Origin of the sequence: Mucilaginibacter sediminis, assembly GCF_051903035.1 — a bacterium.
Lineage (GTDB): Bacteria > Bacteroidota > Bacteroidia > Sphingobacteriales > Sphingobacteriaceae > Mucilaginibacter.
Window position 1 is genome coordinate 3,745,725 of sequence record NZ_CP170602.1, and the last position, 115,343, is coordinate 3,861,067.

90 protein-coding genes, 1 tRNA gene and 1 riboswitch (1 of these 92 only partly in view) are annotated in these 115,343 nt (G+C 42.6%); of the genes, 33 read left to right on the top strand and 58 right to left on the bottom strand.

Annotated features, from left to right (window positions below; genetic code table 11):
* Window positions 1–397: 397 nt before the first annotated feature.
* Complete coding sequence (locus ACFGVS_RS15280; protein WP_439694610.1) at window positions 398–1,183, top strand: hypothetical protein; 786 nt, start codon at window positions 398–400, stop codon at window positions 1,181–1,183.
* A 10-nt stretch (window positions 1,184–1,193) separates the two neighbouring features.
* On the opposite strand, the gene ACFGVS_RS15285 is transcribed toward ACFGVS_RS15280, so the two are convergent.
* Complete coding sequence (locus ACFGVS_RS15285; RefSeq protein WP_439694611.1) at window positions 1,194–2,177, bottom strand: glycosyltransferase; 984 nt, start codon at window positions 2,175–2,177, stop codon at window positions 1,194–1,196.
* A 230-nt stretch (window positions 2,178–2,407) separates the two neighbouring features.
* Here ACFGVS_RS15285 and ACFGVS_RS15290 point away from each other — a divergent pair, with 230 nt between their 5' ends.
* Both ACFGVS_RS15290 and ACFGVS_RS15295 read left to right on the top strand, forming a co-directional pair.
* A complete protein-coding gene (locus tag ACFGVS_RS15290) occupies window positions 2,408–3,700 on the top strand; it encodes a sugar MFS transporter (protein WP_274211621.1) in 1,293 nt (430 codons plus the stop codon).
* A gap of 77 nt (window positions 3,701–3,777) precedes the next feature.
* Entirely contained in the window at window positions 3,778–4,365 is a 588-nt protein-coding gene (locus ACFGVS_RS15295) for a hypothetical protein (RefSeq protein ID WP_439694612.1), read from the top strand.
* Window positions 4,366–5,006: 641 nt separating this feature from the next.
* On the opposite strand, the gene lpdA is transcribed toward ACFGVS_RS15295, so the two are convergent.
* A complete protein-coding gene (gene lpdA / locus ACFGVS_RS15300) occupies window positions 5,007–6,410 on the bottom strand; it encodes a dihydrolipoyl dehydrogenase (protein ID WP_439694613.1) in 1,404 nt (467 codons plus the stop codon).
* Window positions 6,411–6,887: 477 nt separating this feature from the next.
* Between lpdA and ACFGVS_RS15305 the strand changes: the two genes are divergently transcribed.
* Window positions 6,888–9,533 carry an MBG domain-containing protein gene (locus tag ACFGVS_RS15305; protein WP_439694614.1) on the top strand — a complete coding sequence of 882 codons (2,646 nt, stop codon included), beginning with the start codon at window positions 6,888–6,890 and terminating at the stop codon, window positions 9,531–9,533.
* Between the two features lie 218 nt (window positions 9,534–9,751).
* Here the strand turns inward: ACFGVS_RS15305 and ACFGVS_RS15310 are convergent, their stop codons facing one another.
* Window positions 9,752–10,774: a phosphotransferase enzyme family protein gene (locus tag ACFGVS_RS15310; RefSeq protein ID WP_439694615.1), complete on the bottom strand. Its 1,023-nt coding sequence runs from the start codon at window positions 10,772–10,774 to the stop codon at window positions 9,752–9,754.
* Window positions 10,775–11,452: 678 nt separating this feature from the next.
* On the opposite strand from ACFGVS_RS15310, the gene ACFGVS_RS15315 reads away from it, so the two are divergent.
* The 4 genes from ACFGVS_RS15315 (at window position 11,453) to ACFGVS_RS15330 (ending at window position 16,776) form a co-directional block, all read left to right on the top strand.
* Entirely contained in the window at window positions 11,453–12,298 is an 846-nt protein-coding gene (locus ACFGVS_RS15315) for a hypothetical protein (protein WP_439694616.1), read from the top strand.
* Between the two features lie 13 nt (window positions 12,299–12,311).
* On the top strand, window positions 12,312–13,982 hold the full coding sequence (locus tag ACFGVS_RS15320; protein ID WP_439694617.1) for a M1 family metallopeptidase: 1,671 nt from the start codon (window positions 12,312–12,314) through the stop codon (window positions 13,980–13,982).
* Window positions 13,983–14,166: 184 nt separating this feature from the next.
* A complete protein-coding gene (locus ACFGVS_RS15325) occupies window positions 14,167–15,828 on the top strand; it encodes a M1 family metallopeptidase (RefSeq protein WP_439694618.1) in 1,662 nt (553 codons plus the stop codon).
* Window positions 15,829–16,038: 210 nt separating this feature from the next.
* Window positions 16,039–16,776, top strand: coding sequence for a head GIN domain-containing protein (locus ACFGVS_RS15330; RefSeq protein ID WP_439694619.1), 738 nt, complete (start codon window positions 16,039–16,041; stop codon window positions 16,774–16,776).
* Window positions 16,777–16,922: 146 nt separating this feature from the next.
* Here the strand turns inward: ACFGVS_RS15330 and ACFGVS_RS15335 are convergent, their stop codons facing one another.
* Entirely contained in the window at window positions 16,923–17,648 is a 726-nt protein-coding gene (locus ACFGVS_RS15335) for a DUF2490 domain-containing protein (protein ID WP_439694620.1), read from the bottom strand.
* 93 nt (window positions 17,649–17,741) lie between these two features.
* Window positions 17,742–18,773, bottom strand: coding sequence for a hypothetical protein (locus ACFGVS_RS15340; RefSeq protein WP_439694621.1), 1,032 nt, complete (start codon window positions 18,771–18,773; stop codon window positions 17,742–17,744).
* 171 nt (window positions 18,774–18,944) lie between these two features.
* Here ACFGVS_RS15340 and ACFGVS_RS15345 point away from each other — a divergent pair, with 171 nt between their 5' ends.
* Entirely contained in the window at window positions 18,945–19,409 is a 465-nt protein-coding gene (locus tag ACFGVS_RS15345) for a DinB family protein (protein ID WP_439694622.1), read from the top strand.
* Window positions 19,410–19,540: 131 nt separating this feature from the next.
* Here ACFGVS_RS15345 and ACFGVS_RS15350 read toward each other — a convergent pair whose 3' ends face one another.
* The 6 genes from ACFGVS_RS15350 to ACFGVS_RS15375 are packed head-to-tail and all read right to left on the bottom strand — an operon-like array spanning window position 19,541 to window position 25,763.
* On the bottom strand, window positions 19,541–20,641 hold the full coding sequence (locus tag ACFGVS_RS15350) for a hypothetical protein (protein WP_439694623.1): 1,101 nt from the start codon (window positions 20,639–20,641) through the stop codon (window positions 19,541–19,543).
* A complete protein-coding gene (locus ACFGVS_RS15355) occupies window positions 20,622–22,307 on the bottom strand; it encodes an FAD-dependent oxidoreductase (RefSeq protein ID WP_439694624.1) in 1,686 nt (561 codons plus the stop codon). The genes ACFGVS_RS15350 and ACFGVS_RS15355 overlap by 20 nt, the downstream gene beginning before the upstream one ends.
* Window positions 22,285–23,793, bottom strand: a complete 1,509-nt coding sequence (locus ACFGVS_RS15360; protein ID WP_439694625.1) for a polyamine aminopropyltransferase — start codon at window positions 23,791–23,793, stop codon at window positions 22,285–22,287. The genes ACFGVS_RS15355 and ACFGVS_RS15360 overlap by 23 nt, the downstream gene beginning before the upstream one ends.
* 5 nt (window positions 23,794–23,798) lie before the next feature.
* Entirely contained in the window at window positions 23,799–23,984 is a 186-nt protein-coding gene (locus ACFGVS_RS15365) for a hypothetical protein (RefSeq protein WP_439694626.1), read from the bottom strand.
* Window positions 23,984–25,408, bottom strand: coding sequence for a DUF4178 domain-containing protein (locus ACFGVS_RS15370; protein WP_439694627.1), 1,425 nt, complete (start codon window positions 25,406–25,408; stop codon window positions 23,984–23,986). Before ACFGVS_RS15370 ends, ACFGVS_RS15365 begins: the two co-directional genes overlap by 1 nt.
* A 1-nt stretch (window position 25,409) precedes the next feature.
* Window positions 25,410–25,763 carry an S-adenosylmethionine decarboxylase family protein gene (locus tag ACFGVS_RS15375; protein WP_439694628.1) on the bottom strand — a complete coding sequence of 118 codons (354 nt, stop codon included), beginning with the start codon at window positions 25,761–25,763 and terminating at the stop codon, window positions 25,410–25,412.
* 219 nt (window positions 25,764–25,982) lie between these two features.
* Window positions 25,983–26,096: riboswitch (SAM riboswitch) on the top strand.
* A 119-nt stretch (window positions 26,097–26,215) separates the two neighbouring features.
* Between ACFGVS_RS15375 and ACFGVS_RS15380 the strand changes: the two genes are divergently transcribed.
* The 5 genes from ACFGVS_RS15380 to ACFGVS_RS15400 all read left to right on the top strand — a co-directional run bounded on the left by ACFGVS_RS15380 (window position 26,216) and on the right by ACFGVS_RS15400 (window position 33,012).
* Entirely contained in the window at window positions 26,216–26,788 is a 573-nt protein-coding gene (locus tag ACFGVS_RS15380) for a peroxiredoxin family protein (protein WP_274211604.1), read from the top strand.
* A 428-nt stretch (window positions 26,789–27,216) separates the two neighbouring features.
* Entirely contained in the window at window positions 27,217–30,399 is a 3,183-nt protein-coding gene (locus ACFGVS_RS15385; protein WP_439694629.1) for a SusC/RagA family TonB-linked outer membrane protein, read from the top strand.
* A gap of 5 nt (window positions 30,400–30,404) precedes the next feature.
* A complete protein-coding gene (locus tag ACFGVS_RS15390) occupies window positions 30,405–31,844 on the top strand; it encodes a SusD/RagB family nutrient-binding outer membrane lipoprotein (protein WP_439694630.1) in 1,440 nt (479 codons plus the stop codon).
* Window positions 31,845–31,969: 125 nt separating this feature from the next.
* Window positions 31,970–32,042, top strand: a tRNA-Cys gene (locus tag ACFGVS_RS15395).
* Between the two features lie 25 nt (window positions 32,043–32,067).
* The gene (locus ACFGVS_RS15400) at window positions 32,068–33,012 is read left to right on the top strand and encodes a PIG-L family deacetylase (protein ID WP_439694631.1); all 945 of its coding nucleotides are present in this window, start codon (window positions 32,068–32,070) and stop codon (window positions 33,010–33,012) included.
* Between the two features lie 21 nt (window positions 33,013–33,033).
* Here ACFGVS_RS15400 and ACFGVS_RS15405 read toward each other — a convergent pair whose 3' ends face one another.
* Both ACFGVS_RS15405 and ACFGVS_RS15410 read right to left on the bottom strand, forming a co-directional pair.
* A complete protein-coding gene (locus ACFGVS_RS15405; RefSeq protein WP_439694632.1) occupies window positions 33,034–36,858 on the bottom strand; it encodes a PAS domain S-box protein in 3,825 nt (1,274 codons plus the stop codon).
* A gap of 263 nt (window positions 36,859–37,121) precedes the next feature.
* A complete protein-coding gene (locus tag ACFGVS_RS15410) occupies window positions 37,122–38,849 on the bottom strand; it encodes a glycosyltransferase family 39 protein (protein ID WP_439694633.1) in 1,728 nt (575 codons plus the stop codon).
* A 210-nt stretch (window positions 38,850–39,059) separates the two neighbouring features.
* On the opposite strand from ACFGVS_RS15410, the gene ACFGVS_RS15415 reads away from it, so the two are divergent.
* Complete coding sequence (locus ACFGVS_RS15415; RefSeq protein ID WP_439694634.1) at window positions 39,060–39,332, top strand: DUF4242 domain-containing protein; 273 nt, start codon at window positions 39,060–39,062, stop codon at window positions 39,330–39,332.
* Window positions 39,333–39,643: 311 nt separating this feature from the next.
* Here the strand turns inward: ACFGVS_RS15415 and ACFGVS_RS15420 are convergent, their stop codons facing one another.
* From ACFGVS_RS15420 to ACFGVS_RS15470, 11 genes are all read right to left on the bottom strand, one after another.
* On the bottom strand, window positions 39,644–40,705 hold the full coding sequence (locus ACFGVS_RS15420) for a DUF1735 domain-containing protein (RefSeq protein WP_090642536.1): 1,062 nt from the start codon (window positions 40,703–40,705) through the stop codon (window positions 39,644–39,646).
* Window positions 40,706–40,732: 27 nt separating this feature from the next.
* The gene (locus tag ACFGVS_RS15425) at window positions 40,733–42,169 is read right to left on the bottom strand and encodes a SusD/RagB family nutrient-binding outer membrane lipoprotein (protein WP_439694635.1); all 1,437 of its coding nucleotides are present in this window, start codon (window positions 42,167–42,169) and stop codon (window positions 40,733–40,735) included.
* A gap of 26 nt (window positions 42,170–42,195) precedes the next feature.
* Entirely contained in the window at window positions 42,196–45,429 is a 3,234-nt protein-coding gene (locus ACFGVS_RS15430; RefSeq protein ID WP_439694636.1) for a SusC/RagA family TonB-linked outer membrane protein, read from the bottom strand.
* A gap of 620 nt (window positions 45,430–46,049) precedes the next feature.
* Entirely contained in the window at window positions 46,050–46,931 is an 882-nt protein-coding gene (gene atpG / locus ACFGVS_RS15435) for an ATP synthase F1 subunit gamma (RefSeq protein WP_090642527.1), read from the bottom strand.
* A 125-nt stretch (window positions 46,932–47,056) separates the two neighbouring features.
* Window positions 47,057–48,631 (bottom strand): F0F1 ATP synthase subunit alpha, encoded by a 1,575-nt coding sequence (gene atpA / locus ACFGVS_RS15440; protein WP_090642524.1) that lies wholly within the window; start codon window positions 48,629–48,631, stop codon window positions 47,057–47,059.
* A 33-nt stretch (window positions 48,632–48,664) separates the two neighbouring features.
* Window positions 48,665–49,213 (bottom strand): ATP synthase F1 subunit delta, encoded by a 549-nt coding sequence (atpH, locus tag ACFGVS_RS15445; RefSeq protein WP_090642521.1) that lies wholly within the window; start codon window positions 49,211–49,213, stop codon window positions 48,665–48,667.
* A 152-nt stretch (window positions 49,214–49,365) separates the two neighbouring features.
* Window positions 49,366–49,857, bottom strand: a complete 492-nt coding sequence (gene atpF / locus ACFGVS_RS15450) for a F0F1 ATP synthase subunit B (protein ID WP_274211595.1) — start codon at window positions 49,855–49,857, stop codon at window positions 49,366–49,368.
* A gap of 104 nt (window positions 49,858–49,961) precedes the next feature.
* The gene (gene atpE / locus ACFGVS_RS15455) at window positions 49,962–50,204 is read right to left on the bottom strand and encodes an ATP synthase F0 subunit C (protein WP_274213861.1); all 243 of its coding nucleotides are present in this window, start codon (window positions 50,202–50,204) and stop codon (window positions 49,962–49,964) included.
* Between the two features lie 54 nt (window positions 50,205–50,258).
* On the bottom strand, window positions 50,259–51,329 hold the full coding sequence (atpB, locus tag ACFGVS_RS15460) for a F0F1 ATP synthase subunit A (protein ID WP_439694637.1): 1,071 nt from the start codon (window positions 51,327–51,329) through the stop codon (window positions 50,259–50,261).
* A gap of 32 nt (window positions 51,330–51,361) precedes the next feature.
* Window positions 51,362–51,748 carry a hypothetical protein gene (locus ACFGVS_RS15465; RefSeq protein WP_090642510.1) on the bottom strand — a complete coding sequence of 129 codons (387 nt, stop codon included), beginning with the start codon at window positions 51,746–51,748 and terminating at the stop codon, window positions 51,362–51,364.
* Window positions 51,745–51,978: an AtpZ/AtpI family protein gene (locus tag ACFGVS_RS15470; protein WP_274211594.1), complete on the bottom strand. Its 234-nt coding sequence runs from the start codon at window positions 51,976–51,978 to the stop codon at window positions 51,745–51,747. Before ACFGVS_RS15470 ends, ACFGVS_RS15465 begins: the two co-directional genes overlap by 4 nt.
* A 78-nt stretch (window positions 51,979–52,056) precedes the next feature.
* Here ACFGVS_RS15470 and ACFGVS_RS15475 point away from each other — a divergent pair, with 78 nt between their 5' ends.
* The 3 genes from ACFGVS_RS15475 to uvrC all read left to right on the top strand — a co-directional run bounded on the left by ACFGVS_RS15475 (window position 52,057) and on the right by uvrC (window position 59,386).
* Window positions 52,057–55,098, top strand: a complete 3,042-nt coding sequence (locus ACFGVS_RS15475) for a tetratricopeptide repeat protein (RefSeq protein WP_439694638.1) — start codon at window positions 52,057–52,059, stop codon at window positions 55,096–55,098.
* 5 nt (window positions 55,099–55,103) lie between these two features.
* Entirely contained in the window at window positions 55,104–57,356 is a 2,253-nt protein-coding gene (locus ACFGVS_RS15480; protein ID WP_439694639.1) for a transglycosylase domain-containing protein, read from the top strand.
* Between the two features lie 218 nt (window positions 57,357–57,574).
* Window positions 57,575–59,386, top strand: a complete 1,812-nt coding sequence (uvrC, locus tag ACFGVS_RS15485; protein ID WP_439694640.1) for an excinuclease ABC subunit UvrC — start codon at window positions 57,575–57,577, stop codon at window positions 59,384–59,386.
* Between the two features lie 191 nt (window positions 59,387–59,577).
* On the opposite strand, the gene gldN is transcribed toward uvrC, so the two are convergent.
* The 8 genes from gldN to ACFGVS_RS15525 form a co-directional block, all read right to left on the bottom strand.
* Window positions 59,578–60,558, bottom strand: a complete 981-nt coding sequence (gene gldN, locus ACFGVS_RS15490; RefSeq protein WP_274211590.1) for a gliding motility protein GldN — start codon at window positions 60,556–60,558, stop codon at window positions 59,578–59,580.
* Window positions 60,559–60,564: 6 nt separating this feature from the next.
* Complete coding sequence (gldM, locus tag ACFGVS_RS15495; RefSeq protein ID WP_439694641.1) at window positions 60,565–62,079, bottom strand: gliding motility protein GldM; 1,515 nt, start codon at window positions 62,077–62,079, stop codon at window positions 60,565–60,567.
* Between the two features lie 37 nt (window positions 62,080–62,116).
* Window positions 62,117–62,926: a gliding motility protein GldL gene (gene gldL / locus ACFGVS_RS15500; RefSeq protein ID WP_090642493.1), complete on the bottom strand. Its 810-nt coding sequence runs from the start codon at window positions 62,924–62,926 to the stop codon at window positions 62,117–62,119.
* A gap of 48 nt (window positions 62,927–62,974) precedes the next feature.
* Complete coding sequence (locus ACFGVS_RS15505) at window positions 62,975–64,288, bottom strand: SUMF1/EgtB/PvdO family nonheme iron enzyme (RefSeq protein WP_274211588.1); 1,314 nt, start codon at window positions 64,286–64,288, stop codon at window positions 62,975–62,977.
* Between the two features lie 252 nt (window positions 64,289–64,540).
* Window positions 64,541–65,305, bottom strand: coding sequence for a uroporphyrinogen-III synthase (locus ACFGVS_RS15510; protein ID WP_090642486.1), 765 nt, complete (start codon window positions 65,303–65,305; stop codon window positions 64,541–64,543).
* A 12-nt stretch (window positions 65,306–65,317) separates the two neighbouring features.
* Window positions 65,318–66,295, bottom strand: coding sequence for a DUF4271 domain-containing protein (locus ACFGVS_RS15515; RefSeq protein ID WP_274211587.1), 978 nt, complete (start codon window positions 66,293–66,295; stop codon window positions 65,318–65,320).
* Window positions 66,296–66,504: 209 nt separating this feature from the next.
* A complete protein-coding gene (locus ACFGVS_RS15520) occupies window positions 66,505–66,696 on the bottom strand; it encodes a hypothetical protein (protein WP_143065374.1) in 192 nt (63 codons plus the stop codon).
* 98 nt (window positions 66,697–66,794) lie between these two features.
* A complete protein-coding gene (locus tag ACFGVS_RS15525) occupies window positions 66,795–67,262 on the bottom strand; it encodes a zeta toxin family protein (RefSeq protein ID WP_439694642.1) in 468 nt (155 codons plus the stop codon).
* Between the two features lie 144 nt (window positions 67,263–67,406).
* Between ACFGVS_RS15525 and ACFGVS_RS15530 the strand changes: the two genes are divergently transcribed.
* The gene (locus ACFGVS_RS15530; protein ID WP_439694643.1) at window positions 67,407–69,911 is read left to right on the top strand and encodes a mechanosensitive ion channel family protein; all 2,505 of its coding nucleotides are present in this window, start codon (window positions 67,407–67,409) and stop codon (window positions 69,909–69,911) included.
* 87 nt (window positions 69,912–69,998) lie between these two features.
* On the opposite strand, the gene ACFGVS_RS15535 is transcribed toward ACFGVS_RS15530, so the two are convergent.
* Both ACFGVS_RS15535 and ACFGVS_RS15540 read right to left on the bottom strand, forming a co-directional pair.
* Complete coding sequence (locus tag ACFGVS_RS15535; protein WP_439694644.1) at window positions 69,999–70,262, bottom strand: hypothetical protein; 264 nt, start codon at window positions 70,260–70,262, stop codon at window positions 69,999–70,001.
* A 12-nt stretch (window positions 70,263–70,274) separates the two neighbouring features.
* Window positions 70,275–74,861, bottom strand: a complete 4,587-nt coding sequence (locus ACFGVS_RS15540) for a T9SS type A sorting domain-containing protein (RefSeq protein WP_439694645.1) — start codon at window positions 74,859–74,861, stop codon at window positions 70,275–70,277.
* Between the two features lie 756 nt (window positions 74,862–75,617).
* Here ACFGVS_RS15540 and hemW point away from each other — a divergent pair.
* From hemW to ACFGVS_RS15560, 4 genes are all read left to right on the top strand, one after another.
* Window positions 75,618–76,739 carry a radical SAM family heme chaperone HemW gene (hemW, locus tag ACFGVS_RS15545; RefSeq protein WP_439694646.1) on the top strand — a complete coding sequence of 374 codons (1,122 nt, stop codon included), beginning with the start codon at window positions 75,618–75,620 and terminating at the stop codon, window positions 76,737–76,739.
* A 180-nt stretch (window positions 76,740–76,919) separates the two neighbouring features.
* Window positions 76,920–77,468 carry a fasciclin domain-containing protein gene (locus ACFGVS_RS15550; RefSeq protein ID WP_439694647.1) on the top strand — a complete coding sequence of 183 codons (549 nt, stop codon included), beginning with the start codon at window positions 76,920–76,922 and terminating at the stop codon, window positions 77,466–77,468.
* Between the two features lie 233 nt (window positions 77,469–77,701).
* A complete protein-coding gene (locus tag ACFGVS_RS15555) occupies window positions 77,702–78,583 on the top strand; it encodes a cupin-like domain-containing protein (RefSeq protein ID WP_439694648.1) in 882 nt (293 codons plus the stop codon).
* A 194-nt stretch (window positions 78,584–78,777) separates the two neighbouring features.
* Window positions 78,778–79,332, top strand: a complete 555-nt coding sequence (locus tag ACFGVS_RS15560; protein ID WP_439694649.1) for a hypothetical protein — start codon at window positions 78,778–78,780, stop codon at window positions 79,330–79,332.
* 64 nt (window positions 79,333–79,396) lie between these two features.
* Here ACFGVS_RS15560 and ACFGVS_RS15565 read toward each other — a convergent pair whose 3' ends face one another.
* A complete protein-coding gene (locus tag ACFGVS_RS15565) occupies window positions 79,397–80,374 on the bottom strand; it encodes a phytanoyl-CoA dioxygenase family protein (RefSeq protein ID WP_439694650.1) in 978 nt (325 codons plus the stop codon).
* A gap of 124 nt (window positions 80,375–80,498) precedes the next feature.
* Here ACFGVS_RS15565 and ACFGVS_RS15570 point away from each other — a divergent pair, with 124 nt between their 5' ends.
* Window positions 80,499–81,359 (top strand): helix-turn-helix domain-containing protein, encoded by an 861-nt coding sequence (locus ACFGVS_RS15570; protein WP_439694651.1) that lies wholly within the window; start codon window positions 80,499–80,501, stop codon window positions 81,357–81,359.
* 280 nt (window positions 81,360–81,639) lie between these two features.
* Here ACFGVS_RS15570 and ACFGVS_RS15575 read toward each other — a convergent pair whose 3' ends face one another.
* The 3 genes from ACFGVS_RS15575 to ACFGVS_RS15585 all read right to left on the bottom strand — a co-directional run bounded on the left by ACFGVS_RS15575 (window position 81,640) and on the right by ACFGVS_RS15585 (window position 86,097).
* The gene (locus ACFGVS_RS15575) at window positions 81,640–84,366 is read right to left on the bottom strand and encodes a PAS domain S-box protein (protein WP_439694652.1); all 2,727 of its coding nucleotides are present in this window, start codon (window positions 84,364–84,366) and stop codon (window positions 81,640–81,642) included.
* A gap of 260 nt (window positions 84,367–84,626) precedes the next feature.
* Complete coding sequence (locus tag ACFGVS_RS15580) at window positions 84,627–85,619, bottom strand: AAA family ATPase (RefSeq protein WP_274211574.1); 993 nt, start codon at window positions 85,617–85,619, stop codon at window positions 84,627–84,629.
* A gap of 58 nt (window positions 85,620–85,677) precedes the next feature.
* Window positions 85,678–86,097, bottom strand: a complete 420-nt coding sequence (locus ACFGVS_RS15585; protein ID WP_090642445.1) for a YybH family protein — start codon at window positions 86,095–86,097, stop codon at window positions 85,678–85,680.
* A gap of 156 nt (window positions 86,098–86,253) precedes the next feature.
* Here ACFGVS_RS15585 and ACFGVS_RS15590 point away from each other — a divergent pair, with 156 nt between their 5' ends.
* The 6 genes from ACFGVS_RS15590 (at window position 86,254) to ACFGVS_RS15615 (ending at window position 92,957) form a co-directional block, all read left to right on the top strand.
* Window positions 86,254–87,132, top strand: coding sequence for a carbohydrate kinase family protein (locus tag ACFGVS_RS15590; RefSeq protein WP_090642442.1), 879 nt, complete (start codon window positions 86,254–86,256; stop codon window positions 87,130–87,132).
* A gap of 207 nt (window positions 87,133–87,339) precedes the next feature.
* Complete coding sequence (locus ACFGVS_RS15595) at window positions 87,340–88,437, top strand: vWA domain-containing protein (RefSeq protein WP_090642439.1); 1,098 nt, start codon at window positions 87,340–87,342, stop codon at window positions 88,435–88,437.
* 154 nt (window positions 88,438–88,591) lie between these two features.
* Window positions 88,592–90,097, top strand: a complete 1,506-nt coding sequence (locus ACFGVS_RS15600; RefSeq protein WP_439694653.1) for a sigma 54-interacting transcriptional regulator — start codon at window positions 88,592–88,594, stop codon at window positions 90,095–90,097.
* A gap of 18 nt (window positions 90,098–90,115) precedes the next feature.
* Window positions 90,116–91,396, top strand: coding sequence for a metallophosphoesterase (locus ACFGVS_RS15605; RefSeq protein ID WP_439694654.1), 1,281 nt, complete (start codon window positions 90,116–90,118; stop codon window positions 91,394–91,396).
* A 27-nt stretch (window positions 91,397–91,423) separates the two neighbouring features.
* Window positions 91,424–92,311 (top strand): hypothetical protein, encoded by an 888-nt coding sequence (locus ACFGVS_RS15610; RefSeq protein WP_439694655.1) that lies wholly within the window; start codon window positions 91,424–91,426, stop codon window positions 92,309–92,311.
* Between the two features lies 1 nt (window position 92,312).
* On the top strand, window positions 92,313–92,957 hold the full coding sequence (locus tag ACFGVS_RS15615; RefSeq protein WP_439694656.1) for a class I SAM-dependent methyltransferase: 645 nt from the start codon (window positions 92,313–92,315) through the stop codon (window positions 92,955–92,957).
* Between the two features lie 46 nt (window positions 92,958–93,003).
* Here the strand turns inward: ACFGVS_RS15615 and ACFGVS_RS15620 are convergent, their stop codons facing one another.
* From ACFGVS_RS15620 to ACFGVS_RS15630, 3 genes are read right to left on the bottom strand one after another with little or no spacing between them, the layout of a single operon-like run.
* The gene (locus ACFGVS_RS15620; RefSeq protein WP_090642429.1) at window positions 93,004–93,696 is read right to left on the bottom strand and encodes a response regulator transcription factor; all 693 of its coding nucleotides are present in this window, start codon (window positions 93,694–93,696) and stop codon (window positions 93,004–93,006) included.
* A 3-nt stretch (window positions 93,697–93,699) separates the two neighbouring features.
* The gene (locus tag ACFGVS_RS15625; RefSeq protein WP_274211567.1) at window positions 93,700–95,343 is read right to left on the bottom strand and encodes a sensor histidine kinase; all 1,644 of its coding nucleotides are present in this window, start codon (window positions 95,341–95,343) and stop codon (window positions 93,700–93,702) included.
* 5 nt (window positions 95,344–95,348) lie between these two features.
* The gene (locus tag ACFGVS_RS15630; protein ID WP_439694657.1) at window positions 95,349–97,238 is read right to left on the bottom strand and encodes an alpha/beta hydrolase family protein; all 1,890 of its coding nucleotides are present in this window, start codon (window positions 97,236–97,238) and stop codon (window positions 95,349–95,351) included.
* Between the two features lie 153 nt (window positions 97,239–97,391).
* Between ACFGVS_RS15630 and ACFGVS_RS15635 the strand changes: the two genes are divergently transcribed.
* The 3 genes from ACFGVS_RS15635 to ACFGVS_RS15645 all read left to right on the top strand — a co-directional run bounded on the left by ACFGVS_RS15635 (window position 97,392) and on the right by ACFGVS_RS15645 (window position 99,838).
* On the top strand, window positions 97,392–99,197 hold the full coding sequence (locus tag ACFGVS_RS15635) for a tetratricopeptide repeat protein (RefSeq protein WP_439694658.1): 1,806 nt from the start codon (window positions 97,392–97,394) through the stop codon (window positions 99,195–99,197).
* Between the two features lie 139 nt (window positions 99,198–99,336).
* Complete coding sequence (locus ACFGVS_RS15640; RefSeq protein WP_274211564.1) at window positions 99,337–99,639, top strand: DUF4286 family protein; 303 nt, start codon at window positions 99,337–99,339, stop codon at window positions 99,637–99,639.
* A 34-nt stretch (window positions 99,640–99,673) separates the two neighbouring features.
* Window positions 99,674–99,838, top strand: coding sequence for a hypothetical protein (locus ACFGVS_RS15645; RefSeq protein WP_439694659.1), 165 nt, complete (start codon window positions 99,674–99,676; stop codon window positions 99,836–99,838).
* 214 nt (window positions 99,839–100,052) lie between these two features.
* On the opposite strand, the gene ACFGVS_RS15650 is transcribed toward ACFGVS_RS15645, so the two are convergent.
* From ACFGVS_RS15650 to nrfD, 17 genes are all read right to left on the bottom strand, one after another.
* On the bottom strand, window positions 100,053–100,859 hold the full coding sequence (locus ACFGVS_RS15650; protein WP_274211563.1) for an OmpA/MotB family protein: 807 nt from the start codon (window positions 100,857–100,859) through the stop codon (window positions 100,053–100,055).
* Window positions 100,860–100,882: 23 nt separating this feature from the next.
* Window positions 100,883–101,545: a DUF2461 domain-containing protein gene (locus ACFGVS_RS15655; protein WP_439694660.1), complete on the bottom strand. Its 663-nt coding sequence runs from the start codon at window positions 101,543–101,545 to the stop codon at window positions 100,883–100,885.
* The gene (locus tag ACFGVS_RS15660) at window positions 101,523–101,927 is read right to left on the bottom strand and encodes a DUF983 domain-containing protein (RefSeq protein WP_090642405.1); all 405 of its coding nucleotides are present in this window, start codon (window positions 101,925–101,927) and stop codon (window positions 101,523–101,525) included. Before ACFGVS_RS15660 ends, ACFGVS_RS15655 begins: the two co-directional genes overlap by 23 nt.
* Before the next feature lie 163 nt (window positions 101,928–102,090).
* Window positions 102,091–102,372 (bottom strand): hypothetical protein, encoded by a 282-nt coding sequence (locus tag ACFGVS_RS15665; RefSeq protein WP_090642402.1) that lies wholly within the window; start codon window positions 102,370–102,372, stop codon window positions 102,091–102,093.
* A gap of 868 nt (window positions 102,373–103,240) precedes the next feature.
* Entirely contained in the window at window positions 103,241–103,816 is a 576-nt protein-coding gene (locus ACFGVS_RS15670) for a DUF420 domain-containing protein (protein WP_090642399.1), read from the bottom strand.
* A 5-nt stretch (window positions 103,817–103,821) separates the two neighbouring features.
* A complete protein-coding gene (locus tag ACFGVS_RS15675; protein WP_274211561.1) occupies window positions 103,822–104,520 on the bottom strand; it encodes an SCO family protein in 699 nt (232 codons plus the stop codon).
* Window positions 104,520–104,864: a cytochrome C oxidase subunit IV family protein gene (locus ACFGVS_RS15680; RefSeq protein ID WP_439694661.1), complete on the bottom strand. Its 345-nt coding sequence runs from the start codon at window positions 104,862–104,864 to the stop codon at window positions 104,520–104,522. The genes ACFGVS_RS15675 and ACFGVS_RS15680 overlap by 1 nt, the downstream gene beginning before the upstream one ends.
* A gap of 13 nt (window positions 104,865–104,877) precedes the next feature.
* A complete protein-coding gene (locus ACFGVS_RS15685) occupies window positions 104,878–105,600 on the bottom strand; it encodes a cytochrome c oxidase subunit 3 (protein ID WP_439694662.1) in 723 nt (240 codons plus the stop codon).
* Between the two features lie 21 nt (window positions 105,601–105,621).
* A complete protein-coding gene (locus ACFGVS_RS15690; RefSeq protein WP_255369781.1) occupies window positions 105,622–106,206 on the bottom strand; it encodes a cytochrome c oxidase subunit 3 in 585 nt (194 codons plus the stop codon).
* Window positions 106,207–106,210: 4 nt separating this feature from the next.
* A complete protein-coding gene (cyoE, locus tag ACFGVS_RS15695; protein WP_439694663.1) occupies window positions 106,211–107,092 on the bottom strand; it encodes a heme o synthase in 882 nt (293 codons plus the stop codon).
* Window positions 107,089–108,150 (bottom strand): COX15/CtaA family protein, encoded by a 1,062-nt coding sequence (locus ACFGVS_RS15700; RefSeq protein ID WP_439694664.1) that lies wholly within the window; start codon window positions 108,148–108,150, stop codon window positions 107,089–107,091. Before ACFGVS_RS15700 ends, cyoE begins: the two co-directional genes overlap by 4 nt.
* A 300-nt stretch (window positions 108,151–108,450) precedes the next feature.
* Window positions 108,451–110,250, bottom strand: a complete 1,800-nt coding sequence (locus ACFGVS_RS15705; RefSeq protein WP_439699250.1) for a cytochrome c oxidase subunit I — start codon at window positions 110,248–110,250, stop codon at window positions 108,451–108,453.
* A gap of 122 nt (window positions 110,251–110,372) precedes the next feature.
* Entirely contained in the window at window positions 110,373–111,566 is a 1,194-nt protein-coding gene (locus tag ACFGVS_RS15710; protein WP_439694665.1) for a cytochrome c oxidase subunit II, read from the bottom strand.
* A 47-nt stretch (window positions 111,567–111,613) separates the two neighbouring features.
* Entirely contained in the window at window positions 111,614–112,876 is a 1,263-nt protein-coding gene (locus ACFGVS_RS15715; protein WP_439694666.1) for a quinol:cytochrome C oxidoreductase, read from the bottom strand.
* A 13-nt stretch (window positions 112,877–112,889) separates the two neighbouring features.
* Window positions 112,890–113,465 carry a c-type cytochrome gene (locus tag ACFGVS_RS15720; RefSeq protein WP_337993752.1) on the bottom strand — a complete coding sequence of 192 codons (576 nt, stop codon included), beginning with the start codon at window positions 113,463–113,465 and terminating at the stop codon, window positions 112,890–112,892.
* Window positions 113,458–113,994 carry a DUF3341 domain-containing protein gene (locus ACFGVS_RS15725; protein ID WP_090642371.1) on the bottom strand — a complete coding sequence of 179 codons (537 nt, stop codon included), beginning with the start codon at window positions 113,992–113,994 and terminating at the stop codon, window positions 113,458–113,460. Before ACFGVS_RS15725 ends, ACFGVS_RS15720 begins: the two co-directional genes overlap by 8 nt.
* Window positions 113,995–113,996: 2 nt before the next feature.
* On the bottom strand, window positions 113,997–115,343 hold the 3' portion of the coding sequence (nrfD, locus tag ACFGVS_RS15730) for an NrfD/PsrC family molybdoenzyme membrane anchor subunit (protein ID WP_090642368.1). Its footprint extends 126 nt past the window's final position; the window shows 1,347 of its 1,473 coding nt (coding positions 127–1,473); its start codon lies beyond the right edge, outside the window; the stop codon is at window positions 113,997–113,999.

The window sequence follows — 115,343 nt, forward strand, 5'->3', positions numbered from 1 at the left end:
CTGCTTAACTGTGCAAAACTAACGTAGAATCCTTTTTTTGGGTGCCCGAACAATACAAATTTACCCGTTTACTTTTACATTTAAAAATCGCCCTAATTAATTCATAACCACTTAAAAATAAACAAATTAAATTAAATTTTTCACAAAAAATCCACTATTTATTTCATAAAAAACACAAAAAATTTCAAAAAAATACAAGGAGATTTTTTTGGTCAAAATCAAGAAAAAGCAGCCTGAAAAACCGGCAATCTTAGGTTTTAAACTGTCAGGCTCGCCACCGGCACCTGCCTTTACTTAAGTCGGAAATTAAACATGATCAGTAAAACAATTGAAAATGGGTAATCCTACAATTCGTCACAAAACCATTATATTTATCAAAAACTAATTACCTGAACCCATGAAAAAATCATTAATACCATTTGCTTTATATTTCGCCCTTCTTTTTTCTGCGTGCAATTCCGGGTCGCAAAAAACGGATGCGCAAAACTATGCTGATACTGCTGCAAACCCCGCTAAATCAATTATAGCCGTATTAAATTCAGAAGACCCGGTTTTAATAGATAGCTCAGAAAATGTAATGTACCCTCTGGTAAATAAGCCAGCTGCCAACAATGATAGTGGCGGATCATTTGAAAGCAGGGGAGGCTCAAAAACTTATTGGAATATCATATTTTACAATACAGCCTCCAAAAAATATCATTTGTTAGATGCCGTGCATAAAATGATCATCAATAGTTATAACACCTCATATGCTAACCGGGAGTATGACTATTCTGACTCCTATTCATCTAATGTTGATACCCCGTCTTCATTAAATGTAACAAAAAGAGGCAACTATATTTTTTATTCGATAGTTATTGATGATTTTGACAGGAACGGTATAATCGACAGCGACGACCCCGACTACCTTTTTATATCCGATAAAGAAGGGAACAATTTCAGGCAAATCTCGCCGGATAATCGTAATGTGAATAGCTGGGAACTAATTGAAAAATCGGGCAAGGTTTTGATGCAAACCGTCAGTGATACCAACCACGATAATAAATTTAGCGATGAGGAGGTTATTGTACCTTACATTTACGATTTAAAAAAAGGAGGAAAAACGGAACCTGTGTTTGATACGCAATTCAGCAAAAGGGTGAATGATTTACATCAAAAATTGTGGCCGGTTAAAAACAAATAGCCACCATTGCCTAATCATTCCAGGGCAAATACTTCACCGTGTTGGCAACCTGTAATGTTGGTAATCCCAAATTCAATTGTTCGCCATTTAATACACTCTCATACAACTTAAGATATTTTTGTACCATAGTATGTACCATAAAGTTATCCATGGCATATTCGTAACAGTGCTGGTTGCTAAATTGATTTATCGCCTTAAGTGCGTTCACCAGGTCCGATTTACTGCTACTTAACAGCCCAACTTCGGCCGGCACCAGTTCGGGCAGCGATCCGTAGGGCGTGCCCAATACCGGGCAGCCAAAATACAGGCTTTCAATAATAGCCAGCCCAAAAGGTTCGTGCCATAATACCGGAAACAACAATGCTTTGGAAGTATTTAGCACCGCCGCCTTTGCATCGTTATTAACCATGCCCTTAAACCTTACATTTAAGTTTGGTGTAAACCGCAACCCCATTTTTAAATTGAGGCGCGTGCCGCCCAATACAATCAGCTTATTGCCGCTTTGGGTGGCTACATCAATAGCGCCCTTTACGTTTTTAACCTTCCAGGCGGCTTTGGCCAGGAAATGGGCATGTGTTCGTTTTTTTGATAGATCGGGCTTGTGGTAATCGTCCGGGTCGAGGCCGTGGTGTACAAAAGCTTCGCCGCCGTAGCGCGATGCCTGGTTGGCAGATACAAATACGGAGTTTCGATTTAGCTGCTGCCCAAAGCCGGGATTATCATGTACGTTAATTAGATAAGGCTTCTTGCTAAACCCATTTACCTGGAAGTGAAAATGCACCACATCTACATCGTCGGGTACCTGCAGGTTAATGTCAACAGCAGGGTCATAAACCAATACTTTGGCAAAGGGGCAGGTTGAGCCGGGCGCAACAAGGTATGTAACCACATGGCCTAATCGTTTTAGCTCTTTACCCAGCCACCAGATAACACGTTCGGTACCGCCATATTTAGGCGCCGGGATGCGGGTGTTATTTACTATTAATATCCTCATTTGAAAATGCAAGCGCCCGAATTTCGGAATTTAAATCGGATTGTTGTATTTTAGTGATATCCGGCTTTTTTCGTATCCATTGTCTCACCGATTGGTCTATTTTAGTAAAAACACTAATAAAACCATGATAAAATATTAATTTGTTAAATTTTTAACATCAACATTGCAAATGCTAAACTTTTTTAATTATTTTAGAAACTTAATTAACTTCTTAACGATTTAAATAAAAAATGACATCCATTACCAAACCCGAAATATCGGCACAAAAGAAAACAATTGTAAGTCCGGTAATAATCATCGGCGTTCTATTCTTCATTTTCGGGTTTGTAACCTGGTTAAACTCGGTATTGATACCTTATTTAAAAATAGCCTGCCAGCTAAATAACCGCGAATCGTACCTGGTAGCAAGTGCGTTTTACATCGCTTACCTTTTAATGGCAAAACCATCGGCATGGTTACTTAAAATATTTGGTTTTAAAAATGGTATGGCCGTAGGGCTTATCATTATAGCCGTGGGCGCACTTATTTTTATCCCTGCTGCTTTAACCCGTACCTACGCCATCTTTTTAATTGGCTTGTTTGTACAAGGCAGCGGCCTTGCGGTTTTGCAATCGGCATCAAACCCCTACATCACTATAATCGGGCCAGCTGAAAGTGCCGCAAAGCGTATCAGCGTTATGGGTATATTTAATAAGTTTGCCGGCGTATTGGCACCAATAGCGCTTGGCGCAGTGGTTTTAAATAACATTGATGCTTTTAACGCCAACCTTGCCAAATTAGATATTGCCCAAAAAACTGCCGAACTGAATGAGTTGGCGTCGAGGGTAATATTGCCCTACGTATTAATGGTGATTGTATTAGCCATATTGGCGGTGCTTATTTATTTTTCGGGCCTGCCCGAAATTGATACCGATCACGAGGACGAAACTGTAGCTGCCGCAAATTCGGGCAAAACAAGTATTACGCAATTCCCTCATTTAATATTGGGAGTGATAGCCCTGTTTTTTTACGTGGGTGCCGAAGTTATAGCCGGCGACTCGATAATTGGTTACGGCATAGCACACAATATCCCGCTATCTACGGCTAAATATTTTGCATCGGGTACCCTAATTTGTATGGTTCTGGGATATATCGCCGGCATCGTATTTATTCCCCGTTATATTTCGCAGCAAAAAGCGCTGGTATATTCGGCAGTATTGGGAGTTATTTTAACTTGTTTAGCTTTATTTACACCCAAATACGCGTCTATTAGCTGCATCGCTTTATTAGGTTTGGCAAACTCATTAATGTGGCCTGCTATTTGGCCGCTGGCACTTTCAGGGTTAGGCCGCTTTACCAAAATTGGTTCTTCATTACTTGTAATGGGCATTGCAGGAGCTGCGGTATTCCCTCCTATTTATGGTTTACTGGTTGATAAAATATCGGCGCAAACAGCTTATGTGATCCTGATCCCTATTTATCTATTCATCTTTTATTTTGCAACAGTTGGGTATAAAAAGGGTAAACATGTAATAGCGGTATAGATAAAAATCTTATTTCCATCAACTGATAAGGCAGCGATATTGATTATATTGCTGCCTTATTAGTTTAACCTTATCCGATGAAATTACGTTTGAACTACTGGCAGCTCATCGCCCTTTTCTCACCTTTCATATTAGTTATCGGCTGTACATTTATGCCTAACCACATCCGGGCAAAATATTATATTAATACCGAACTGATATGCCTGTTATTGTGTATCGTTTTTCTATTAGCCATCAGTTATCAAACCTACCTGGTAATTTCTTTCAACAAAAAGATAAAGGGTACCATATGGATAATTATTAATAATGTCCCGCCGGTTTTATTGACGTTTTTTTGCACATATGGTTGCGCACTTTTATTGACAGAGGATTTTAATGGTAAGAAATCGCCTGACGGCCCCGCCTCAGGGTCAGATTTCTGGCTGGTCAAAATGATTGTGGGTATTCTTTTTATTCATGAGCTCATTACTTTCTTTGTGGTAAACAACCTGTATGTATCAGCTAAAATTGAAAAGGTGAAAGATAGCCTCCTGCGCCAAAAGTTATCCGATGATTTTTGGGAGCCCATGAAAAAGCTATTGATCATATCTATACTTAGCACAGCGGGCAGCTTTGTTGTGGCAATAGTTGCCGTGATTATTAAAAGCAGATTTTTGAAGGATTAGTGGCTCTATTCCAAATCAGCATTAAGTACAATCCCAATTAATAATTGGATTAACTAATATTTTCTGAACCGGAATTTTTCACCCATTGCTTGTTTTTAAGGGCGTTCAGGAAGGCTGCGCCGTTAACGAATTAAAGAATTTTTAGAAGCTGTTTAAAAACCATTTTGGACGTTAAAGCATGGCGAAAGGCAGCGGCGTATAGCATGGCGGAGACGACTCACCCGGTCGAGACTACGCCCGACCACCCTCTCTCCGGCTAAAGCCGCAAAGAGGGTTGGGGAAATCTTCATTCTATAAATTATTGGTTATCAATAGAATAATATACAAAACCCTCTATGCGGCGAAGCCGGAGAGATGGTGGCCCAGCGCAGCGTCGGCCGGGTGAGTCGTGGCAGGCGTTCAACCGGATGTTTATATATATCCTAATACGTGATGGCGTGTATAAAGCAATAACATTTTTATCAAATCACCTTTAACAGCTTCTTAGAATTCCCCCCCGGCAGCTAAATTCTGTCCATTCAAAAAAATCGTCTAATTCAGGTTCAGAAACAATTCCTCCATCAAAACAAAAAAGCAGAAACAACCTAAATTGCCCCTGCTTTTAAAATTCTAACTGCAAACTCAAAACTGCCAACCGGCAACTAAATATGAATTGCTCGGTTCTCGGTAGCGGCCAAACAAGCCTCGCGCATCGCCTCTGTATAGGTTGGGTGAGCATGGCTGATGCGGGCGATATCTTCGGCACTGGCACGGAACTCCATCGCAACCACAGCCTCGGCAATCATATCTGCCGCACGGGGGCCAATCATGTGTACCCCTAAAATTTCGTCGGTAGTGGCATCGGCCAGTACTTTAACAAAACCATCCAAATCGCCGCTGGCACGCGCACGGCCACTGGCTTTAAAGGGAAACGATCCTGTTTTATATTTCACACCGGCAGCTTTCAATTGCTCCTCCGTTTGACCAACGGCGGCAACTTCGGGCCAGGTATATACCACACCGGGAATCAGGTTATAATCAATATGTGGTTTCTGGCCGGCAATAATTTCGGCAACCAGGGTACCTTCATCTTCGGCTTTGTGGGCAAGCATAGCGCCTTTAATTACGTCGCCAATGGCGTAAACACCTTTAACACTGGTTTCCAGGTGATCGTTTACGGTAATTTTGCGGCCACGTTCTTCAACGGTGATGCCAATTTTATCTAAACCTAAACCATCGGTATAAGCTACGCGGCCAACGGCTACCAGGCAGTAATCGCCTTTTAATTCTTGTTTTTCGCCTTTTGGTGTGTCGAAAGTAACGGTCACCTCTTTACCTTTTACGGTAGCACCGGTTACTTTATGGCCCAGGTAAAACTCCATCCCCAGTTTGGTCAAAACTTTTTGCAGTTCGCGGCCAAGGGCTTTGTCCATGGTTGGGATAATACCATCCATAAATTCAATTACAGATACTTTTGCACCTAAACGGGCATATACAGAACCCAGCTCCAGGCCAATAACACCACCGCCAATCAGCACCAGGTGTTTAGGCACTTCGGTAAGCGACAAAGCCTCGGTAGAGGTAATGATGCGTTTTTTATCGATTTTTAAAAATGGCAATGCCGACGGTTTTGAACCTGTGGCAATAATTACATTTTTGCCGGTTATCTCGGTTTCGGTACCATCGGCCTTTTTAACGGTGATAGTGTTTTTATCTTTAAATGATCCTACACCGTAGTGGGTGTCAATCTTGTTTTTCTTCATCAGGTAGCTAATGCCGCTGGTATTGGCATTTACTACTTCCTGCTTGCGTTTTACCATCTGGCCAAAATCGATACCTAAATTTTCCAGCTTAATACCGTGAGTGGTAAAAGTGTGGGCAGCGTTATGGTAATGTTCGGATGAATCAAGCAGGGCCTTTGACGGGATACAGCCCACATTAAGGCATGTACCACCAAGGGTACTATATTTTTCGACGATAGCGGTTTTTAAACCCAACTGGGCGCAACGTATAGCGGCAACATACCCACCTGGGCCCGAACCGATAACGATAACATCATATTGCATAGTATTTTGTTTTATAGGACGGCAAAGTTAGGAGTAATTATTGAATTAGTGAGTTAGTGAATTGGTGATTTGGTAAAAAGTAAAACGGCTTAATTTCTTGTTTACTACCGGCGACGGCATTATGGAGATAGGATTGAAAGCCAGGCGCTATATGGCACGGCGCAGACGACTCACTCCCGTTACGCTATACGCTGGCCACCATCTTTCCCCAATAAAATCATTTTGCTTTGTCACCTGCATGGTTAACGGCGTAGGCTTTTAATTTGCGCAGCAGGTTGAATTTATTGTGAATTTTCTTTGTTGATATAAAAGATGGAGAGGAAACGCCGGCGTATTTGCCCTGTTTGAATTCTTAAAAATAATTTTATAGTTCCACCATTTATCTAACGGATTGAATATATTTGAACTCATAGTGTCAAGCTATAATTACTTAGCCTTAATCAGCCCCTTTCAATATTTAGCATATATTATGCGCGAATGAATAAATTTATACTTTACCTAAATCTTTCAATATCACTTCTCTTTTTATTTGCTAAAGCAAAGGGCCAAAATCAAACAGTTACCAATGGATCTGCTACTACCGCTATTAATTTTGGTGGAACCGGGTGTGTATACAATTGGGTAAACAATACACCGGGAATAGGCTTGCCTGCAACGGGGACAGGAGATATACCTTCCTTTACGGCGATCAACACGGGTGATACTCCCGTTAAAGCATCTATTACAGTTACGCCGGGACTGGCAGGATTTGCGTATATAGCCCACATACAAAATAATACGGTATTTGTGATTAATATAGCAACCAATGTAGTTGTAGCTGTAATACCGGTAGGAATCAGACCAGAATATGTTTCAGTTAGTCCTGATGGCAGCAGAGTATATGTAACAAACGGGGTGGATGATACAGTTTCGGTGATTGACACTAAAAACAATACCGTTATTGCTACAATTCCTGTAATGTTTTATCCTATAGGAGTTACTGTTAGCCCCGATGGAACCAAGGTGTATGTTGTAAATCATAATGCCGGCAACATATCCGTTATCAGTACGGCATCAAATACCGTTGTGGATAATATTTCCGTAACATCAGATATATGGGCCGCGAGAATAAGTCCCGATGGTAGCAAAATGTACGTTACGGATTACTCATCAAACACGGTAACTGTTGTAGATTTAAAAACAAATACAACAATAACAACAATCTCAGCGGGTCCATTTCCTCTTGAACTATCATTGAATCCTGACGGTAGTAGATTATATGTAACAAATCTCAAGTCAAACACTGTTTCGGTTATTAATACATCAACCAACAGCGTGTTGTCCGATATTACTGTGGGGCTTAATCCTAAGGGTATAGTCGTAACACCTGATGGCCATAGTGTTTATGTTTCAAATTTTTCCCCAGGAACGGTATCGGTAATAAGTACAACAACAAATACTGTAATTAAAACAATTGACGTGGGCGGAAATCCTTATGGGATATCTGTAAGCCCCGATGGAAGCAGGGTATTTGTGGCAAATGAAGCTTCAAACAGCGTTTCGGTGATCAACACAGCAACCAATAAGGTAATAAATACAATTGACGTAAGAACTTCTGTTGAATCACCGGGTAATTTTATTTCGGCGGGTCCTGGCTGCAATAGTTCTCCTGTTACTTTCACCATTACGGTTAATCCCTCTCCAAACATAACATCTTCAGGCAATTTGGCTGCGTTAAACACCACCTATGGTACGCCTTCGTCATCAATCAGTTTTTTGGTATCAGGCAAAAATTTAACTAAGGGTATTTTGGTTACACCGCCATCGGGCTTTGAAGTGAGTACTGACAATGTCAACTTTGCCAATACAGTAACCATCGGTGCAGCGGGTAGCGTATCCTCTGCACCTGTATATCTCAGGTTGACCGGGGTTGCCAATTCCGGCAGTTATTCAGGCAATATTACTTTGAGCAGCAATGGGGCCACCAACATAAACATGCCTGTTCCGAATAGCATAATTAGTCAGGCAGCTTTAACTATCCGGGCTAACGATGTTGATAAAACTTATGGCTCAACCTTAAACGGAGTTTCCGGATCAATGGCCTTCACATCAACCGGATTACAAAACCAGGAAACCATTGGCAGTGTAACTCTTAACTATGGCGCCGGATCGGCAGCAACTGATCCGGTTGGGTTATACCAAGAATCAGTAATACCATCATCTGCCATGGGCGGCACATTTAATACAAGTAATTACAATATTACTTATACAAGTGGAAATATCACCGTTCAACCACCGGTTGCCATTACAGCAACAGGGACTTTGACATCATTAAAGACCATCTATGGCATCGCGTCATCGTCTATAAGTTTCATAGTATCTGGCGATGGTTTACCGGCAGGGATTTTAGTAACACCACCAACTGGTTTTGAAGTAAGTACAAACAATATTCAGTTTTATCCAACGGTAGTTATTGGCAGCGGCGGGACCATTGCTCCAAGTGAAATCTACATCCGGTTATCTGCTTTAAGTGTAGTGGGTAATTATACAGGCAATATATTACTTAGCAGCGCCGGTATCACTACCACTAACATGATTATGCCGTTAAGTTATGTAAATGCTGCCCCATTAAGTATAGTAGCTAATAATAAGACCAAGGTTTTTGGGACCGGCAATCCTGCCTTAACCGTAAGTTACACAGGCTTTGTAAATGGCGAAACGGCCACAAATTTAATAACCCAACCCATAGTTATTACTACTGCCGCAACAACATCACCCGTAGGGCAATACATCATAACAGCCAGCGGAGCCGCATCGCCTAATTATGATATAAGTTATGTACCTGGCATTCTTACTATTACACCTCTTCCGCTATCTATCTCAATTCCAAATACGTTTACACCAAATGGGGATGGTGTAAACGATTCATGGGAAATTTCGGCCCTGGCTTTTTATAGCAACAAGATTGTAAGCGTGTATAACCGTTTTGGGGCATTGGTTTTTCATTCTGTTGGTTACGGCATCCCCTGGGATGGAACCTTGAACGGAAGGCGATTGCCGGTAGGTACTTACTATTATATTATATCTGTTGATGTGAGCAAAAAGACAGAAACTATTTCAGGTTCAATCACGCTTATCAGGTAGATTAACTTAATTTCACGGTTTCCAAACTTAGTTCCCTGGCTTCTTCCTCGCATAGCTATCATGCAGTACATGGCTCGGAAACATCTGCGATAAATATCGGGACGCTCCGCTTCGCGCATGGTGTGGGCAAAATAAAAAATGAAGCTTACCCTCTATGCGGCTTCAGCCGGAGAGAGGTCGGCCAGCGCAACGTAGCCGGGGTGAGTCGTGGCCAGCGTTCAAACAATCACGCCTTCTATAAATCCCCCCTCACAATACTTATCCACCCACACTTTTATCAACCCCACCCTATCCTTAATAAACTTCACCCCAAAAAACAAATTCGACCAATCATCAAAATGTTCGTGCTGAAGCCCGAGGTAAAAAATCCAGAAGCCAACGCCAAGGTAAGGGATGGCTTTGAGTTCATCGTCGCTCAGCGCTCTTGTTTCACTGTATGCGGCCACAAAAACAGCAAACATGCGGCCGGCTTCATCGTCCGTTAACCTGCCTGTATATACATGCATAAAAAAATGGACGAAGAACGACATCAGGTCGTTAACAAGCAGCCCTTTACCTGCAAAGTCGAAATCAAAAAATGTTAAGTTACCGGCATCATCAAAATGAAAGTTCTTGGGCAAAAAATCGTACTGGCAGTAGCCATAGCTAAAGTTAGCGGTATCCAGCGAGCATAGCTTTTGAGCAACCTTGCCTGCCATATCTTTTAAATAAGCATACTCATCGGGTAGGTTATTAAAAGCCGGTTCAAAACTTTTTATGGGATTGATAAGCGTAGTTTCAATACTATATTCCCGGCGGGGATAACTAAGCCGGACCACCGACGTAATGTTATGCACCTTCGCCATCTGCCGGCCAATGGTTTTTAATTGATCGTCGTTTAAATCCATAACCGGGGCGCCTTCGGCGTACGAGAACAGGATGCCGTAGCGGGTACCTTCGAGCGCGTTGAATTTTTGCAGATGGCTGCCATTGATAGCGGTTATGGGGTAAACTACATTTGCGCCGCCATCTTTCAACAAGTTAAGCAGTTCCACCTCTGCCTGGATTTCATCGTGCGAGCGGTGCTGTTCGCGGTAAATCTTTAGTACGTATTTGGCATCAATCGCCTCGATGATATAGGTGTCGCTTACCCCGCGCAATAAAAATTTACAGCTAATGAGTTGCAAACCATAGGCAGCTTCGATATAATTTTTTAATGCAATGGCCGATAGGGTAGAATATTGTGCCGGAAAATGTGCCATAGTTTTAAAAATTGAAAAGGGCTGCAATGATACGAAAATGAATAAAATCGGGACGGGTTTTATCCTATTTTACAGGAAAATCGCGTTTAAACTTTTTTACGTCATGTAATAGGATTTTTAATGCCGAGACAGGTAACCCCTACGGGGCACAAAAAGAATTTAGATAAATATTGCTACAAACGGGTAGCCTCTACGAGGCAGCATAAACAACCTGCAAATACATAACAGGATTATCTAAAAAAACCGTAAACTTTTTTTTAGGACGATACATGACTAATAAAGGCGCTTGCCTCGTAGAGGCTACCCGTTTGTAGAAAAATGTCAAATTTATTTTTATGCCCCGTAGGGGCTACCTACCTTTCTATATCAAATTTAAAACGCCATTTCCCTGTCGTATTTTAGCTAACATTGGCTATTTATTAGCTGCTTCATGTAACAGTGTTGTATTAAATTATTTGTTAGCAATTATGTTGCTAAATTAGGCTGTTATTTTGACTGACTGCACCATCATTATTAAATTTTATTCATTGTAAGATGAAGTTATTTGCTTTCTCATTTTTCTTGACAACAACGAGGATTCAAATAAAACAGATATTTTTTGCCGGGTTATTATTGCTGTTATCTACAACATGCTTTGCGCAGGTTGACACCACAAAATATCCCTTTGACAAAAATATATTGGAGAGGTTTTCATACAGTCTTACTCAAAATGATTCTATAATTCCCGTTTACAGCGGCGGGAAATATTGTTACATAAACTCGGTTAGCAGAAGTAAAATAACAGAACAATTATTTGACCAGGCATATCCCTTTGAAGGCAAATGTGCCCTGATAAAACAAAACGGGAAATTTGGTATAATTGACAAGCAAATAAACTATATAATCCCTCCCACATTCAAGGCCCCGGCTGATCTAACCGAGAAAAAAAACATAATTACCAGTACTGGCGATGCATTGGTTAAATGGTTTAACTATTATCAGGCTCGTTTTGATACTGCTGCGTTTATTTTTGATGAACCGGTTGGACCACAGATTTATTTTTTTAAAGAAGGGCATAAATTTTATTACGAACTAAATGACGGCAAAAAAACGAGATCGGCTGCCATTTACGATGCCGGCTTTACATTTAATAATTACATGGCTATTGCCAATTTACGGGGTAAATTAGGAGCGCTTTACAGCAATGGTAATATTGCTGTTCCGTTTATATACAAGCAATTTGCAGGAACAGAGGCAGGTAATCAATTTAATACCTTTTTTTATGCGATGAAGAAAGGGCGTTACTGGCATTACTTTAACGGAGGCAAACAACTATTTATAAGCAAACAAAAGCCTTTATCAATGACCGAAAATGTGTTTGTTTTTAAAGAAGGCGAATTATGTAATTATTACAATAAACAAGGGATTAAAGTTTTACCGCATAATTACAAGTGGATTTCTGCTAATGGCTGCCTTGCCATCAACCAAAAACATGAATTTGTGTTACTAATCCGCAAAACAGAAGAGTTTACTTATTTTAACTGATACAGTATCATACATGAATATAAAACAACTATACCACACCGCGCTGCTCCTGTTAAGCACCACGGCATTTTCTTTAACGGCCCACGCGCAACTTCTACAGGAAAAAGAAGCCTTTACCCATGCCGATAGCCTGCGCGGTAACTTAACCGCACCGCGAACATGCTACGATATAAATTACTATCACCTGGATGTTAAATTTGATATCGACCATAAAGCTATCAGCGGCAGCAACCTGTTTAAGTTTACCGCCACACAGGATTTTACATTGCTGCAGTTTGATTTGTTTGCTAATCTGAATGTAGATAAAGTAGTTTACAAAGGCAAAACACTGCCTTTTAAACGCGATGCCAATGCAGTGTTTGTAACTTTTCCAAAAACCGTTACCAAAGGCAGTAAAGATCAGTTCACGGTTTATTACTCGGGCAAACCAACCATTGCCATAAACGCGCCCTGGGATGGCGGCGTTGTTTACAAACAGGATTCGCTTAAAAAACCATGGGTGGTTACCGCCTGCGAGGGTGTGGGTGCCAGCATCTGGTGGCCCAATAAAGATCACCTGAGCGATGAGGTTGACAGCATGCTCATCAGCATCAGCGTACCCAAAGGTTTAAAAGATGTATCCAACGGTCGCCTGCGTAAGGTTACGCCCTTAAAAGATGGTTACACTAAATTCGATTGGTTTGTGGCCAACCCGATAAACAATTATGACGTGGTTGCCAACATTGGCGATTACGTACATTTTGGCGATACCTACATGGGCGAAAAAGGCAAACTTACCATGGATTACTGGGTGCTGCCCACCAGTTTGGAGAAAGCAAAAAAACATTTCGGCGCCAATGCCAAACCTATGCTTAAAGCTTTTGAGCACTGGTTTGGCCCCTACCCTTTTTATGAGGATGGCTATAAACTGGTAGAGACCCCGCACCTGGGTATGGAGCACCAAAGCGCCACGGCCTATGGCAACCATTTTTTAAACGGTTATCTGGGCTACGATATGTCGGGCACCGGCTGGGGACTTAAATGGGATTACATCATTATTCACGAAAGCGGCCACGAGTGGTTTGGCAACAACATTACCGGGAAAGACCTGGGCGATATGTGGATCCATGAAAGCTTTACCTGTTATTCGGAATCATTATTCATCGAAGATAACTGGGGCAAAAAAGCCGGGCAGGATTACAACTTTGGTTTAAGGGAAGGCATTAACAACGACAGCCCGGTGGTAGGCCCGTATAACGTAAACAAAGAGGGCTCGGGCGACATGTACCCCAAGGGTGCCGTAGTGCTCAACATGGTGCGTACCATTATTAACGACGATGAAAAATGGCGCACCATCCTGCGTGGCCTCAACAAAACCTTTTACCACCAAACCGTTACTTACGACCAGGTTGTAAATTACATTACAGAACAATCGGGCAAAAACCTGTTACCGGTATTTGACCAATACCTGCGCTATAAAGATCTGCCGATACTGGAATTTGCTACCGTAAGAGGTAAATTCTGCGCCAGGTGGATAGCCAACGCCAAAGATTTCGCTATGCCCGTTTTAGTCCGCGCAAAAGGCGGCGAGTATAAATTCATTACCCCAACTACACGGTTTACACCGGTTGATATTGACGGGGTAAATAAGGATAATATTGAGGTAGATAAGTTGAATTTTTATATAGGGGTGTTGGTGGATTGAGAAGCCCCACCCAAACCCTCCCCTGAAGTGGAGGGCTTAAAAAAGAGTTTTAAAAGTCTATCAGCAGAGATTTAGAGATACTACCAAAACCCTCCCGGATGGGGAGGCTAAAAAAAACAAAAATTAAAAAAAAGTCTCCCCCTTCAGGGGGAGATTTAGAGGGCTAAATATGCAAAATAAGAACATGATTAAATACACACTCGGCCTTTTGATGGCTGGTGCAAGCTTTTTGCCGGCAAAGGCACAATTAGGCACAGTAAAAGAAAAGTTTACCCGGGCCGATACTTTACGCGGATCGTTAACCACACCGCTGCGGACTTGTTACGATATCAATTACTATCACCTGGATGTGAAGTTTGATGTCGATAAAAAATTCATCAGCGGCAACGTGCTGTTTAAGTTTACCGCGGTTAGTGATTTTGATAAGCTGCAATTTGACCTTTGGAATAACCTAAAGATTGAAAAAGTGGTTTACAAAGGGCAGGAATTAAAATATACCCGCGAGTTTAACGCCGTGTTTTTAACCTTCCCAAAAAACATCAGCAAGGGCAGTAAGGACGAGTTTACGGTCTACTACTCGGGCAACCCAACCATTGCCAAGCGTGCGCCATGGGATGGCGGTGTGGAGTATAACACCGACTCGTTAGGCCATGCCTGGGTATCAACAGCCTGCCAGGGCATGGGCGCCAGCGTATGGTGGCCAACTAAAGATCAGCAGGAGGATGAGGTAGATAGCGCCCTCATCAGCATCAGCGTACCAAAAGGTTTAAAAGATGTATCAAACGGACGTTTACGTAAAGTTACCGACCTAAAAGATGGCTACACCCGTTTCGATTGGTTTGTAGCCAACCCTATCAACAACTACGATATTGAAGCCAACATTGGCGATTATACCCATTACGAGGGCATATACAACGGCGAAAAAGGTAAACTCACTATGGATTTTTGGCCGCTAAGCTACAACCTGGATAAAGCTAAAGCACAATGGGGGCTTGATGCGCCACGCATGCTCAAAGCGTTTGAACATTGGTTTGGCCCTTACCCTTTTTACGAGGATGGCTATAAACTGGTAGAAAGCCATCACCTGGGGATGGAACATCAAAGCGGTACAGCTTACGGCAATCACTATAAAAACGGCTACCTGGGCCGCGACTTATCTGGCACGGGCTGGGGCTTAAAATGGGATTTCATCGTAATACATGAAAGCGGGCACGAGTGGTTTGGCAACAACATCACCTCAAAAGACCTTGCCGATATGTGGATCCACGAAAGTTTCACCAACTACTCCGAATCGTTATTTGTAGAAACCTTTTACGGCAAGCAGGCCGGCCAGGAATATGTACACGGCACCCGCATGGCCATCGCAAATGACAGGCCTATTGTTGGCGCTTATGGCGTAAACAAAGAAGGCTCGGGCGATATGTATTACAAAGGCGGTAATATGCTTAACATGGTGCGCACTATTATTAATGATGATGAAAAATGGCGCGGTATACTGCGTGGCCTCAATAAAACTTTTTACCACCAAACCGTTACCTACAACCAGGTGGTTGATTACATCACCAAAGAGGCGGGCATAAACCTGGCCCCGGTATTTGACCAGTACCTGCACTACAAAACCCTCCCCATCCTCGAGATTATGTTCAGGGAAGGTAAAGCCTATGCCCGCTGGACCAGCACCGACGCTAAAGACTTTGCCATGCCGGTTAAAGTGCGCGTAAAAGGCGGCGATTACAAATTCGTCACCCCAACCAAACAATTCAAACCTTTTGAGTTAGACGGCGCCACAAAGGATAACATTGAAGTTGACACATTTAATTATTATATTGGGGTGTTGGTGGAGTAGATGTTGGTAAGTGGTTGATTGAGTTGGATTGGGTTGGATTGAGTTGGATTGGGTTGATAAGTTAGAATAAGGATATTCTTTTCAGATCAATCCGTGTCCCTACTTAACTCAATCAACTACTTAACTTAATCAACCGAATCAACTTTTTTACAACTCCATGCAACCTCGCCAAATAACTTGCGTCATATAGCTACATAAGAGATAATTAAGATGAAAACATTAAGCAAAATATTACTGATTGCTGCTTTGATAACAGGTACTGCAGGCTATACAATTGCAAAAACAAGTACCCCGGCCGACGAGGTTACCCAAAATACAGAAGACCGCCATTTATCCGGCTTTACCTCTGTAAACGTTGCCGGTTCATTTGATGTGGTTATCACCCAGGGATCAACAGAATCTGTTAAGGTACAGGCGCCATCTGATGTTATCAGCCGCATTATTACCGAGGTGGAAGGCAGCACCCTTAAAATTTACACCAAAAGCGATAACGACTGGCACTGGTTTGATGGCGGTCACAAAAAGATCATGATCTACGTTTCTATTAAAGAAGTAAACGGCGTATCACTTTCAGGTTCGGGCGATGTATCATTCAGGGAAGGTTTGCGTGCCGGCTCTTTTAAACTAAAACTAACCGGATCGGGCGATGTAAGCGGCAAACTTTGGGTTAAAAGCCTTGATGTGAACCTGGCAGGATCGGGCGATATCAAACTAAGCGGTACCGCCGATAATTCAAACATCAGCGTAGCCGGTTCTGGCGATTATACCGCAAGGGATTTAACAACCAATACTGCCTCGGTACGTGTTGCAGGCTCAGGCGATGCCAGGGTGAACGTAAGCCAAAAACTGGAGGCATCGGTAGTAGGATCTGGTGATGTATATTATACAGGTAGTGTAAAAAGTGTGAGCAGCTCTAAGATAGGAAGCGGCGATGTGAGCAGGATGTAAGAGCCTCACCCAACCCTCTCCAAAGGAGAGGGCTTTTTGATTTGCATGGAGCATTAATAGAAAAAGCGATGAATTGAACTCATCGCTTTTTCTTTTTTGAACATTTTTCTTCCTCCCCCTCCTTTAGCGAGGGCCGGGGTAAGGCTTTAAAACCTTGTATAAAAAGCCAGCTGTGCTACGTGGTTAATCGTGTAGGCTTCGGCTTGTTTTATGTATTGGTTAAGGTAGCCGGTTTCCACATCAATCATTTTGTTAATGCGGTAACCAATAGCTACATAGGCGCGGTTTTGGTCGAAAAAGTGTTTGTTTACCTTGTTTTTGTTTTGGATGTTTACAAACACCTCATTTTGTAAGGCTACAAAAGGGCCTTGCGCAAACACAGCCGAATCCCTTTTCAAAGGCACAATGGCCCGTGCAAAATATCTGAAGCGCTGTGCAAAGTAGTTATCGTTTTTGGTAGCGGCAGTGTTACCCAAAAAGCGCTGCTCCAAACGCAAACGGTGCGCAAGGTTTACATTTTTGCTCAGTTTATGGGTGTAAGTATATTGCTGCCAAAGGCGGTGTTCGGGGCGAAAGGTTTGATCGCCGGCAGTGGTGCGGCCATACGTGGCTATGTAGGCATAACCCAAAGCCCCAACCTTATTTTTGGCAAAGTAGTAATTGGCCGATGGGCGCAGCAAAATATGTTTCAGGTAACTCAGCTCGTCATGTGAACGTAGCTGTCCGTCGAACGAATAGCCCCAATGTTCAGATAGTTTTTGCGAGTGGAACACTGCCGCCCAACCCGAAAACTGGTTATCCTGCGCAAATGAACGGGCAGGTACAATGAACAATAAAGCGGCAAAAATCAGTAACTTTTCTTTTAATTGCATAGATGTATTATTTATAAAGTGATGATAAGATTGTTTTTAATCTCCATTTGCAGGGGAGATCTTTATACTAATATCTACCTATCAGGATGTAATTTAATTCTTCATCCTGATTAATGTCTTGCGGCCCAAATCAACAGTGATCCTGAAAGCCTCTTGGTTACTCATCCTGAAACCCGGCGTTTGGTGGAAGCTTAAAATAAACTGACCTTTTACCCGGTTATATAAAAATGGTGTCCAGATGATATCCATCCGGTTATAAGTTTTCTTTTCAAACCACGAATCGCCATAGGTAATTTCATGTCCCTGGCCTTTGTAAAATTCATCAAATAAGGCAAACTTATGGTAGCTCAAATAAACATTGGCCACAAAGCCTGCCGGTTTATGAAACCCGTCTACACCACGCACCCGCTCTAATGACATCATGCCGCCGGCTTCAACTGATAACGAATCCAGGAAGGTTTTATGACTAAAGTCTAACCCTAATCTGATTTGCCCGGCACCGTTATCCCTGATATTATCATTAGGAACAGCAATTTCGGCACCGGCATCGTGCATCAGCATAAAGTAATGGGATACATAAAAAGGCCCTTTAACCGATGGCTTGTATTTGCCCGAAAATCCAAATAAAAACTGTTCCCTGTCGGTTTGGGTTTGGCGGCTTACCCAGTCAATCCAGCCGGTTTCGGTAAAGTGTTCGTTGTGCACACGGGCCAGCAAGCCCTCAATATTGGGCCGATAGTAGCGCAGGGTATCATTTAAAATAGCACGCGGATAATCGTCAAGTAAACCTTCGCGGGGGAAAGCACCGGCGTAAAACAGCCAGCTTTTACCTGTAAAATTGTAATAGGCTACCGGGTTCACTTTTAAAAAGTAGGGTTTGGCGCCAAACTCGTGAATGCCGTTGGCCCCAAAAACAAAATGGTTTAAGCTATCAATGTTCCAGCCTAAATCAAGCTCGGTACGCATGCCGCTATAGGTGCGCGAGCGGGGAATAAAAGCCTTGTACTCGCGGTTATCCAAAAAGCCAAGGGCATTAAAATGAATATCGATGGTTTGTTCCTGGGCCAGGGCAGCTGTTGTAGTAATTATAGTGAAGATGGCGAATAAGTAAATCTTTTTAATCATATCTTTTGATGTTGTAAATCAAGCGGTATTTAGCTAACGTAACAGAAGCCGCAAAGGTATAATAAAAGCCTAAACACCTAAAACGACACTATCACCATTAAGTAATTTGATAAAATAATACACCAAATCTTCATACTTTAGCCGCGCCATAAATCAACTAAAATATCTCACATGCGTAAATCGATAGAAATTATACTTAAACCGCGCCTCATGGTACTTAACGCCATAAAAGACCTAAGTCCCGAGCAATTGAACCTGGTACCACAGGGATTCAACAACAACATTATCTGGAACTTAGCACACATGATATCGGCCCAGCAAGGCATTTGCTACACCCGCGCCGGGTTGCCAATTGTCACCGATGATAAATTTTATACCCCATACCGCCCAGATACCAAACCCACTGATTTTATAGGCGAAGAAGATATCGCAACCATCAAAGAGTTATTCGTATCTACTATAGAACAACTGGAAACCGACCTGGATAACGGCATTTTTGCCAATTATGGTACCTTCACCACCCGATATGGTGTCGAGCTTGATTCTATAGATACGGCGGTGGCATTTTTGCCTTTTCATGAGGGTTTGCATGCCGGGTACATCATGTCGCTGAAGAAGTTTATCCCTAAAGGTTAAGTTTGGGTGTTCGGTTTGGAGTGGGGATCCGTTCGCGTTTTTAGCCGAACGTTTAAGATGTTGATATAAAACTACTTAGGCGTTCGGATTGTTAATCAACCAAACGCTCTGATTCTAAAATCAGGGTAATTTTAAAGTACTGCCCTCTCGCCGGCATCCTGTCTCTTCATCTTCCAGATAAAGCCATCCAGTACATAGTGGGTAGATTGTGGTAGCGCCAGCAGAGGTACAATAAGCGCCAGCAGCAAATCGCTGTTGATGGCGGGCAGGGTGGCAAAGGGTTTAAAAACTGAAGCGTGTTCTTTCCACACCAGGCCATCCCACAGGCCTTCTTCAAAATAGGCAAACAGGATGAGCAGGCCCACAAAGGATAGCACACCATACTTGCTGAAGGTAATTTTAAGGAAGGTTGTTTTGGGCTTAGCCTCGCCGGTAAATTTCTTTTGCTCGTAAATCCATACTAAAGCCATGTAAGGAATGCCGTGCGAAACCACATTCAAGGTGGTAAAAGCCATATCGCCATTGTAGTAAATGATGCCGAAATACCACGACAAAAAAGTGCCAAAAACCAATACATTTTTGGGTAAATTAAACTGTTTTGTGGTAATAAAAACCCAAATTTCTTTCACAAAATATAACAAAATGGTAAGCAGGTAAACCGCCTTGCAAACCACCAGGAGATGGTCAAAATGGAAAAGCACAAAATCGCCATCGACAAACCAGTTGAAGTTTTTTTTGTAGCCGGTAAAATGCCAGTATAATAAGGGGTAAATGGTAGCGATGTAAATGGCCGCGTTATCAATATACCTAAAAATCCAACCTTGTTTTTCCTGGCGCGAGTAAATACGCATAAAACCATATTGCTGCCTGATGAAATGGAACACTGCCAGGTAGGCCAGCGCGCGCCAAAAATAAATGCCGCCTCCAACATACAACATCACCCCGCCCATGTAGCAAAACAAGGGGATGGCCAATAGTAAATGCCGCTGCTGCTTAAAAGATACCGGGTTAAAATAAGTACGGTAAAGCGTGCTGTACACATGGGCTACATCTATCATCACAATAAGTACCACCCAATATTGAACCGGCATCAGGCCCGAGTTTTTAAACTGCGCCGGGAACAGCGCCACAATAAGTAAGGCAATAAACGGGGGCGACAGGATAAAAATGCCATCCACAAGACGGCTTTTTATCCAGGGCTGTTCCTGGTTACTATATTGCTGCGTGTTCATCTGCTAAAACCTGTTGTGCTGACCTTATGCCCTGGTGAAATGCTTCCTCGAAAATAGATACCCCGCTCAGATCGGTATGCGCAAAAAATACCTGGTTGTTGATGGGCAACCGCGCCTGTTGCCTGTTATCGCCCCAAATATAATTAACCGATGGACTGATCATCCCATGGCCCCACAGCCAAAACTCCACCTGCTCAATACACTCAGTTATACCGGGGTGCATTTGTTCCATTTCGGGTACCACAATATCCATCCATTGCTCATAGGTGCGGGTGTAGGCGGCCAGCCGCGCAATACGGGGCTCTTTATCGCAAAGGGGCAAATAGTAGGTAAGCACCTTTTGTTGTTCTACCAGTTTAATATCCTGTTGGTTGGCATTTACATACCCTACCGACGCCGTATTGTAGGCCACATTATCCCAGCACAGCACCATGCCTTTGGCTGCCGAGGGTAATTTATTAACTGTAATATTGGCAATAAGCCATGGCGAATAATGCAGCTTACCCGCATCAAACCCCGGACGTATAGTATTTTTCAGCAACTTTTGGTTAACATACTGTGGCGATGCCATGATCACCTTATCCGCATAAATAACAGCGGATGTATTTTGTTTCAGGTCGAGCACCTTTACCGCGACCTTGCCACCTGCTGCTATTTGGACATCGTAAGCCAGGTGGCCCGTTTTAATATGGTCTTTTACTGTTTCGCGCAGGCGTTTCATAAGCCAGCCGTTACCTTCGGGCCAGGTAATTACAGCGTTTGGATCGGCGTTGGACGCGGTACCTTTGCGGGCCGAAAAATAGTGCAGCCCCGCCCAGGCGCTTACGTTTTGGGCCGGCGTTCCATAATCGTCCTTACAGCAATAGTTTAGGTACCAGAGCAGGTAAGGCGAATCGAAGCCGTTATCTTTCAAATATTCGTTAAATGATATCCTGTCCAGCTTCCGGTAGGCATCATCGGCCGAACTATTATCCAAAGGGATATCAAAGGCATACCTGCCATCGTTGCCCTTCGCGTTTTTTAGCTGGATAACCAGGGCAAAAAAACGGATGATCTGTTTCCTGTCGCTATCGGCCACACCAAAATCGGGTACTATGCCCTCCTGCCAGTGGCCGTTTATCAGTAGCCGCTCTTCAGGGTCAAAGCATAGGTAAAACTCGTTGTAAAAGGGCAGTCCTTTTTCGTCAAAATGGGTAATTACGTTATGTTCCTGCAAAAATTCAATTAGCAGCTTATCTTCGTTATTTACAATGGGGATATAATGCGCACCTAAAGGATAGGCCGATACTTCATTCGTTCCGAAGTAAGCATTACCGCCAACATGATCTTCCAGCTCCAGCAATTGAAAATTTGTTTCGCCCTGCTTTAACAGCCACCTGGCCGCCGATAGGCCCGAAATACCGCTGCCTATAATTAATATTTTAACCGTTTGCTGTGTGGTGGGCGCCGGCATGGGCAGTTTATCGCGCAAGGCATGGCCGGCTTTGGCATTGGGGCCGGCCAATTTGCCTTTTATATGGGCATACTCCGGTTTACCACCGCTTAACCTGCGGATGCAGCCATTAAGCAATATGGCCCCGGTAACCAAACCCGCCTGCAAAATAAACCCGCGGCGACTGGTCGGCTTCATCCCGCTGCTGCGGCTATAAAACGGTCGACCACTCATCCTCAAAATATTTTACCAGTATCTGGTTGTTCAGTTTGTTAACCTGCGCCGGTACCCTGGCCATATCCGCCGGAAAATATAACATCTGCTCCAAACAGGCTTTCGACATAAAACGCAGGCCCGGCAAATAATGATCGGGCACTTTGTATACCGGCTTGGTCATGGCCATAATATAGCCCCACTCGCCAAACGAGGGCACATAGTTATGGTAGGGTACGGTATGCAAACCAACTGATTGCAGGGTTTTCTCCACCGTCCAGTATGATTTTGGCGCCACATAGGGCGAGGTGGATTGTATCACCATAATGCCATCGGGGTTAAGCAAATGCTTTACAATGGCATAAAAAGTATTGGTATATAGTTTGCCAACCGAGTAATTGGAAGGATCGGGAAAATCAATAATAATGGCATCATAGGTTTTGTGCTGCGCCCGGGCCCATGAAAAGGCATCGGCATTCATCACGGTTACTTTAGGCGATAATAACGAGCGGCGGTTCAGCTTCAGCAGCATATCATTGGTGCGGAACAGTTTGGTCATTTCTTTATCCAAATCAACCAAAGTAACGGTTTCAATCTGCGGATACTTTAAAATTTCACGTACGGCCAGTCCGTCGCCGCCGCCCATCACCAAAATATTTTTGGCATCGGGCAGGGCCTGTAATACAGGGTGAATGAGCGCCTCGTGATAGCGGTATTCATCAACCGAACTAAATTGCAGGTTACCATTTAAAAACAAGCGCAGGTCGCGGCCTTTTTTGGTGATGATGATACGTTGGTAAGGCGTACTTTTCGAAAAAATGATGGTATCGCTATAGGTTAAACTTTCCGAAAAACTGGTAATGGTATTGGCATACACAAAACCAACCAGCAAGGCCAGCATACTGATGATGGACGCGCTTTGCAAATATTTAGCCCCTTTAATTTCGTGCCTGAAATTGATACACGTAATTAAAGCTACCAGTACATTCAGCATACCAAACAGGTAGGCTGTGCGCACCAAACCCAGGTATGGGATAAGCAACAGCGGGAATACCAGCGAGGCTATTAAAGCGCCTATATAATCAAAAGTGAACACCTTTGATACCAGGTCTTTAAACTCAAACCTATTTTGCAAAATACGCATCAGCAACGGAATTTCCAGCCCTACAAGGATGCCGGTAAGGGATATCAGTCCGTATAATATAATACGGAACGAACTTACACTTTCAAAAACAAGGAACAGGATAGATGAGCTTGTACCGCCCACCAGGCCAACCAGTATTTCGATACGGATAAACCAGGCCAGCAGGTTTTTATCAAAGTATTTGGATACCCATGAACCCAGCCCCATCGAAAAAAGGTAAACCCCGATAATGGTAGAAAACTGGGTAACCGAATCGCCCAGCAGGTAGCTGGCCAGTGTGCCCGCTATCAGCTCATAAATAAGCCCGCAGGTGGCGATAATAAAAACCGATACGAGTAAAAGAACGGGAAGTTTTTTGTTCATGACTATTATTTATGATAAAACCTAACCCCGTATCCCGAGTGCGCTACGGTGCCGTTGTAGCTGGCGTTGCGTTGCACATCGTTACTTTGCCAAAAGGCCAGGCCATCAAAAGCGGCATATGAATAATAGCCTACAATGGCGGCCACAATGGCTATGTATATTGCGTTTGATCCTATGGCTCCTGTTTTCATTATTCGTCATCTTTTTGATAGGGTGAAAAATCGCTGTTCATCCAGCGGTTTGTTTCAAATTTGCGCATCCGGTACCAGCAGTATAAGGGATAAAGGCAAAGCAGCAGCAGCGTAACCAATACATTGCGCCATAGGGTAACACTTTCGGTAACCTTAATAAACAGCGATGAAACATCCCTTGTGCCTGCATAAGGATAAATGTTGATGTGGTACTTACCGGCAGGAATTTCTGACAAAAGCACAGTTTGTGTATATGACCCTTCCGACCAGCTTTCGCCGTCCTCATAACCATGATAATACTCAATATCCTTTGATATGCTCCAGGTTTGGTTGTCCTTTTCGCTTACCAGCTCCACCGTTGCCGACAGCCAGTTGTTATCAACCTGCGAGTTCAACTCAAACTCTAAAGGTACAGGTCCATCAGGTATGATAAATGTGGGGGTTTTAAAGGACTTAAACTCATAATTGCCATTAGCATCAGGGGCAAAGGAGTTTAAGGAATCGGCCGGCGCAGGCGCTGTGCGGTTTCTTAAAGAATCAAGCGCGGTGCTTACATGTTTTGACGTATCCGGCACATGGGGAGGCATAGCTAATGCATAAGTATCAGATAGTAATACCTTTTCGGGCCTAAGCCAAATAACAGAAAGCTGCACCAGCAGGAACGCTAATGCGGCAATGCCGCTTATTTTATAAGCGGCCAGCCACCTGGCTTTGTATTTTGATGGCTGGTTTGCACCAATACCAATTTTTTCGGGAAGGCTTTCAACAGGTATATTAAAAGCCGCCGCTATTTCCGCCTCTTCCAGGTATTCGCCCAGGTACCAATCGGTAACATACTTTTTGATGTTTTCCTCGCTGGTGAGCATATAAGGCGGATCTATGAACTCTTTAGCTCTTAATTTTTCGGCGGATATATCCCAGTCGAACTCACCTATCATGGCCGTTATAACCGGGCTGTAAGCGTTATATTTAAGATAGGTATTGCCTTCATATTCGGCCTCGTTGCCATAAATACAATTTACACTTGCCAAATCGGGGTAAAAATTGGCGCCGGCTATCAGGCTCCAGTGGCCATCATACTCCGATAGAAAGGCATAGCCTTTGGCATAATTGTATAGCATGTATTCGCGCCACTCATACCGGGTTGCCCCCTCCTTCTTTTCCAGGTAGGCAATCAGCTTGTACTCCACACCTTTTAATGTACCTGTAGTGCCTAACGGCATAACAGGCTTAAATTTTAAAACGTGAATTTTCTGCTCAACATAAGGCCTGCCCGCATCATTAAAAAGCAGGTAAGACCGGCATTGCGGGCAAACTACAGCCTCACAGCCTATCTGATCATACAAAGTAATACTGTGCTGGCAACCGGGGCAGGTTATTTCGCTCGAAAAAGGGAACGCTTTGGGGTTTAGTGTAGCTGCCATATTACCTTTTTACTTCGTTTTTCTGTATTTCCACGCCTTCAAAAAAAGCGATAACACCCTGGTAAATAGCGCGTGCCTTATCGTCGTTCTGTTTTTGATAGTTGGATAAAAACACATCAAAAGTGGCCATACCATACTCTGGCCAGGTATGGATAGACATATGCGATTCGGTTAAGCAGACCACAGCCGTAAAGCCGCCGCCATCAAAATCGTGGTAAACTTCGCCAACTTTGGTTAGCTGATAGGTATCGATGAGCTGATTAAACAACTGCCTGCAGGCCGCACTTGATTGTAACAGGTTAGGTTTATCGGTACTGAATTCAGATAATAAATGTAATCCGGGTTTATAAGGCATCAAGGTTATTCATTTTCGGGAATAAATATATAAAAATTATTTGATGGGAATATGGGCGAGGCGAAAAACAAGTATGGCGGAGCCTCGCCGGGGTGAGTCGTGACTAGCGTTCAAAACCGGCGTTCCCCCCTTCCCATTTCATGACAATTAAATTATATAATGTCTATGTATTTAGTAGATATATATTATACATTTGCATCATCAAACAGTTCTTTAATTTAATTATCAAGAAAGACGGAGGGAAAGGCCCTATGATGTCTTAGCAACCTGTAAGCCCAATTGTTATAAAGGTGCTAATTCCTGTCCGCTATTAATTCGCGGAAAAGATAATGTATGTTACGTTACCGGCAGCTTTATAGCTGCACTCATCATATCGTTATCGTCCAAATTTCTTGTTTAATTAAGTTTCAGCGCTTTTAATCCTGCATTAAATGCAGTTAAAAATTTACGTTATGAAAATTAAACAGCTACTCATCACCTGCTCATTATTAATAAGCGGCTATTTGGCCGGGGCGCAAACCGTAACGCCGGCTCCCCTACCCGTATCAACTGATCGCGGTTATATCGTTAAAACCGGCGATCAGGCTCCCGACGATTTTAAACTGGTGCTTGCCGATGGCACCCAAACTTCATTAAAACAGCTTCGGGGTAAGGTAGTTATCCTACAATTTACCGCCAGCTGGTGTAGCGTATGCCGCCAGGAAATGCCCCACCTTGAAAAAGATGTATGGCAGGCCTATAAAAACAAAGGCCTGGTACTTATCGGGGTCGACAGGGATGAGCCGCTTGAAAAAGTGCAGCATTTTCAGCAGGAAATGAATATCAGCTACCCGCTGGCGCTTGATCCTGGTGCTGATATTTTTGGTCGATTTGCCAACAAAAAAAGTGGTGTAACCCGCAACGTGGTTATTGATAAAGACGGCAAAATTGTATACCTCACCCGCCTTTATGATACCCAGGAGTTTGCATCGATGCTAAAAGTAGTTGATGCATTGGTGAACAATAAAACTGCATCTGTAAACTAAAGCTTAAAGCAGAATGCTAAAAGCTAAATTGATTTAGGTTCATCAAATCTGTTTGTGATGTTAATTACCCGGCAATCGATGTTCAGGACACTCTTAATATTAAATTGCCCAAACTACTATCTATATATCAAATTGTTATGAAAACAACAAGAACACCTTTTCCAAGCGTATTCCCTGCCAGTAAATTCGTACCGTTCTTCTCCGCTTCTGTTTACCTGTATATGCAGGGTATGCGTTGTTGCTGTTAAATAACAGCAACGGTTATTAGCCCTGGGTCCCCTGCTGCAGCTGGCCGCCTCTGCTTATAACCAATACAATCAACAATCATTTACCGGTACTATAAATTCAACAGCGGGCATTGCTATGCCCAAAATATTGTTGGCTGGCTTTGCTGTACTGGCAATAAAAACTATTAATCATTAACTATCATGTTAAAAAACTACAAATTTTTACTGGCAATCCTGTTGCCTTTTTTTCTCATCCAAACAGTTGCAGCGCAATCTGTTAAAATAAGCGGTACGGTAACCGCTAAATCCGATGGCTTGCCCCTACCCGGTGTAAGTGTAGCTGTTAAAGGCACCACCAATGGTGCACAAACCGACACCAACGGCAAATTCAGCCTGAACGCCAATATTAACGATGTGCTTAAAGTGTCCTATCTCGGTTTTGCAACGCAGGAAATTACGGTTAAACAAGCCGAAACCAACCTGCAAATTGTGCTGCAGGATGCCCCCAACTCGCTTAACGAGGTGGTGATAACAGCGCTCAATATCTCAAAAGATAAAAAGACCTTGGGCTATTCGGTTCAGGGTTTAAAATCAAAAGATATCTCGGAGGCTAAGGAAACCAACCTGGTGAATGCGCTGGCAGGTAAAATTGCCGGTGTACAGGTTACCAACAGCCAGGGGGATATGGGTTCGTCGCGCATCATTATCCGTGGCGAAACCTCGATAGGAAACAACAATCAACCTTTATTTGTGGTTGATGGCGTCATTGTAGATAACAGCCAGTTTTTAGGCACCAATGGTTCAAGGGATTTTGCCAACGCCATAGCCGATCTTAACTCCGAGGATATCGAATCGGTAAGTGTGCTTAAGGGGCCAAACGCGGCGGCACTTTACGGCTACCGGGCCGCGGCGGGTGTTATCCTCATTAAAACCAAAACAGGTAAAGGCACAAAAGGGCTTGGCGTTACCATCAACTCCAACACCAGCTTCTCTACCGTAAACATTCTGCCCGATTACCAGAACGAATACGGACAGGGATCAAACGGCAAGTTTAGCTATGTAGACGGCAAAGGCGGCGGCGTTAACGATGGCGTTGACGAAAGCTGGGGCCCCGCTTTGGATGGATCGCTTATTCCGCAGTTTTACTCCAACGGCCAGGCTGTTCCGTTTGTAGCCCATCCGGATAATGTAAAAAACTTTTTTAATACGGGCGTTACCTTAAATAACGGCGTAGCACTGGCAGGCAGCAGCGATAAGGCCGACTACCGCCTGTCGTACAATAACCTGCACCAAACGGGTATTGTTCCTAACACCTCGCAGGGCCGTAACTCGTTTTTATTAAACTCCACCTTCAAGCTTAGCCCTAAATTAACGGTTACTACCATTGCCAATTATATTAAAGACGACGCCGATAACCTGCCCGGCGCCGGTGGCAGGCGTGCAACCAGCACCATGTTACAGTTTACATGGTTTGGCCGCCAGGTTGATATCAGCCAGCTTAAAAATTATAAAGATGCAAACGGGAACACCTTTAACTGGAACAACAGCTACTATAGTAACCCTTACTGGCTGGCTTATGAAAACACGGTAGGGCAACACAAAAACCGCATTATAGGAAGTGTGGAGCTGAATTATAAGATCATTGAAGGCTTATCGGCCAATTTCCGCACCGGGACTGATTATTATAACGACAGGCGCAAAATTAAAGTAGCTTACGGAACCAACGGCACCCCATTCGGGTCATACGAAGAAGACGCTTACACGGTAAACGAAACCAATACCGAAGCCAGGCTGCAATACACTAAAAAGCTGAATAACGATTTCTCGTTAGATGTTTTGGGCGGTGGCAACATCAGCACCATATTAAATGAGCAAAACGACCAGGTGGCACCTAAACTGGCGGTAGCGGGCTTGTACACATTAAGTAACTCGCGCGATCCGCTGGTATCATCCAATTACTATGGCAAGCTTAAAACTTACAGCTACTTTGCATCGGCACAAATAGGTTTTAAAAACTACGCCTTTATTAACCTTACCGGCCGTAACGATTGGTCGTCGACCCTGCCTGCGGCCAACCTATCCTACTTTTACCCTTCGGTTAACGGCAGTTTGATACTATCAGAGGCGCTTGATATTAAAAGCGACATTTTAACCTACGCCAAATTACGCGGGGGATGGTCGAAAGTGGGTAAGGCAACAACCCCTTACCAACTCATCAATTACTACAATTTCACCGCTCCTTTTGGTTCAAACCCGCAGCAAAGCCTGGGCACTGTTGATTTAAACAGCAAGCTGAAACCGGAAACCACCACATCGGCCGAGGCCGGTTTTGAGCTGGGCTTTTTCCAGGACAGGGTTCACCTGGACGTAAGCGCCTACAATACCAATAGTATAAACCAGATTGTTACCGTTGATGTAAGCCCATCAACCGGATACAGCCAAAAACTGATCAATGGCGGCAGCATCAACAATAAGGGCATCGAGGTACAATTGGGATTAACGCCCGTCAAATCAAAAGAATTTACGTGGAATATTACCACCAACTACTCACTTAACCGCAGTAAAGTAGTTAAGCTGGATGATGAAGGCCGCCTGCAAAGCATCATTTTAGGAAGCGACCGTACCGTACAGGTATTGGCAGCCCTTGGCCAGCCTTATGGCACCCTATATGGCAACGCCTACACCCGCGATGCATCCGGGCAAATTGTAATAGGCGCCAATGGTACCCCGGTTATCAATCCAACCAAACAATACCTGGGCAAATTTACACCTAACTGGCTGGGCAGCATCAATAACAGCTTTACCTACAAACGCATAAACCTTGGTTTCCTTGTTGATGCCAGGTTTGGCGGGTCTATCTATTCAAACACCAACCGCACAGGTACCTATACCGGCGTGTTGGCCTCAACCCTGCCGGGGCGCGGGGCGGCAAATGGCGGTATCAGCTATTATTATCCGGGCAATAATGCATCAGCAGGTGCGGTACAGGTAAGCGGCAGCGCGCCCGCAGGTGTAACCGTGTACAACGATGGTATGATATTTAAAGGCGTAAAAGCCGATGGTACTGCCAATACTACCATACTACCTGCCCAATCATATTACAAAGGGTTTACCAATGTTGATGAAGCTTTTGTTTACGATGCATCGTACATTAAACTGCGCGAGGTTAAACTGGGTTACACTTTCCCTTCAAACTGGGTAAAAAGCGTTGGCCTGCAATCGGCAACCTTATCTGTGGTTGGCCGCAACTTGTGGATAATCCACAAAAACGCGCCAAACATCGATCCTGAAACTGCCTTTAACAACGGCAATGGCCAGGGCCTGGAAGACCTTACCCTGCCAACCGTACGCAACATAGGCTTTAACATCAACCTTAAATTTTAATAACCATGAAACTTAAATATATAACCCTCATATTATCAGGCGCGCTGTTGTTATCGGCAGCATCGTGCAAAAAAGACTTGGTAAAAATCAACCAGAACCCTAACAACTCGCAAACGGCACAGCCCGATTACCTGCTCACGGCAGCAAGCAAGGTTACTGCCGATACCTATTGGGGCACAGCCAATAACATGGACGCCAGCCTGCTGTTTGTACAATACTGGGCCAAAATTCAATATACCGATCCCGACAGGTATATATACAGCAACAGCGCTTTCCAGGAGCTGTGGACGGTAGGTTATTCAAAAAGTATAGTTAACCTTAACCAGATCATTAAACTGGGCGACGCGCAGGGAAATACCAACTACAAAGGTGTAGCGCTGGTATTGCGTTCATGGGTATTTACTTTGCTTACCGAGGCATACGGCAATATCCCTTACAAGCAGGCAGCCAATATCGATCAGTACCTCACCCCGGCTTATGACACCCAAAAGGATGTTTATTTTGCCCTGCTTGATGATTTAAAAGCCGCCCAAGCCGCGCTTGACCCCTCAGGAAAAGCCATTGCCGGCGATGTTATCTATGGCAACAATATTGCCTTGTGGAAAAAGTTTGCCAACTCGTTGCGCCTGCGCATTGCGTTAAGGATTGCAGATAGGGAGCCCGCGAAAGCCAAACAGGTTTTGGCCGATATACAAACCGAGGGCGGCAGCTTTATAAGCGCCAATACCGAAACCGCGCAGTTTACCTATGTAGATTCGCCGAACCAAAACCCCATCAGCAATTTATTTGATACCCGCGACGATTACCGCATCAGCAAAACTATTGTCGATAAGTTGTTTGCGCTGAATGATCCGCGCTTGCCGGTGTACGCCAGCAAAACCAAGGATGCCACACCGCAAACTTACGTGGGTATACCCAACGGCCTGCTGGTTGGCGATGCCAGCAACCTGGGCTTCACCAAAACATCAAAACCGGGAACTTACTTTTTAGCACCGCACGCACCCGCGGTGATCATCAGCTATGCTGAAACCTTGTTTGACCAGGCCGAAGCCGTAGCACGCGGTTTTATTGCCGGGGATGCGGCCGGCTTATACAAACAGGCTGTAACTGCTTCATTAAAACAATACAGCATTGCCGATGCGGACATTGCTACTTACACCGCCCTGCCAGCTGTACAATACGATGCCACCAATTACAAAAAATCAATTGGCGAGCAAAAATGGATAGCCCTTTTTGGCCAGGGACTGGAAGCCTTCACCGAGTGGCGCAGGCTTGATTACCCGCAGCTGCAGCCAGCTGTAGCGGGTACGCTAAACGGTAAACTGTCGGTAAGGTTTATTTACCCCGGCACAGAGCAATCGTTAAACGGCGCCAACTACAAGGCGGCGGTAGCCAGCCAGGGTGCTGACGTGCTGACAACCAAACTATGGTTTGATGTAAATTAAAAATGATAAATGGCCATGTTTGGGGTTGATACCCGGCATGGCCGCTTTTAAAGCCGAAAGCAGAATGCTAAAAGCTTAAAGCTGATTTGCTTTAAGTGGCATTAATTGATAGGCATTGTAAAAAAGGCGGAGTGGCCGAGTGGTTCAGGCGGGGGTCTGCAAAACCCTTTACGGCGGTTCGAATCCGCCCTCACGCCTCCGGGTTTAACCTTAAAAATAGGCTATGAAAAAGCTGATTGTACTATTATTAACTGTTGTATTTTATTTGGGAGGATTAAAGCAGGGCAGGGCGCAGGTTACAGCCGCGAGGCCGCGTATACTGGTAGTTATGGCGCATCCCGATGATGAGAGTACATTTTCGGTAACGCTATACAAAATTGCCAAAGAGCAGCATGGCATTGTCGACCTTTTTGTAATAACCAACGGTGAAGCCGGCTACAAATATGCCACCCTGGCCGAAACCTATTACGGCATTGAGCTAACCGATGAGAAAACCGGCCGCGCCAACCTGCCACGCATCCGCAAGCGCGAACTGGTAAACGCCGGCCACATTTTGGGCGTAAACGAATATTATTTCATCGATCAAAAAGATGCCCACTATACTTCAAACGAAAAGGAACCGCTGGATACCAGCTGGAATGTCAATACGGTAAATAACCGCCTGCGCCAGGTTTTAACCAGCAATCATTACGACTTTATATTTACCCTGTTGCCCGAAACAGGCACCCATGGCGCACATAAAGCCGCCGCGCTGATTGCCTTAAATGCCATAACCACATTGCCTGCCGATAACAGGCCGGTTATTTTAGGTGCGGCTACCTGCAACAAGGCCGATACCGTTACCCGGTTCAAGGGCGACAGCAGCTATGCGCAAACCATGCCGTTGACGGATACGGCAAATTTTAAGGTAGACCGCACCGCATCCTTCAGCTACAAAAACAGGGTAAACTACAAAGTAATAGCCAACTGGGAAATTGCCGAGCACAAATCACAGGGCGTTACCCAAATGACAATGAACGATGGCGATGTGGAACATTTCTGGTACTTTGCCGTGAATGGCAATGGAGGTTTACAAAAAACCAGGGCTTTGTTCCGGGCGCTGAGTTATACCCCTTACCTGCCCAAAAGCTACCAGGATGCAAAGCCATTGTTCTCCAAATCTAAATGAGGTATGGAAAAAAGCAGATTGTTACAATGGCAATTCAATTATAAATTGAGTCCCATTGCCTGGCTGGCTTTTTACATTTATTTGGCCGCCTAAGCTTTCAACCTGCTTTTTTACCATAAAAAGGCCCATTCCTTTACCCTCAACACTAAAGTCAAAACGCTTGTATAACCCGTATAACTGATCGCCGGATTTTGCCAGGTCAATACCTTTCCCATTATCTTCAAAATAAAGGATAACCTTATCGTTATCTAAAACAGATTTAATGTGAATTACAGGAGCGATACTAACACTTCTGTATTTAATACTATTGATGATAAGGTTCTGAAAAATGCTGTATAGGTAACTCTTAATGGTAAAAAGCTCATCAATGGTTGCAAAATCGCAGCTGATCATCACGCTGTTTTGTTGCATCATCAGCTGAATTTCCAGTTTGATGTCATCTACCAGTTGCGGCAAAATAACAAGTTCCTTTTTTTCATTTACCTGTTTACCAGCCTGTAATATCTGGTTAAGATCGAGTATGACCTGGTCCAGGTGGTTTATAGATGTTGCAAGCGCATCCAGCGGAAACCGGTATTCGGGATCTGGCATCTCAAAATCATAAAGCAATCCCGACAGTCCTTTTATATTGGCCACAGGTGCCCTTAAATTATGTGATATGATGTAAGTAAATTGCTCCAGGTCCTGGTTTCGTTTTATCATATCGGCAGTCATCCGTTCGCGTTCTAATTCAGCGTTTTTCCTTTCGGTGATATTTTTTAGCGTAAGGATGATGCCCACCATTTCTTTTTTATCTTTAAAAACACCTACCGATTTTACTTCAAACCACTGAGTAACGCCGTCATGTACATCATAAAAGGTTTCATAACTAACAGGCTGCTTTTTCTTCACCCGGTCAATAACGTTGTTAATAAATGATAACCTTTTCTGAATAAAATAGTCGTATCCCGACTTGCCAACCTTTAGTTTTTTACCAAAGAATTTTGCAGATTGTTTGGCAGCATTGGTATTAAATGAAACTATATTAAGCTCATTATCAAACATAATGATTGCAAGGTCGGTGTTTTCAAATACCGACCTAAGGTTGGCTTCCGATTTGATAATAGCAGCCTCATCCATTTTTTGCTTTGTGATATCGCGCGAAAAGCAGGATAACCCAATCACTTTACCCCTTTCCCGTATCGGGTTTATGGAATAGCTTAAATAAATTTTACCGTCGCCATAAGGGTATTCATTTACAAAGTGCTGTGTCTCGCCGGCCAATGCCTTTGCGTAATTCTCTTTCCATTTCCCGGCGGTTACAGGATCAAAACCAGCAAGCATATCAAGTACCGATGCCCCCTGAACTACGTCCAGCCCATACACGTGTTTAATGGCGTTTTTAAACTGGTTATTAAAGGTTATGAATTTTAAATCCTTATCCAGCGAATAAACCAAGTCGGTAGTGTTTTCGATAATGGCAGATAAATTGGCTTCTGATTTTCTTAGCGCTTCTTCTTGTACTTTTCTTCCGGTAATATCTGTGATCATGGCCAGGGTGCCTACATAGGTTCCACCCGGATCAAAAATACCATTGGTAGATACATTACATACTAACCGTTTGCCATTTTTGGTGATAAAAGTAGATTCGTGGGTTTCAACTACACCAAGTTCTTTTTGTGTAAGTCTTTCAAGGGTTTGTATTTTATTGCTATCGTGCTTAAAGTCGTAATTGTGCTTACCCATAATTTCATGAACTTCGTACTCCAGCATATCGCACATCTTTTTATTCACAAAAATTGTTTTCAATTCATTATCAATAACCCAGATACCCTCCTGTGCGGTCTCGGCTATCTGTCTGTACCTTTGCTCGCTAAGTACCAGGTTGTTTTCGATAATTTTGCGGTCAGATATATCAACATTTAATATTACAGCTCCTTTTTGCATCAGGCCAGCTAAGGGCGCTGCTACAAGCTGAAACCATTTCTTGCCCGATGAGGTATCTTTAAGATATTCTATCGAAAAATCAGTACGATCTCCGGACATTACATCTTTAATACCCCGGTATATCATTGATCCTTGCTCATTATCCAACCCGGTAGCGTTCCCGGCAACCTGCAGGTAATTAAAACCAGCACTGTAGCTGGCCTCGGGCAAATTATTCTGGCCGGCAAAATTCCTCCATGATTTGTTTACTGTAACAATACAACCATGTTCGTCAAGCAAGGCTACCTGTGGGGGTAAGGCATCCAAAATAGCCGCCTGGATAGCAAACATTTTGCGTAAATGAACACGGCTTCTTTCGGCTTGAGCTTCTGCATTTTTACGTTCGGTAACATCGCGGTAGTTAGCCAATATTCCATTTACCGCCGGCACGTGCAACAAGTTTACCACCGTACCCTCAACCCACATCCAGGAGCCGCTACTGTGTTTAAAGCGCAGACAAAAAGGAATTATTTTACCGGGTTTTTGGTGGCTCTCTGATGAAACCCTTCCACGAAGCGCCCTGTCATCTTCATGTACAAAGTCGGGCTTAAGCCTTATATTATTATACTCTTGTTTAGTATAACCCATTATTTTGCTAACATTCTCGCTGGAATAAATCAACTGATCGAACTCATTGGTCAATACAATAATATCGCTGCTGTTATCTATTAATTCCCTGAAGCGCTGCTCACTTTGCTGCAATTCAAGTTCAATCCTTTTGTTCTCAGTAATGTCGCGGGTAACACCGTCTATCCGTATGAGTGCGCCATCTTTGTCAATGGTTGGTATAACTTTGCTCTCTACCCATTTTATCTCTTTTATTTTATGAACTATTTTATATTGTTTAACAACTGTTTCTCCTCTGCAAAGCTGTTCAAACATTTCCAGAAAAACACTTTTGTAATCTTTATGTCGCGTTAAATTCCACAAATCAGGGTTATTCAGAAATTCTTCCGATTTATAGCCATATAATTTTTCGCAGGCGGGCGAAATCTGGATGAGCTTGTTGTTAATCATGTCCCTGGAAAACAGCACATCGTCGAGCGTGTTAAAAAGCCTGTTTAATTCCTGGCTTGCCTGGTTTAACTTTTGCCCGGCTACTTTTAGTTCGGTAATGTCCTGTATAGTGCCGTAAGCCCTAACCGCCTTACCAAGATCGTTCCGGATGATGGCTAATTTGGAGTGGATAAATTTTACTTGTTTCGATGGCGTAACTATCCTGTATTGTAAATCAAGAACATCTAAATTTGCCATGCCATATTCACCATCTGCAATAAACTGATCAACGTCATCCGGATGTACACATTTGGCAATAGACTGAAACGAAGACTCCAATTCTCCCGGGAGATAGCCCAAAATTTCAAACACCCCATCCGACCAATTACGCCCCTGCGTTACAAGGTCAACCTCAACAATACCGATGTGGGCAACATTTTCGACTTCTTTTATAAACGACCGCTTTTTTGCGACTCTGGTAACATACTGTTTGTTCTCCGCAATTAGCATAGCCTTTTCCATAGCATTAAAGATGGCGATGGATAAGCGCTGTAACCTGTCTTTCAATAAGTAGTCGGCAACGCCGTCCATCATGGCGTTTATTGCAACCTCCTCCGAAGTGCGATCGGTGACAAGTATTAACGGAACAAAGAGGGCTTGCTCTTTAAGTATATTTAAAGCCTGAAGGCAAGTAATGGTTGGTGTTTGCCAATTGGTAAGTATTACATCCGGGTTAAATTGTTTGAGTGCGGTAATGTAGTCCGCATGCTCGCTTATGTCCAGCTTCTCAAAAACCACGCCGGCTTCGTCAAGTGCCTGCCTAACCATGAGAGCATCTTCTTGTACGTTTTCGATGTGTAGTATCTTAATCTTGAAACTTAACATAGCTAACTAAATGGATAAAATTTAGGATGGTATTACCGTAATATTACAGAAAAATCTACTTCCTCCGAACATCACGCTCCTTTTGCGGTAATTGTACGAAATATTAAAAATAAAGATGTGTAAATACCTGTTAATAAATGTGATTTTATCACTTTTTACACCTGGCGGAATATCTATGACCTATTTAAGCTTAAACGATGACGCCCAGCCAGGGAATTTTGCTATAACAGAAATTGGTTGCGGTGCCCAATAAATAGATTTTATTATTTTACCGTATATGCAATTGCCTTGCTGTTACGCCCGCCGTTAAACGGATCGGTGAGTAACGAAAACACCAACTGGTACTTACCTGGTTTGGCCGGCGCTGTTACATTAAACTTAAAGTGGGCTGTTTCGCCCGGTTTCAGGCTGATGTTGTAAAAGTTGTCGTCGGCCCTTTGGCTACTAAACACGTCGGTATCAACAATAAAACTGGCTTCAAAAATAACCTGGTGAAGCTGGCCTTTGTTGCTAAAGCTAACAGGCACCCGGTAAGGGTTTTTAAATGTTAAATCAAAAACCTTTTGTTGGCCCGGTGCTACCACCTCTTCCTTTTCTGTTGCTTCAAATTCAATTTTCTGATAGGTGCGCACATCATCTACCCAGCCACCATACCAGGTGCCTGCGGGTGTATTGATGGTATCTGTACTGAAACCTGGCTGAGGATGTTCTAATACATAATAGGCCCGTTTGTGCTGCAGGCTGTCTTCTATCGGCCAAAACTCGTATTGTGTTCGGCGGTAATAGCGCGGGTCGTAATCAAAGCCTTTTAAAGTATTGTTGTAAAAATTATATTTTGACGGGTTTTGGAAGCCCTCGTTAAAAATTACGTAGTTATCGCCCGCCTTGTCATGTACCAGTTTTGCCCAATCTTCAAAATCGTAAAAAATCCGGAGGGCGTGCATTTGTTTTAGTATAGGCGGGCCGGCTATAATCAGTAGCCTTACAAAAACAATCAGCCCGATGTTAATTATCGCCAAACGGTTAAACCAGGCTGGTTTACTACCCGGCTGCGTAAAATGAATGAGCGCCAGCATGCACAACGGCACATAGGCAATAAGCGTCCAATGCAGCTGCACTTCGCCTTTAAACGATGTCAGGAAAAAAAACAGCAGAATGCCAATACTATTTACCAGCAGCACCCTGGTAAAAGCATCTTTCATACGCAGGGTGAAGCCCTTGTAAAACAGCAGCCATCCAATTAAAGGGCCGGCCATTAACAATTGTCCTAACGGATAATTATAGGAAAAAGACAGATCGTAGGGCTTATCCGAGCGCTCGGCCAGGTGGTAACTTATAGACGGGAATTCGTTATTAACCTGCCATAAAATATGGGGTATAAACAGTACCAGCGCCAATACCACTATGCCATAAAACGATGCCCGCTTAAACAATTTAGGACTTGATATCACCGTGCAGCCCAATAGTAATATGCCGTGGTATTTACTGTACAGCAAACACGCGGCTATTACACCCAATATCAGCGCCAGCTTCCAGCTATCCTGTTCAAGGTATTGCTGTAAAAAGAACAGGAACAGCACCGTAAAAATAAGCAGCGGCGCATCGGGCGTGGTAATAAAGCCATAAATATGAAACACAAAAATACCGGATACTACCAGGATAAACGTAAGCGCATCTACCCTATATTTTTTAAGTGTGAGCCAGATAAACCAAAGTGATAAACTGCTGCATATAACGGTAAGCAGCCTCAGGCCAAAACTGTTATGGATTAATCCGTAGCCCGCCCGGATAAATACAGCCACCATGGGCGGGTGGTCATAATAACCCCAATCCATAAAGCGCGAATAGAGCCAGTAGTAGGCCTCATCCGCATGTACCTCCAGGGTGGCGGCCTGCAGGATGTTTAGCGCCGTCCATAACAATAAAAAATAGATAATAAGCTTGTTTTGCTTAGCAACGGGCTGCACATTATTGATGGCGGTATCCTGCATTAATTTTGTTAGCTATTAATAACGTAAAGGTATAATAAAACCGCCAAGCCGAAAAGGCATGGTTTACGAGATATTTTTTGAATATTGCTTGCCAACATATAAACCTAACTCATTGATTAGCAGAAAAAAAGTAGTAACTTCTCCAATTAACCATTAATTGTTTTATAACTTTAATGTGTTATAAACATAAATTAAAAATCTAAAAACATTATGCCAAAGTATGTAATTGAAAGAGAAATACCCGGAGCGGGTAATCTTTCGGCCGAACAGTTGAAAGCCATTTCGCAAACATCATGCGGAGTATTGAGCAGTATGGGCCCTCAAATTCAGTGGGTGCAAAGCTATGTTACCGATAATAAAATATATTGCATTTATAACGCACCCAACGAGGATATGGTTAGAGAACATGCTGCACAGGGCGGATTCCCGGCAAACTCGGTAAGTAAAGTTTCAACTATCATCGACCCAACAACTGCCGAATAATTGATTTTGAAATAAAACAAGTAAGGAAATTAAAGCCAAATAAAATGCAGCTATTAACAAGAGCATTTTGCTTGGCCGAAATGAATTATATTGTTGATGGTTATTGATGATAAGGGTTCTATAAGTTAAGAAACGCCAAGCTATAGTGGCTAAATGTGGAAAATCTTCACAAATAAAAAAGGACTACCCAAACCGGGCAGCCCTTTTAATTAACTATAGAACAAGATTTTATTTATGGGCAATATCTTCCTGAACAACACAGTACGCGTTACCTGCAGGTTCGATATTTTTTATCATGTTATCTTATCAGTTTATTCCCTCGCACCTTTATAAGTCCAAACTTCGTCCCAGGTTGTTCTGACAAATGGCGGATCAGCTATTACCGATGGCTGGCACATATTATACTTAATTGTGACAGTTTTGGAACTTGGATCATAAACATTAGCACCACTTGGATCCAGTTGAGCATAACGGGTATTACCAGCAGGTTGTCCGTAATAATTGGTCACACTTACCACTTTATTGGTAGCAGGGTCAAAGGTTAAAATCAATCCGAAACTACCATAATAACTTATATTATCAGAAGCTGTACCGGTTGTTATTGGCGTAGCCACAGTACCAAAGATATAATTATCATACAGTACACACTGCGTGGCAGATATGGTCCTCAATTCGTATTCCATGGGGCCATTGGTCGGCGATCCGTTGTCTGAAATACCATAAACTGCTAACCAGTTATTGGGGTGAGTAAATGCAGCATTAGTCTTATCAACCATTGTTCCGCTGGTTACCTGGTAAACACCATCCCATTTATTTTTCACGCTGAAAAATGCGTACATGGTATCTTTACTTGCAGCATGAATAGCTAACCCATCAGTGCTGGTAATTTTATACGCCAACGCATATGTTTTAGATAGATCCAATTTGCTGCCATTAAGCTTTATAATGAAGTCCTTAGAAAAATCGCCTGAGGCGAATGCAAATGTAAGATTACCACTTGAAGCCTGTGTTATATCAGCTCCGGTACCCAGTGTATAAAATGATTGAGGCAATAATTCAACCGATTTGCCATTTTTCTCATTGTATTTAGTTATGGCATCAGGCAGGGCAGTTAACACAATTTTCTCGGGCTTTTTAAGGTCTGTATTATTTGCCGCATCTTTTTTAACGGTGAACACATTTACTGTTTTTATGTCAGTAAATGGGTCGAAAAAATTCGAATTTTCCATACCGGTAGGGATACCAATATAGCTGGTTCCTGCTGTTGGGTTCTCATTTGATAAGTCGCCAGCCGGCACCTTACGGCAGGCAGAAAACATTACCAAAACAGAGCAGGCAAGAAGAATATGATTTAAAAATTTATTCCTTTTCATGTCTTTTTTATTAATAGTTACAATTGATTAGTCTACATCCCACCATACGTGAGCGTCCTGGGTGTCACCACCTGTAAGCCTGGCAACCGCAGCTTTTACATTAATTTCATTAGAGCTATACTCATTTGTAGGATATACAAAGCGGCTTACAATCTTTTTAGAAGCATTAACAGCATCTGGTGCAGGATTAAGTGCAGGGTAACCTTTTGGATTAGCAGTAGTAGCCGACTTTCTCCAGATAGCCCATGCCTGGTGCCCATCAGGGTAACTTGCAATCCACCTTTGGATAGTGATGTTGGCAATGGTTGGAGGTGCAGCTGCAATATAAGCAGCGGTTGGTGCTGCTAAGCCCCACTGACCGTTTGAAGCTGTGATACCAGCCACGTAATCAGTTGCAACAAGTTCTGAGGTCCATCCTAATGACGCCGCCTCTGCCCTTGCAAGGTAAACCTCACCCGCAGTAACAATAGTTACCGAACCGGTAGTTGTACGGAAATCGCCACGCATTACACGCGCCCAGTTGGGGTTAGCTTCAATAAATGCCAGCACGTTGTTACGGGCCAAACCGTAGGTTACACCAATATCAGATGATTCTGTGTTGCCGATGGCCTCGCTTTTACCACCGTATACGCTAAGCCTGGTATCATTAAGGCCTTTAAGTATATCGGTCATGGTAGCCGATTCTGCAAAATCCTTACGGCCATCGTACAAGTTATACCAGGGGCTTTTGATACCGCCACCGGGGAAAGTTACTTTCATATTCTGGCTGTTTGATTCGATAACGCCGGCAGCAATAGCTTCTTTAACGGCTGTTGCAGCGTAACCGCTTGCAGCAGGCACAACCTTTGACAGTTGAACAGCAGCTAATAGTTTAATAGAGTTTGCAGCACGTTTCCATGAAGCAACATCACCACCGTAAATTACATCACCTGCTAATGACGAGCCATCAAGCTCGGCCTGGGCAGATGTTAAAGTGGCTATTATGCTCTTATAAATAGTCTCCTGCGTATCATATTTCGGCTGAATAGCAGTTAAGCCCTTTAAAGCATCGCTGTAAGGAACTTCGCCCCATGAATCTGTTACTACCCAAAATATATATTGTTGTAAAATTTTGGCTACTGCAGATGATGCCTTGCTTTGGTTAAGGTTAATGATATTCTGCAAATCATATAACGGGCCGGAGTAGTAAGGTGTAAAATCATTCTGAGGCAAAGTATATAACGATGTACCAGAATACTGGGTTTCAGTAAAAAATTGCGCGTACTGGCCTCCTGATATTGCAGGGGTACCTGTCGACGACAGGCCGGTAACACTTACCTGGGCATTGGTTAACAACCCAGCTATAATAGGCTGTGTTGTTGCGGTAGGGTTTTGGTTAACGCTACCAAAGTCTTTCAACTTGTTACAGCCCGTGCCTAACCAAACAAACGCGGCTGTTAGTGTATAAATATATCTCTTTTTCATTTTCGTTGAATCTAATTTGTGTTTGCTTAGAAGGTTACCTTAAGATTAAAACCTAAGCCCCTTGTGCCTGGTAACTGGCCGGTTTCACCTTGTTGTGAGCTAATTTCAGAAGGATCGTAATCTTTTGATTTGGCATAGATCAATAACAAGTTACGCCCCGTGATATCAAACCTTGCCGACTGGATAACTTTTCCTAAACCTAATTTAGCTACCGGTATTTTGTAACCGATGGAAACCTCACGAAGTTTAACAAATGTTAAATCATAGATATATGAATCGTAAGTTTTGTTGTTAGTTAAACCCTGGAAATAGGTTTTAGCATCAATGTAGTTAGAAACAGATTTACCATCCGCGTCAACACCGCTAACTTTAACACCACCACCGTCGGCTACAGGGTCACGAACCGGAACCCCTTTATCATTAAGCGCGGCAGTTGCAGCAGTTAACCCGCTAAACTGTCCCCACCTGTTTGATAATGAAACAAATTTACCGCCAACCTGGTAATCGATATTGGCATTAAGCACAAAGCTCTTAAAAATGGTGAATGAGTTTTGGATACCACCGGTCCATTTTGGAAGCACGCTGCCAAAATACACGTTCGGATCATTAGCATACATACCGTTAGCGGCAATAATTGGAACGCCGGCGGCATTACGTTTTATGCCGTTACCATATATCTGGCCCCACTCTTTACCTTCCTGGAACACCATGTAAGGCATATCTGTTCCCCAAACCTGATCATTCGGATTAGTGTAACGGGTTACACCATATTTTTTGCTAACCTCCACAACTTTATTTTGTAGCTGGCGTGCGCCATTGATGGTTACATCCCAGTTAAAGTTGTTGATGCGTACCGGTGTGCCACTTAAGGTAAGCTCAATACCTTTTCTTTGAATTTTACCAAAGTTGGTTAATATGCTTGAAAAACCGCTGGCAGGGTTAACGGTAACTGATGCTGGGAAATCAACATCTGTACCTGCATAATAAGTAGCAGATAAACCTAACCTATCGTTAAGGAACCTTAAATCCAAACCTACCTCTGTTTGTTTGAATACGGCACCGTGTAAGGCCGGGTCAACACTTTGGTCGGGAGTATTCATTAATATATTTGTACCAAATTTGTATTGGTTAACACCGTAAACAGTGTTATTCCTGTATCCGCCGTAGTTATCGGTAGCAGTTGCAAGCGCTTGTGGGGTTTCACCATAAGATAGCCTTACCTTACCAAAACTTAACCAGTTATTAAACTGTGGCAATAGCTCGCTGAATACGAATGAACCACCAAATGACTTAGCTAATACGCTGTTATCCTGAGGGAATAATGAGGAAAACCAATCGTTACGTACAGTTCCATCTATAAATAAAAAGTTTTTGTAGCCTAATGTAGCCTTTGCAAATAATGCCCTGTATTGCTCGTTTGTACGGGTGTTAAAAACTGATGGCGCGCTAACCGAGTTAGTTATATTATAAAGATCGGGAATGCTTAAACCATCAACAGTGTTACCACCATTATCCTTGTAGCTCCTGTTATAAATATCGCTACCTGCATTTACATCAATTTTAAAATCAGCAATCTGTTTGTTGTAGTTTGCCAGCAACTCGTAGTTTTCACGGTTCTCATAAACATTGTAAGTACGGTAATAATTCTTTACACCTGTTTGTGATCCGCTTTTTTGAAGGATAGCAGGAATGAATTCTTCCTGCCATTCGCTTCTTGAATTTTTACGATAAGTTGCCTTAATATTAAAATCCTTGTTAAGCTTATATTGTAAATATACGTTACCATAAAAACGGTCGCGCTGATTATCTTTGGTATTCAGCTCGGCTATTTTATACATGTTGTACCAGTAGTTACCGGCATAAAAATAACCAGGATCGTCGGCAGTGTATGATGTTGGGTTCTGGTGGTTCCAGCTTACCAATGTACCATCAGGGCTTGTCAGGTCTTTTAACTCCTTCATGATCCCCATATCAAGGTCGCGGTGCATCCACTGGTTAAAGTTACCGGTAGAAGCATTGGCGTAACCATCGCTTATATTACCATGTACCTTCTGGCTAACAAAATTAACGTTGGCGCCAACAGTAAAGTGTTTACCTAAATCGTAATTAACGTTTAAATTAAACACGTTTTTCATCAGGGCGGTATACGGAACGATACCATTTACATGTTGATTGTTGTACGACATCCTGATGTTATAATCATCGGCCGATTTTGTGAAGGCAATTCCGTTGTTAAGGGTAGTACCTGTTTCGAAGTAATTGCGCGCGTTGTTTGGCTGGGCAACAAGGCTGGCCGTTTTAAACGAATATTTGGTTCCCGGAGCCCATGCATACCATGGAATATACTCCTGGCCTACCATTTTAGGACCCCAGCTGCTATCGTCTGTATAATCCGGGTAGAATTTACCATCCAAAGCTTTCCATCCTTCAGGATCGCCCGCTTTGTAATGGTATTGCATTAAATCTGCAGCGGCACCGCCGGCATAAGTGTTTTGGTAGTTAGGCAATATGTAAACCTTATCAAAGTTTACACCGGCATTTAACTCGATGCCAACACCTTTAACTTTGCCACCTCTTTTAGTAGTAATAACGATAGCACCATTTGCCCCCGCAGAACCAAACTGCGCTGAGGCAGCAGGACCTTGCAATACAGTGATATTTTCAACATCATCGGGGTTAAGATCATCGGAGTTTGGCAGAATAGTACCATCCACAACATACAGTGCACCTGAGCTGTTACCGAAACCGGTAGCACCACGAAGCCTTACCTGAGTGTTACGGCCCAAAGCACCTACCGACTGGCTACGAATCTGAAGGCCTGCAACCTTACCTGCCAAAGCATTGTTAACGTTTGGCTGGCGAATAGTGTTTAAGGCATCGGACTTTACAACCTGTGCTGCATAAGAAATGGAGCGTGAAGTTTGCTTGGTGTTAAACGCACCCGTTACCACAACCTCGCCCAACTGGTTACTTACCGATGTAAGCACTACAGTAATAGGATCTACGGCAGGCATTTCGACTGTTTTGTAACCAATAAACTTAAAAGTAAGGGTAGCGTTTGCCGGAACGCTTAATGAAAATTTACCGGCGGCATTGGTTTGGGTACCCAAGGTAGTACCTTTTACAATTACTGTTACCCCCGGGATGGGTAGGCCATCGTCTTTGGCTGTAACCGTACCAGTAACGGTACGGTTTTGTGCGTGCACCTGCGTTAAGCATAACAACAGAAAACACAAACTCGTGAATAGAAGTTTTTTCATTGTATAAAAAATCAGTTAAGTTAATTTTCTAAATTATGATTTTCGCACCAACGCGCCAACAATAAAATAAAATTTTTAACAGTACCGACTTTTTATTAAAAATAAAGAAAAATCTGCATCTTTTTACACCAAAAAATGTAATTTTTTTTAAAATATCAAAAATTCATAAAAAATTCATCTTAATTGACGATTAAACACAGAGCAAAGTATCTTTTTAGCGCAAATATGAGCCTTTTTATCTTAAAAAGCCTTAAAAACGCGAATTTCAGGTCAAAAATTGAATAAAAAGGCAATTAAATAGTTAACTATACCCGAACTTCTACCAGTAATTTAAGCCTTAGTTAAGTAAAACAAGATTTGTAAGGGTTATGGCTATCGCCATTTTCTGCCAAAATTCTTCGCATAAATCGTTTTACCTATATCTTTTTTATATTTTAATCCTCATTTCGGCGCAATTCTGTGGGATTATATTTCCGTATTTAATTTCGTATCAGTACAACTACCATTGTCTTATAAATTAAGTACGATCGCATATCTATCAATCAAGAATCTGCCTATAAAACACAAAAAAGCCCCCTTTTACAAGGGGGCCATATAAAATAAGTTTATAAAGGGCTTGTTTATCCGGCCAGTGCTGCGGCGCCGCTTACAATTTCGGTAAGCTCGGTAGTAATAGCCGCCTGGCGGGCCTGGTTATATGAAAGTTTTAAAGCTTTCAGCAATTCGCCGGCGTTTTCGGTTGCTTTGTCCATAGCTGTCATACGGGCGCCATGTTCAGATGCATTTGAATCTAATACCGCACGGTATAACTGGATTTTGATGTTTTTAGGAATCAGCTGCTCTACAATTTCCCGTTGACTTGGCTCCAGGATGTAATCAACATTGGCGGCTTTTATAGCCTCTTTTTTCTCAGGTTTTGGAACCGGTAATAACTGCTCTGCAATTAAAAACTGTACAGCAGCATTACGGAAATGGTTATATACCAACTCCACCCTATCATATTTGCCATTCACAAAACCTTCCATAATGCTTTCAGTAATTTTTGAAGCATTCTCGAAGTTAAGGTCAAGGTACAAATCGTTATTATTGCCAATTACATTGTATTTGCGCCTTTCGTAAAACTCCTGGCTTTTTTTACCAATCGCTACTATCGAAACGTTGCCGGCTGCCAGTTGCTTGCTGTATTTTTCGGCAATAAGGTTGTTGGCCGTTTTAATAACGTTGGCATTAAAAGCACCTGCCAAACCGCGATTTGATGATACCACAACCACCAATACACGTACCGGCTCACGCTCCTGTAGGTATGGTGATGCGCCATCCTCCAAACTTTCCGATAAGTTTGCCAAAAGGTCTTTCAGCTTATTGGCGTATGGGCGCAATTGAACAATAGCGTTTGTAGCACGTTTCAGCTTAGCTGCCGAAACCATTTTCATGGCCTTGGTGATCTGCTGGGTCGACGTTACAGACTTTATCCTGTTTCTTACTTCTTTTAAATTAGCCATTCTTTAAGATGTGCAAATTTCAGATGTGCAGATGTGCAAATTGCTACACCACACTGGTTATTATTTATGTTTAGATTCCGGATGCGCAAATCATCTGCACATCTGGAATCTGCACATTTGCATATTTAGTACTTTCCTGCCAGTTCTTTAGCTACTGTTTCCAGTACCCCTGTTATCTGATCGTCGAATTTACCTGCTTTAAGGGCAGCTAATACTTCCGGATGACGCTCTTCTAACTGACTGGTGAACTCTAATTCGAATTTCCTGATATCTTTTACAGGTACATTACGCATCAGGTTTTTGGTACCTAAGTAAATGATAGCTACTTGTTTTTCAACTGTTACCGGCGAAAATTGTCCTTGCTTCAATACTTCTACGTTACGAACACCTTTATCCAACACCGATTTTGTTGAAGCATCAAGGTCTGATCCGAATTTAGAGAAGGCCTCTAATTCGCGGAACTGAGCCTGGTCAAGTTTTAAAGTACCAGCCACTTTCTTCATCGATTTGATCTGCGCGTTACCACCTACACGTGACACCGAGATACCCACGTTGATGGCCGGACGGATACCAGCGTTGAATAAGTTAGACTCAAGGAAAATCTGACCATCGGTAATAGAAATTACGTTGGTTGGGATGTATGCAGATACGTCACCGGCCTGTGTTTCGATAATAGGCAAAGCAGTTAACGAACCACCACCTTTTACGATTCCTCGGATAGACTCCGGAAGATCGTTCATTTGCTGTGCGATAGAATCATTGGAGTTGATTTTAGCGGCCCGCTCCAATAAACGGCTGTGCAGGTAAAACACGTCACCCGGATAAGCCTCACGACCCGGTGGACGACGTAATAACAACGACACCTCACGGTAAGCTACTGCCTGTTTTGATAAATCATCATAGATGATCAATGCAGGGCGACCAGTATCACGGAAGTACTCGCCAATAGCAGCACCCGCGAATGGGGCAAAGAACTGCATGGTAGCAGAGTCGGAAGCATTTGCAGCAACTACGATAGAGAATGGCATAGCACCATTTTCTTCCAGCGTGCGAACAATGTTTGCTACTGTTGATGCTTTTTGACCACAGGCAACATATATACAGATAACCGGTTTGCCGGCATCATAAAATTCTTTTTGGTTGATGATGGTATCGATACAAACCGCAGTTTTACCGGTCTGGCGGTCACCAATAACCAACTCACGCTGGCCACGGCCGATAGGGATCATCGCATCGATAGCTTTAATACCAGTTTGTAAAGGCTCGGTAACCGGCTGACGGTAGATAACGCCTGGCGCTTTACGCTCCAAAGGCATTTCGTAAGTTTGGCCAACAATCGGTCCTTTACCATCAATTGGGTTACCTAAAGTATCAACAACACGGCCAAGCATGCCTTCGCCTACGTTTATTGATGCAATACGGTTGGTACGTTTAACGGTATCACCTTCTTTAATATCGTCAGATTTACCCAACAATACCACACCCACGTTATCTTCTTCAAGGTTAAGTACAATACCTTGTAAACCTGTTCCAAATTCAACAAGCTCACCTGATTGTACTTTTGTTAATCCATAAACGCGTGCAATACCGTCACCTACCTGGAGTACGGTACCCACTTCTTCTAATTCAGATTCTGACTTGAAGCCTGCCAATTGCTGACGCAAAATTGCCGATACTTCGTCTGGTCTTACCTCTACCATTGTTTAAATTTATTTAGAGTTTTGTTTTTACTATTATTGAATCACCTTCAGGGCAAATTCCTTTTTCAATTTTTTCAAGCTTGCTGCAATGCTGGTATCAACCTGCCTGTCGCCAACGGTTAATACAAAACCACCAATCAGCGAGGGATCAACATGTGCATCCAGTATTACGGTACCACCAACAGCTTTTTGCACTTCGGCAGTAAGCACGGCTTTATTAGCAGCCGACAATTCGGTAGCCGATGTAACCTTAGCTTTAGTGATGTGCTTCTTGATGTTAAATTGGTTTATATACTCATGTGCAGTTGTATATAAAACCTCGCCACGGCCTTTATCAACCATCAGCTTAAAAAACGCGATGGTAACCTTATTCACTTTACCCAAAAATACGGCATCAAGTATCTTGGTTTTTTTGCTGTGGGCGATGATCGGGTTGCTCAAAACCGCTTTAAGCTCCGGGCTTGCCTTTAAGGTATGGATAAAAAGATCCATATCAGCCTTAATCACATCAACACTGTTTTGTTCCTGTGCAAGATCAATAAGGGATTTAGCGTACCTGGTTCCTACCGTTAATTCTGACATTTCTTTTAGTTGTGAGTTGTGAGTTGGCAGCTGTGAGTTTCAAAACTCAATACCTTACTCAATACCTTTTTAAACTATTATTTTTTAAGCTGCGAATGCGATTCATAAGCAGCGAGCAAAAAAACTCACCACTCACTACTCACCACTCACTACTATAATTTCACTTCTTTTAATAACTGGCTTACAAGCTCGTCTTGTTTTTGCTGATCTTCAAATTGCTTGCGCAACACTTTCTCGGCAATTTGTAGCGACAGGGTGGCTACCTGGTTTTTAACATCGGCCATGGCTATGGCTTTCTGATTGTTAATTTCAACACGGGCAAGCTCAATCATGCGCGTACCTTCTTTGTGTGCCAGTTCTTTAGCATCAACAATCATCTGGTCTTTAACCTTGCGGGCATCAGAAAGGATCTGATCGCGCTCGGCACGGGCTTGTTTTAGTAACGATTCATTCTCGTTAGTTAAACGAGACATTTCTTCTTTGGCAGCTTCGGCTTTCTGAAGCGAATCTTCAATAAAACGTTCACGATCGCTTAACGCGCCCAAGATTGGTTTCCAGGCAAATTTTCCTAATATAAACAACAGTATCCCAAATGATATCGTTGTCCAGAAAACTAAGCCTAATGCGGGAGTAACTAAATCCATAATTCTGTATAGCTATTACTTGTATATTATTCTTTTAACGGGGATTAAAACAAGCCCGGAGCCAATCGCCCCGGGTTGTTCTTTTCTTTTTTGCCTAAAACTAATTAGAGCAAAGCTACTACCACGGCAAACAAAGCAACACCTTCAACAAGGGCTGCAGCGATGATCATGTTAGTTTGAATTTTTGAGGCAGCTTCTGGCTGACGGGCGATACCTTCAACGGCTTTACCACCGATTTGTCCGATACCGATACCTGCGCCAATTACAGCTAAACCTGCGCCAATTGCACCAAGTTTTTGAAGGCTAACAACACCTGTTGCAGCAGCTTGAGCAATTGTTCCAATCATTCCACTCATTGTTTGATAATTTAAAACGTGTATATTAATTATTATTAATTCAGATTAATGGTGATGCTCTTCAACAGCCATACCTATAAACAGGGATGTAAGCATCGTAAAAATAAACGCCTGTAAAAATGCCACAAGCAATTCTATCATATCCATAAACACCACAAACGGAACAGAAACTGTCGACATCCATGCGGTTTTAAAGATAAAGATCAATGATATTAAGCTTAATACGATAATGTGGCCCGCAGTAATGTTTGCAAACAAACGGATCATTAACGCGAAAGGCTTAGATATGATACCAATAAGCTCAACCGGAACCATGATAGGATATAACCAAAAAGGGATATCAGGAGTAAAAATGTGTTTCCAGTAGTATTTGTTACCGCTAAAGTTAATAACGATAAGCACAATTACCGATAACACCATAGTTACTGCTATATTACCTGTTAAGTTAAAGCCTCCCGGAAAAAACGGAACCAGACCCAACAGGTTATTGATTAATATAAAGAAGAATATAGTAAGCAACAAAGGCATATACCTACCATGCTTAATACCTATGTTAGGAATAGCCACGTCATCGCGTACAAAAAGGATAACCGGCTCCAGCAATGCCTGGATACCTTTAGGCGCTTTACCAACATTTTTCTTATAACCCGACGTAACAGCGAAAAACACGATTAACAAAACAATCATCCCCATCCACATACTGGCTACATTACGAGTGATTGAAAAATCGTAAACTTTGGCAGCTTTATCTACCTCGCCGGCTTCGTTTACAGCAACTATTTTGTTGCCTTCAAGCTTATAGCTATAGTGCGTACCTTTATAAACCGGGCCTTCTTCTTTACCCTCTTCCTTTAATAAGGAACCCGACAAGAAAATCTCCAGCCCTTTATCGGTATACAATATTACAGGCAACGAAATAAAGTGCTCGCCCATCAACGGAATTGATACTGGCCAGAAGTGTGAATCGCCGATATGTTCAAATACTACTTCTTTCGGATCGAAAGGTTTTGACTCTTCTTTTTTAGCATTTTCTTGCGAGAATGATAGTGTAGGCATTACACCTAACATCAAAAAAAGCGCGGAAATCAGGAATGTTTTAAATATTTTTGAGTTCAAAATCGAGCTGTTATACATCTAAATGAAGTTTTCTACCTTATTTTTTGGTTGCGCAAGTTACGTAACAAACCATAAATTTCAAAGGCCATATTTAGAAAATATACGTAAAAAAAATCGCCGGCAAAAACGTACCGGTTTACTACGTTTTTCTTCAAAAAAAAGAGCACAAAAAACAAGCAGGCCAATATCTTAACCGTAGTAGCCGCCAAAAAGGCCTGCGCGTACATTTCTTTGTTAATTTGGCCTACAAAAACGATGGCCATTACCGTAAAAAAGGTAAGCCCGCCAACAAAAAAAAACAGCAGCCAAAACTTCTCTATAAGTAAACCGGGATATCCGGCATAGCCCGAAACCAACGGAGGTAACGAAATAATAACAATAAATACAAGAAAAGATAATGCGGTAGGAAGTAGTTTCAACTCTTTACGGATCTGATAACAATGTACAATGAAATAAATACGCCAACAAGCGATAAAGCGGCCGTGGCCCATTTGGTTTGATGGTTACCGGCCTGGTCTATTTTGTAACCGGCAAAGGCAAACACGCCAATAACAGCTATCATCTGGAAAGCCACACCGCTAAATTTGGCATAGCTGTTTACTTCCTTACCAGCGTTATCCTTATCGTCACCTTTTTCGTTTTGGGCCATGCGCAAATTTATTAAACCTATTGTATAATCTTTAGTATTTTAGCAATGCTTTTATAACCAGAACATATTTTGAGGCGAGTGAGCATATTTTCCCTATCTACACCACGTAAATTATTATTGCCCGCGCTATTATTCATCATAGCGGGTTGCTCGCTCGAAAAAGAAAGCGGTTTTAACCGCCAGATGCAAAACCTTACTGCGCATTACAATATACTATTTAATGCCAATGAACTGTTGCGCCTTAAGCAGGAAAGCTATGCCGCCGGTTTTGTTGACTCGTATAACGAACTGCTAAATGTTTACCCCGATACCGTATCACAAAGCGCCACTGCCGATAAAGACCTGGAACTGGCCTTTAGCAAAGCCAACAAGATCATCAATATTAAAGAACAAAGCCATTATTTAGGCGATGCTTACCTGGTTATGGGCAAAGCGCGCTTTTTGGAAGGTAACTACTTTGATGCCGTTGAGTACTTTAACTACGTGATTGCATCATACGGCAAGCAGGCTAACCTTAAGCAGGAAGCTTTGATATGGAAAGGCCGGGCGCTCCTGTACCTCAATAACCCGGCTGAAGCCAAAGTGGCCATAGATACCGCCATCAAAAACATCAACCCTAAAAAAAGTATTCCGGCAGGCATTTACGCTACACAGCTGCAATACTATATAAATACAGAAGATTACCCTGCCGCCGAGGAAAGCGCCAAAACCGCCCTAAAACTTTGCCGCGACGGTGAGCTGAAACTTCGCTGGACGTTCATTTTGGCCCAGTTACAGGAGCTTAATCAAAAACCCGATGCTGCTATAGTTAATTACGCCGACATTGCTAAAAGCAATTCATCGTTCGAGATGGCTTTTAACGCCAACCTAAACCGCATCCGCCTGCAAGACCAGGAAAACGGCGTCAAACAAAATAAAATTGAACGCCTGCGCAAGCTGCTTAAAAACCAAAACAATAAAGAATTTACCGATCAGATTTACTACCAGGTAGCGCAGCAACTTTACGCCGCCGGCGATATTGACGGCGCTGTAAAAAACTATCAGCTATCGGTACGTAACAGCGTTAAAAACCAAAATCAAAAAGGCCTCTCGTACCTACGCATCGCCGATATCGATTTTAAAAATAAGGCCGATTATGCCGGTGCCAAGCTTTATTACGATAGTACCCTTACCTACCTGGCGCCAACCTATCCTGGTTACCAAATCATCCGCAAAAAAGCCAATAACCTGCAAATACTAACTGGCCTATTGCAAACCATCAGCCGCGAAGATACTTTGCAAATGCTTGCCGCACTTGACGAGCAAACGCGAACTGCCCGAATTGATGCCATGGTTAACCATAAAATATTGCAGGATAAAGTGGCTGCTGTAACTACGGCAGCCAACAACGGCCAGTTTGAAAATAGCCGCGGCAGCAATAACCTCAACAATCAGCAGGCAAACAAAAGTGGCAGCAGCACATTTTATTTTTATAACCCGGCTGCCATAGGCCTTGGTGTAAATGATTTTAAAAGGCAATGGGGCAACCGCAAACTGGAAGATAACTGGCGGCGCAGTAAACGATCGGCTACAAATATAGCTGCCAATGGAGCAGCAGTGATGTCATCGCCCGTGGAAGACCCCTTTGCACCAACACCCCAGGACGCCGCTACAAAAACTAATGGCGACGCGGGCAGCTACCGGCAGGATTTGATTAAAAACCTGCCATTAACCCCTGATTTGCTTAACAGGTCGAATATTCGCGTTTACAACGCCTACATGGATATGGCCAATTTTTACCGCGATTTATTGGGCGATAAAAAAGAAGCTATTACAACGTACGAAGCTATATTAACACGTTTCCCTAAAAGCAGCGATAAAGCGGCCGTTTATTATAACCTGTACCGCCTTTATGCCGATGTGGATGTAACCAAATCCGAGGCTTATAAGAATATGATCCTGAAAGAATTCAGTCAAAGTGTTTTTGCCAAAATCATCCTCGATCCTGAATATAGTAAACACCTTGACGATGCCGATGCCGGGTTTACCGCTTTGTATAACAGCGTTTATGACCTGTATGTGCAAAGAAAATATGCGGAAGTGATTACGCAGGCAAACGATTTATTGACCAAATACCCCGATAACCGCTTTGCAGCCCAGCTATTTTATTTACGTACCATAGCGGCCGGCCATCAGGAAAAGCTGACACCTTTCATGACCGATTTGCAGCAGATAGTAGCCAAATACCCGGATGATAAACTGGTAACACCGTTAGCCACCCAGCATTTAACTTATATCGACTCGAACAGGGTAGAAATGGAAACACGTACGGTGGTATTAACCGGTAACGATGTTAACGATATACCGTTTACCCCGCCGGTGGCTTATCAAAAACAAACAGAATACCGCCCGGAGTATCATCCGTCGCCCACGGTTGCGTTGATACCCGAGGTGCGGAAACCTGTAACACCACCGGTAGCCGTAGCAAAACCAACTCCGCCAGCCGATAAGCCTAAAACAACAGTACCTGTTAAGCCGCCGGTTAGCGCTGTGGTGGTATCCCGCAAGGATTCCGTTAAAACATCGGTAAGTACCAGAGTTTTATTACGCAAGGATTCGATTAAAACAGTTGTTCGGCTACCCAAACAACAGGTTGCCGCCAACACAGCGCCAAGCGTTGATTCGGTAAGGAAATTACTTGACCAGTTTGCCGCCGCCAAACAAGCCCAACAGCAGTCGGCGCCGGCAAGCCCTCTGCCGGCAGCCGCGGCAACATATATATTTAGCTTACGCGACAGCACAAATTACTATTTTGTGGTAAATGTAAGTACCGGTACAACTAACCTGTCATCATCACGTTTTGGTATAGGGCAGTTTAACCGGACCCGTTTTTCGGGCAGCGCTATTAAGCACGACTTGAAACCTGTGGGCGACGATAATCAGCTGATATTTGTAGGCCGTTTTTATAGCCTGGACGATGTTAAAAATTACGCCCGTTCCATTATCCCGCTAATGCCTGATATTATGAAGGTACCAAAGGATAAATACAGTTTTTTTATCATTACCCGGGAAAATCTGGATAAATTAGCCAACCAAAAAACTTTAGATAGTTATATCGAATACTATCAAAAATATTATTGAAAAAAATGAAGATCTACAATAAAAAACCAGCTATTAGTCCGCAAGAGATACGACACTACAACTGGTATATATGGCGCGCGGTAATAGCCCTTTTTGTTTTTGTGGCGTTGATGATAACGCTCACTGTTTTTGATGTTTTTGGGCAGCTGCCGGCCTTTCGTGACCTGGAAAATCCAAAAAGCAACCAGGCATCAGAGGTAATATCATCTGACAAACAGGTTTTAGGCACTTATTATATACAAAACCGATCAAATGTTACTTTTAAAGAGTTATCGCCAAATGTGGTCAACGCATTAGTAGCCACCGAGGATAAGCGTTTTTACGATCACTCGGGCATCGATTTTGGTCGTAGTTTCACTATTTTTCTGCACTTACTTATTGGGCAAAAGCAAGGTGGCAGTACTATTACACAGCAGTTGGCGCTTAACCTTTTTAGCGAAAGAGCCGCTAACCCGTTTAAACGTGTAGTACAAAAAATGCAGGAATGGGTAACCGCGGTAAAACTGGAGCGCCATTATACTAAACAGGAAATCCTGACTATGTATTTAAACACTGTTGATTTTGGTGCTTACAATACCTATGGTATCAAATCGGCGGCACGTACCTATTTTAATACAACGCCCGATAAGTTGACGCCCGATCAGGCTGCCTTATTAATCGGAATGGTGAATGGCCCTGGCATTTATTCGCCAATCAGGCACCCCGGCAATGCGCTTAAACGCCGCAACCTGGTGCTTAACCGAATGGAGGAGCAAGGCTATTTGAGCAGCGGCCAGGTTGCCGAGTTCAAACAAAAGCCACTTGGATTAGATTTTCACCAGAATAACCATTTTGATGGCCCGGCCCCCTATTTCAGGTCGGTATTAAAAAAAGAGATTCAAAAGATTTTTAAAGAACAAAGTATAAATCGCCCCGATGGTACACCCTATGACCTTGACCGCGACGGCCTGAAAATTTATACCACCATTGATGCCACCATGCAGCAATACGCCGAAGAGGCGCAACAGGAGTACATGAAAAACCTGCAGGTGCAGTTCAATGATCACTGGCGCGGGCAAAACCTGGCCAAAAGCATCCACAATTTTAAATTCCTGATTAACCAGGGGATGTTGAAAAGCGACAGGTACAAACAGCTGAAAATGCAGGGCATGAGCGATGAGGATATCAAAACCAATTTTGATACCAAAGATACCCTGAACCTGTTTACCTGGCATGGCAATATTGATACCGTAATGCGGCCAACCGACTCTATCATTTACTGTAAAATGCTTTTGCGCAACGCCCTCATGAGCATGGACCCTACCACCGGCTATGTTAAAGCCTGGGTAGGCGGCACCAACTTTGAGCATTTTAAGTACGACCAGGTTAAAAACGGCACCCGCCAGGTAGGTTCAACAGCCAAACCGTTTACTTATGCCGTGGCTATTGATAATGGTTACTCGCCATGTTTAAAAATCAACAACGTGCCCGATACCATCCGCGGCTACGGCGATCCTTGGTGCCCGCGCTCGTCTCCGTCAGAAACTTTGCCGGGCTTTATAACCTTGCGCCAGGCACTGGCCCACTCACAAAACTGGGTAACCGCCCACGTAATGAGCGAGGTAAAGCCCGAACCTGTGGTAGAACTGATTAAAAAGATGGGGATAACCAGCGCTGTACCTGCATACCCATCCATCTGCCTGGGCACATTTGACGCATCCGTATTTGAAATGACGGCAGCATACTCCGTATTCGCTAATCATGGCTTATGGACCGAGCCTACCTATATATTACGTATTGAAGATAAAAACGGCAACGTATTATATAGCCACACCCCTAAAGTAGTACAGGCCATGAACCCCCAAACTGCCTACGTAATGACTTATATGTTAAAAGGCGTAATTGAAGATGGCACAGGATCAAGGCTGGCTTATAAATACGGGCTGCGTAACCCTATAGGTGGCAAAACCGGCACAACTAACGGTAATTCCGATGGCTGGTTCATAGGTATAACTCCACAATTGGTAACCGGCCTGTGGACAGGTTGCGAAGACAGGGACATCGCCTTCCAATCAACCCGATTGGGCGAGGGTGCAAATAGCGCCTTGCCTATATTTGCGCTATACATGAAAAAAGTGTACGCTAATGCAGCCCTCGGCATCAAAAAAACGGTTGATTTTGATGCTCCAAAAACAGGCGTAAGCATTGTTTTGGATTGCGGCCAGTATAACCAGCAACAACAAGGGACTAACGATGTTGATAAGAAGCTGGATTTTTAAAAGATGATTGTCATCTCAAAACGACAATTAAAATATGTCATTGCGAGGTACGAAGCAATCGCGATTTTTGCAAATCAAGCGGCGAAGACTTACGAAGTTTTAAAAACTTCGTAAGTCTGGAACTCATCAGTACTTTAGTAATAAATCATGCAATTCCATTATTTCCTGCAATGAAATATCTGGCATAACGTGACCAAACAATCAGTGACGATTGAAATATGAGTGAGAAATTCGACTACCGGGAAGCATTAAAAAACATCCCTCACAAACCGGGTGTTTACCAATATTGGGATGAGGAGAAAGAACTGATATACATCGGCAAGGCTAAAGACCTCCGTAACCGTGTTGGATCTTATTTTAATAAAGACACTAATATCAATGCCAAAACAAGGGTTTTGGTATCCAAAATCCGAAACATAACCTTCACCATCGTTGATACCGAGGTGGATGCCTGGCTGCTGGAAAACAGCATGATCAAAAAGCATCAGCCAAGGTATAATGTACTGCTTAAGGATGATAAAACCTATCCATGGGTGATTATCAAAAACGAAAATTTTCCCCGTATTTTCTGGACCAGGCGTATTGTTAAGGACGGATCAAAATACCTGGGCCCTTACGCATCTATCAGCATGATGCATAATATTTTAGGGCTGATAAAGGAAACGTACCCCCTGCGCACCTGCAACCTGGCACTTACCCGCGAAAATATTGACAAGGGCAAGTTCAAGGTTTGCCTGGAGTACCAGCTGGGCAACTGCAAGGGCCCTTGCCAAAACTACCAAACGGAAGAAGATTATGATAACAGTATTGCGGATATCACCGATATTCTGAATGGTAAAATAGGCGCCATATTGCGCCGCCTTAAAGGCGAGATGGAAGCCGCCGTGGCCGAATACAACTATGAGTTGGCCCACCGCCTGAAACGCAAGTTTGACCTGTTGGAGAATTACCAGAGCAAATCAACCATCGTTAACTCATCTATCACCGATGTGGATGTATTTAATATCGCATCCGAAGAGAAACTGGCCTTTGTGAACTATTTAAAGGTAATGAACGGCACCATCATCCAAACGCAAACCATCGAGCTTAAAAAACGCCTTGATGAAAGCGACGAGGAACTGCTTGCCCTGGCCATCATCGAATTCAGGAGCAGGTATAACAGCACGTCAAAAGAAGTGATTGTGCCATTTGATATTGATGTGGAAGACCATCCGGGCATTAAATTCACTGTACCAAAACTTGGCGAAAAACGCAAACTGCTTGATTTGTCGCAAAAGAATGTACAATATTTCAAAAAGGAAAAAATTGATCAGTATGAAAAGTTGAATCCTGAAATCCGTACCGAGCGATTGCTGACGCAGATGATGAAGGATTTGCGGATGAACCAGCTGCCCCGCCACATCGAATGCTTCGATAACTCTAACTTCCAGGGCAAATACCCGGTTTCGGCCATAGTGGTATTTAAAGATGGCAAGCCATCTAAAAAAGACTACCGCCATTTCCACGTAAAAACGGTAGAAGGGCCGAATGACTTTGCCACCATGGAGGAAGCGGTGCACCGCCGCTACCGCCGCATGCTGGACGAAGGCACCGAATTGCCACAACTTATTATCATTGACGGCGGCAAAGGGCAGCTATCAAGCGCGATGCATAGTTTAAAACTTTTGGGTATAGATAAAAAGGTAACCGTAATTGGTATTGCCAAACGCCTGGAAGAGCTATATTACCCCAATGACCAATACCCCATGTACCTGGATAAAAAATCAGAAACACTTAAAGTGATCCAGCACCTACGGGATGAGGCGCACCGTTTTGGTATCACCTTCCACCGTAAAATACGCGACAAAGGCACCCTGGCTACCGAACTTGAACTGATAGAAGGCATTGGCAAAACCACCGCCGAAAAGCTGTTGAAGTATTTTAAATCCGTAAAAAAGATTCGCGAGGCAAATGAAGAATTATTGCTTGAAGTGGTTAATTTAAAACAGGCAAAGGCGATTTTAGGATACTTTGATCAAAGTCAAAATTAAGTTATTGACTGGCTATATCAAATATCTGTCATTGCGAGGCACGAAGCAATCCCCTACATGCTAAGTCCCAAATAGTTCGGGATTGCTTCGTGCCTCACAATGACGGGAGTTTTGAATATGATTTACATAAAACGCAAAAAGTCAAAACCAGAACAGCTTTGACTTTTCACCTTTGAATTTTCATTTAACAATTAGTATTGCCAAAGATTAAGCTCCCAATCCATTAATGTCTTTTTTATTCTTTCCGATTCGTAAAGCTTGTCTATCCCCTGGGCGTAATCTTTCACACGCTCATCTTTATCATTGCTTTGTTTCACAATATAACTGGTAAAGATACGCTTCATGAAAACATCATCGAAACTTAAGCCTGTTGCATCGCTGGCGCGGCTAACAACCTCTTTGGTTGCAAGTATCTGGCGGGCTTCGGGAAAATAAATCCAAAAAGCCGGCTGATAATCCACATCTGCAGCACCTACACCCTTTGGTTTAACAAGCGGCGCTATCCCAATAATGCGCGGTTCAAAAATAGAGCGCTGGCGATCAAACACCCAATCTTCTTTTATACGATATTTGAGTACGCTATCGGGGTTAAATTCGCTGGCTACCATTGTAGATCCAATCTCATTGCCGTTGGCATCAAATTTCTTCACCACGCTGCTATCTGCACCGGATAAACGGCCCTTGGCCTGAGCCCCATTTAGCGGCGTACTGAAACTGTCGCCATTAATATCGTCCTTTTTACCCGGTGTTGGGTCATAAGCTGTTAGTTCGCCTGCCGTAATAGCATCCAGCAACACATCAATTAAACGGCGTTTTGGCGATGCAAGGTAAGTGTTCATTTTATCGCGTACATCAATTTCGCGCCATACCCTTTTAGCAAATGCTACGTCGCTTTCGCGCAGGTTGGGGTACGGGGTTACTTTCGCACTTAAAATGTTACTCTTTTTATAATAGCCATCAAGCGGCCTTTCAAAAGGCTTCATTGGCTTTTTGGTTGTATCCGGTGATGGCTGGCTGGCCACGGTATTTGAAGGCTGGGGCGGCGGCGGGGTAGCCCTCCGTCCTGCAGCAGCATTATTTGTTTTCCTGGGCGATTTCTTCGGTTGTTTTTTTTGCGCATAAGCGCCAACGCAGGCAATACAAAGCAAAACAATTAAAATTCTCTTTTTCATACGCGTTTAATTTGCGGATAATACAATAGCGTCCAGCCCGCGTGGCGTGCCGTCCGGCCCAACGGCCACAACATCTTTAAAAACAACTGTTGTACCCGGTGTAACAGTATTTAATGCCGATCTCATTGCACCGGTAAGTTCGCCGCTCGAGCCCGAATATATAATAGCATCCTGGCGTGGTTTTATAATTAATATGGTAAAACGTGTAACATTAAATTTAGCATCAAAATCAAAGTTGTCCAGTTTAGCAAAAAGCCTGTCCTGCGCCCTGATGTTGGCAGCGCTGGTTGTACCACCACTTTTGCCGCCAAACTGTGCTTTAGGATCTGGAATACGTTTTACCCGAAAATCAGAAGATCCTAAAACCATGCCCTTTTCGCCGGTAACGGTAATTTTCGCAGCGCCGACACTACTCACCCTAACCGTGTAATGACCGGCAGATCCACTGATAGAACCACCGCTCATGCTTACATTTAAGCTTGAAGTAGGTACACCCGGAGCCGATACCGATACCGGGTTGGACACGCCTATATACAACACGTTCATTTTATCGGGCGACACTACGGCCGATGGCCTTGCAACCATGTAGTCCTGAGAAAATGTATACCTTTTATCGGGGCCGCCATCAACTGCTTTAACAACCAATTCGCCACTCATAGTATGTTTGCCTTCGCCGCTTGCTGTAGTTGTATAAGTTCCAATACCATCTTTAGTCGGAACGGACGATCCACCCACCGTGATAATGGGATTTGTATGCGAATCATAAGCTGTTAAATAAATATCCGCTTTAAATTGCTGCCCGGCCAAAACATAACTGCTTGGCGACACGGCTACAGCCCTGAACGCATTCAGCGTTACTTCGGCTTTATCAACGTTGCTGTATAATTTTTTAACCACTTCATTTTCGGCATTTTTTGTATCTGCCTGTATTTTGGCCAACGTGGTTATAGTTGCTCCCAATGGGATACCTTCGCCAAAGTAAGCTTGCTGCCATGTTTTTTGCTGCATCCCGGTATTTGCTTTCGGAGCATCCGCATTTAAAGAAAAGTTTACGCCTTCGGCATCCTTGCCTAACAATTGCAGTAGTTTGGCACGGGTAGCTTCTATTTTTTCTTTTAAAACATCTGCCTTCTTGCCGTTGATCATCACTTCTGATGATATATCCAAATTGTCGCGTGCAGTAATATCATCAATCTCCTTATTGATACCGCCCCCCTTTTCAGTCAATTCAACTTTCAAATCATCGATGTATTTATTTAAGTCATCGGTCATTTTACTTGCCTCTTTTGCCGCGTTAAGATATTTAGCTTTATCAGGCTGAGCTTTTATTTTTGTTTCAAATGAATTATAAGTTTGCTGTAAACTGGAGTTTACATTCTTGGTAGATGCATCCAAACTTTTGGTAATATTTTTAAAAGCATCCAATAGGTTCTCTGGTACGTTTAGCGCAATTAAGCCTAAAAGCACCAGGTATAAGATACCTATCATTCGCTGTCTTGGGGTTTCCTTACCTCCGGCCATCTATATAAATCTTAGCTTTTAAAAAATCTGTTTATAATTAACTAACACGCGGCTGGTTCATCGCAGTAAGCATGTTGCCATATATAGCATTCAATGACCCCAGGTTTTTAGCTAAACGGCCAACCTCTTCCTTAAACTGTTTGGAATCATCTAACGATTCGTTAAAGTTGTTCATGGTTAAGGCCATATTTTGATAAAACTTGCTCATTGATTTTAAATGCGCGTTTGAATCCTGTAATTCCAGTTCATACACCGCGTTTAACGAACCCAAGTTTTTGGCCAGTTTATTTACCTGTTCATGGTACGCCTTTGAATCTACATTGGTATCAGCCATTTCGGCTAAATTGGCAGATGCTTTTTCGAATGCAGCACTCAGGTTATCATAACTTGCGGTTGCTGTTTTTACTTTAGCGGTAAAAGCAATAGTGGCTTCGCCTGCATCGGTTACCTTTGATATCGCTGCAACTTTATCGCCAAAGGTCCTTAAACCATCGCCTAAGCTGCGTACCAGGTCGGGCCCTATCTTGGCATCTTCAAGCATTTTATCCAGGGCAGCGGTGGTATTTGTTGCACCTATAGCAACCGGATGCGATGATGATTTGGGCAATTCGCCCTGAAAATCCTCATTCAGCTCGGGGTATACACGTACCCAGTCAACCTCTTTATCTTCGCGTTGTAAACCCAAAATAAAAAAAAGTATGGCCTCGGTGCCTAAGCCCGCAGTGATAAATTCAGAAGCGAATTTCCAGTGTTGTATTTTAAATAACAAACCAATGATAACTACCGTTGCACCGATTGAAATAATGTTTCCTATTCCAAATGGTTTTTTCTTTCCAGTTCCAGCCATAATAATCAGAAATAACTTTGTTTAGATGATTTTACGTTTTTGTTTTGTTTATCGTTTGTCTTTGATATCCCGGCCCAGGTAACTTGTAACGCAGCGGAAACCGATGTATGATTTTGCGGTGTCCTGGTACTCGTAGGTACGGGTAGAGTTTTGAAGGAAGTAACCGATATCTTTCCATGATCCGCCCCGTACAACTTTACGTTTAAGCACTTCGGGATCAGAAGACTTTGCCTCAACGGCGAAGGTTGGTGCAAGGTCATGTACAAATGTTGAAGCAGATTCGTCAAAGGCAGATGATGTCCATTCTGCTACGTTGCCGGCCATATTATATAAGCCGTAATCATTAGGGAAATACGAACGCACGTTTACTGTGTAAGCGCCGCCATCATCGGTATAATTACCGCGGCCTGGTTTAAAGTTGGCCAATAAACAGCCTTTAGCATTTTTTATGTAAGGGCCACCCCATGGATAATCGGTACCTAACCTGCCACCGCGGGCGGCATATTCAAATTCGCCTTCTGTAGGTAAGCGGTAATCGGCGCGTGGGGGCAAATGTCTTGAATTTTTATAAGCCTCATTGTAGCGGGTACGCCAAACAGTGAAAGCCCTCGCCTGTCTCCAGGTAACGCCAACTACAGGATAGTTGCGGAAAGCCGGATGCGAGAAATAAGCCTCAACCATTGGCTCATTGGCGGCATATGAAAAATCACTTAGCCATACCAATGTATCGGGGTATACGGTAACGGTATCGCGCAAAATGAAATCCGAACGCCTTGATTTTGGATCGTTGCGGTGGTTTGCGGCATCACGCAGTACCATTAGTGCGTAATTGTATTTTAACAGCCGTACATCAATCTCGTCGCGGTCAAAAACACGGTCTTCATTCTGGTAAAACATACCCTGAAGTTTCGATCTGTTGCTCGCAGCGCCCTTTCTATTGCTCCAAACCGGGTTCTTTTTTACATAAGCCCAGTTAATATATTTTTTGCCGCTTGCATTGGCCGGACGGCCACCTTTGGACTGCATGTAATATTTATTATCATTTACGTAATTGGTAATAGCGATAGAATCGCGTACCCAAAACACAAATTTTTTGTATTGGCTGTTGGTAATTTCGGTTTGGTCCATAAAAAACGGCGCCTCGGTTACCTGTTTTGGCTGCGCTGTTTGGGCAAAGGTTACGTCCTGATCGGTTTGCCCCATCATAAATGAACCACCTGGAATATAAACCATACCGTAAGGTACTTCGGCCTTAAAGGAACGCTGCGGCACGCCGGCTACTTCCCCCCTGTCGCCGCCACTACCGCAACCGCTTAATACACCACCAGCTAAAACAACTATTAAAAAGTATATCTGCTTCATTTTAAAATCAAAAATCAGTTATAAAAATATAACATTATAAGACCCCCGAATATATCAAATTTGCTTTACCGTGCCAAAAAACATTTGAATTAAGCAATAAAAAGCCCTTTTAAATGCCAACGGCATTGTTTTATCAATAAATTACAGTGTAAAAAACAATGAACTGACTAACTACTTAGATGTAAATTAGATGTCACTAATACGCTATTGCCGACAAAAATGTTTCAAACTGATAAATAAATTTCCTTTTTTTTATTTATTTACCAATTTACAATATTGTTCGATAGCCATTGTCATTGAAGGAGCAGCCGGTGTTGGGGCCGGAATATCGAGAATCAAACCAGCCTCGAGCACTGCTTTATGTGTAGTTGCGCCAAAGGCTGCTATGCGTGTATTGTTCTGTTTAAAATCGGGAAAATTTTTATAGAGCGACTGAATGCTTGACGGGCTGAAGAAAGCGATAACGTCATAAAATACTTCGGCCAGGTCTGAAAGATCGCTGCAAACGGTGCGAAAAAGCACTGCAGGGGTAAAATTATAACCATTCTCCAACAAAAAGCGCTGGGTTTCTTCGGCGGCCACATCTGAGCATGGATAAAGGAATTTTTCGGCAGAATGTTTCTTTAACACTTCAGCCAGGTCGGCTGCAGTTTGCTTACCAAAAAAGATTTTGCGTTTGCGGTACTGTATATATTTTTGCAGGTAAAGCGCAATGGTTTCTGATAAACAGAAGTATTTCATTTCTACCGGCACCTCAAAACGCATCTCTTCGCAAATGCGGAAGAAATGGTCGGCAGAGTTGCGGCTGGTAAAAATAACCGCGGTAAAATCACCCAGGTTAATTTTTTCCTTCCTGAAATCCTTTGCCGGTACGCCCTCAACATGAATAAATGATCTGAAATCAATTTTCAAGTTCAGCTTTTTTGCCAGCTCGGCGTACGGATTTTTGTCGTTTTCGGGTTTTGATAAAGTAACTAATATACTTTTAACCTTTTTCTTTCTGTCTTCCAAGTCAATTCTTTTAACTACCTAAATCCTAATGTTTAATGCCTTTATCAAAATTAAAATAGGGCAAATTTCGAGGGCACAAAGATACGTAAATAAATAAAATTTGTGAAATCTAAAAGTAGAAATTATGCTTACGCTACTTCTGAGGTACTGCCATAAAAAAATAACAATAACAACGATGATTGTAAGGTTGAGCAATATGGGTATATACTGCACGCCCAACATGCTAAAACATATTACCACCGGTAAAAACACAAAAGCGATATTAAAGTAAGTAAGGTGCAAGATGTTCAGGTATTCGTTTACCAGTTTATTGATATCAAACACAAAGCCCAGCAGCTTAAGCACTACAAATTTGAGGGCAAATAAAGCGATAACACCTATTGTGAGCAGGACGAACAGCCTACTGCCGCTTACTACATAATAAACACCCTTAAAAGCAGCCAGCTGATACAAAAACAGGCTAAAAGTTAAGCAGAAAAGCAAAAACAACCCCAAAAAAGCCCATAGGCTTACTACCCCCTCTTCTTTGCCGGCCTGCGATAAAACGCGCTTGCTATAAAATGACTGCCATACAAAATTTACATCGCTGTGGAGCGTGATATTTAGTATTGCTGTATATAGCAGCAGGCAAATAATAATGGCAATAATCCAGGGGTCGCGCTGCGGGCGGCTAAGGCCATCCCTTACCCTGCCTTTTGTTTTTAAATGAATATCTAAAAAGCCATACCCTTTATATTGGGTATGCGCAAGTATGCTATCAGTAAATTCGCTGGTAGTGGTTGAATCGGGTATCCGGATGAAACGCATTGCCATGGAGTCGGCCACAAAAAGCTTCCGGGCCTGCATGGCGTTAGCCACAGAATCGAGCAGGGAATTGCCGCCAATGCTGATATGCCTGTAGGACGGGGCCTTGCGGCCCGCCGAAGTGTCCTGCTGGCTAAAGGCGGCAAAGACAACGCACCACGTTAACAAAAAACTCAAGGCAGCTAAACGCATCTAAAAATCGACCCATTAAAATTCGCTGCAAAATTAAGGTAATAATTGGTTGTTTTGTAATGCCCGGTAATTAAAGATAAACGTTGCTTGATCGTAGCCATAGCAGTCAAAAAAACAGGAACCTGGGCTTGCTTTTTTTAACGGTGACACGTTTAAATACGGTCTGGGTCTGGCAAAGAGCAAAAAAACCAATACAGCGCCGGAAGTAATTATTTAGGCAGTTTTTTTAACAACTCTTTTGCAGGAACAGCTTTAAAGCCGTCTCTATCATCGCCAACAATGAGGCTTCTGTCATTCAAAGCGGCGTTTTCAACCAATTTACGGTTAGCCCTTTTCAAACCCTCCATAACCTTTGATGCCAATTCATCAATATCCATATTAGTATTTGCTTTCGTTATCATCGCTTTGCTTTAAAATAGTACTCCAAATATCGGCTTTTATTATACTTGTTTCAAACCGAAGCCCACCCCTGGCAACAAATATCGGTTCAACATTTGTATTATTGACAACCAGCCACTTGTCGCAGATGGGAATATATGTGTATCAAATTTTTTAATCCCCCGTAATATCTGCGAATTATCACATCTTTGGGTATATTATGCCCTCCCTCGCTTACCCGTAAGGCTACCCGTTGCATCGCCATTTGAGGCGATTTTAACCAAAAATAAAGCGGGGTTACATTATACCCGTTTTGCTGAACTTTTTTTATCATCGATACATAACTTCTGGTGGATAATGTTGTTTCGATGGCAAAATCAACCTTCTGCTTTAAAAGTTCATCAATACGTTGTAACATAATCCTACCTGCCCCCAAAGCCACGCTTTCGGGGTTAAACGGCGAAATCCCTGCCGCAATATTATCGGCATTAACAAACTCGTAACAGTTAAGCAGTTCGGGTAAAACAGTGTAACTTGCCGTTGTTTTACCAGCACCATTGCAACCCGCAATAATATATAAATTTGGCATTAGATTAAAAATAATAAAGATAGACCAAAAAAACACAATTGGGCTATTAATTCAGTTATGGTTATAATTGCCCAATTAGCTGCAGCGTAAAAACAATTTGGTTTCGGGCTATACTTCAACAACATCTATTACGTATAATTGGTAATGCAAAAACTATTTAAAACCATCTGTTTATTTTTGATCGCCGTGCTGGCGTTTAACCAGGAGTGCCCGGCACAGGTAAAAAAAAAGAAGGGGCACCTATCGGTAAGAGATTCTTTGAGACAGAAGGTTTTGCGAAGAGACTCTGTTATCCGATCATTCAAGAATGTAGATGGTTCGGTAAATATGCTGCTTGGCAAAATTGAAGATTATACCACCTCATACGTCGAAACCAACTCCGACCTGTCGCGCGGGTTTGATACTTTAGAAATTAGCCAGGAATTACCAACATTAGAAAAACGGATGGCCTTGATGCGTAATGCTATTGACCGCTCATCTACTTTAGGAAACCTGGTTACCATAAGAGATATCATTGATCATCTTAAAAACCAGATGGACTCCTGGGAAGACCAGGTAACCATTTACAATAATCAGCTTGATGCCATCCGTGGCAAGATAGCCGACTTTAAATCGGATACGGTTTTGCGAAATGCCCCCTCAGATAGCAGCCTCAGGGTTAAAACAATTGCGCAAGTACAGGACCTGGATGCAAAATGGCAAACTTTAGATAGCAATGCAAAAAAATCCATGATCAGGATTGGCCTGCTCGAAAACAGGGTATCGGCCCTATCTATTTTACTAATAGACCTTGACGACAGGATAGATTTAAAAATTCACGAGTTTACTGTTAAAGCGCTTACAAACGAATATGGCTTTATCTGGAACCCCCATAAAAGTAAAACACCTAATGACTTAGGCACTGCTTTTGCAAAAACCAGCCGCCTGGTTTCCCTGCTTTACGTTTACTTTATAACCAACAAATATAATTACGTTGGGCACGTGGTAAACCTGTTGATACTGGTTGCTTTTTTTGCCTGGATATATAACAGCCGCAGAAAAATTGCCGGTTTAAACACGGGGTATAATGACATTTTTAAGCAAACAAATTATATTGTCAAGCATCCTTATCTATCAACACTAACCGTTTTTGCCATTATATCTCCTTATCTGTATGATCATGCTACACTGGCATTTGCACATACTATGTTTTTGATTATGATGGCAAGCATTGGTATTTTAATTAAAAACAACTGGCCACGGCCGCTATATAAATTTTATGTTGTTTTGTTTACAGCTGCCATATTTTTGTGCGCAAGCAGTTTAATGGTGCTTATTACCTATCCCGACAGGATTATGCTGCTCATATTATCTTCGCTGGTTATTTATTACTCGTTGCAATTTCTTAAGGATGTAAAAAGGAATAAAGAAGAGTACCCTCCATACACGCTCCGGGCTATACAGATATTTATTGGGTTACATATTTTTTCGGTATTGTTAAACATTGCCGGGCGGTTTAGCCTGGCCAAATTATTAGCTGTAACTGCTACTTTAAACTTATGCCTGGCTATGGGCTTTTATTTACTGTTTCAAATATTAATGGAAAGTTTGTTTTTGCAGTTAGAGGGCAATAAAAAAACGGAAAACAGCTTAACCTCTTTTCTTGATTTTAAGGAGCTGCAGAAAAAGTCAAAAGGTTTTTTGATTAAAATAACCGGAATATTATGGCTGGTGGCTTTAGCTAAAAACCTAACCGTCGACGATTATATATACGACCAGGTTAATGATTTTTTAAACTCGCCACACCAGGTAAGCAGCACAGCTTTCACTTTTCGCAGTATACTGGTGTTTGTAATTGTAATCTGGATTTCGGGGTTGATAGCCCGGGTAATAAGCTACTTTTATGATTTTGCCGGCCAGCAAACCAAACTAACACCACAAGCTAAAAAAACCAGGTCGTCTATATTACTTATCAGGTTAACCATTTTTGTTGTGGGCTTTTTTGTGGCCATAACCGCCGCGGGCATCCCAATGGATAGGGTAACCATTATTATTGGCGCTTTGGGCGTTGGTATAGGCTTTGGTTTGCAAAACATAGTAAACAACCTGGTATCGGGTGTAATCCTTGCTTTTGAAAAGCCTGTACAGGTAGGCGATATTATTGAAGTAAGCGGCAAATCGGGCACAATTAAAGAAATTGGAATCCGATCGAGTAAAATTGAATGCGGCGATGGATCTGAACTTATTGTTCCTAACGGCGACCTTATTTCCCAACACGTGGTAAACTGGACTTTAAGTAACAATAACCGCCGTGTTGAGCTGATTATCCGGGTGGCTTACGGAACAGACGTGGTAAAGGCCGAGCAAATACTTAAAACTATTATTGAGGGTAATGACGACATTATGAAAACCCCGGCGCCTTCGGTTTTTCTTTATAATTTCAGCGATACAGCTATCGAATTCCGGGCTTGGTTCTGGGCGGCCGAAATATCGAAATGGCTTAGTTTGAAAAGCAGTGTAATGCGTGCTATTTATATTGAATTTGATAAAGAGGGGATAGAAATACCAAAGGGACAAAAAGACATCCAGGTTAATTTTCCTGGCAACTTTGATAACCAGGCCCCACCAAACCAGGCAGGCGGCGCGGCGGTGCCCTCCCAGGGTCATTAAAATGATATGTTTAATTTGTGTGGGTTAACAAAGCTTATTTTATTAAGTCAGTTAAAAAAATGGCCGGATTATTACGGTTTTCTGATCCTATTTTTCGTTGTTACTGATAACGCTATCGTACCCGCCTGCGGATTTGCCTTTGCGCTGTAAATAAATTACGGTAAATAAGCACGTTACTATAACAAGTAAAAAAACCCAGGTATCAAGCGGGCAAGCTATATCATAGGGGTCCTGGCCGCCACAACCTTCATCGGCTTGGCCCCTACTGATGAGTGGACTTACCAACAGAAGTGAAAATACTAATATCCTTTTTAAGCTATTTAAACTAAACCTGCCTCTTTCCATCTTCATTTATTAAGGTTTTTACTTCTTTACAAACTTTGCTTTACCTAACGAATTACCACCGGCATCTTTCAGTTCAACAATGTAAACGCCAGGTATAAACTGCGACACATTTTCGCTCCAGGTATCTTTAACAGATGTTTTTTGAACTACAAGCGCCCCGGTTATATCATAAATATTTAATTTATAGGTTGTTGGAACCGTTGTAATTTTGCCGTTGGTAACATTTACATTTAAAGTTTCGGCTGTAGGGTTTGGGTAAACACTAAACATATCGGCGTTTCCATTTTTATCAAAATAGATGCTTACGGGGTTTGAGTAGGAAACATTGCCAAATAAATCAACTTGTTTTAACCTGTAAACGTTATTGCCTGTGTTAGGTAACTTATCGGTGTATTTATAAATAGTACCGCCATTGCTTTGTACCTGGTAAACAGGAGCATAACCGCTGCCATCGGCTTCCTGTTTTTCTACCGTAAAAAAATAATTGCTGCCCTCGTTATAAGTTCTCCAGGTAACTAAAACGCCGTCGGTAGCTTTTTGAGCGGTGAAGGTAACTAACTGATATTTTGACGCCGGTTGCTGCTGAACAGATAACTCAAAGCGGTTGCCTCCAAAAGTAGCCGTATCCGCAGTTACAATATTAAAGGCATATGATTTGTATCTGCCTATATCAAGCGAGTCTTTCTTGAAATGATCAATCAGGTAAAATTTATACTGTACGGTGTCGGTATTAATATCTACCAGGTCAAGGTTATAAAGACCGCTCGCAGTGGCCCTCACAAACAGTTTGACCTTTTTCCCGGTCTGCTTATAATCAGCAAGCTGGTTTATAGATGTCCTTACCCCATCTGCAGAATAGCTGGAAAGGAATACCTTGGGCGAAGCCCCATCCAAATCAAGGGCATCTTCGGTGTTGTGAAATTTATCGTCCCACTCTTTGGCAAAGTATATACCACATTGTGTATTTACCATACTATCTTTAGTAAGCTGTAAATGCATACCGGCAGGGGTATTTTCCCGGGCAGGCGTACTAAAAGATTTTTTTAACATTCTGATATCGTTTTTAGTACTCATCAGTAAAGCCGGGGTGGTTGATTTGGTTATGGCAGGATAGCTTACCTTTTGGTCTTCTTTAAAAGTTGCAGTTTGCCCGGTTGCTGTAGCATCTATGATAAAGCCCTGCCCGCTCACAATATATTTACTGGCTTTGGTATTTGATGTTGTATGAGTTAAAGCATTATAGGAGATATAAGTTTGTGCCGGCTGGCTCATTTCCCAAAAAATAGGGCTTATAAGGCTGGGTGTAAGTAAATTATCGGAGTAAAACACATCGAGGCTGATGGTGCTTGCGTATGGGTTGCCTATCTGATTATAACCCGGCAATATGGCACCGGTGCCGGTATGGTAGGGTATTGATGTGCTATTGGTATTCCAGAATTTTACGGGTACATTTCCCTGGTTTAAATAACCTATTGCTGTAATGGTTGTATTTTCAGGCGTCCGCACTGCCGATGCGGTTTGCGTGCTGCTGTTATCGCCAATAAAAAAGAATAAAAAACTGTTGCCTACAGGTATGGTTACCCCAGTGGTTAAAACAGCAGGATAACCTGAACTGGTTGTTACCCCGGTTGCCGTAATATCATATACACCCACGTTTTTGCCCGAAACATAGGAGTTAGAATTATTTGTAGTTAAGGCTTCATTATAAAGATATAATGAGGGGTTACCATTAAAAACAAAAAAACCGGTACCCTGCCCGCCTGTTAAAGCGCCCCGGTAGGTAACCCCGCCAAAAGTTTGTGATGTGCTGATATAGCTGAGGCCGATATTGCCGGCGCCCGAAGTATTGGAGCTGATATTAACCGGCGGTGACATCAGGCGGTAGCCCCTGAAACCAGCACCGCCGGTAAGGTAGCGCTGCGCGTTTACGTTCCCGGTTATAACAGCGCCGGTAGGGATTTGGGCTACAGTAGCCGTTGACGATGCATCAGACATTAAAGTTAACACCCCGCCGGCATCAAGTTTTGTGGTGGCATTGGCCATGGTAAGCGTACCGGTGCTGGCTACAGCAAAGCCACCCGAACCAGACATGGTTTTGGCATTGGATAACGATGTGCCGCTAAAATTCACTTTGCTAAAAACGGTACCTGCGGAGCTTAAATCGCTCAGGGACTGTGCAGCCGAGCCGTTAAAATAAGTTGTACCGGTACTTTGTGAGTACACGCCGCCCGAATTATTGGTATAGTTGCCGGCGATGCTTAAATTGCCCGATCCTAAGGCAAGTGTACCGCCGCTGTTGTTGGTAACGTTGCCGCCAATAGTTATCGGACCGCTGTCTTGCGTTACTGTTGTAGAGTTTGTCCAGTTACCGGTAACATTTACAGTGGGGTCATTTGTATTTAAATCAACCGCGGCGCTGGTGGTAGTTAAATCGCCGCTGACTGATAGCGTGCTTCCAAGTACCGTTTTAACACCCGAGCCGGATGTTTTTAAGTTATAGTACGACACCCCGTTAGTCAGATTACCCGTACCGGAGCCCGATGCACCGGTAATGGTTGCGGTGGTATAAATGGTTTGGTTGGCTCCGGCATACTCAACCGTTGCGCCCGCATTATTAAATGACATTACGTTCGTCCCCAATGAGGATAATGCGCTTAACGCAGACGGTCCGATCAACTTTAATGTGCCCGTACCACTTATACTCACGGTTGAGGTATTATCAATCTGCGTTAAATTTTGGGCGGTTTGATTAGACGATGCGATACTGTTCGCGCTTACGATACCACTTATAATGCTTATTTTGGCATCAAAGTTTCTTTGGCCGTTATCAAGGGTCGAAAGTAAGTTAATATTGCCCGTTATAGTCATCTGCGGTATAGATGTTGTGAACGAAAATGGGGTGTTATTGGCTTTTGGCAAGCTATAATCGCCAATATTTAATGCACCTGTTACCGTTAATGAACCCGTTCCGGATAAGGTTAACGAATAGGTGCTGCCATTGGTGCTGTTAACGCCAAGCGATGCAGTTACAGTTACATCGCCATTAACTGTAAAAGGGGTGTTTACGGCAAAAGTTGTGTATTGAGAATTATCAGTGCCAAAGATTATACTACCTACAGAGGTAGCAGCTGATGACACCGGTATTATTGGATAAAATTTGCTCCCCGATAAAGCAACAACACCAATGCGTGCGGCATCAATAGATGTTGGTACGGTGCTTGAGCTCCAGTTACTTGTATTGTTCCAATCGGTGCTTGTGCTGCCCGTCCAGTCATATGTTTTCACTACCCCAACCGTGGCGCCTGTTGTTGACGCGCCGTTATAAGGAAAAAATCCGCTGGTATAAAAGCTTTGAAAATTATCGGCAGCTGCGGTACTTACAGAGTAAGTGATACTGGTAGGCGCAGATGAACTAAAAGTACTTAGCGCCTGCGCAACAAGAAAATAATTAATTACATTTACCGTAGTACCATCGGTATTGCCTGCCGAATAATAATATTCGGACGTGGGCAATGTCATTTGCGAGGTGTTAGTGCTATTCATGCTTACACCCGTTACCAGTGATGTTCCTGTTGCAGCTGAAAGCACACTATTAGTAGTTTTAAAAAGGGCACCACTCGAAAATATGAGTTGCCCGTTTGTTGTCGAATTGAACCGCAACATCCCAAAATTGATATCTCCCCTAATGTTCGCGTTTACACCATACGGTATAACATTGACCTGCCCCGGAGAGATAGTGGAAGAAATGCCGTTAGCAGTGCTTGTAATGGGGATATACTCCACTTTTTGCTGGTAAAAATTAAAGTTATCCCACTGAAAACGGTTGGCGGCCGAAGTTGAAGATTCCAGGTACGAAAAATTATAGGTATTTAAATCAACACCACTTACGGTGGTGCCTACGTTGGTTGGCCCCGAAGTAGTGGTGACTCCGGTAGATCTGTTTAAAATATAAATGTAATAATAGCCGATAACCGACTTTACAATACGTACCTGGTAAGTTGTTGTACTACTGTTTGGCATCGATACGGTTGCATAGTTTGTGACCTGGTTATTGGCAGTACCATATTTAAGTCTTAAAACCAGGTTACCATTATATTGGGTAACGTACAGGCCTTTGGTGTAATCAGTAGCGCTGTTAGCAGTATAAGTATTTGCAATGAGCCAATAACGCCAGGAATCTGTAGCCGATGAACTGCTTGCCGCCATGGTGACGGAGTTATCGGCAGTTGCGGCACCGGTTACATTCTTGTAATCAAACTCCCATTCGTAGGTTCGGCCCGACATGCTAAGCGCTGCAGCAGAGCTTCCGCTGCTCATGAAATTCCAACGAAGGTAACCAACAGCGCCCAGAGCTAATGAAGATAAGCTTTTAGAAGAATTTAAGGATGAGCTTGAAACCAAATCAATAGTAGCCGATGACGAATTCCGGGTAGAGCCCGCCGCCGGTAAAAATGTTGACACCGTACCGGCAGTGGCCGACTCCAAGCTGTTATAGTAATATTGCCTCGGGGTATTAGTTCCATCGTAGTATTCTTGCGCAACAGCCATATGGGCAATGAAAACAATACATACTATCCATAAAGATTTAAGTAAGGTTATTTTCATATAAAAATAATTAATAAAGTCATGGTAAAAATCAGAGGTGCGGCGCACTTTTGAAAACCTCAATAGCCTTGATACGTAAAACATTGGTAATAAGGTTTCTTTTGCAAAAGAAAAATTTATTGAAAATACCATGAAAAATTGTTTTTCGCTGATTTTAAGGGAGAAATATTTCTTGTAGGGAAACCAATAGCGATAAAACAGGCTTAGGCAAAAGAAAATGCCCAATAGTTACAAAAATATCACTCATTGACAATTTCTTTTATTTTACGACTTATTATTTTAACCAAAAAAGTTAGTGCAATGTATTTTAATACAGATTTCCTGTTTATTTACTGTATATTTAATAGTTTATAGCAAAAAGGTAAATATAGTTGGGAATAACTATTCCGGAACACCCATTTTATTAGCGATGAAAGGCAATAAAAGATTAAAAATTTAACAATACGGCATATACGCCAATTAATGCCAGGGCACTATTCCCATCCTGAAATAATGAGTGAATAACAAACAGCCTCCCGATATTTAAGCTGGATTGGCTAAAGCCTTGGTATTTTAATTATTAGTCCGTTGATTAAAGTCAACGGCAATGATTTTTGTATCACACGTAAATATTCTCAATCAAATTTAAACTGCTCCCAAGAAATCCATAATTGCGTTTACCTTTGCCCTGTTCTGCATTGGCCTAAACGTTTACAAAAAACCAAAGGCAAATGAACAAAGCTTTAAGCTAATAGCAATTTACTATCAATTTAAAACATGGCTGGCATCTACATACATATCCCCTTTTGCAAACAAGCTTGCCATTACTGCGATTTCCATTTCAGCACCTCCCCGCAATATAAGAATGAGCTGGTGCAGGCATTGGTAAGCGAGATTAAACTGCAAAAAGGCTATCTGAATGGTGAAACCGTAGAGACCATCTATTTTGGAGGCGGCACTCCGTCTGTTTTGGAGGCCGACGAGATCCACGTGCTTATTAACACTATTACCCAACTGCATACAGTTGCCTCCAACGCCGAAATTACACTGGAAGCCAATCCGGATGACCTGGATGTTGCCAAAGTGAAAGCCCTGCGCCAAACAGATGTCAACCGCTTCAGCATTGGCATACAATCGTTTTTTGATGAAGATTTAGTTTGGATGAACCGCGCCCATCGCGCCCGCGAATCCGAGTCGGCCGTAAAACGGGTGCAGGATGCCGGCTTTGAAAATATAACAGCCGATTTAATTTACGGCTACCCATTGCTTACCGATACCAAGTGGAAGCAAAACCTGGATAAAATTTTTGAATTATTTATTCCGCACATATCCGCGTATTCCATGACGGTAGAACCGCAAACCGCTTTGGCAGCCTTCATCAGCAAAAAAAAGCAGCCGCCCATGAACGACCAGCAAAGCGCTGCCCAGTTTATGGTACTGATGCAAGCTATGACCGATCATGGTTTTGAGCATTATGAAATATCAAACTTTGCCCTACCTGGTAAATACTCAAAACATAACTCCAACTACTGGCAGGGTGTTAAATACCTTGGTATTGGCCCATCGGCACATTCCTACAACGGCGATGTAAGACAGTGGAATATTGCCAATAACGCTAAATATACTAAGGCCATCATAGCCGGTAAAATACCAGCCGAAACAGAAACCCTCACCGAAAATAACCGGCTGAACGAATACATCATGACCTCTATCCGCACCATGTGGGGATTAGACTTAAACCGGCTGAATACTATAGCTAAAGGCGCTGCCGATCAGTTACAGGTAGAAGCCCGCGAGTTTTTTGATAAAGAGTGGATTGCCGAGAAGGATGATATCATCTATCTTACAGCCACCGGCAAGCTATATGCCGATAATATAGCCGCAGGTCTGTTCTTTTAATTTACACTACCCTAAAACAGTGTAAGAAACCTCCGCCGCTGATAAAACCGTTTTTCAAAACTGGCCGTATCTTCCAATAAATAATAATTAAAACGTCAAGAGCTCGTGGCAGCTTGGTTATTAAAAACGCAAACAATCAGGCGCGCAGGCGCCATTAAAAAAATTATAAAAATTACCGAAATGAAAAAATTAATTTTCGCAGCCCTTGCATTAGCAACTTTTGCAATAGCCCCCGCAGTACAGGCCCAAACCAAAATGGTAGGTGGCGCAGCAATGTATCCAACTAAAAACATTGTTGAAAATGCAGTTAACTCAAAAGACCATACAACTTTAGTTGCAGCTGTAAAAGCGGCTGGCTTGGTAGAAACATTGTCGTCAAAAGGCCCGTTCACGGTGTTTGCACCAACAAACGAGGCTTTTAACAAACTGCCTGCCGGTACAGTTGACAACCTGGTTAAACCAGAAAACAAAGCAACCTTAACTAAAATTTTAACTTACCACGTTGTTGCAGGCAAACTAAGCGCAGCCGATTTATGGGCAAAAGTTAAAGCAGGTATGGGCAAAGCCGAATTAACCACCGTAAGTGGCGGCAAATTAACAGTAATGGCCAAAGGCAAAAAATTATACCTGGTTGATGAAAAAGGTGGGCAATCATGGATTACTATTGCCGATGTTAACCAAAGCAATGGCGTTATACACGTAGTAAATACGGTTTTAATGCCTAACTAAGCATTTTTGAGTTTGTTATTTGCAGCCTATTGCGGTCAAAAGTTCGTCGACTGGGGCAATGGTTTGTGAAATGATAACTTTTAAAATAGACAAAGGCCGGAGCTAAAAAGCTTTGGCCTTTGTTTATTTTGACACCTGCCGGATACCTTTTGAAATTTTATTTCGTTCCTTTGTTTACTTTTGGGTAATATTAAAGATACCTAATTAAATTAGCACAACCGGAAGGTGATATTATGAGTTTTATACTTAACCCGATTGATACTGTTGAAAATATTTCTCCTGAGGATTTCAAGAAGAACTATTTAACCCCACGCCGCCCTTTGGTGATTAAAGGCCTCACAAAAACCTGGCCTGCCCGCGAAAAATGGACTCCAGAATACCTTAAAGAGGTTGTTGGCAACAAGGTGGTGCCGTTGTACGATAACTCCAAAGCCGATCCATCAAAGCCGATTAACTCATCGGCTACCGAGATGCCTTTTGATGAATATATTGATCTGATACGCAGTAAACCTACAGAGCTGCGCATTTTCTTTTTTAATATTTTTAAGCAGGCGCCGCAATTATTAAATGATATTGTATTGCCTAAAGACCTCATGGGCGGCTTTTTGGAAAGCATGCCAGGCATGTTCTTTGGCGGATCAAACTCGGTTACATTTTTACATTACGATATCGACCTGCCACATATTTTCCACACGCATTTTGGTGGCCGTAAGCATGTAATATTGTTTGAAAATAAATGGAAACGCCGCCTGTACTGCATCCCTAACGCTACCTACGCGCTGGAGGATTATGATGTACTAAACCCCGATATCAAAAAATTCCCGGCCCTGGATGGTGTAGAAGGCACTGAAGTGTTTTTAGAGCACGGCGATACCCTGTTTATGCCTACCGGCTATTGGCACTGGATGAAATACATTGATGGATCATATTCATTAAGCCTGCGCGCCTGGGATGCATCTATGACCCGCAAGGCCGCAAGTTTATACAACCTGGCTATTAAAGGCGGCGTAGATAGCCTGCTCAAGATGGCTTTTAAGGAAAAATACGCAAAGCTCCGCGAGGGATTGGCTGTTAAATGGGCTAACAAAGAGTTGGCGGCGGGCAAGCCTTTTTGATTTCTGTTGCCGGGTTCGTGATGCGGGGCTCGGTTTCTGAGTGAAAATTATCTATAGCGGTGACGTTTCTTCACCGCTATTTTTTTGCCATTCAGATAGTCCTCACAACTGTCCCGTCGCCTGTATCCTTAAAGACAACTTTCCACGGTCAATCGCTGCAATAATTTATATCTTTAAGGCAAATCTTATCCTCAATGATCGCTGATAAATTAAAACTTCATCTAGGTAATTATGTCAAAATAACGCGAACCGTAGCACAAGGAGTCGACGAAACAAGCAGCGGATATATTCTTAGTTTTTCTGATGATCTTATTTTACTACACGAAGCAGGCGACTTTACATTGCAGGGATACAGTGTAATACCTGTTAAACAGGTAAAGAAAATACGGCACAACAAATTTGACAAGTGTTTTAAACAAATCATGATAGCCGAAGGCGAGGCGGCCAAAGTAGGTATCAGCTACAAAATCGACCTGAGCAACTGGCAATCCGTTTTTAAAAGTATACAAGCTACCAGGCTGAATGCTATTGTAGAGGTTGAAGATCCGGCCAACATTATTTTTAGCATAGGTCCAATCTTAAAAATCACCACAAAAAAAGTCCACATTGAGTATTTTGACGCCGAAGGTTTCATCTCAGACAACCCGGATAAAATTGATTTTGAGGATATAACCAAAGTAAAATTTGACGATAGGTATATTAACGTTTTCAGCAAGTACTTACGAAAGAAAAAGGCTAAAAAGGAATAAACACCAATGTGGGAAAAGTTGGCTGTGAGGAAACAGCCAACGAAAACCAAAGCACATCATCCTTCTACCACTTCTCCAATCCCAGGAGCTTCTTTCCTAAATCAGATAATTCTGCAACCGGGTTTTGCTTTTCGCGTTCCATCGGGTCGCCGGGGAAGGCGTAGCCTTGCATAGCTTCGCGGCTTTGCCAGCTATTAATGCGCCACTGCCTCAATTCTTCATTGTCTTCCTGGGCGGGCATCATAGCAATGTATTGTGCTATCCTTACTTTGTTATTACTGGTATTGGGGCGAATACCATGGGGCTGCAGGCTGTTAAATATCAGCAAGTCGCCGGCTTCCAGTTTCACCTTCTCTATCTCAAAGCCAGTAGTATCTGGTTTGTAATGATCTCTATCTGCGGGCTGGGTAAGTTTCCAGGTATCGTAGGTACGGTACAATTCGGGAATGCACTGAAAACCGCCCATCGTCTCGTCAGTCTGGTCGGCCAGCGCAAGTACACCCTGTACGTTTTGCGGCCTGGTTTCGGGATCATAATCCCAATGGATAAAACCCTTGTATTCAAAACCTGGCTTAAGCGGAAAGTTCAGGTTAGCCCTGTCAATAGTAACCCAAAGTTTTTCGGTGCCCCAAATATCGGCAAAGGCCGCATGAACCTTGGGGTACTGGCGATTATCCCACATCAATTGCTGGTTATAAATCTCAACCATACCCGTGTTATTCAACTCGGTCATTTGCATTTGGGCGTTGGGCCTCTTATACCAGGTTTCTATATTATCGGCATCCTTGCCTTCATATTCCCACAGGTAAGCGGCCAGTTTGGCAACCTGTTCTTTAGGTACTGCATTTTTAATAATCACGTATCCATTGTCTACCCAAAACTTCCAGTCAGCTTCGCTGAGTATGTGCAATGGCTCGTTGTTCTTGCGTTCGTTGAGGCGTATGGTGCTTGTTTTTGCTGTAGACGGATTGCCAGGAATTTCTTTATGAGCGTTTTCCGGTCCGGGTGTCATAGTCATGGGTGCATCTGTTGTCTTCATCATTTGTATTGGTTTAATAATACAAATCTACCGCCCCTTGCAAAGGTGGCTATTCTTTGCAATGACCAATATTTGCTCTGTGTTGACCAAATATGTATCTTTATTAAACATCAATGGATAATAAGGAATGGATAAAATACAATTGGAGGTAGTTGATTTTGAACCGGGCAAATCATTCAAGCTATTTTCGCCCAGGCTCCGCAATACCTTTTTATGGCATTACCACCCCGAATATGAATTGGTATACGTAGAAGCTGACGCCGGGATAAGGCATGTTGGTTCGCACATATCAGGGTATACCCAAAGCGATTTGGTTTTAATCGGCAGTAATTTACCCCATCTTAATTTTGATTACCGCCTCCGCAGCGAATATCACCAGATTGTTGTTCAATTGAGAGAAGATTTTTTGGGCACGGCCGTAAGCACAGCGCCCGAGTTTACCCCCATCAACCAACTATTTAAAAAAGCAGCTAATGGCATTGCATTTCATGGCGAAACCAAAAGCATAGCCGTACAAAAGTTAAAGCAGTTGCCGACGTTAACTTCATTTGGCCAATTATTGGCGTTGATGGAGATTTTCCAGGTGCTGGCCAATTCTGACGAAATAACCATTTTAAATGATGAGGATATTAGCCTGCAATTTTTCTTGAAAGATAAAATCAGGATGGGTGCCGTGTATGAATACATCGGCGGTAATTACAACCGCCACCCCGATGTAAATGTTGTGGCCGCCAAAGTAAACTTTACAACAGCAGCCTTTTGCAGGTACTTCAAAAAACAAACCAACATCACCTTCACCGATTTTGTAAACCAGTACCGCATTGATGTTGCCAAAAACCTGCTGATGCAGGATAAAAATGTAACCGAAGTGTGTTACGCTGTTGGCTTCGAAAGCTTATCTTACTTTAATAAACTATTCAATAAAATGGTGGGCCAAAATCCGTCGGATTTTAAGAAAAGCTGGGTGAGAAAACAACAATTACGCTGATAGTTTTTAATTCAAGATTCCTTGTATTTTTCCAATACCATTTTAACCGTCGGCTGTATGCTCCAAACTCTTCAAGGGAAATTCTTCAAATATCCCTATTAGGGACACTAAGATAACTTTTTATTTTATGGGTTATTAAACCCTCGGGAGACGCAATTATGCGTCTCCCACTACCATTTGCAGTCATTATTTTTTTACAGTTGAGCTGGTGGGTACCCGCAAAGGCGGTCTGTTTTTTTTTAGACAGCTTCTGAGCTATTGTATAACGGGATATTGTAACTTATTTAACCGGCAATGAAAACCAAAAGGTGCTGCCGGCTCCGTATGCGCTATCAACCCACAGTTTTCCGCCATGCCGTTCGGTAATTTCTTTACAAATGTAAAGCCCTATTCCTAACCCGGCCATACTTGGATTAAGGTCCTCGACCCGGTAAAAGCGATTGAAAATATTCTTCTGCTTATCTGGTTTTATACCTATTCCCGAATCTTTAACTCCAATCTTAACTTCACTGCCAAGATCTTCCAGTACAACGTCTACTTTTTTGCCGGCAGGCGAATATTTGATAGCATTGGTTAGCAGGTTAATAATCACCTGCTCAATCCTTTGAGGGTCGGCTGTTATATTTAAAATATCTACGTTTGATTTAAAATTGATTTCATGGCTGATTTGCGCATCCTGAATGAGTTCGATCGCTTCTTCCACTATTCTTTTTATATTAAAATGCCGTTTGTTCAGCTCCAGCTTTCCAGCTTCAATTTTGGATACATCTAACAGATCAGATACAAGGGACGAAAGTTTTCTGACCTGCCGCACTGTTTTGGATACAAACCTTTTGCTTTTTTCATTGGTTTCTAACCGGTCTAAAATTTGCAGATATCCGGAAATACTGGTTAGCGGCGTTCTTAATTCATGGCTGGCCATCCCAATAAATTCGTCTTTCTTCAGGTTCAAATTTACCACCTCTTTATATAACCGGGCATTTTGCAAGGCAATTACGGCCTGCAGGGATATGGCCTGTAAAATAACTTCATGTTCCCTGGTAAACATACCGGCTTCTGCATGTACAAAGAAAAGGCCGGCAATAATATTTGCAGAACTTTCAGTTAACGGAACACCCAGGTAACTTGCAACAGGCGGATGCCCGCGAGGCAGGCCTTTGCTGGCCAGGCTTACCTTGTTAATATCATCAATGCGTATAATAGCATTGCTTGTAAATGCGAAGTTAAACAACCACGAATTTGCTATAAAGTTAAACTGCTCAAATTCCTGCTTAGATGCGCCGGATGATGTACATAATGTATAAACTTCGCCGGTGGAGAGCTTACGGTCGGTATAAATAAAGGCACCAAATTGCGCGCCTGTTAATTGTGTGGTTATATCCGTAATTTTTTGTAAAATAACCTCCATGTCAAGGTCTTCCGAAATCGTTCTGCTTAAAGAATTAATCACTTCAAGATGCTCAGCATAACGTTGCGTTTTAAGCAAAGCTGTTTTTAAGGCGCTTATGTCGCGTGCTATTTTCGAGGCCCCAATTACTATACCTTTATCGTCTTTAATTGGCGATACTGAAAGTGAAATTGGTATGGGTTGCCCGCTTTTGGTTAGCCTAACAGTTTCAAAATGATCTACCCTGATACCATTGGCCACATTCCGGATAATAATTTCTTCTTCCTGCAACCTGTCCTTGGGGATTAAAAAGGATATGTGTTTCCCTATCACTTCGTTCTCGGTATATCCAAAAGTTTTTTCGGCAGCTTTATTCCAGCTGGTAACGATGCCCTGCAGCGTTTTACTGATGATAGCGTCATCTGATGTATCTACAATTGCTGCCAGCATAGCTTGCTTTGCTCCGGCAATTTTTCTTTCGCTGATATCGCGGGCAATTTTAGATGCGCCGATAACATTGCCGCTTTTATCTTTAATCGGAGATACCGATAGTAAAATGGGGACGGTATCCCCGTCCTTTTTTATCCTTATCGTTTCAAAATGGTCGATACGGTTACCGGCCGAAATATTTTGTATTATAATTTCCTCTTCACTCAACCGGTCCTGTGGGATGATTAAAGAAATGTGTTTGCCAACAGCCTCGTCCTGCGAATAACCAAAAGTTTTTTCGGCAGATTTATTCCAGCTGGTTACAATGCCCTGCATATTTTTGTTGATTATAGCATCGTCAGATGTATCAACTATGGCCGATAATACGGCCTTTTTTTCATCGGCAGCATATACATCGGTAAGGTCCCGTGCAATTTTAGAAGCACCCGTTATTCGTCCGTCCTGATCTCTTATCGCCGAAACAGAAAGCGAAATGGGGATTTCTTTTCCATATTTTGTTAACCGGTAGGTTTCAAAGTGGATTATCGCATTCCCCTTGGCTATATTATTTATTATCGTTTCTTCCTCGGCTATCCGGTTGGCGGGGATAATTATTGATATATGTTTACCAAGCGTTTCGGCCTCGGTATAACCAAACATTCTTTCTGCCGCCTTATTCCAGCTGGTAATAATTCCCTGGAGCGTTTTACTGATGATGGCATCGTCCGATGTATCAACTATAGCAGCCAGCATGGCCTGCTTTTGATCCATTTTTACTTGCCCGGTTATATCTATCAACGTGTTTATGCCGCCAATTAATGTCCCACTCAAGTCAAAACGAGGCACAGGATATGACAGCACATTTATCCTTGTACCGTCCTGCCTTTCAATAATTATTGGCTCTCCTTCAATGCAAACCCCCTCTTTAAGGCTACGGGCCATAGGGCATTCATCGGGTGCAATTGGTTCATTATCGTTATTTAATATTTTCGATGATCCACACCATAAATCTTTTCCTATTTCCGGTTCGCGACCCCATAGTGTTGCAGCAGATTTATTGTAATCGGTGATGTATCCAAGGTTGTCGCATGCATAAACAGCTACCGGTAAATAGTCCAGAACATCAGATGCCTGCAGGCTGTTACTAACATCACTGAACTTGCCCGAAACCTGGAATCTTTTTATGCTCATAATTAGTTGTAAGAGGAAACACTTATGCGCAAAATTTGTTCTGCAATTTTAGCCCCTTTTTGTAAAACAAAGTTGTGTGAATGTAAGTATAATTAACCGTTAAATTATTATACCCAAGTGATTGCCCCGGCAGGCTACAAATTGTGCTTTGCCCTTGGTTATAGCAGTCTGTTTTTAATGAAGGTTATAAAAATGAATTATTTAAGACGATGGCTGACCTTAGGGTTATAGGCAGCTGAAATACAACATTTACCTGGCAATTAAACAGTTCCTGTTTTTATAAACTGCACCACTGCTTTCCCGGCTTTTTCAAATCTTTCGTCCCAACTATCACCCTGTATCAAAACATAGTGAATACCATGATTGGCCAATTCCTGTTTGTGGCTTTCGTCCAGCCTGTTCCTGTCTGTCTCGTTAAGCCGGGTGCCGTCCTGCACATATGGGGCATCAACATCCAGGTATATATACAAATCGAAATGATTGGCTGCCTCAACCCATTCCGGCACCTCTAAATCCTTATCAAACAAAAAGTGACTGTATGACCGGGTAGTGTTCAGATCAGTATCTACAAACAAAATCTTGTTGGCATCTTTTATCTTTTCGTTGATGGTTTTGGCGTGCAGCTCGGCTATCCGCTGCAAATCATCCTCAGTACATTCGTTGGTATGTTCCAAAATATCGCGGGCCATTTCGGCCACCTCGACTGTATGAAAATGATGCGCCAACCGTTTTGCCATGGTGGTTTTGCCGGTAGACTCGGTTCCCAGCAGGCATATCTTTTTGGTAAAGTAAGGCTTGGCAGCATCTGCCAAAAAATTCCAGAAAGCAAACGGCTTATCCCTTATCTGCGTGGCCGTTACCGGTACTATTTTGCGTGGCTCGTCAAATATCATGCTTTCGCAATTCAAAAACCTTCCCATATAGGCGCCATAAGGTTCTGATGCAAATATAATATCAATAGGGGGTAATTCCTTTTGCAAATAATTGGCCCAGATGCGGGATACACCTTCAGACGATGCAGAAGTGTTTGGCAAAACGGCTTCATCATAGTTTAACAGCCACGGCCTCACCTTATTATTCTCTTTATAAGTTTCCTTAACCCACTCCAGCCTACGGCTTCCCCATATGGGCTCATCATAGCTGGCACTTACCAAAACAATAAGATCATCGCAATGCTGCAAAGCAAAGTCAATTAACGCGATGTGCCCTTTGTGCAAAGGCATAAACTTGCCTATAACCAAACCTCTTTTCATCCATTAAACCCCCGGGGGCCAAATGTAAAAAGGTTTTGAGCAAATCTCAAATCCGGAACTAACTTGTGTGGTCGCAAACTATTTTCCATTCGCCTTTAATTTTGCGGAACCAAAGGGTATAATAACCGCCCAACTCATCTTTAATGCGCTTAAGGTGCCAGCCTCCCAAAACAAATGCATTGGTGGCATCAAGCACTTTTACCTGTAAAATGGTAAATTTAAGCCGGCCCATAGCAGCCTTGCCCGGGTAACGCTTTTTGTAATGATCAAGCGTGGTTTGCCAGCCATAGTCGGGCCCGTTTTTTCCTACAAACACCAGCGAATCTGATTTCCAGTAGCCCTGCATAAACCCTTCAACATCGCCGCGGTTCCAGGCTTTTTCCTGGGTGTACATTAAATTCACTATAGCTTGTTTATCCTGCGCACGGCATAAGTAAACGCTCAACATTAGGATGATTGACAGGAAGAGTTTTTTCATAATTTGAAGATAGTTAATTTATCTGAACCGGAATTCACCGAATTTACGGAAGCAGCAGGATTTAAAAAAAATTGAAAAATTCTTTAATTCGGTGAATTCCGGTTCAGACAAAAAATAAACTATCTTTGAGTTTACTGCCTTTAAAAAAACTCTTTTATGAAAAACCAGGTATTAAGCTTCGGCGAAGTTTTATGGGATGCTTTTGGCGATGGTAAAAAAGCAGGCGGCGCGCCTATGAATGTGGCCAGGCATCTTGTACAGCAAGGTGTAAAAGTTGCCTTTGCAAGTTCGGTTGGGATGGATAACAGTGGCGACATGCTGATCGAATTCCTGAAATCAAACGGGCTGTACTCCGGCCTCATCCAACAGGACGACGAATACCCAACCTGCGAGGTTACCGTGCAGCTGGACGAGAACAACCAGGCAACCTACATTATACCCGAACCTGTTTCATGGGATTGTATTGAAACTACCGATGCGCTTAACGCTGCAGCTAAAAATTCGGCGGCCATTGTTTACGGCAGCCTGGCCTGCCGCTCGGCCAAAACACGCGAAACATTACTCAACCTGCTCGACGAAACCGACGCACTCAAAATATTTGATGTAAACCTGCGCCCGCCACATTACACACTATCTACCATCGAAACACTGGTTGCCCGCGCCGATGTAGTGAAAATGAACGAAGAAGAGGCTAACTTGTTAATTGGCGGCAGTAGCCGCTCCTTACGCGACCAGATAACCGAATTCCGCTCCAAATATCATAACCGCACCATCTGCGTAACCCGCGGCGAACACGGCGCCATAGTATGGCACGATTACGAGTTTTATGAAAGCCCAGGTTGCCCCGTAAAAGTTGGCGATTCGGTAGGCGCAGGCGATGCATTCCTGGCCACCTTTGTAGCTGGGTTGCTGGCTAAACACCCTATGCAAATGGTTGTTGATAAAGCCTGTACCGTAGGCGCTTATGTTGCCAGCCAGCGCGGCGCCAACCCTATTTACCCTACAGAGCTTTTGAATAGTTTGGTGTATATTTAATTCAAAAACATTTAAGGGCTGACAGATTTCGCATCTGTCAATTCTTAACGTTTTGGCGCGTTTCATTTTCAAATCCTCAAATTTTCAAATCCTCAAACTAAAAACCTCTAAATTGTCATTCTTACCTAACAATTTGTTTTAATCCCTCCTGCTCCAAACTTTTCATAATAATTATCCGTTCCTTTATAGTACAGAAAAGGACAAGATATGCGTGGTTTTGGATTTTCCAGGTTTACCCCCAACCAGATCCCTAAAGGCGGATTTGAAGAATTATTGAAATTATTCCTCGAATTGCTCAACTATACATCGGGCGATGCAGGCGAAGCGTTGGCCTGGCTAAATGAACTTGATAAGCAATATAACCTTACCAACGATGATTATGGTATTGGCGACTTTATTGATGAACTTAAGCAAAAAGGCTATTTAAGCGATGATCAGCAAACCGGTGGTTTTAATATCACCGCTAAAACCGAGCAAAGCATCCGCCAATCGGCATTGGAAGAAATTTTTGGCAAGCTTAAAAAATCGGGGAAGGGTAATCACCGCTCGCCACAATCGGGGCAGGGCGATGAAAAAAATGCAGAACGCCGCGAGTTTGAATTTGGCGATAGTTTAGATCAGATAGATATGACCCAATCTATCCATAATGCCCAGGTTAACCATGGCATCGGTGATTTTATGATGACTGAACGCGACCTGGAAGTAGAGGAAATGGATTATAAAACCCTTACCTCTACCGTGCTGATGATAGATATCTCGCACTCCATGATTCTTTATGGCGAAGACCGGATAACCCCGGCCAAAAAAGTAGCAATGGCGCTTGCCGAGCTTATCCGTACCAAATACCCTAAGGATACCCTGGATATTGTTGTTTTTGGTAACGATGCCTGGCCTATAACCCTGCAGGACCTGCCCTATTTACAGGTAGGCCCTTATCATACCAATACCTATGCAGGGTTAGAGCTGGCTACTGATTTATTGCGCCGCCGTAAAACGCATAATAAGCAAATATTCATGATTACCGATGGTAAACCTACCTGTTTAAAGGAAGGCACTAAATATTATAAAAACAGCATAGGGTTAGATAGGAAAGTGGTTAACAAAACCCTTAACATGGCCGCGCAGTGCAAGCGCTTAAAAATACCGATAACCACATTTATGATAGCCAAAGACCCTTACCTGCAACAGTTTGTACGTAAATTTACAGAAACTAACGGCGGCAAGGCTTTTTACAGTTCGCTGAATGGTTTAGGCGAGTATATTTTTGAGGACTATATTAAGAATAGAAGAAAAACGGTACGCTAATTTGAAGATGTGCTAATTTGAAGATTTGAAAATGCTATTTTCCAATTTCAACAAGCATAGCTTCCACACAAAATAAAGACATCAGATGGCAATTTGAAGATCATGGGTTTTCCATTTTCAAATCTTCAAATCCTCAAATTTTCAAATTCAACAAATGAGTAAATTATTAGATATTAAAACCCTCGGCGAACTAAAAAAAAGTGGTTACAAAAGCCGTTCGGTGAAAGATGAATTACGTGCCAACCTTATAGAACAGCTAAAAAAACGCGAAGGCGGTTTTGCAGGTATTATCGGATTTGAGGATACGGTTATACCCGATTTGCAAACTGCCATTCTATCGCGCCACAATATTTTACTGCTTGGCTTACGCGGACAGGCAAAAACCCGCATAGCGCGCTTGTTAATTAATTTGCTTGATGAATATGTGCCATATATTACAGGATCAGATTTGTTTGATGATCCATACAACCCTATATCATGGTACGGCCATAGTGTTATCGAAGAAAAAGGAGACGAAACGCCTATAGGCTGGATTCACCGCTCGGAGCGTTATACCGAAAAACTGGCTACGCCAGATGTTACCGTAGCCGATTTAATTGGCGATGTTGACCCTATTAAAGCCGCCACCTTAAAACTGACCTATTCTGACGAACGCGTTATCCATTTTGGGTTAATCCCACGCGCCCATCGTGGTATATTTGTGATCAACGAGCTGCCCGATTTGCAGGCCCGTATCCAGGTATCGCTATTTAATATTTTGCAGGAAAGGGATATCCAGATACGCGGTTTTAAACTGCGCTTGCCTTTAGATATCCAGTTTGTATTTACGGCCAACCCTGAAGATTATACTAATCGCGGCTCTATCGTTACACCGCTTAAAGACCGCATTGAAAGCCAGATTTTAACGCACTATCCGCGTACGGTAGAAATTTCAAGGAAGATCACCCAACAGGAAGCATCATTAACCAACGATCAACGCAATGTCGTTGAAGCCGACGACCTGGTAAAAGACCTGATTGAGCAAATTGCTTTTGAAGCCCGTAACTCCGAGTATATCGATAAAAAATCGGGTGTATCGGCGCGCTTAACTATATCGGCCTATGAAAACCTGATTAGTAATGCCGAGCGCCGGATGATCATGAACCATGAGCCCAGCACTTTTGTGCGCATTACCGATTTTTTGGGCGTTATCCCGGCCATTACAGGCAAAATTGAATTGGTTTATGAAGGTGAACTGGAAGGCCCGGGCAAAGTAGCCAATATCCTGATTGGCAAAGCTATCAAAACCTTGCTGCTAACCTTTTTCCCCGACCCTGAAAAGGCTAAAAAGACTAAAGGTGTAAACCCTTATGCCAGCATTATCAATTGGTTTGGCGAGGGCAATAACCTGGCTTTGGTTGATGACATGTCGGCAATTGATTATAAAAAAGAACTATCCGAGGTTGCCGGCTTAAAAGACCTGGTTAAAAAATCACATCCGCGCCTGAGTGAAAATCAAACTTTATTGCTAATGGAGTTTGTGCTGCACGGCCTGTCAGAATTTTCGCAATTAAACAAAGGCTTTTTAGATAATGGCTTTGCCTTCTCTGATATGTTTAACAGTTTATTTAACCTGCAACCCGATGAAGACGACCTTGATTTAGATGATGACCGTTATTAATTTGGTACATTTGTGTAAATGACGGACACCGCGCTTAATATCATCCTGATCATTTCGGCACTTTTGCTAATTGACCTTTATGTATTAAACGGCATTCGCGGGGCTTTCCCAAAATGGCATTTTTTGCAAAAAAAGACGTTTACCTTTTTATATTGGGCGGCTTCCATTATAGTCATTTGCGGTTTGCTCACCGGTGTTTATATATATTTTGCGGGCCTTGGCGTTCGTGCAGCCGGCCTGCTCATATTTTCGCTATTATTTACAGGCAAGCTTACCTTTTTGCCCTTCCTGTTAATTGACGATATAAAACGTTTGCTGATGTGGCGTAAAAACAGGTTTAAAAATCAAACACCTGCGCATAATACCCTCGTTCCGCCGGATGCCATCCCCCGGTCAGAATTTTTGTTGAAGGCCGGTCTGCTTGCAGGTGCCGTTCCCTTGGCTGCTATAAAAATCAATATGCCAAAGGGGCTGTATGATTACCATGTACGTTATCAAGTCCTATATTTGCCCAATTTACCAAAAGCTTTTGACGGCATTAAGCTGGGGCAAATTTCTGATATCCATTCCGGGAGTTTTTATAACAAAAAGGCGGTACTTGGCGGGGTAGAAATGCTATTGAAAGAGAAGCCCGATTTTATATTTTTCACTGGCGACCTGGTTAACGGACAAACCAGCGAAATGAGGGATTACCAGGATATTTTCGGCAAAGTAAAAGCGCCGCTTGGCGTTTATTCATCTTTGGGTAATCATGATTACGGCGACTATGGCGACTGGCAAAGCCCGGCCGATAAAATAAAAGACCATCAAGACCTGATACTCACCCACCAAAATATGGGCTGGGACTTATTGCGCAACGAGAACCGCCGCCTTAAAGTAAATGGCGAAGAAATAGGCATTCTCGGCATCGAAAACTGGAGCCTGCACAGCCGCTTCCCTAAATATGGCCGCATGGAACTGGCCGCCAAAAACACAGACGACCTGCCGGTTAAACTCTTGCTGTCGCATGATCCGTCGCATTGGCGTGCACAGGTTTTAAATGACTATCCACAAATAGATGTAATGTTCTCGGGTCATACCCATGGTATGCAGTTTGGCGTTCGTACAAATGATTTTCAGTGGAGCCCTATAAAATATGTTTATACTGAATGGGCGGGCCACTATCAGCAAGGCATGCAACAATTATATGTAAATGTAGGTTTTGGCTTTGTAGGTTTATATGGCAGAGTTGGAATATTACCAGAGATTACGATATTTACATTAAAAGCCGGGCATGCTCCTTCGGGTAAGCTTACATAACATCACCCCCAGGCACATTCATTACCAATGAAAAGATCGCTTCAGTCTGTTTTTGATTTCCTGCTGTTCAGTAATATCTTCATGTCGCTTTGCGCGGTGGCGCAGGCATTGGTAACATTCCACTTAATAGGGTCAAAACCGGTGTTGCCGGTATTGGGTTTGCTATTCACCTCCACTTTAGGCATCTACAATTTCTGTATCATCATTACCAAACCTCAGAAGCCCGAAACATCTCCTTATAAACGCGTACGTTGGTTTTTTGCCCACTACCGGCTCATGGTTACGTTTACCATTGTTTCATTATTATCGCTGGTACCATTATTTTTTTTGATCTCCATTGAATCAAAAATCCTTTTGATTTTTCTGGGTATTTTATCATTTGCCTATGGCCTGCCGTTGTTTGCCGTGGGCGAGCAAAAATTCGGATTGCGCAATATACCCGGGTTAAAACCATTCCTTATTACCCTGGTGTGGACAATGAGCTGCGTACTGTTTCCTATACTGGAGGCCATGCATTTTCATGCTGCCAGTGTATCCATGCGCGATACTACTATACTGATAGCTAAACGTTTTTTGTTCATAGGCGCACTTACTATCCCCTTTGATATCCGCGATCTTTTTGACGACCGTAAAATGGGATTGAAAACCATCCCGGTAGTTTGGGGCGAAAAAAATGCCTACCTGTTTTGCCAGGTGTTATTGGCCGGTTATGTGGTACTATTATTCATTTTCAGGAATAACGGCTTTAGCCTTGATTTTTTTGCGCTAACTTTTACGGTATTTTTAACCGGTTGGCTTATCTTTAAATCGGCCTGGAAAAAAGACGAGTACTATTACTTTTTCTTTATGGATGGCGTACTTATCCTTCAATACGTAGTGTTATTAGCCGTTAACCTCATATTCAAAGGCCATTGATATGGCTGCCAGTTTTAATAACTCGGCCCGGTTTTATGACCTGCTTTCGCGTTTAGTTTATGGTAAAGCAATAATCAATACACAAGTTTTTTTAATCAATCATATCCAACCCAATGATAATATACTCATAGTTGGAGGCGGTACAGGCTGGATACTTGACAAAATTTCAAGATTACACCCAACAGGGCTAAAGATAACTTATGTAGAGGCTGCAGAGCGAATGATGGCGCTGTCCCAAAAGAGGAATACCAGCGATAATGAGATTGTTTTTATAAATGATGTTATTGAAGGCGTAAACCTACCTGCTGGCTTTGATGTAGCGATAACCCCCTTTTTATTTGATAATTTTACTGACGCAACGTTAACCACGGTATTTAATAAGATTCATTCGTTACTAACACCGGGTGCACTTTGGCTCAATTGCGATTTTCAGTTAACAGGAAAATGGTGGCAGGGTCTCCTTTTAAAAAGCATGTTTTTATTTTTCAGGCTGATTGACGGTATAGAAGCCAGCAAGCTACCGAAAATTGAGGCTTGCTTTAATCGGAACAATTACTCCCCAAAAAACGAAAGAACTTTTTTTGGTGATTTTATTGTAGCGAGGGTTTATAGGAAACAGGAACGTCATTACCTGGTACAGCAATGACGTTATCATATATATCCGAAATCGAACATCCCAATTCCGAAATCACTTACTGATTATAGACAAACTTATATCCTATCCCCCGTACAGTTTGTAAATACTGCGGCGAATCGGCATTTGTTTCTATCTTTTTGCGCAAGCGTACAATGTGCATATCCAGGGTGCGGGTGTTTACATCGGCGTTGTAGCCCCATACTTCCATCATCAGTTCTTCGCGGTTGATAACCTTGTTTTTGTTTTTAAGGAAATACAGTAATATCCGGTTCTCCAATATGGTAAGTTCAATTTTACGGCCATCACGAATGAGCAAGTGGGTATTAGGCAGATGCTCCATGTTGGCAAACTTATATGATTCGGCCTTCTCGCTATTCAGGCTGAATTTAATTTTGCTGTCAATCATAGCCACCAGCACATCCATATTAAACGGTTTGGTGATGTAGTCTGATACTCCAAAATTGTAAGCTTCAATTTTATCAACATCCTGGGCTTTGGCGGTCATCATAATCACCAGTTTATCGTATCCGCTTTCCCTGATATTACCACAAACTTCCGATCCGGTTTTTCCGGGCAACATCCAGTCAAGCAGTACAATATCAGGATATTCGGCCAGTATCATTGTTTCCGCATCCTCTCCATTGTCGGCTTCCAGCACTTTGTAACCTTCGGTTTGCAAACGCTCGGCAACCAGGAAACGCAGGTTTTCATCATCTTCAACCAGCGCAATTTTGATTTCTTTGTTCATACTTTAATTTTCGTTTGGAAGCGTAACTATAAACTCCGAACCTTCATTAACTTTACTGTTCACCGTTATCTCGCCGTCCATAAAATTAACCAGTTCTTTACAAAATGCCAAACCCAAACCTACGCTCCCGTTTTGGTTATATTGGTTTTCTATTCTGTAAAATTTTTTAAATACATTATGCTGTTCATTCCTGGGAATCCCTATCCCCTTATCTATAAAGGAAAACACGATATTGCCCTTTTTTCGTATAATATTGATGTTGAGCTGCCTTTTTTTGGGGTGCGAATATTTGTACGCATTCTCAATCAGGTTTTGAAAAACACTACCCAAAAGCACCGGGTCGGTATAAAAAGTATGCACCCCGTTACTGGTATAATTCAGCTTAAAATCGGGGTACTTAATTTTAAAAGTATCTATATAGCGCTCCACAAAATCATCCACTGCAATTTCTTCTTTTTTAATATTGATCGATTTATTTTCCAACTGGGTGAATGATAACAACTTGTTCATCAAATCGTTTAGTTTATCTGCTTCTTCATCTAAAATTTTTCCATAATGTTTGCGCTGCCGCTCGGTAAGCTCGCCATCACCTTTTAAATTTGATCCTGCAATTTTTATTACGCTTACAGGAGTTTTAAACTCATGGGTAAAGTTGTTTATAAAATCGTATTGTAGTTTAAACAGCTTGATATTTACGTTCAGGTTACGATAGATAAGCCATCCTATGGCAACCAAAAAAAGTGTTATAACCAATACCGCAGCTCCAATGGGCATAAAGCGCCGGTTGGTTTCGGCAGTAAGGTACCCTTCTTCCGAGCTGAAAAATAACTTATAATCAGAAAAAGCGCCTGGAAACGGCACCTCTGTTACCAATTTATTTCCTTCGCTGTCAATAGGGTCATATACAACCGGCTGTATAGACACATTCTGGTAAAGTTCATGATGGGTGTTTTTTACCTTCAATAAAACAGGATCAAGGTAAAACGTCATCATGTTTTGTTTATATGGTGCAGATACCGTTTTACCCCGCAACAGTTCCCGGTAATTTTTAACATCCAATGGCCGTAAAGTATTGGTGTAGGTTATTTTATTGGGCTTAACGTCCCAAAATGTTTTATACATTTCATCCTGGGTGGGCGCTCGTGTGGTATCCGAAAAGGCTATATAATTACGCAATTTTGCCGACATCTCGGCAAAATCCGGCTCATCGCCGATGTGGTTTTGCCGGGTGCCCAATATTTTGCCGTTTTGATGCCCATATTGATAAATTGCCTTAACAGATACATCCAGGTTATTGTCATAGCGGGTTACCGGTAACCGGGTGCCTATTTGTACATCATAAAAAACAACTTTTGTTACAAATTCATATTCCTTAAAAACCGATGAAGCGTATTTACGCGCCGATGCCGAATCCAAAAAGCCGCCGTAAAATTGTATTTCGGGAATTTTGTTGTAAAAAAAATCATAGTAGGGCTTCATGGTTTGCTCCAGTACCTCAATTTTTTTTGAGGAAAACTCATTTTCAACGTATTTGGAGGTAAGACTATATGATATAAAAAGCGCCACCACAAATGTGATAGATATGAGCACCAGGAATACGATGATCAGCAAAAAGTTTTTCCGGTAAGCAGTTTTTTGTGCCGGCATAACCGTTATGGTTTAACCCTCATGTTGTAATCCAGGAATTTTTCTATCTCGGTATACATTTCAAAGCGATTGCGCTCACTCCTGAAAAAAGCGCGTTCATTGGGTTTCAAAAAATATTTTACATCCACATCATGCTTGCGTAATTCGTGCACAAATTGGTTCAGTTCGCTAATATTGGCGCGCTGATCTTTGGCGCCCTGGAAAATAATTAAAGGCACCTTTATTTTATCGGTATGAAACACCGGCGATATAGCCCTTAACCTATCGGCATCTGTTTCGGGGTTGCCAACCATTTCATAAGTCATTTTTAAATAAGGTTTAAAAAACGGCGGGGCATCTTTGATATAGGTAAAAAAGTTAATGAGTCCGTATTGTATAACGGCGCAATTATATAAGTCGGGATGAAAAGACACGCCGTACAATGCAGAGAACCCACCAAAACGGCCGCCAAAAATGGCGATTTTTTTGGGGTTAGCTATTTTTTTATCTATCAGCCAATGTACGCCATCGGTTATATCATCCTGAATTTTACCCCCAACCTGTTTGTAGCCCGCACTTCTGAAAGCTTTGCCATAACCGGTTGATCCACGATAATTCATCTGGAAAACAGCATAGCCCCTGTTGGCCAAAAATTGCACCTGCTCGTCGTACCCCCAGGTATCGCGGGCCCAGGGGCCGTCATGCGGCATTACTACCACAGGTAAATTAGTTTTTTTATTACCCAAAGGCATGGTCAAATAGCCATTGATGGTCAGCCCATCGCGGGATTTGTAGGCTACCGGCTGCATCACGCATAATTCTGTAGGTACCAGCGATGGATTAGTATCGCCCAGTTTAGTTAGTTTACAGGTGCTGGCCTCATACAAGTAGTAAGTGCCGGGGCTGCGATCTGTATAGGTATACAATATAAACTTATTTTCCGAACTGTCCCGGTCAACCACTCTTACCTCATTACCTTTCAGCAACTCCTCCAACTTTTTATAAAGACGTTGTATATCAGGCGATAAAAAATATTTCCGTGGCTTGGCCTCATCCCAGCTGGCAAACTCAAGCCGGTGTTTATTTTTATAATATTCAACATACATTAAGTCGGCATTGCTGTTGCTAAAAATGGTACGTTCTTCTTTCCCGTTTTCAGCATTAATTTCAACCAGCGCCATTTTATCGCGGTTTACGTTTGATAAAGCGTAAAAATTATTTTTTTGTCCGGCAAAAGCAATCGGTCTTACCGAGTTTTTAAAATTGTTTTGAATAATGGGTTTAAAAGGCGCATTATCATCGGGCCTGTATAAAATAGTTTCGTCTACCCCGTCTGACGATTTTACCAGCCGGATTTTACCATCGGCATCCGGGAACCATTCGGTTATATTGCCTGGGTTTATGAGGTATGGCGATAGCTCCCCGGTTTTGATATTCAGTCGATAGATATCAAAATTGGCCGGATCGCGCTTGTTCATCCTGATGGTAATGATGTTTGGCTGCTGCTTGTTACGGTTAACCAGGTTTACTTTTACTTTTTCGAGTGAGAGGATTGTACGTAGCTGGTGCGTTGATATGTCAAGCGCATACATTTTAAACCCATCGTTTGCCACAATATCCTGGTTAAAAACAAGTTGGTTATTATAGGTCCAAAAGTACCAGCCGCTTACGGGATAATCATCAAATGATGTTTCCATATGTTCGGTACCATCGGCCAACGATTGTGTGAATAGGTTTTGTTTATCCTTGTATGGTTTCAGGTATGCTATATACTTACCGTCGGGAGATATTTTAAAAAAGGTTTTCTCAGGGGTTTTAAAAAAATCGGCAAGGGGGATTTGCTTTATATGTTCTTTGCATGAGCATATAACTGTGAAAAATACAATAAAAAGAAAAATCCTCGAGCGCCCAAACATATTTGCTTATGCCATTTTTATTAATCAGGTCAAATTAGATAAAATTAGTTAACGTTATCAACATGTCACTACAATTTTACCCGGTGTTATCTTTATACGGATATTAACTAAAAATGGCTGCGGCATTCGTATTAATTACCTATTTTTGATTAGATGAGGGTTTTATTTACAACTATTATTTTTGTTTTGCTGGGCACTGTTACACTGTTTGCACAGGATAACGAACTCCAGCTGGCCATGCAATATAATGCCAATGGCGAAACTCAAAAAGCGCTTGAAATTTACGAAAAACTATATAAGCAAAACAACGAAACCTATTATTCTTACTACGTAAACACCCTGTTAAACCTCAAAAAATTTGATGAGGCCGAAAATATTACCAAAAAACTGCAGCGTAAACACCCCGGCATAAACCAATACCAGATTATGCTGGGCACCATTTACACCCAGCAGGGTAAGCTTGATAAAGCAAACACCATATATGATTACCTGCTGAAAAACCTGCCTGCCGATCAAATGGAGATTGCCAGCCTGGCCAACCAATTTTACCAGAATGCCAATATTGATTATGCCATAAAAATATTTATTCAGGGCCGTAAACTGCTTAAAAACGATGAAGCTTTTACTTACGAACTCATCAACCTCTATCGTTTTAAACGCGATAAGGTTTCACTTACCGATGAGTATCTTAATTTTTTGCCGGCAAACCCAAGCTTCATTACCCAGGCCGAAAGCAATTTTGCCATAGTGTTTGAAGGTGCAGCCGATTATGACCTGCTTAAGGCAGCATTGCTAAGGCGTATTCAAAAAGACCCGCAGCAAACCATCTATGTTGAGTTGCTTACCTGGCAGTATATGCAGCAAAAAGAGTACGACCTGGCGCTTAACCAGGCCCTGGCCCTCAGCCGCAGGCAAAATGACGATGGCAACAACATTTATGAGTTGTGCCGTACCCTTACCGCCAGCGAGGCTTATGACGCCGCCATTCGTGGTTACGAATATATTATTGCCAAAGGTGCAGGCAATCCTTTATATATCCCGGCTAAGATCGAACTCATCAACACCAAAAATTTAAAGGTTACTACCGGCAAATACCTGCCTGCCGATTTGCTGGGGCTTGAACAGGATTACATAGCCCTGCTTACCGAATTTGGGCGCAACAACAATACCGTTTTTGCCATGCAAAAGCTGGCCAATTTGCAGGCTTTTAAACTCCACAAGCTTAATGATGCTCAAAAATTATTGGAGAGCGCCATCGCAATCCCCAATATCCGCACCGAGCTGCTGGCAAGCTGTAAGCTCGATTTGGGAGATGTGTACATGCTGAATAACCTGCCCTGGGAAGCTACCCTGACATATAGCCAGGTTGAAAAAAGTTTTGGGAACACCAACATCGCCCAGGATGCCAAATTTCGGAATGCAAAAATGGCCTATTATACCGGCGATTTTACCTGGGCCAAAGGACAGCTGGATGTTTTGAAAGCGGCTACATCACAATTGATAGCAAATGATGCCCTCAACCTGTTACTGCTAATTAATGATAACACCGCGGCCGATAGCGCCGGCGCTACGTTAAAAATATATGCCCGGGCCGACCTACAGATTTTTGCCGAACAACCCGAAAGGGCTTTAATGACCTTAGATAGTATCGACAAAAAATTCCCGGGCAATAGCCTTAGCGATGATATATTGATGGCCAAATCGCGCATTTTCATTCAGCAGAAAAACTATAACGACGCGATACCTTTGCTGAAAAAAATCTTCAACGATCACCCTACCGAACTTTGGGCCGATGACGCCGTTTTTATGCTGGGCGATATTTACGAAAACCACCTTGACGATAAAACAAGTGCCAAAGCATGGTACCAAAAAATAATCACCGATTATCCCGGCAGCCTCTGGATCAACGAAGCCCGCAAACGGTTCAGGTTGCTTAGGGGCGATAAAGCCGACTCGTAGTTGGTGAGTGGTTGATTGAGTTGAATGGGTTGATTAGGTTAAGAAAGCATCTAATAAGTTTTTTAAATGTATAACCCAATTCAGTCAATAACCAGTTTACTTAATCAACTCAATCAACCTAATTAACTAACTTTGCCCCATGATTGTATACAACGATACTATAATACTTGACGAAGCTATCCATAACGAATGGCTTCATTATATGAAAACCATTCACATCCCGGCTGTAATGGCTACCGGGCATTTTAGCTCGCACCGCATTTTAAGGGTTATCGATTCTCCAAACGAAGGGGTTACCTACTGCATCCAGTACAATGCCGATAGCATTGATCAGTTTCAGCAGTATTACATGAACCACCTGCACAAGTTACAGGCTACCCATCAGCAAATGTTTGATGAAAAGTTTGTGATTTTTAATACCCTGATGGAAGAGATGGAGTAGGTTTCTATTCGACGTTAATTAAGAAAGCCTAGTCATGAATGCAAACGCTTTTTCAACAGCCGGAAAACCTGATTGGTTTGATGAATTAAACTACGATCAACAAACAGATATATTGGAAGGTATAACTCAGGCCGACCTTGGCAAAATTATTCCGCATGATGAAGTTGTAAAACTATTTGCAAACTATGGGTTGGAATAGTTTTACAACTTCAAGACATTACGGCGTTGCCTGCGGCCGTGCTATCCGCCCATACCTCACAAGCTTATTCGCATGGCCGGTATCCGCTGCACTAACGCAAACTGCAGGTTGATCATTTGTTTGAGATAGTTCAGCTGAAAGCTGAAACCATAATCACCACGCGGTGGCAGCAGCAAATAACAAAAAAGCTCCCAGGATTCGGGAGCTTTTGTCTTTATTTACTTATCAGGTTATAAAGTTCATCCAGTTTCGGAGTGAGCACAATTTCAATCCTACGGTTTTTGGTGCGGGCTTCGTCGGTATTGGCTGTATCAATAGGTTGAAATTCTCCCTTACCTGTAGCGGTGAGTCGGTGCGGGTCGACCATCTCAACCTCGGTAAGGTAACGGGTTACTGATGTAGCACGCAGTACGCTCAAATCCCAGTTATCTTTTATCTGGCCAAGATTTTTCACTTTTTTATCGTCGGTATGGCCTTCAACAGCCATATTGATGTCTGGTTCTTTATTCAGTACCGCAGCCAGTTGTTTTAAGGCTTCTTTTCCTTTGTCATCAATAATGATACTCCCCGACGGAAACAACAGTTTATCTGTAAGCGATACATATACCTTCCCGTTACGAATATCCACCGTTAAGCCGCTTTGCTGAAAGCCAAGTAACGCTTTTTGCAATTTATTTTTTAGCGCATTGGTTGCCTCGTCGCGCTTTTTTAGAATTTCTTCTACCTCTTTTAACCGTGCCTCGCGCTTTTGCAGGTCAACAGCCAGTTGGTTTGCTTTGGTTGATGTAACATCCAGGTTGTTATTTAAGGCGTTGTTATTGTCGCGTAAATCGTTAATCTGGCGGTGCAGGCGCGCGGTATCGTTTTGCAGACGCGAAAGTTCTTCTTCCAGGTTACCGGTACGGGTATTCAATGAATCGCGCTGCGCGACTAACGACCTATACTCTTTTGGCGATAATATTTTACATGAGTTAAGGGCCACACAAAAAATAGCGGCTAATAAAAGATATTTGATTTTCATAAAACAGATATTAAATGGGTATACTATGCAAGCGCATTTTTCAGAAAAACATTCAACGGGTATATTTTGCTGCAAATATCGGCTACCAGTTGCACGGCTCCCCTTGCAGTTATTTCCTCGTCGGATATTTTGTGCCAGGCAACAAAGCTTTTCAGTTTTAGCAGGTCGATATTTTCATTTTCGGCACCATATTCACGAGGAACAGACTTTAGCTGTTCTTGTTTTCTGAAGTCGCCAAACAGCTTCACAAACTCCTTATCGTCAATAATATTCTTCAACTCCGAAGCATTATAATCAATTTCCTGGCGGATAACTTTCAGGTGGGGCGCCTCGGGCATCCAGTAACCACCGCCTATAAAAGAATTGCCCGGCTGAATTTGCAAATAAAACTCCACCGTACCTCCTCTTGAACCGCCGGACGGAATGCTTACCCCGAAATTATTTTTATATGGCGTTTTATTCTTGCTGAAACGGATATCGCGGTAAATGCGCATCACGCGTTTTTTGGCGTCGATGGTTTCATCAATGGCCGGGTCAATCTTTTGCAATTTGGCAAGCAGCTGGCCGGTAAAATCAATCACGTTTTCACGCGCGGCATCGTAGCGTTCTTTATTGGCCGTAAACCACTCGCGGTTATTGTTATCGGCCAGATCTTTTAAAAAATCAAGACTTTCCTGGTAAATCATCGGTATCTAAATAAGCCTGGTAATGTATCTTTGGCGATAACCAATACAACAACAGTACCCGCGAATATCTGAAATTTATAGGTGCCAGTAAAATACAGCCGGCTATTAATACACCAAGATATAACCAGGGTGAATCGGAATTGTGCGTAACTAAATAAGTGAGCCAGGCAAGGCCCAGGGCCTCCAGCACATTAAGCGCGTAACTAACATACATAGCCGCGTAAAAATAGCCGGGCTCAATTTCAAAGTACAGGTTACAATGCGGGCAGTTTAAATTTATTTTGTTGGCAAAACTATAGGGCCCACCCTGGAACATATCGCCCCTGCGGCAACGCGGACATTTACAGTTGAGCATAGCCCATGATTTTGGCGTTTCGGGCATAGTGGGTAATGGGGAAAATGTTAACGTAAAGCCTTCTTTATTTCGATTACTATCCTAACATATTTCTCCGTCATTGCGAGGCACGAAGCAATCCCCGATAGGCATGGTGATGTGCATGTAGGGGATTGCTTTGTACCTCGCAATGACGATCTTTCTCTGTATGTTAGTTAAGATTAAGCGTCTCGTGCCTCATATCGTTAAGGTTAACGTTTTTGCGGCGATATTTTTTATACCAGATATAACCGCCAACAGCAACCACAAAATAAGGAGCACCAAGCAAAAACAAAATGCCCTTATTAAGGCCTTTAGCCGCGTTACCGCCGCTTTTGGTGTTAGTCTCTACAGTTGCAGCACATTGCGCGCACTGGGCCTTTACAGGCTGCCTTACGCCTACCATTAAGCCAAGGGCTATTACGAAAAGAATAATTTTTGAAACCCGTTTCATGAAGGCAAATTTACGTAATAAATTGGGATAAATGGTATTGGCTATTACGCCTAAAAAATTGCTTACTACTTTCTAATTTTAAAACTCCGTAGGCTCCGGGATTAATAACCAAACTTATCAAGTGGTTACATCAAATGGCTGTGAATTGGATACAGGTTGTTTTTACAAATTTTCGGTACTATGCATAACCAACAAAGTGTGTGTACCGGCAGGAATGAGACAGTGTGAAACACCCTGGTACGCCCTGAAACACCCTGGTACGCCCTGAAACACCCTGGTACACCCTGAAACACCCTGGTACGGGGTGGCACACTTGCCTGTTTATATAGGGAGCATGCTAAAAGCAGTAAGCATAAGGTTTCGACGTTTATTTTTTGTTCGATAAGAGCAACGCACCTGAACAAAAAATAAATAAATCTTTCTATTCGAACAGATGCAGCGGGATTGATGCGAATACCAGCCTGAGTTGCTGAATTAAAAAAACAGGAGGCCAAATAACATCGAAAACTGAATTTCGAATGCGCAACGCCGAAGTGTTTACTTCATTATCCGATATTGGACATTCTGTGTCCGATATTAAATCGACCTTAATTTCTTAACTTATACATTGGGATACCTGCTGAGGAGAGTAACACTGTGGCGATGAGCATAAAGATATAGTCTGAACCGGAATTGCTATGTATAAAGAATTTCCGGAATTTTTAAAATTCGTGTAGTTAAGTTAACTCCATAAATTCCGCAGTTCAGACAAACGCGATAGGGATGGAAATGGATACCGGCCGCGAGCGCAACGCCTGCGGGCGTATGAATGCACAGCCCGGGCCAAAGGCATCGCCCAAATAAGCATGCCGGGCTATATACCTACCTGTTAAAAATTATAATAAGGCTTTATCATCAAATAAACAATTACCCCGGTAATGGTTACAAACAGCCATATCGGGAACGTCCAGCGTACCAGTTTACGGTGTTTTTCAACCTGCATTTGCAGGCCGCGGTAAAAACTTAATAATATTAGCGGCAATACACCTGCCGCCAGTATGATGTGTGGCGTTAAAATAGAAAGGTACAAAGTACGCATTCCACCAGCCTGCGCCCGTTCCGAATCGGACAGGATGCCGTCGAAATTGGCATCGCCATACAAGGTATCATGGCGCATAAGGTAATGAAACAGGATATAGGATACCAGGAATGTTGATGACAAACAAAACGTAAGGATATTAAGCCGCTTATGCACCGTAATGTTGCCTTGCTTAATAAAGTATAAGGATAGCAATAAAAGCACCGTACAGGCGCCATTTAGCACCGCGTTAAGCATAGGCAGGTATGGCGTAAATGCCGGTGCAACCGCGGGGCCCGGAATCAGGTGCCTGTTTAATACTACAACAACCGCTATTACAAATATGGTAACGGCTGCAACAAAACGGAGTATAAATTTATCGGTCATATTTGTTAATATAAGGCTTTATCAACTTTGCGCAGTTCTTCGGCTATCAGCACTTTTATCTCGTCGTTAAGGCGGTTTACATCATTGGTATTAGCGCCCGAGTAATAACCGCGGATGTGCTTATCCTGATCAATCAGTATCAGCTTATCGCTGTATATAAAATCGTCTTTGCCCGTTTGTACCGCATCAACCAAAAAGCCATTGCGGGCCAGGTTATATACCGATGTGGTATCGCCGGTTAAAAACACCCAGCGGTTTGATTCGGGCTTAAAGCTTTGCAGGTATTTTTTTAAAACATCAGGTGTATCCCGGTCGGGGTCAACCGTGATGGATGTAAAATACACCATTTTGTTTTTCCAGTAGGTACCTACCAGGTAACTTAAGTTATTATTGATAGTACTGCAAACAGTGGGGCAATGGGTATAAAAAAAACTTGCTACAAAAATCTTTCCCTTAAGATTAGCTTCTGTAAAAGGTTTACCATCCTGATCGGTAAGTTTAAATGACGGCAGCTGGTAGTAATTGGTATCAGGAATATCCTTACCGTGAAACCTGTGGGTGGTTTTGGCAACCTCTTTAGGGCCAAAATGAGCAAGCGGTTTATACCTGTTTTTGCCTTTAGCGGTTAGTAAATAATACAAAAATCCTGGTACTGCTAATATGAGCACCAGGACTGTAATTTTTTTCCAGATGGCAGCTTTCATTACCCCCGAAGATCGATCCAGTGGTGGCTTTCGTTAGTAAGTACCAGGATTAAACCGATTATAAATAAAATTGGGACAATAATTGCCAAAGCCAAACCAAGCTTCTCGAACTTTAAGTGCATAAAGTAAGCTACAATGTAAAATGCTTTAAACAGCGTTAATACGATGTATACAGGATTAGCAAAGTGTATTGGAAGAATACCTTTTGGCACCATATACAATGCAATAATGAATTCAATCGCTGTAATAATCGACAAGATACCAGCTACTTTCAGTATCCTTCCCTTGGTCATTGATTGATGATCGCCAGCTTCGTGGTGAACTTCGTGTGATTCTGTTGACATATATGTAATATTTTTAAACTAAGTAAAAGAAGGTAAACACAAATACCCAAACAAGGTCTACAAAGTGCCAGTAAAGGCCAACCTTCTCAATCATTAAGTAGCTACCTCTTTTTTCGTAGGTGCCTAACAACACGTTAACAGTGATAATGATATTGATGATAACACCCGTAAATACGTGGAAACCGTGGAAACCGGTGATGGTGAAAAACAGGTTGGCAAATTCCTGCGCGGTCATATGCCTTGCAGCTTCGGTACCTCCTGCATTAAAAAATTCACTTAAGGCTTCTTTGCCCGGAGTGCTGCCCCACCAAAAACCTTCGTGATGTAAGTGAGCCCACTCTAACGCCTGGCAACCCAGGAACATGAAACCACCAACAACCGTAGCTATCATCCACCAAACAACTTCCTTTTTTGCGTTGCGATGACCAGCCTCAACAGCTAACACCATTGTAACAGAACTAAGGATAAGTATAAAGGTCATGATACCCACGAAAACCAACGGAGCACCGTGATCGATAAGACCTGGAACCGATTGGAAAACTTTATCTGCAGCCGGCCAAACACTTGCGCTAAAACGCAGCGAGCCGTAAGAAATTAGTAATGACGAAAAGGTAAATGCATCCGAAAGGAGAAAAAACCACATCATAATTTTTCCGTACTCAACATTGAAGGGAGACCTCCCTCCAGACCACGGAGTTGTTTTTACTTCATCAATTTGTGATACTGTTGTACTCATTTGTACTTAAATAATGGTGTGTTAATTTTGGTTCAAAAGTAAAAAAACATACAGATAAATCCATATAATTCCGAGAAAATGCCAAAAAATAGAAGTCATTTGCATTTTATACAGGTTACGTACCTGCGGAATGTTCTTATATGCCCCTGTAAGTGTGCTCAATAACAATAATATTGCTGCAAATATGTGTGCCAGGTGTGCGCCCGCAAACACATAAACAAACGAACGTGATGCATTATCGTTTACAAAGTAAACCTGCATTTTGTAGGTAAGTATATACATGGCGTAAATTTGCATGGCAAAAAAGGCAATACCCAATGCCAGTGTAAGCCATAAATAGGTACGCTGCTTTGCAATTTGCAGGTTTTTTGCGGCCTTTGATGCTAAAAACAAGGTACCGCTGCTTAGTACTATAATTACAGTACTATAAAGAAACGCGGCCGGCATAATTACATTGAGCCCATGCCCCTTGCCGCCGCTATAAACAATAAACCCGCTGGTTAAGGCCGCAAAAAACATACACGATGTGAATATAAAAATCCACATATTGAATTTCTTGGGTTCCAGATCAAGCCTGTCGGGATTTTTTTGAATCGAAGCCATCATACTTTCACTTTCCTATAAAATCAAATAAAAACATTAATTGCACTATGGGCAAATACATAAACGACCCAAACATTAATTTACGGGCCGCCTCAATTTGCTGTGTACGCAACAGGTTATAAGCCTGGTATAAAAAAACAATACTGCATACTAATGATATCGCGCCAACATAGTAACCGCCGTAGTGGTAAATGGTTGGCAATAAACTTACCGGTACCAATATCAGTGTAAATATAAAGGTAATTACCGCACTTCCTAAATTGCGGCTGCCTGTAGGCAACAGCCTGAAACCGGCCAATTTATAATCATCATCCAACACCCAGGCAATAGCCCAAAAGTGCGGAAACTGCCACACAAACTGAATGGCAAATAATATTAGCGCTATTTCGTCAATGCGCCCGTGTTGTTGCGCGGCTACATATCCAATAAGCGCGGGCAACGCGCCGGGAATGGCCCCAACAAATACCGCTATCGGCGATTTACGTTTTAGTGGTGTGTAAGCAAAAGCATATAACAGTATCGAAAACACCGATAGCAAGCCTGTAAGCAGGTTAAGGCTGCCTAATAAATAGGTACCGGCCATACCCATACCCAGGCTCAAAACAAGCGCCTGTCCGTTAGTCATTTTACCTGATGGTAATGGCCGGTCCATAGTACGTTTCATTAGCTTATCCAGGTCTTTTTCAATCATCTCGTTAAAGCCGTTGGCTGCTGAAGTAACCAAAAAACCACCCACAATTAGTTTTATCCAGTTTATCCAGTTAATACCGCTTACCCAATGTGCGTGGTTATTAGCCATACTGCCTATCAAAAAAGATATTGAGGCAGAAAGGGTAACCATAAAGGTGAGCCTCAATTTTATAAATTTTGAATAATCACTCCATTTCATTTGCTTACCCCCCTAACGTTAACCGATTGATGTAAATTCAACAGCAAATAAAACTGCGCCCCAAATATTAAACTTGCCAATAAAATATGTGCTGCCTGCGCTACCGGTGGCAAAGCCGAATACGAAAGCAGGATACCGGTAACAATCTGCAGCATGATCATTAAAAAATTAAAGCTCATTAACTGCTGGTGAATTGAATGCCGGTTAAACTTCTTACGGATCAACGCATACAACACCACGTTTATCACGAATACTAAAATTGCCATATCGCGGTGATGCGTGAAAATTTCGCCAGCGCCCTTTATCCAGTTACTGCGATAACCACCCTGAAAATGAGCTGCAACTGCATCTATCTTCTCCCGTACCTCGGTGCCAAATGTTATCTGCAACACGCTTAGCACCAATGCAGCCAATGTTACAATGTATATAACCGGGCTTGTATTTAATTTACCATTGCTATAAACCCGGGCCAAATGATAAGTGTAAATGCATATGGCAAGTATGGCCAGAGCCAATAACATATGTACCGTAACTATCCAGGCCACCAGGTTGGTTGACACCACGATAGACCCAAGCCAGGCCTGGAAAACTACCAGGATCAAATTAAATATGCTTAAAAGGGTAATCTTTTTATCTATTTTCCAATATGCCAACGAATACACGGCAGATAGCAGCAAAAATATACCGGATATAGCGCCGATTAAACGGTTTATATATTCTGTCCAGGTTTTGCCGGCATTAAACTCTTCGGGAACCAGGATTGACCTGTCTTCACGAATCCTGCGGGCCAACTCACTATAACCAAATACATCCAATGTTTTGGCAAAACGCTGATTTTTGGCCAGCCGCTTTTCAACATAGGTTTGCTTGTAATCTTTGGGCAAATCGGCGCTGCTTGTTGGCGGTATATAACGGCCAAAGCATTTAGGCCAATCGGGGCATCCCATTCCCGATCCTGAACTACGTACAACACCGCCCGCAAGTATCAAAACAAAAAGTAGAACGATTGTTATGAGGCCTGTTTTTTGAAAACGTTTGTTGGGTGCGGCTGTGTTCATTTAAAATATCTTCTAAAAATTTAGGGGAACCTTTCTATTTGAAAATTTGACGATTTGAAAATTTGAAGATGCTATATTTTCCAAATCTTCAAATTCAGTACGGCGCCCTAAAAACCAGATAGGTATTAATACTGTACACGCATTATTTTAAAATTTGAGAAAACAATATTTTCAAACTCCCAAATTCAATACATCCCCTGTATATTTGAAAATTTGAGAATTTGAAGATGCAATATTTTCAAATTCTCAAATTTTCAAATCCTCAAATTCAGTACGGTACCCTAAAAGATCAGATCAGTATTAAGATTCTTTTGGTGTTTCGCTGTCGTTTGCTTTCAGCTTGTCGTTAAACTTATTCAACTCGTCCATACCAGCAGGGTTATCTTCAAAATCATGAGGTAAGTTCGAGCTCATGGTTTGCGAGAAAGGTACTGTTTGAGGTATAAAGTCCTCTTCGGCACCCGGTTTGCTGTAATCATATGGCCAACGGTAAACAGTAGGAATTTCGCCAGGCCAGTTGCCATGGATATGCTCCACTGGCGCTGTCCACTCCAGGGTGTTCGACTGCCATGGATTTTGGGTGGTTTTTTTACCTGCAAATATCGATACGATAAAGTTATATATGAAAGCCACCTGGGCCAAAGCTGCCATGATAGCGGCCCATGTAATAAAGGTGTTTATGGTTAACCACTTTTGCATCGAGGCAAACTCGGTGAACGCATAGTAACGACGAGGTACGCCATCCAGACCCATAAAGTGCATCGGGAAGAATACCAGGTAAGCGCCAATAAATGTTAACCAGAAGTGCAGGTAACCCAACTTTTCGTCCATCAGTTTACCAAACATTTTAGGGAACCAGTGATAAACACCGGCCAGCATACCGAATATAGCTGCCGAACCCATTACCAGGTGGAAGTGGGCTACCACAAAATAAGTATCGTGTAAATTGATATCCAGAGCAGCGTTACCCAGGAAGATACCTGTTAAACCACCAGAGATAAAGAATGATACCATCCCGATAGCGAACAACATGGCAGGTGTAAACCTGATGTTACCGCGCCATAATGTAGCCAGCCAGTTAAAGGTTTTTACTGCAGATGGCACCGCGATAATCAACGTAGTGATCATGAACACACCACCAAGGAATGGGTTCATCCCGGTTACAAACATGTGGTGGCCCCATACAATGAACGACAACACAGTGATACCTATCAGCGAGTAAACCATTGCGTGGTAACCAAAAATTGGCTTCCGTGAGTTTACCGACATAACCTCAGATGAGATACCCATTGCAGGCATAATAACGATATATACCTCGGGGTGGCCCAGGAACCAGAATAAATGCTGGAAAAGGATTGGGCTACCACCTTCATAAGGTTGTTGCACACCATTCAATACAATGTCAGATAAATAAAAGCTGGTACCAAAGCTACGGTCAAATATCAGCAGCACCACACCTGCAACAAGTACAGGGAATGCAAGGATACCTAAAATAGCGGTAAGGAATAAAGCCCAGATAGTCAAAGGCATTTTCCAAAGGTCCATACCTTTTGTACGCATGTTTAATACAGTACTTACGTAGTTGATACCACCCATTAATGATGATGCAACAAACAAAACCATACTAATTAACCATAGTGTCATACCTTCACCTGAACCTGGCATAGCTTTAGGCAAAGCAGATAACGGCGGGTAAATTGTCCAGCCACCGCTTGCAGGGCCGCTTTGAACAAAAAATGACGACAACATAATCACACTGGCCATAAAGAAGAACCAATACGATAACATATTCATGAATGGCGAAGCCATATCACGTGCACCAATCTGCAAGGGGATCAATAAGTTGGCAAAGGTACCGCTTAAGCCGGCAGTTAATACAAAGAATACCATGATGGTACCGTGAATGGTAACCAGCGACAGGTAAAACTCCGTACTGATACGGCCGTTAGGGGCAAAGTGACCCAGTAATGTAGTTAATAAAGGGAATGTTTTATCTGGATAAGCCAGTTGGATCCTGAAAAGGATGGATAAAATCATTGCGATAACCGCCATAGTAATACCTGTAACAAGGAATTGCTTGGCGATCATTTTGTGATCCATGCTAAATATGTATTTAGACACGAAAGTTTCGTTATGGTGATGTTCGTGACCGTGCTCGTCGTGGTGTGCTACTACGTGATCGTGAACTGCTACTGTTGACATAATCGCTCTTTTATCTTTTATTAATTATTTAACGCTAACCTGTTTTGTGACACTGCTTTTTGCGGTTCCGCATCAGCGAAATGCAACTCCTTTTTCAACCCATCGGTTAAATAAGGTTTTTGGCGCGACAACCATTCCAGGTACTCGGCTTCAGAAACTACACGTACAACCTTTTGCATGTTGTAGTGACCACCACCACAAATTTTATTACAGTATACCAAATATTCAAATTTCGGGTCATCAAGTTTATGACGCATATCTGCAGTAGTAATGGTCGGCGTAAACTTAAAGTAGGTTGGCAACCCCGGTACCGCGTTCAGCTGCACCCTGAAGTGTGGCATATAAACACTATGGATTACATCCTGTGCCTGTATATTCAATTTGATCGACCTGTTTACCGGCAGATACATAGTATCGGCAGATAAATCGTCGAAACTGCTTTTTTTGGTAAAATCAACACCCAGTTTATTTGCCGCGGTTGTCAGCTTAAAACTTTTTGGCCCCAGTTTACCATCCTTACCTGGGTAACGTAGTTCCCATGCAAATTGGTGACCTGTGATATCAATGTTGATTGAAGCTGGCTCACCTTTGGCGTCGGTATCATCCATAATTTTTTGCCAGGTAAAGAAACCAAACACCACCAGGATAGTAAGTACTATAGCTGGTATAATTGTCCACACCTTTTCAATAGTATTGTTGTGGGGTAAAAAGTGTGCACGGCGTTTGTCTGAATGACGGTATTTAAACAGGAAGCCAAACAACAATATCTGGGTGATAAAGAAAACGATCATGGTTAAAATAGTAGTAACCGTGAACATCTCATCAATTTTTACACCATGGATTGAAGCGGCTTCAGGCAATGTCATGCTGCCTTGAACAGTAAATGACCAATAAGCACCATATAAACCTGCTATCAGGAATATAAGGCAAATAAAGCCCATTACATTGTTCCACTTTAAACCTTTTTTACCTTGAATTTTAAGGGTAAGGTCATAGATCTTTAAAATTTTACCTATTACAGCTACACCAAGGCATATCAGAAAAAATATCAGCACATAATAGGCAACGCCCGTCCAGTCAACCTGGTTGGCATCTTCGCCTGTACCGGCTGCTGTAGCCGGAGTTTGCGCCATCAGCAGGTTTGTGCCAAAAAGCATAAACGCCGCAAAAAACGATAGTATGGTTTTAGAATTTATTAATTTTTTGAATGCCATTTTAATGTTTGTTTGGTATTCTGTATTTAATGCAAAAATAACAATTATTATATGTGATGATGAAGGCTCTCCTGCAGGAAAGGGTGTTTCTTAGGTATTATTGATTTGAACTTGCTCAAAGCGTTCATCGTCAAAAATACAAACAAACCTACGAAGCCAATAGCAACACCCACCTCAATCCAGAGTATCTCTGTATACCAGTGTGCTGTTGGGCCTACCGTACCAGGCATTACCATCTGGAAATAATCTAACCAGTGACCTATAATTAAAATAAAGCAGGTAACTTTTAACACACTGGTAGTACGTTTTGAATCACGTGCCATGATAATCAACAATGGCGCTAAAAAGTTAATTACAATATTTAACCAGAACCATGGTTTAAATTCGGGCTCCCATCTGCGTATAAAGTAAACTGTTTCTTCAGGGATGTTAGCGTAGTAGATCAATAAGAACTGTGCAAACCAAACGTAGGTCCAGAAGATAGAGAAACCAAACATCAGCTGGCCCAGGTTATGCAAATGATCTTGGGTAATCCACTGCATGTAACCGCTTTGCCTTAAATAAATAATTGTTAAGGTAATGATGGCTAAACAGCTAACCCACATGGCAGCAAAGTTGTACCAGCCAAACATGGTTGAGAACCAGTGCGCCTCCAACGACATGATAACATCAAATGCAAATATTGGCGTTGTGAAACCGAATATCACAAGGAATAAGCATGACATTGCAAAACTCTTTTTATAGTAGAACATACCACCTAGTTCGTCTTCGCCCTCAGAGTATTTTACCAGCATCTGGCCGAAAATAGTGTAGCTACCTAAAAACACAAACAACCTTGCAAAAAAGAACCCTTTATTTAAAAAGATATGTTTCCCGGCTATGATAGGGTCGAAATTGGCATTGCCTTTAACTTCGACACCGGCAATAGCCCATAATTTATATAAATAAGGGGCAACTACCTGTTTGCCTTCAATTTCGGTAGTGTGGGTTATAAATAAACCCGCTGCTATAACGCCTACCAATATAGTGGCGGCAATTGGTAATGTTTTAGCAAATGCCTGCGGAACGCGAAGCAGTGATGCCGACCAGCCTGCCTGGGCTACATATTGCAACGCGCAGAAAAATACACCGGCCATACAAACGCAGGCAAAGTAATACCCCATTAGCAATAAGTTTGCAAAGGTACGTTCACCATCTGTTAAAAATCCGGCAATTATGGTTACAACCCCCACTGCTATCGCAGCAAGGCTCAATGTCTTTACCTTACCGGTAAACACAAATTGCTCGTCGAAACTATTATGAGTGCTCATTAAATATTATTTCTTATAAAGTTTGTAAATGGTGAACATACATGATCACTTTCCAGCGTTCTTCGGGGTTTAACTGAGAAGCATAGGAGCCCATCGCGTTTACACCGTAAGTAATGGTATGATAAATTTTACCGTCAGTTAAATCTTTCATAGCGCCACCGCGTGATGATTGCCCTTTTGAATATGATGGCGGCGGCGGGTAACCATGCGCAACCACTAAACCATCACCCTGGCCGGTTACACCGTGACAAGGCGAACAAAAATGGGTGAACAGTAATTTACCTTCTGTATAATTTGCCTGGGTTTGCGCAATTACAGTTTTAACTTCAACGCTCGCCAGTTCGTAACCTTCTTTGGTGTTAGGATAATCAAACTTAGTAAAACCTACCGGGATTGTTCCGGCTGGCGGTACTTGTGCAGTTTTACCATCTTTAAATTGACTGTTCTTTTGATCAGGATCGTAAGCAGTATGCTCATACATGTTAGGCGCATATTCCCAACCTGTACTCCTTTTATCTTTACATGATGTTATAACTATCGAAGCAGCGATAATCATAACCAATGTTCCTATTATTTTAATCTTATTCATAGCTAACATATTTTCTGTCGTTATGCTTAACTTCTACAGCTCCTGCTTCTTTTAATATACTATCAATATCTGCGTGTGGCGTATTACCTTTTGCATCAATGGCGATAACAAATTTATCATTGGTGGCACGCAGGTCCATCACCCTTGGCGCACGGCCCGGGAAAAGGTGCGTGGCAAAAAAGAAAGTAAATGTCATACCAAAGGCAGTCCACAATACCGTCCATTCAAAGGTTACCGGTACAAAATCGGGTATGGCGAAAAAGTTTTTGCCACCGATGTTGATTGGCCAATCGTGTACAAGCATGTAATAAACCATGCTGAACATGATGGTACCGCCTAAACAGCCAAACATGAAAGCTGCATAACCCAGGCGCGAATCCTTTATGCCTAATTTAGCATCGATACCGTGAATAGGGCATGGCGAATAAACATCGTAAATAGGGACACTATTTTTTTGTAATTTGTCGATACCGTGCATCAGATCATCGGGATCATCAAAAATTCCTAATATATATTTGGTGCTACTCATTTTTATACTTTTTCGTATGAAGACTGTTCAACACTATCAAACTTACCTAATGAATTGATGTAGAACTCAGCCTCGGCAGGTTCAACATGGCCGTTTTTAAGTAATTTTCTCTTAGCTTGCTCACTTGAGCTTTTCAGGATCAGTTTTACCTCGGCCATAGCCACTGAAGGCAGCACCCTTACAAACAAAAGGAACATGGTAAAGAATAAACCGATAGACCCGATAAAGATGCTCACATCAACCCAGGTTGGATAAAACATAGCCCAGCTTGAAGGGATATAGTCACGGTGCAACGAGGTTACGATAATTACGAAACGCTCAAACCACATACCGATGTTTACAACTATTGACAGTGTCCAGGACAAAGGAATATTGGTACGGATTTTTTTGAACCAGAACAACTGCGGCGTAATTACGTTACAAGTCATCATGCTCCAGTATGCCCACCAGTACGGACCCGAGATACGGTTCATGAAAGCGTATTGCTCGTACTCGGCCTGAGAGTAAAATGCGATGAAAAGCTCGGTTAAGTAAGCTACACCCACTATTGAACCGGTTAAAAGGATGATTTTATTCATCGATTCGATGTGGAACATGGTGATGTAGTTTTCTAACCCTAATACTTTACGCGCCACTAATAACAGCGTTTGTACCATGGCGAAACCCGAGAAGATAGCACCCGCAACGAAGTATGGAGGGAAGATGGTAGTGTGCCATCCTGGTTCCAGTGATGTTGCAAAGTCCATTGATACAATGGTGTGTACCGATAGTACGAGTGGTGTTGAGATACCGGCCAGGATTAATGACACGGTCTCGAAACGTTGCCAGGTTTTAACTGAACCTGTCCAGCCAAATGACATTACAGAATATATACGACGACGTAAACCTGTTGCACGGTCACGGATGGTAGCAATGTCAGGCAATAAACCTGTATACCAGAATACCAATGAAACCGAGAAGTAAGTTGATATCGCGAATACGTCCCAGATAAGCGGAGAGTTCCAGTTTACCCATAATGAGCCGTATTGATTTGGCAATGGCAATGAATAAACAGCCATCCATGGGCGGCCCATGTGCGCGCCGATATAGGTGGCGGCGCAAATTACCGCGAAGATGGTCATCGCCTCGGCCGAGCGGTTGATAGAGTTACGCCAGTTTTGACGGAACAACAGCAACACTGCCGAGATAAGTGTACCGGCGTGACCAATACCTACCCACCATACGAAGCCGGTAATATCCCAGGCCCATCCAACTGTTTTGTTTAAGCCCCAGGCACCAATTCCAAACCAGAATGTGTAGCTAATGGCAACCACCCAAAGGAGGGCGCCCAATGATGCCACGCTAAAACC

Excerpts from the sequence above, each read along its gene's own strand:
- ACFGVS_RS15280 (WP_439694610.1), top strand. The coding sequence starts at position 398 with ATGAAAAAATCATTAATACCATTTGCTTTATATTTCGCCCTTCTTTTT.
- ACFGVS_RS15285 (WP_439694611.1), bottom strand. The coding sequence starts at position 2,177 with ATGAGGATATTAATAGTAAATAACACCCGCATCCCGGCGCCTAAATAT.
- ACFGVS_RS15290 (WP_274211621.1), top strand. The coding sequence starts at position 2,408 with ATGACATCCATTACCAAACCCGAAATATCGGCACAAAAGAAAACAATT.
- ACFGVS_RS15295 (WP_439694612.1), top strand. The coding sequence starts at position 3,778 with ATGAAATTACGTTTGAACTACTGGCAGCTCATCGCCCTTTTCTCACCT.
- lpdA (WP_439694613.1), bottom strand. The coding sequence starts at position 6,410 with ATGCAATATGATGTTATCGTTATCGGTTCGGGCCCAGGTGGGTATGTT.
- ACFGVS_RS15305 (WP_439694614.1), top strand. The coding sequence starts at position 6,888 with ATGAATAAATTTATACTTTACCTAAATCTTTCAATATCACTTCTCTTT.
- ACFGVS_RS15310 (WP_439694615.1), bottom strand. The coding sequence starts at position 10,774 with ATGGCACATTTTCCGGCACAATATTCTACCCTATCGGCCATTGCATTA.
- ACFGVS_RS15320 (WP_439694617.1), top strand. The coding sequence starts at position 12,312 with ATGAATATAAAACAACTATACCACACCGCGCTGCTCCTGTTAAGCACC.
- ACFGVS_RS15325 (WP_439694618.1), top strand. The coding sequence starts at position 14,167 with ATGATTAAATACACACTCGGCCTTTTGATGGCTGGTGCAAGCTTTTTG.
- ACFGVS_RS15330 (WP_439694619.1), top strand. The coding sequence starts at position 16,039 with ATGAAAACATTAAGCAAAATATTACTGATTGCTGCTTTGATAACAGGT.
- ACFGVS_RS15335 (WP_439694620.1), bottom strand. The coding sequence starts at position 17,648 with ATGCAATTAAAAGAAAAGTTACTGATTTTTGCCGCTTTATTGTTCATT.
- ACFGVS_RS15340 (WP_439694621.1), bottom strand. The coding sequence starts at position 18,773 with ATGATTAAAAAGATTTACTTATTCGCCATCTTCACTATAATTACTACA.
- ACFGVS_RS15345 (WP_439694622.1), top strand. The coding sequence starts at position 18,945 with ATGCGTAAATCGATAGAAATTATACTTAAACCGCGCCTCATGGTACTT.
- ACFGVS_RS15350 (WP_439694623.1), bottom strand. The coding sequence starts at position 20,641 with ATGAACACGCAGCAATATAGTAACCAGGAACAGCCCTGGATAAAAAGC.
- ACFGVS_RS15355 (WP_439694624.1), bottom strand. The coding sequence starts at position 22,307 with ATGAGTGGTCGACCGTTTTATAGCCGCAGCAGCGGGATGAAGCCGACC.
- ACFGVS_RS15360 (WP_439694625.1), bottom strand. The coding sequence starts at position 23,793 with ATGAACAAAAAACTTCCCGTTCTTTTACTCGTATCGGTTTTTATTATC.
- ACFGVS_RS15365 (WP_439694626.1), bottom strand. The coding sequence starts at position 23,984 with ATGAAAACAGGAGCCATAGGATCAAACGCAATATACATAGCCATTGTG.
- ACFGVS_RS15370 (WP_439694627.1), bottom strand. The coding sequence starts at position 25,408 with ATGGCAGCTACACTAAACCCCAAAGCGTTCCCTTTTTCGAGCGAAATA.
- ACFGVS_RS15375 (WP_439694628.1), bottom strand. The coding sequence starts at position 25,763 with ATGCCTTATAAACCCGGATTACATTTATTATCTGAATTCAGTACCGAT.
- ACFGVS_RS15380 (WP_274211604.1), top strand. The coding sequence starts at position 26,216 with ATGAAAATTAAACAGCTACTCATCACCTGCTCATTATTAATAAGCGGC.
- ACFGVS_RS15385 (WP_439694629.1), top strand. The coding sequence starts at position 27,217 with ATGTTAAAAAACTACAAATTTTTACTGGCAATCCTGTTGCCTTTTTTT.
- ACFGVS_RS15390 (WP_439694630.1), top strand. The coding sequence starts at position 30,405 with ATGAAACTTAAATATATAACCCTCATATTATCAGGCGCGCTGTTGTTA.
- ACFGVS_RS15400 (WP_439694631.1), top strand. The coding sequence starts at position 32,068 with ATGAAAAAGCTGATTGTACTATTATTAACTGTTGTATTTTATTTGGGA.
- ACFGVS_RS15405 (WP_439694632.1), bottom strand. The coding sequence starts at position 36,858 with ATGTTAAGTTTCAAGATTAAGATACTACACATCGAAAACGTACAAGAA.
- ACFGVS_RS15410 (WP_439694633.1), bottom strand. The coding sequence starts at position 38,849 with ATGCAGGATACCGCCATCAATAATGTGCAGCCCGTTGCTAAGCAAAAC.
- ACFGVS_RS15415 (WP_439694634.1), top strand. The coding sequence starts at position 39,060 with ATGCCAAAGTATGTAATTGAAAGAGAAATACCCGGAGCGGGTAATCTT.
- ACFGVS_RS15420 (WP_090642536.1), bottom strand. The coding sequence starts at position 40,705 with ATGAAAAGGAATAAATTTTTAAATCATATTCTTCTTGCCTGCTCTGTT.
- ACFGVS_RS15425 (WP_439694635.1), bottom strand. The coding sequence starts at position 42,169 with ATGAAAAAGAGATATATTTATACACTAACAGCCGCGTTTGTTTGGTTA.
- ACFGVS_RS15430 (WP_439694636.1), bottom strand. The coding sequence starts at position 45,429 with ATGAAAAAACTTCTATTCACGAGTTTGTGTTTTCTGTTGTTATGCTTA.
- atpG (WP_090642527.1), bottom strand. The coding sequence starts at position 46,931 with ATGGCTAATTTAAAAGAAGTAAGAAACAGGATAAAGTCTGTAACGTCG.
- atpA (WP_090642524.1), bottom strand. The coding sequence starts at position 48,631 with ATGGTAGAGGTAAGACCAGACGAAGTATCGGCAATTTTGCGTCAGCAA.
- atpH (WP_090642521.1), bottom strand. The coding sequence starts at position 49,213 with ATGTCAGAATTAACGGTAGGAACCAGGTACGCTAAATCCCTTATTGAT.
- atpF (WP_274211595.1), bottom strand. The coding sequence starts at position 49,857 with ATGGATTTAGTTACTCCCGCATTAGGCTTAGTTTTCTGGACAACGATA.
- atpE (WP_274213861.1), bottom strand. The coding sequence starts at position 50,204 with ATGATTGGAACAATTGCTCAAGCTGCTGCAACAGGTGTTGTTAGCCTT.
- ACFGVS_RS15470 (WP_274211594.1), bottom strand. The coding sequence starts at position 51,978 with ATGGCCCAAAACGAAAAAGGTGACGATAAGGATAACGCTGGTAAGGAA.
- ACFGVS_RS15480 (WP_439694639.1), top strand. The coding sequence starts at position 55,104 with ATGAAGATCTACAATAAAAAACCAGCTATTAGTCCGCAAGAGATACGA.
- uvrC (WP_439694640.1), top strand. The coding sequence starts at position 57,575 with ATGAGTGAGAAATTCGACTACCGGGAAGCATTAAAAAACATCCCTCAC.
- gldN (WP_274211590.1), bottom strand. The coding sequence starts at position 60,558 with ATGAAAAAGAGAATTTTAATTGTTTTGCTTTGTATTGCCTGCGTTGGC.
- gldM (WP_439694641.1), bottom strand. The coding sequence starts at position 62,079 with ATGGCCGGAGGTAAGGAAACCCCAAGACAGCGAATGATAGGTATCTTA.
- gldL (WP_090642493.1), bottom strand. The coding sequence starts at position 62,926 with ATGGCTGGAACTGGAAAGAAAAAACCATTTGGAATAGGAAACATTATT.
- ACFGVS_RS15505 (WP_274211588.1), bottom strand. The coding sequence starts at position 64,288 with ATGAAGCAGATATACTTTTTAATAGTTGTTTTAGCTGGTGGTGTATTA.
- ACFGVS_RS15515 (WP_274211587.1), bottom strand. The coding sequence starts at position 66,295 with ATGCGTTTAGCTGCCTTGAGTTTTTTGTTAACGTGGTGCGTTGTCTTT.
- ACFGVS_RS15520 (WP_143065374.1), bottom strand. The coding sequence starts at position 66,696 with ATGATAACGAAAGCAAATACTAATATGGATATTGATGAATTGGCATCA.
- ACFGVS_RS15525 (WP_439694642.1), bottom strand. The coding sequence starts at position 67,262 with ATGCCAAATTTATATATTATTGCGGGTTGCAATGGTGCTGGTAAAACA.
- ACFGVS_RS15530 (WP_439694643.1), top strand. The coding sequence starts at position 67,407 with ATGCAAAAACTATTTAAAACCATCTGTTTATTTTTGATCGCCGTGCTG.
- ACFGVS_RS15535 (WP_439694644.1), bottom strand. The coding sequence starts at position 70,262 with ATGAAGATGGAAAGAGGCAGGTTTAGTTTAAATAGCTTAAAAAGGATA.
- ACFGVS_RS15540 (WP_439694645.1), bottom strand. The coding sequence starts at position 74,861 with ATGAAAATAACCTTACTTAAATCTTTATGGATAGTATGTATTGTTTTC.
- hemW (WP_439694646.1), top strand. The coding sequence starts at position 75,618 with ATGGCTGGCATCTACATACATATCCCCTTTTGCAAACAAGCTTGCCAT.
- ACFGVS_RS15550 (WP_439694647.1), top strand. The coding sequence starts at position 76,920 with ATGAAAAAATTAATTTTCGCAGCCCTTGCATTAGCAACTTTTGCAATA.
- ACFGVS_RS15555 (WP_439694648.1), top strand. The coding sequence starts at position 77,702 with ATGAGTTTTATACTTAACCCGATTGATACTGTTGAAAATATTTCTCCT.
- ACFGVS_RS15560 (WP_439694649.1), top strand. The coding sequence starts at position 78,778 with ATGATCGCTGATAAATTAAAACTTCATCTAGGTAATTATGTCAAAATA.
- ACFGVS_RS15565 (WP_439694650.1), bottom strand. The coding sequence starts at position 80,374 with ATGATGAAGACAACAGATGCACCCATGACTATGACACCCGGACCGGAA.
- ACFGVS_RS15570 (WP_439694651.1), top strand. The coding sequence starts at position 80,499 with ATGGATAAAATACAATTGGAGGTAGTTGATTTTGAACCGGGCAAATCA.
- ACFGVS_RS15575 (WP_439694652.1), bottom strand. The coding sequence starts at position 84,366 with ATGAGCATAAAAAGATTCCAGGTTTCGGGCAAGTTCAGTGATGTTAGT.
- ACFGVS_RS15580 (WP_274211574.1), bottom strand. The coding sequence starts at position 85,619 with ATGAAAAGAGGTTTGGTTATAGGCAAGTTTATGCCTTTGCACAAAGGG.
- ACFGVS_RS15585 (WP_090642445.1), bottom strand. The coding sequence starts at position 86,097 with ATGAAAAAACTCTTCCTGTCAATCATCCTAATGTTGAGCGTTTACTTA.
- ACFGVS_RS15590 (WP_090642442.1), top strand. The coding sequence starts at position 86,254 with ATGAAAAACCAGGTATTAAGCTTCGGCGAAGTTTTATGGGATGCTTTT.
- ACFGVS_RS15595 (WP_090642439.1), top strand. The coding sequence starts at position 87,340 with ATGCGTGGTTTTGGATTTTCCAGGTTTACCCCCAACCAGATCCCTAAA.
- ACFGVS_RS15600 (WP_439694653.1), top strand. The coding sequence starts at position 88,592 with ATGAGTAAATTATTAGATATTAAAACCCTCGGCGAACTAAAAAAAAGT.
- ACFGVS_RS15605 (WP_439694654.1), top strand. The coding sequence starts at position 90,116 with ATGACGGACACCGCGCTTAATATCATCCTGATCATTTCGGCACTTTTG.
- ACFGVS_RS15610 (WP_439694655.1), top strand. The coding sequence starts at position 91,424 with ATGAAAAGATCGCTTCAGTCTGTTTTTGATTTCCTGCTGTTCAGTAAT.
- ACFGVS_RS15615 (WP_439694656.1), top strand. The coding sequence starts at position 92,313 with ATGGCTGCCAGTTTTAATAACTCGGCCCGGTTTTATGACCTGCTTTCG.
- ACFGVS_RS15620 (WP_090642429.1), bottom strand. The coding sequence starts at position 93,696 with ATGAACAAAGAAATCAAAATTGCGCTGGTTGAAGATGATGAAAACCTG.
- ACFGVS_RS15625 (WP_274211567.1), bottom strand. The coding sequence starts at position 95,343 with ATGCCGGCACAAAAAACTGCTTACCGGAAAAACTTTTTGCTGATCATC.
- ACFGVS_RS15630 (WP_439694657.1), bottom strand. The coding sequence starts at position 97,238 with ATGTTTGGGCGCTCGAGGATTTTTCTTTTTATTGTATTTTTCACAGTT.
- ACFGVS_RS15635 (WP_439694658.1), top strand. The coding sequence starts at position 97,392 with ATGAGGGTTTTATTTACAACTATTATTTTTGTTTTGCTGGGCACTGTT.
- ACFGVS_RS15640 (WP_274211564.1), top strand. The coding sequence starts at position 99,337 with ATGATTGTATACAACGATACTATAATACTTGACGAAGCTATCCATAAC.
- ACFGVS_RS15645 (WP_439694659.1), top strand. The coding sequence starts at position 99,674 with ATGAATGCAAACGCTTTTTCAACAGCCGGAAAACCTGATTGGTTTGAT.
- ACFGVS_RS15650 (WP_274211563.1), bottom strand. The coding sequence starts at position 100,859 with ATGAAAATCAAATATCTTTTATTAGCCGCTATTTTTTGTGTGGCCCTT.
- ACFGVS_RS15655 (WP_439694660.1), bottom strand. The coding sequence starts at position 101,545 with ATGATTTACCAGGAAAGTCTTGATTTTTTAAAAGATCTGGCCGATAAC.
- ACFGVS_RS15660 (WP_090642405.1), bottom strand. The coding sequence starts at position 101,927 with ATGCCCGAAACGCCAAAATCATGGGCTATGCTCAACTGTAAATGTCCG.
- ACFGVS_RS15665 (WP_090642402.1), bottom strand. The coding sequence starts at position 102,372 with ATGAAACGGGTTTCAAAAATTATTCTTTTCGTAATAGCCCTTGGCTTA.
- ACFGVS_RS15670 (WP_090642399.1), bottom strand. The coding sequence starts at position 103,816 with ATGACCGATAAATTTATACTCCGTTTTGTTGCAGCCGTTACCATATTT.
- ACFGVS_RS15675 (WP_274211561.1), bottom strand. The coding sequence starts at position 104,520 with ATGAAAGCTGCCATCTGGAAAAAAATTACAGTCCTGGTGCTCATATTA.
- ACFGVS_RS15680 (WP_439694661.1), bottom strand. The coding sequence starts at position 104,864 with ATGTCAACAGAATCACACGAAGTTCACCACGAAGCTGGCGATCATCAA.
- ACFGVS_RS15685 (WP_439694662.1), bottom strand. The coding sequence starts at position 105,600 with ATGAGTACAACAGTATCACAAATTGATGAAGTAAAAACAACTCCGTGG.
- ACFGVS_RS15690 (WP_255369781.1), bottom strand. The coding sequence starts at position 106,206 with ATGATGGCTTCGATTCAAAAAAATCCCGACAGGCTTGATCTGGAACCC.
- cyoE (WP_439694663.1), bottom strand. The coding sequence starts at position 107,092 with ATGAAATGGAGTGATTATTCAAAATTTATAAAATTGAGGCTCACCTTT.
- ACFGVS_RS15700 (WP_439694664.1), bottom strand. The coding sequence starts at position 108,150 with ATGAACACAGCCGCACCCAACAAACGTTTTCAAAAAACAGGCCTCATA.
- ACFGVS_RS15705 (WP_439699250.1), bottom strand. The coding sequence starts at position 110,250 with ATGGATCACAAAATGATCGCCAAGCAATTCCTTGTTACAGGTATTACT.
- ACFGVS_RS15710 (WP_439694665.1), bottom strand. The coding sequence starts at position 111,566 with ATGGCATTCAAAAAATTAATAAATTCTAAAACCATACTATCGTTTTTT.
- ACFGVS_RS15715 (WP_439694666.1), bottom strand. The coding sequence starts at position 112,876 with ATGAGCACTCATAATAGTTTCGACGAGCAATTTGTGTTTACCGGTAAG.
- ACFGVS_RS15720 (WP_337993752.1), bottom strand. The coding sequence starts at position 113,465 with ATGAATAAGATTAAAATAATAGGAACATTGGTTATGATTATCGCTGCT.
- ACFGVS_RS15725 (WP_090642371.1), bottom strand. The coding sequence starts at position 113,994 with ATGAGTAGCACCAAATATATATTAGGAATTTTTGATGATCCCGATGAT.